Source organism: Nonomuraea sp. NPDC049480 (assembly GCF_044465905.1).
GTDB lineage: Bacteria > Actinomycetota > Actinomycetes > Streptosporangiales > Streptosporangiaceae > Nonomuraea.
In genome coordinates this window covers 1-111,755 of the sequence record NZ_JBITMD010000007.1, presented here as the reverse complement: position 1 = coordinate 111,755, position 111,755 = coordinate 1, and the positions used below count along the sequence as shown (strand labels likewise).

The following is a 111,755-nucleotide window of genomic DNA, read 5'->3' as shown; positions in this document are numbered from 1 at the left end:
CTACTGCGGCCGGACCGCGCGGGTGCGCGCCAGGGTCGAGCGTTGCCTGGACGAGAAGACCGGCCGGATGCTGAGCATGAAGAGCCCCTGCATCATCCTCGACGACCTCGTCTGCGAGGGGGTCTACAACGCGAGCTGCCCGCGCGAGTTCGTGCCGTTCTGGCGGGAGATCTGGCTGGAGCGCATCGAGGAAGCTCGGTGAGCGACGTCGGCGAGATCGGCAGGAAGGCCGGTCGCGGGTTGCGCTGGAGCCTGCTCGGCAACCTGGTCATGAAGGCGGGCTCGTTCGTGATGAGCCTGATCCTGGCCCGGTTGCTGGGGGCGCCGGACTTCGGCGTGTTCGCGATCGCGCTGGCCGCCAGCCAGTTCGTCGTCTACATCAACGACGCCGGGGTGATCTCCGCGGTCGTGCAGTGGCGCGGCAAACTGGAGGAGATCGCACCGACGGCGACGGTGGTCGCGATCCTGTCCAGCGTCACGCTGTACGCGCTCTTCTGGGTGATCGCGCCGTTCTACGCGCGGCTGGCCGGGAGCGAGGACGCCATCTGGGTGATCCGCATCCTCATGGCCACGAACCTGGTCTACGGGCTGACCGCGGTCCGCAGCGCCGCGCTGATGCGCGAGTTCCAGCAGGACAAGCTGGCCTGGGCCAACCTCGCCGGGTTCGGCGTCAACGCCACGGTCTCCATCATCCTGGCCGCGAACGGCGCCGGCGCCTACAGCTTCGCCTGGGGCCAGCTCGGCGGCGCCGCGCTCACCGGCGTGCTCGTGGTCGTGCTGGCCCGGGTCAGGATCGAGCTGGGATTCGACCGCGCGCTGGCCGCCCGGCTGCTCGCCTTCGGGCTGCCGCTCTGCCTCAGCCTCGGCATCGAGGGCCTGCTGCTCAACGTGGACTCGGTCATCGTCGGCGACGTGCTCGGCCCCGCGATGCTGGGCTTCTACCTGCTGGCCTTCAACATCTCCAGCTGGGTTCCCGGGCTGATCGGCACGGCCATGCGCTATGTCGCGCTGCCGAGCTTCGCCCGCCTGTCCGAAGAGGGCGGCGAGTCGCTGCGGGCGGGCATCCGGCAGGCGGTGCCGTTGCTGGCCAATCTGGTGCTGCCGATCGCGGTCCTCATGGGCACGCTCGCGCCCGCCGTCGTGGAGTTCCTGTACGGCGCCTCCTGGCTGCCGTCGGCCCAGGTGCTGCGCTTCCTGGCGATCGTCATGGTCGTGCGCATGCTGACCCTGCTGATCACCGACATCCTGGCCGCGTCCGGCGCGACGAAGTCGACCATGTGGGTGAACCTCTGCTGGGCCGTCTCGCTCGTGCCCGCCCTCCTGATCGGCGCCCGCCTCGACGGCATCGAGGGCGCCGCCGTGGCGCACGCGATCATCGCGGTGGTCGTGGCGCTGCCGCTGCTCGGGGTGGCTCTGCACCGCTCCGGCGTGCCGGTGGGGCTGTTCGGGGCGGGGCTGGCCCGGCCGCTGCTCGCCGCTGCGCCGGCCGGGATCGTCATGGCCGGGCTGGCGATGGTGCTCGACGGGGCCTTCGTCGAGCTCTGCGTGGCCGGGGGCGCGGGGCTGCTGGTGTTCGCGCTCGTCGCGGTGCCGCGTGCCGTACTGAAGCGACTGGTGCGTCAAAGGGGAGCACATGCCGGATCCTGAACTGGTCTCGATCGCCCTGCCGGTACGCAACGGCGCCGACCGGCTGCCGGGCGTGGTCCGCTCGGTGCTGGCCCAGGACTACCCGGCCATCGAGCTGGTCATCTCGGACAACGCCTCCACGGACGGCACGGAGGAGCTCTGCCGCGACCTGGCGGCGGGCGACTCCAGGATCGTCTACCACCGGCATCCGGAGAACGTCGGCCTGCTGGGCAACTTCATGCACGCGGCGCGGATCTCGCAGGGCGCGTTCGTCCGGTGGATCGGCGACGACGACCGGCTGGAGCCCACCTGCGTCTCGCGGGCGGTGGCGGCGTTCGTGGCCGACGAGCGCGTCATCCTGGTCACCAACCAGGTGTCCTACAGCGGGCCGGACGGGACGCTCAGCACGGTGCCGTACGAGGGCGCGGGGCTGGGCTCCGACGACCCGGTGGAGCGGTTCGGCGAGATGCTCAGGCTGCTCAACGAGAGCCCGTACCTCATCGACCCGCTCTACGGCCTGCTGCGGCGCGGCCCCGCCGTCGGCATTCCGCGGCGGAACATGCTGCGCGAGGACGAGGTGTTCGCCGCCAAGCTGGCGCTGGCCGGGCCGTGGGCGCACGTGCCCGAGGTGCTGTCGCACCGCAACTGGCGGCAGGAGCGCATTTCCGGCCTGGCCCGCCGCCTCGACGTGCCGTCCTGGCAGTCGCACCTGTCCAACACGCTCCAATGCCGGGAACTGCTGAGCTGGCTGCCTCATGCGGACCTCACGGGTGAGCAGCGCCGCCGGGCGCGGGCGGCGGTGTTGCGCATGTACGCGCGCCGCCAGCGCCGGACGGTCGCGCACCGCGGCCGCAAGCTGCTGTCCATGGCGCGCCTGATGTAACAGCATTCATGAACGGTTCGATTTCCTTTTTGTATCGGTACAACATGACGGGGGCGGAAATAGTGCGGTTTTGGACAACCGTCTTTGGCCTGGCCCGGAATCTTTACATCGGGCCGCCCGTCGCCCTCGCGGCGATCGGGCTCGCCCTGGCCGCGTACTTCTTCATACCGTCCCGATACGTGTCCACCGCCTCCATGGTGCTCACGGTCCCCGCCACCGGCGGGACGCTGGAGACCCAGCCGCAGCAGAAGCCGGGGCTGACCAATCCGCTGCTGCAGTTCAACGACGCGTTGCGGACGACCGCAGGCATCCTCATCCTGGCCACCAACACGCCCGAGGTGGCCGCCGAGCTCGGCGTGAAGGAGGGCGGGCCCACGGCCCTGACCATCAACGACGGCCGTACGAACCCGGACCTGCTGGGCATCAGCACCAACGGGCCGTTCGTCTACGTCGAGGTGGAGAGCACCTCGCCGGCCGTGGTCAGGGACGTCATGCGCAAGGCCCAGCAGCGCGTCAGGGTGGAGCTGGCCCGGCGGCAGACGGCGCTGGACGCGCCTGTGAGCACGCACATCGGGATCCTGGACGTGATGCCCGCCTCCGTCCCCAAGCCGGTCATCCAGGACCGTCTGCTGGCCTCGGCCGGCGGCGGGCTGTTCGGGGTGGTCGCCGGGTTCGGCGTGGCCTACGGCGTGCGGCGTGTCAAGGCGGCCCGCCACGCCCACGCCCACGCCCATGCCCACGCGACCGCACCCGAGCCCGAGCCTGAGCTCCGTCGCGAGCCCCGTCCCGAGCTCCGTCCCGAGCCCGAGGGTGCGGTCGGAGCCGGTGCCGCCGCGTCCAATGGCGAGGGGTCCAACGGCAAGGCGGCCGACGGTGAGGTCGCGTGGGAAGACGACGGCGAGCTGCGCAACGGCTCGAAGTCGCAGGTGGCGACCTTCCCGGTCTTCACCGTCAGGCTCCCGGACTTCGCCGACGACGACACCCGCCCCATCCAGGCCATCAAGGTGGAAGACGACTAGCTGGACTCCACCACCTGGGCGCACCGGCGGATGGCGGCCATCCTGGCCTCCGCCGGCGTGTGCGACTTGGCCGAGATCATCATGCCCGTCGCCTCGGGCGGCAGCCGGTCGGCGAAGGCGACCGCCTGGGCCACGTCCCACGGCTCATGGTTGTAGCTCAAGTGGCAGATCGTCGTGTTGATCGGCGGCGATGATTTCAGCACCTCGTCGACGAAGACCCCGTACAGGATGAACTCGGAGACGTGCAGCTGGGAGTTGAACGCGTCCAGCCAGTCCCGCCCGGTGACCTTGGTGATGCGGCGCTGCATGGCCCGCACGATCTCGGGATCCCAGAACGTCATAGCGGTCACGTAGTCGGGCAGGGGCGGAGGCGGCGCGGGCGGCAGGCCGAGCAGGTCGCGGGCGACCTGATGCCAGATGACGTGCCGCTCCATCTCGGCGGTCACGCCGTTGTCCAGCCGGTAGAGGCACAGCCGCCCGTCCACCATGAACGACTCGACACTGGTCGGGCGGACGAGCACCGCGTCGGAGTCGACGATGAGCAGGGCGTCGGCGTCGATGAGGCCGACCGCGGCGATCTTCACGGTCTGCTGCATGACCCAGCCGCGCAGCGGGGGCCAGGGGTGGCGGTAGTTGACGTACAGATCCGTCTTGGGCAGGCGGACGTACCTGCGGGGCAGCAGCTCCGAGCGGACCCACACATGGCAGCGCGGGCCTTCGAACCTGGCGAAGACCTCGCGGTCGCCGGGTGGCACGAAGACGTGGTGGATGGTGTCGTCCGAGGTGAACTCGAGAACCGAGCGGTGGAGTTCGGCGAACAGTTCCACGTCCGGGGCGTAGGACGGCGTGATGACCGCCAGCTTGCTCACAGGGGGCTCCCATCGGGTCCGATGATCTCGGCGCATCGCTGGATCGCCGCCAGCCTGGCACTCATGGGTGTCCGGGACTTGGCCGAGATCATCATGCCCACAGCGGCGGCGGGCAGCCGGTCGGCGAAGGCGACGGCTCCGGGCTGGTCCAGGGGCACGCGATCCCACCGGCTGTGGCAGATCGCGTTGTTGACCGGGGGCGAGGCCCCGAGCACGTCCTCGACGAACACGCCGTAGACGATGAACTCCGAGACCTGCAGGTAGGACGTGAAGGCGGCGAGCCAGTCGCGGCCGGTGACCTCGGTGATCCGCCGCTGCATGGCGCGGACGATGGCCGGGTCCCAGCACGTCAGCGAGCTCACGTAGTCGGGCAGGGGCAGCGGGGCGGGACCCGGCACGCCGAGCAGTTCGCGGGCGACCCGGTGCCAGGTGACGTGGTCGGTCATGGACTCGTGGACCCCGTCCGCCACGCGGTACAGGCTCACCTGGCCGTCCTCGATGAAGAGGTCGGGCGTGGCCTCGCGGATCAGGACCACGTCGGAGTCCACGACGAGCACGACCTTGGCGTCGAGCCGCGCGGTGACGGCGATCTTCACGACCTGCTGCGCCACCCAGCCGCGCAGCGGCGGCCAGGGCCGGATCGGATCGATCCAAAAGCCCGCGCGGGGCACCGGGACGATGCGGCGCGGGAGCACCTCGGCGTACGTCCACAGGCGGCACCGCGGCCCCTCGAACGAGGCGAACCGCGGGCGGTCGGCCGACGAGACGATCACGTGGTGGACGGTGTCCTCCGACGTGTACGCGAGGACGGATCGGTGCAGGTGGGCGAAGAGCTCGCGGTCGGGACCGTACGTGGGCGTGACGACGGCCAGTGCGCTCATGAAGGTGCTCTCCAGTCCCCCGCGGCCAGGTGGTAACGCCCCTGTCTTCCATATCGTGCCGCTTGGGATGGTGTTACAGGGTTTTGTGTAACGCTCCACCCCTTCCCGGGCGACATTCATGAGGCGGGAACTCGCGGGGGAGGGCGTGTGGATTTCTGGGGGACCATCCTCGTCCTGATGCGGCGATGGTACGTCGCCCTACCGGCCTTCTTACTGGCCGTCGGCGCGGCCTTCTACGCGTACTCCACCATCCCGGTCACCTACAAGGTCTCCGCGGTCCTGGTGCTCACCGCGCCGACGAGCGGCGGCGTCCTGCCGCCCGATCCCGACCAGCCCGTTCCGAAGGTCAACCCGCTGCTGAACTTCGACCACGGGCTCGACGTGGCCGCCTCGATGCTGATCAACGTCATGAGCACGCCGGACATGGTGGCCGCGATGGGCGTGCAGCCCGGCGGCGAGACCACGTACGCGGTCACCAACGGCACCAACAACCTGGAGTCGCTGGCGACCGGCCCGCTCGTGTTCGTGGAGGGGGAGAGCCGCACGCCGGAGGCCGCCACGGAGATGACGCGCAAGGCCATCAAGCGCGTCAAGCAGGAAATGGACCTGCGCCAGCGGCAGGTGCAGGCGCCACGGGAGACGTACATCACGATCAGCGAGGCCGTGCCGCCGACCACGCCCGTGCCGCAGCAGGGCAGGAAGCTGCGCTCCTCCGCCTCGGCGCTCGGCCTGGGGGTGATCGCCGCCCTGTGCGCGTCCTTCGCCGCGGAGAGCCTGTCAGGGCCGCTGAAGAGGTGGCTGGGGCGGAGACGAGGGAATCCCGAGCCGATGGACAGGGAAATCGTCGAGGCCGAGAAGGTGGGGGCGTAGCCGGTGGCCGTCCGGACTCCCGGCGCTCCGCCGGCGGCGATGCGCGCGGACGGCGCCCCGCCGCTGCCGGGGCGCGCCGACGGGGCGACCATCGCGGCCGTGTTCGCGGTGGCCCTGCTCATCGTGCCCGCGCGCCTGGTGCTGAAGTACATCCCGCTGTCCCTCACCCCCGCGAACGTGGTGAGTCTCGCGGCGGCGCTGCTCTGGCTGTGCGCGCAGTTCACGCTCAGCCTGGGGGTGGCCAAGGGGCGCAACCCCGTGCGCACGGTTTTGTTCGCGTACTTCACCGCGATGCTGATGACCTACGGGTACTCCACCTGGGGTTACATGGACTCCGACGAGCTCAACCTGAGCGACCACCAGTTCGTGCTGGTGGTCGCGGCGGTCGGCATCGCGCTCACGGTCTGCGACGGGGTGCGGGGCAGGAAGCGGCTCGACTTCGTGATCAAGACGCTGGTGGTCTGCGGCGCGGCGATCTCGGTGATCGGGGCGTTCCAGTTCCTGTTCTCACTGGACCTGACCAGGTTCCTGGAACTGCCGATCCTGCGCTACACCAGCGAGGGCGACTCGTTCGTCCTGGAGCGGGAGGGCCTGCGCAGGGTGGCGGCCACCGCCGGCCATCCCATCGAGTTCGGCGTCACCTGCGCCATGCTGCTCCCGCTGGCAGCGCACTACGCCTACCAGGCACACATGCGCCACGAGCCCGCGCTGCGCTGGTGGGCGTGCACGCTGCTCATCGGCGGCGGGCTGATGTTCTCGGTGTCGCGCTCGGCCATGCTGAGCCTGGCCGTGGTGGGACTGGTGCTGTTCGCCGGCTGGCCCGCGCGGCGGCGGCTGCAGGCGCTGCTGCTGGCCGCCGGGTTCCTGGTGGTCATCAGGATCGCCATGCCCGGCCTGCTCAGCACGATCACCGGGCTGTTCAGCAACCTGGGCAACGACGAGAGCATCCAGTACCGGACACACGACTATGCCGTCGCCGCCCAGGAGATCAGCAAGCACTTCTGGCTGGGGCGCGGCCTGGGCACCTGGTACGCCCCCAAACACCAGATCTTCGACAACCAGTACATCCTGTCCATGGTGGAGACCGGGCTGATCGGCACCATCGCGTTCCCCGGGCTGTTCGCGGTGGGCTGCTACGCGGCGCTCAGGGCCCGGTACCTGAGCCCCGACCACGGCGACCGCGACCTCGGTCTCACCCTCGCCGCCTGCCTGCTCGTGCCGCTCGTGGGGTCGTTCACCTTCGACCTGCTGTCGTTCGCGACCGTGACCGGACTGGCGTTCCTCCTCGTCGGCGCCGCGGGATCCATGCTCAGGACCGCGCGGGCCGATCAGCTCTCGCCCTCGCAGACCAGCGGGCCGACGATCGAGGTGACCCGATAGTTCTCGTCGATGGTGACCAGCTCGTTGCCGGACCACTCGCTCTTGGCGCACTCGGAGTCGACGGGGCCGTACACCCAGGACTTGTCGACCAGCTTGTTGCCGCGCACGACCTGCCTTCCCTTGGCCTTGCGCACCTGGATGCTGAACGTGCCGCCCATGACGAGGTTGTCGGTGACCACCACGTCCTCGGACTTCTCGTCCACCAGGAAGATGGGCGCGGTGATGTCCTTCGCCGCGCGCTGGTCGACGGTGTTGTGGTGGAACAGCAGCCCCTTGCCCCCGTTGTACGCCTGGATGCCGTCGGAGTGGTCGCCGGGGTTCGAGCACAGCTTGACGTACGAGTCGCGGATCTCCACGTCGTCGCCCGAGACCCGGAAGCCGTCGCTGTGCCCCTGCACCAGCACCCTGGTCGCCTTGTACTTGTCGTAGCCGATCGCGGGCAGCGGCTCGCACTTGGTCGTGGTGCCCACCGTCGTGTCGACGATCGTGAACCGGAACGACCGGGGGCCGTCGGAGTTGATCACGTCGCCGTCGATCACGCTGTTCCTGATCGTCACGTCGTCGGCGTGGATCAGCAGATGGCCGGGCACGTGGACGCCGTCGAGCACGGTGCCGGGCTTGACGATCTTGAAGGCGACGTTCTCCGTGTTGAGCTGGACCTTGGTGAGCTGGACGCCGCGCGGCGCCCCCGTGCAGGCGGGCGTGGGGTGGTCGGGGCAGGAGGACCCGTCCGGCCGGACGATCTTCGCCGTGGAGGAAGGGCTCGGCGTCGGTTTCGCCGGCGGGGGCGGCGTGCTCTGGCAGGCCGCAAGCAGGAGGGCCAGCAGGGGGAGGAGTCTGCGCATCGCCGTCGCCTCTCAGCCGCCCAGCCGCCGCGACAGCTCGGCCCAGGAGCCCGCCTCCAGGTCGCGCCGGCTGACCTCGGTCACCGGAAGAGGCCACGCTATCCGCAAATCCGGGTCGTCGTAGCGGACCGCCAGATCCTCGGCAGGGTCGTGCTCCCGGTCGATGCGGTAGCACGTGTCGGCGGGCTCGGTGAGCGCCTGGAAGCCGTGCAGGAAGCCCGCGGGCACGTACAACGTCACGAAGTCCTCGTCGTCCAGCCGCACCGCCATGCCGCGCCCGAACGTCGGCGACTGCGGCCTGATGTCCACGAGGACGTCGAGGATCGCGCCCCTGGCGCACCGGACCAGCTTCGCCTCGCCCTTGCCCGACCGCCCGTGCATCCCGCGGATGGTGCCGCGGCGGGAGCGGGACTGGCTGTCCTGGATGAACGCCCCAGGGTCCAGACCCGCCTCGGCGGCGACGGCCGCGTCGAAGGTCCTGGTGAACAGGCCGCGGCTGTCGTGGTGCGGCGTGGGCCGGAACAACAGCACCCCGTCGAGCTCGCCGTGCTCCACTTTCATGTGAGGTCCTCCTGATGAAGCCGACGGTCAGTGTCGTCATTCCGGCGCACAACGAGGAAGCGGTCATCGCGGCGGCGCTGGACCTGCTGCTCGCCGGGACCGAGCCCGGCGAGTTCGACGTCGTCGTGGTGGCCAACGCCTGCGCCGACGGCACGGCGCGGGCCGCCGCGCGGGAGGGCGTGCGGGTCCTGGAGACCCCGATCCCGGGCAAGGTCAACGCGTTGCGCATGGGCGACGCGGCCTGTCAGGTCTTTCCGCGCGTCTACATGGACGCGGACGTACGCGTCGACGCGGCGTCCGTGCGGGCGCTGGCCGCGGCGGCCGCCCGGCCGGGCGTCCTCGCCTGCGCGCCTGCGCCGGAGTGGGACCTGCGCGGTACGGGCCCTGTGGTCCGGCGCGTGCACCGGGTGCACGACCGGCTCATCGCGCCGTCCAGGGCGCTGGCCGGGGTGGGGGTCTACGTGCTCGACGAGCGCGGCCACGAGCGGGCCTTCCCGCTGCCCGACGTGATCTCCGACGACGGCTGGGTGGACGGCTGCTTCGCCGGCGAGGAGCGGGTCGTGGTGGCCGAGGCCCGCTCGGTCGTACGCCCCGCCCGCACCGTGCGCGCCCACCTCCGCCGGCGCGTACGGGTCCGGCAGGGCAACTGGCAGCTCGCCGAGCTGGGCCGCCCCGCGCGCACGCTGCGTGCGGGGGCTCTGGGCGCGTTGCTGGCCGCGCGGGCGGTCAGCCCGCTCGACGCCGCCTGCTACCTGGCCGTCCTGGCCCTGGACCGGCTGCTCACCAAGATCCGCGGCGACCGGGCGAGCTGGGGGACCGACGCCGGCAGCCGTCATCGCGATCCCACGGCGGCCTCGTAGGCCGCCAGCAACGCCGCTTTCGAGTGCTCCCACGACAGCGGCCCCGCGACCCTCTCGCGCCCGATCTCACCCATCCGCCGCCGCTCGTCCGGGTCGTCCAGCAGCCGCACGATCAGCTTGGCGAACTCGGACTCGTCGTTCGCCGGCGCGTACACGGCCGCCTCGCCGGCCGACACCCGCGCCTCGCGCAGCTCGAACGAGACGATGGGCCGGGCCATCGCCATGTACTCCATGACCTTGTTCATCGTCGAGACGTCGTTGAGCGGGTTGAGCGGGTCCGGCGACAGGCACACGTCGGCCGTGGACAGGTAGCGCATCAGGTCCTCGTCGGGGATCCTGCCGGTGAACTCGACGCAGTCCGCCAGGCCCAGCTCGCGCGAGAGCGCCACCATCGCGTCGAAGGTGTCGCCGCCGCCGATGAACACCGCGTGCCAGTCCGCGCGCCCGTGCTCGTCCCGCAGCCGCGCCAGGCTGCGCAGCGCGTAGTCCACGCCGTCCTGCGGCCCCATCACGCCCAGGTAGCACAGCAGGTACGGCTTCCCGCGCCGTACGGACTCGTCCTGCGGCACCTGGTGGAACCGCTCGACCACCGGCGCGCTGCGTACCACGAAGACCTCCTCGGGCCGCTTGCCGCCACGCGTCAGCGCCACCTCCCGATAGCTCTCGTTGGTCGCGATCACCACGTGCGCCGCCCGGTACGTCATCCGCTCCAGCCGGCACACCGCCCGGTACAGCAGGTCCTCACCCCGGCTGAACCGGGACAGGTACAGCTCGGGCACCAGGTCGTGCTGGTCGAAGACGAACCGGGTGCCCTTGCCCCGCATGGCCCGGGCGACCAGGAAGAACAGGTCGGGCGGGTTGCAGCCGTGCACCACGTCGAACCGGCCCAGCCGCCGGGCCAGGCGGAAGGTGTGCCACAGCGCCGAGCCGTACTCGCGCAGGTAGCCGCCGGGGCCGCCGGTCGCGGCCTGGAGCGGGTAGCGGTGGATGTGGATGCCGTCGATGACGACCTCCGGCTCGGTGTCCTGCTTGGCACCCCGCGGGCAGATGACGTGCACCTCCCAGCCCGCCTCGTGCAGCGCCCTGCTCTCCTGCCAGACCCGCCGGTCCAGCGGCACGGACAGGTTCTCGACGAGGATCAGCGCTCTACCAGCCAATGCCTGTGTACTCCCGTCTGCCCCGGAGGGCTTCCGCGTCTGGAATGCGTACGAGATCGACGATCGTCCGGTCCCCGGCACGTTCCAGCGCCTCCAGCACCGGCGGATCCGCGCACCCGATCACGCACACCTCCGCGTGTTCCAGCACTTGGTCCACCGAGTCGCCGAGTAACTCGCCGAGGTGCGGCAGGCGCTCGGCGATGTAGGCGCGGTTGGCGCCCATCAGCCGGGACATCGACACGTTGGCGTCGTAGATCCGCAGGTCGTAGCCCTTGCCGAGGAGCCGCTCCGCCAGCTCGACCAGAGGGCTCTCGCGCAGGTCGTCCGTGCCGGGCTTGAACGACAGCCCGAACAGGCCGATCCGGCGCCTGCCCGGCGCGGTGACCAGCTCGAAGGCCCGCTGCAGGTGCGCCTCGTTGGCCGGGAGCACGTGGGACAGCAGCGGGATCGCCACGTCGGCCTTCCTGGCCGCGTACACCAGGCCGCGCAGGTCCTTCGGCAGGCAGGAGCCGCCGAAGGCGAACCCGGGGCGCAGGTAGGCGGGGCTGATGTTGAGCTTGCGGTCGGCCAGGAACACGTCCATCACGCGGTGCGAGTCGAGCCCCATGGACTGGCAGATCGCGCCCAGCTCGTTGGCGAACCCGATCTTCACCGCGTGGAACGCGTTGTCCGCGTATTTGGCCATCTCGGCCACCGGGATCGGCACCCGGAACACCTCGCCGGGCAGCCCTTCGTACAGCGCGGCCACCACGTCCCCGGTGGCCGCGTCGGACTCGCCGATCACCGTCTTGGGCGGCGCGAAGAAGTCCCGCACGCTGGTGCCCTCGCGCAGGAACTCGGGGTTGACCGCGACCCCGAAGTCCGTCCCCGCCCGCAGCCCCGACGACAACTCCAGGATCGGGATGAGCAGGTCGGCGCAGGTGCCGGGGAGCATCGTGCTGCGGAAGACCACCACATGGCGCCCGGTCAGCGACCGCCCGATCTGGTCGGCCACCCGCTCGAGGAAAGTGGTCGACAGGCTGCCGTTGGGCTCCGACGGGGTTCCGACGCAGACCAGCGACACCTCGCTGTCCCTGACCGCCTCCGCCGCGTCCGTGGTGGCGCGCAGCGCGCCCTCGCCGACGGTCTTGGCGATCAGCTCCCCGATGCGCTCCTCGACGATCGGCGCGTGGCCGCTGTTGATCAGATCGACCTTGACCGGGTTGACGTCGACGCCCACGACCTGGTGCCCCATCGAGGCCAAGCAGGCAGCCGAGACACATCCGACATAGCCGAGCCCGAAGACACTGATCCGCATAGCCGCCTCCGCTGTGGACCGTCTGGTGTGGACCCTCTGGAGAGCAGCGCGCGATTTCCCCCCGCCTCCACCGGATATGTCGGGCATGCCCATTGGAACGTTACGGACTTCTCCGTGAACGTACGGTTCTGGCGATCTCCTTGGCCTTCGACAGGGCCGACGCGGCGGCCCTGCGTGCCGGATTCCTGGTGACGATGCCCTGGCAGACCACGCTCTCGCCGGTCTTGGCCCGCCGCTTGTACTCGTCCTCGCCCCGGCCCAGATCGATGCGGGCGATCCCGAGCGCCGGGGCCGCCGCGACCAGCTCGCGCAGCAGGATCCAGCCCGGCGAGAGCCTCGCGTACGCCGGGTCGTAGACGGGGAACCACCAGTGCAGCACCGCGCCCGACCTGAGCCCGAAGTGCGCCGCGAGCAGGTGCTCCCCGGCGTGCAGCGTCGACAGCACGCCGCCGAAGTCCGTCCCGCGGGTACGCAGCAGGTTTTCGAGGAGGCGAACCCGGTCCGGCTCGGCGAAGTAGTCCTTGGCGCCGGTCGCGGCGTACTGCGCCCGCTTGAGTTCGATCACCTGCTTCAGTGCCGTGGCGTCGGTCGAGTCCGCCTCGAAGCGGACCGTCCCGAGCTCCCGCCCCGCCTTCGCGGCCCGCCGCCTGGCCTGCCCCATGTTGTCCTTGCCGCTGCGCGAGGCCCGGCCCAGGTAGCCGGTCAGCCCGCCGGTCACGTCCAGGTACGGCGACGGCCTGCGCGAGATCACCCATCGGTCGAAGCCGGGGGCCTCCTCCAGCAGGTGGTCGAACTCGTACGCGCCGGCACCGTTGCCGAGCAGGTCGAGAGGCTGGAACGCGGCGCCGGCCGCGGCGATCGGCCCCTGGAAGTCCGCGCCCGGCCAGCCCACCGGGCGCAGCAGCCGTCCCTCACGGTGGTGCGGCAGGAAGACGCCGTTGCCCGCGCCGACCGCCACGTGCACGTCCCGTCCGCCGGCGTGCACGGCCGCCGCGAAACCGGGATGGAAGTAAGGGCTGTCCAGGGCCGGGTTCGCGGCCCGCAGCGCATGCCAGGCGTCCAGCTCCGCCGCGGTGAGCGCGTCGAACGGCTTGACCCGCAAGGTGCTCATTGCGGGAGCGCCGTCATGCGGCGGGACGGGCGGACCAGCGCCACCACGCAGGCCCGGGACGTGCGCCGGCCCGCCAGCGCCCGCACGGCCTCACCGGCCAGCACGGCCAGGTGGTACGCCGCCCCGGACACGGGCCCGTGCCGCCGCCGGTACAGGCGTACCTTGTTCACGATGAGCAGTGCCGCCAGCGTCGGGTTGACCCCCGAGTCGCCGCCGATGTGCTCGATCACCGAGGTGGGCTCGTACCACGTCGTCCATCCCAGGTCGGCGGCGCGCAGGCAGTAGTCCGTCTCCTCGCTGTAGAGCAGGAACGACTCGTCCCACACCCCCACCTCCCTGATGACCTGCGGCGAGAGCAGCATGGCCGCGCCGGTCGCCCACGCGAAGGCGCCGGGCCTGGCGTAGTCGCGCGGATCGGTCACCAGCTCGCCCAGCCTGCCCACGCGTCCCGCCAGCGTCCCGCCGACGACCGCCTCGGCCAGCGCCCGGCCCAGGGTCGGCATCCGGCGCAGCGACGGCTGGAGCGTGCCGTCGGGATTGACCATGTACGGCACCGCGATGCCCCGGCCCGGCTCCCGCAGGCAGTCGAGCAGCGGCGCGATCGATCCGGGGCGCAGGCGGCAGTCCGGGTTGAGCACGTACACGCCGTCCAGCTTGTCGAGGTCGAGCACGGCGATCCCGGCGTTGATGGCCGCCGCGTAACCGGCGTTCCTGCCGACCTGGACCAGCCTGACCGGCGGGCCGGCCCGCTCCGCGATGGCGGCCGAGTCGTCCTTCGAGTTGTTGTCGGCCACGACCACGTCGGCGAGCTCCACCCCGGCCGCGCCCTCCGCCAGCGAGTCGAGGCAGCCTTCGAGCACGGCCGCGCTGTTGTAGGTGACGATCACGACGGCGACCCTGGGCATCGACGCGCCTAGGACCTCCCCGCCCATCAGCGCACCCGCTTGTACAGGCGCATCCCGAGCTTGCCCGCGCGCCGGGCGAGCGACGGCCCTCCGTCGAGCACCCGTCTGATCCAGTCGTCGTCGAGATCATGTTTGAGGCTGTTGCGGGCCTGCAGCCAGGACCCCGGCCTGGCCTTGCCGCCGTCGCTGGTGTAGGCCCGGGTCACCCCCGCCATCCGCAGCCGGCGCAGGACCTGCCGATCATAGGAGCCGAACGGGATCGCCACCCGGGACACCGGCGCGCCGGTGAGCTCCGAGAGCACCGCATGGGCCCGGGTGAACTCCTCGGCCACCTGCGGACCCTGCAGCGTACGCCAGTCGCGGTGCGCCCACCCGTGCGAGCCGACCCGCATCCCGGCGCCGGTCAGCTCGCGGACCCCGGCGGCGTCGAGCCTGCCCGGCTCGCCCAGCAGGCCGGCCAGGACGAAGAACTCCGCCTTCAGCCCGCGCTCCACCAGCCGCGGAAGGGCGATCTCCACGTCGGACGCGTTCCCGTCGTCGAACGTGATGCGTACGTCGGGCCGGTCGGCCACCGCGTCGACCACCTGCTCGAACTGCTCGACCGTGACCCATGTCGCGTCTTCGCCCGGGTCCGGCTCGCGGGCCGTCTCGCCGATGCCGTGCACGGTCAGATTGGTTACCGCCCGCATCCCGCCCCCTGGTCAGAAAGCCACCAGGAGTGTTATCGCGGCCCGGGATGGACCGTTACAGGCGTTTCGCGTACCAGGAGACGGTCTGTCGCAGGCCCTCCTCGAGCGACGTGGCGGGCCGCCAGCCCAGGACGCGCTCGGCGAGCTCGATGTCGGAGCGCTGCGTGCGGTCCAGCGGCCGGGCCGCCACCGCGCCGTACGTCGGCCGGGTGGGGCCGCCCACGATCCCGGCCAGCAGCTCCGCCGTGTCGTGGATGGAGACCGGCTCCGGCGTGCCGATGTCGAGCACGTGGCCGGCCGCGTCGCCGCTCGCTCCGGCCAGGACGAACGCGTCCACCACGTCCTCGACGTACACCCAGGTCACGAGCCTGGTGCCGGAGGTCAGTTCGGGCGCCTGCCCGTTCAGGAGGGACCGCGTCACGTACGGCACGAGCCTGGCGGTGTTCGGCTCGCCGGGGCCGTAGACCATGGCCACGCGCAGCACCGACACGGGCACCTGCCACAGCGCGTGGAACATGCGGGCGTAGCCGGTGGCGGCCGCCTTCGCCGCCGCGTACGGGGAGCTCGGCGCCTGCCCGCCGGCCGGCTCCTCCACCGAGCCGGCCAGCACCAGGCTGCGCACGGGGGAGCCGGTCACCGCGGTCATGAGGTTCACCGCGGCGCCCAGGTTGCTCGCCAGCGTCGGCGCCACGGTCGCGGGATCGCGGACCCCGGTGACCTCGCTCGCCAGGTGGAAGATCACCTCTGGCCGCACCTCCGCCACCAGCGCGCTCGTCGCCTCGGCGTCGCAGAGGTCCGCGGCGTGCCACCGCTCGCCGTGCCCGGCCGCCCCGGGCGGGCGGCGGCTGACCGCGTGCACCCGGGCGCCCAGCTCGGCCAGACGCCGGACCAGGTGGGAGCCGATGAACCCGGTGGCGCCGGTGACCAGCACGGGCGTGTCCTGCCAGACGGACATACGTCCTCCGACTAGTCGTGTTGTTCCGGTGACGGGATGGCGCCGCCCGTGTCGTGCCAGACGTTGCCCTTCCCCGCCGCGAGCTCCGATTTCGTGCTCAGCAGGATCGGACACTCGTGCGCGGAGTTGCGGCCGAACCGGTTGCCGGTGACCCGCTGCCCCCGCAGCGGCCGGCCCAGCGGCGTGTGGTCGATGTTGACGACGCACGCGCCGCCGTCGAGGTAGTTGTCCTCCACCCGCAGGTCGTCCGCCGAGGACTGGACGGCGGCGTTCGGGTCCTTCGTGGTGGACAGGTCGATCGTGTTGTGCCGCAGCGTGACGCCGGTCTGCTCGGCGAAGGCCTGCACGCCGTCGTTGTGCGTGGGCTCGCCGCCCTGGTCGGGGTCGCTGGCGAACCAGCTCAGGTGGTGGATGTAGGAGTCCTGGACCAGCGTGCCGGTGTGGGCCTTGATCCCGTCCACCGTGCCGCGGAACTCCGACCGGTAGATCTTGGTGGAGCCCGCCCAGATGCCGTCGACGGACGGGGACGGGCTGGCGGGGTAGAACTCCGAGTCCTCGATCACCGTGTCCTCGGCGTGCTCGGTGTCCACCAGCGGGCGGACGTCCGTCGTGGCGCCGCCGCGGAAGACGCATTTCCGGAACGTGACACCCCGTGCGGTGACCACCACGAAGCCGTGGAAGACCTTGCCCTCGACGACCTCACCGTCCTTGGCGAAGGTCTGGTCGCCGGTCACGACGGTGAGCCTCGTGCCCGGCGGGACGCCGGTGGACTCAGCGTCGGGAAACCCGGCCGGTCCGCGCCTGGTGATCTGGGGGTGTTGGGGGTGCTGGGGCTGCTGGGCTTGGGCCGCCTGGCCCGCCGGCTCGCCGAGCTCCTGTGCGATCGTCACGGCCAATGTCAGGGCGGCGATCGCGGCTATGACATACCACCACGTCTTCGCCACCCCGGCATCGTCGCGGAGAATCAGTTAATCCGCCAGGTGTCCCCACCCAGCAGCAGCTCGCTCAGGTCGCCGGCGCCCTGCCGCTGCGCGGCCTCGTCGAGCTGCGCGGTCATGCGCTCCTCGTACGACGGCCGGACCACGCTGCGGAAGACGCCGATCGGCACGTGCTCGAACGACGGCTCGTCCAGCCTGCTCAGCGCGAAGGCGATGGACGGGTCCGGGTTGTGCGCGTCGTGCACGAGGATCTGGTCCTCGCTCACGCCGTCACGGGCCACGACCTCGATGCCGCCGTTGGCCGCGCGTACGACGGCCTTGGAGGCGCTAACGATCGGCTGCCCGTGCTCCAGCCGCAGCGTGATGTCGTCACGCACCTCCGGGTCCTTGAGCGGCTCGAAGGCGTTGTCGTTGAAGATGTTGCAGTTCTGGTAGATCTCCACCAGCGACGTGCCGCGGTGCGCGGTGGCCTCGCGCAGCACCGACTGCAGGTGCTTGCGGTCGGAGTCGATGGTGCGGGCCACGAACGACGCCTCGGCGCCGATGGCCAGCGAGATCGGGTTGAACGGCTTGTCCAGCGACCCCATCGGCGTCGACTTGGTGATCTTGCCGACCTCGGACGTGGGTGAGTACTGGCCCTTGGTCAGACCGTAGATCCTGTTGTTGAACAGCAGGATGTTGAGGTTGACGTTGCGGCGCAGCGCGTGGATCAGGTGGTTGCCGCCGATCGACAGCGCGTCGCCGTCACCGGTGATCACCCAGACGCTCAGATCGGGGCGGGAGGCCGCCAGCCCGGTCGCGATCGCCGGCGCGCGGCCGTGGATCGAGTGGAACCCGTACGTGTTGAGGTAGTACGGGAACCGCGACGAGCACCCGATGCCCGACACGAACACGATGTTCTCGCGCTTGAGCCCCAGCTCGGGCAGGAAGCTCTGCACCGCGGCCAGGATCGCGTAGTCACCGCAGCCGGGGCACCAGCGGACCTCCTGGTCGGACTTGAAGTCCTTCAGGGTCTGCTTGACGTCGGTCTTGGGAACGAGGCTCAGCCCCTTCCCGTTCACGAGCTCAGTCACTGTCGATCACGTCCTGAATGACTCCGGCCAGCTCCTCGGCCTTGAACGGGAGCCCGCGCACACGGTTGTAGCTGATCACGTCGACGAGGAAGCGGGCCCGCAGCAGCAGGGACAGCTGACCCAGGTTGATCTCGGGCAGCAGCACCTTGTCGTAGCTCTTGAGCACCTCGCCGGTGTTGGCCGGCAGCGGGTTGAGGTGGCGGAAGTGGGCCTGGGCGATCTTGCCGCCGGTCCTCCTGATCCGCCGCACGGCCGCGGCGATCGGCCCGTACGTCGAGCCCCACCCGATCACCAGCACCTTGGCGTCGCCGTCGGGGTCGTCGACCTCGAGGTCGGGCACGTCGATACCGGCGATCTTGGCGGCCCGGGTGCGGACCATCAGGTCGTGGTTGTCCGGGTCGTAGGAGATGTTGCCGGTGCCGTCGGCCTTCTCGATGCCGCCGATCCGGTGCTCCAGGCCGGGTGTGCCGGGAATGGCCCACGGGCGGGCAAGGGTGTCGGTGTCCCGCTTGAACGGCAGGAATTCCCCGCCCTCACCGTTCGGAGTCGTCGTAAATTCCTGTGAAATGTCTGGCAAATCGGAAACTTCAGGCAAACGCCACGGCTCTGAGCCGTTGGCCAAATAGCCGTCCGAAAGCAGCATGACCGGAGTGCGGTATTTCACGGCGATCCTGGCCGCCTCGATGGCCGCGTCGAAGCAGTCGCTCGGCGACATCGGCGCCACGATCGGCACCGGGGACTCGCCGTTGCGGCCGTACATGGCCATCAGCAGGTCGGTCTGCTCGGTCTTGGTCGGCATGCCGGTGCTCGGCCCCGCCCGCTGCACGTCCACGATGATCAGCGGAAGCTCGGTCGTGACCGCCAGGCCGACCGTCTCGGCCTTGAGCGCCACGCCGGGTCCCGACGTGGTGGTGACGCCGAGCGCGCCGCCGAACGCGGCCCCGAGCGCCGCGCCGACGCCCGCGATCTCGTCCTCCGCCTGGAAGGTGCGGATGCCGAACTGCTTGTGCCTGCTGAGTTCGTGCAGGATGTCACTGGCCGGGGTGATCGGATAGGACCCCAGGAACAACGGCAACTTGGACTGCACGCTGGCGGCGATCAGGCCGTACGCGAGGGCCTGGTTGCCGGAAATATTGCGATAGACGCCCGGCGGGAGCTTGGCGGGCTTGACCTCGTACGACACCGAGAACGACTCGGTGGTCTCGCCGTAGTTCCACCCCGCCTGGAAGGCCGCGATGTTGGCCTTGGCGATCTCGGGCTTCTTGGCGAACTTCTGCTCGAGGAACTTGATCGTGTGCTCGGTCGGCCGGTGGTAGAGCCAGCTGAGCAGGCCGAGGGCGAACATGTTCTTCGACCGCTCGGCGTCCTTCTTGGACAGGTCGAAGCCCTCGAGGGCCTTGACGGTGAGCGAGGTCAGCGGCACCGCGTGGATCCGCCACTCGTTGAGCGAGTCGTCCTCCAGCGGGTTGGCGGCGTAGCCGACCTTCTGCAGGTTGCGCTTGGTGAACTCGTCGGTGTTCGCGATGATGTCGGAGCCCCGGGGCAGGTCGCCCAGGTTGGCCTTGAGCGCCGCCGGGTTCATGGCCACGAGCACGTTCGGCGCGTCGCCGGGCGTGAGGATGTCGTGGTCTGCGAAATGGAGCTGGAAGCTCGACACGCCGGGCAGGGTGCCTGCGGGTGCGCGGATCTCAGCAGGGAAGTTGGGCAACGTGGACAGGTCATTGCCGAACTCCGCCGTGCCCGCCGTGAAGCGGTCGCCGGTGAGCTGCATGCCGTCGCCGGAGTCACCAGCGAACCTGATGATCACGCGGTCGAGCTGCTGGACCTGCTTTGTCACAGCTCAGTCCTCCTCGACGCGCCATCTTTGAGCGCGTTCTCTATTTCCATGCTAGATCCTCGGAAGGTCGCGCGTTTGCACCCCACCGAAAGCGGGTACTCGCGGTCGGAATTCTCAGGGTGAGGTCGGAGAACAACGACGACACAGCCCGGACGCGAGCCTGCAGAGGTCTACATGCAGGCGGGCGAACAGGACGGTTCGGGTCACGAGCGCCAACTATACGTCCCCCCAACACGTGCGCCACGTCAGGGGCTGCTACGGGAAAGCCGGCTCCCCTGACCTGTACAAGCGTCCGGCCTGCAGCTGCACAGAGCCGTACAACTCTGGAACGGTGACGAAGCTGTAACCCTTCCCGCGCAACCTTTTGAGGATGTCCGGAACCGCGTCCACGGTTTCCCGATGAATGTCGTGCATGAGAATGATCGCACCCGGATGCGCCTCGCGCACGGTGCGTTCCGCGATGTCGGCGGCCTTGCCGCCGTCCTGATCCCTGGTGTCCACGTCCCAGGTGACCAACGGGTAGCCCATCCTCCTCGCGACGTCGCGCAGGCCATTGCCGACGGCCCCATACGGCGGCCGCACCAGCGTCGGCTTCTGACCGATGACCGCCGCCACGGCATCCGCGGTACGCCGCAGCGAGTCGGCGATCTTGCTGGTGGTCTGCTTCGACAGGTCCTGGTGCGCCCAGCTGTGGTTCCCGACCAGATGACCTTCCGAGCTCATCCTGCGCAGCAGCCCCGGCTGGGCGGCGGCGCTGCTGCCGACCGTGAAGAACGTGGCCCGCGCCCGCTCCTTCCGCAGCAGGTCGAGCAGCCTGCCGGTGTACGGCCCCGGACCGTCGTCGAACGTCAGCGCGACGCACTTGACCTCGGCGCAGTCCACGCTCCCCGCCTGGTTGCTGACGGCGGCCGGGCTGTTGGCCGGCATGCCGGGAACCGGTCCGCCCGCTTCCACGTTCCTGACGCCCTCCTGCGCCCGCCGGCCGAACTCCGAGAGCAGCGATGCCGCCTGCCTCGCGGGAACGGCCACGGCCAGCCGCCCCAGCGAGCACGGCCCGATCTGGCAGTCGTCGAACTCCACCACCAGGTCCCCGCCCCGGTTGAACGCCATCGAGTCGAACTCTTCGCCGCCGGCCGTCACCGTGTCCCGCTCGACCTGTTTCCCGCGCTCCTTGAGCCGCTCCCTGACCAGCCTCGCGAGCCGCGGCAGCGCGTCCTGCCCGGCCAGTAGCCCGGTGGACGGGACTGCTTTGCCCTGGCGCGGGTCGAACCAGAACGTCCGCGTGGAATTGCCCCAGCTCGCGCCCAGGAACTCGCCGGTACGCAGCCGTACCCCGACCGCCTGGGAGGAGGCGGCGGCCAGCTGCCAGTCCACGTTCAGCTCAGGACGCGGGTAGCCGCCGCCCTGCGTGCGCCGGCGGAAGTCCCGGAGCTGCCGCTCGGCCTGCGCCCCCAGCGTCCGGTTGAGGGCAGGCGCGTCGGCGAGCTCCGGGTAGTTGATGTGCACATAGCGGGCCCCGTTGGAGGAATCCCCCTCGGCCAACGTCCTGGTGGACAGACCGGCGACCGTCGCCGGGTCGACGAAGTCGATCAGCGTCGGCTCTGCCGGAACCACGACGTCCCCCTCAGGGGAGGCGGCGGCCAGGCCGCATCCTCCGGCCGAGAGGGCCAGCAGAGCGATTCCGGAAAAGAATCGCAATTTGTGCATGCATGTCAGGTTATGTGGTTGATCTTCCGGTTTACCCCGATTTGAAGTGATGGGGTGCGAGGCTTTGACCGATCCCGGGTTTGAGAATCGGCTCCCTGGGTTCCCGGGGGCGGCTGGGTTACGATCACGTGTATGGACGGCTACTTCGGGTCGTACGCGCTGGTCGCCGCGTTGCTCGCCATCGGCGTCGCCATCGTGGCCGGGGCCCTCATGGCCAACCGCCTTCTCCGCCCGAGCCGCCCCACGCCGGAGAAGCTGACCACGTACGAGTGCGGGGTCGACCCGGTGGGCGAGGGGTGGGCGCAGTCGCAGGTCCGCTACTACGTCTTCACCTACCTGTACGTCGTGTTCGCCGTCGACGCCGTCTTCCTGTTCCCCTGGGCCACCGTCTTCGACGCCCCCGGTTACGGGATGACCACGCTGGTGGAGATGTTCGTGTTCCTCGGGTTCATCGCCCTGGGCATCGTGTACGCCTGGCGCAAACGCGTGCTCTCCTGGACCTAGATCGCCGGCCGTGCCGGATCCGCCTCGGCGTTCCTGCGGACGAGCGCCGTCGCCGTGAGCACAGGGGATCTGCGGGCGGCGTCACGCCCCCTGTCAGCAGGCCGATCATGACGTCCTTTGCTTGACCTGCGATCCGCGCAAGAATGGAGGTATGGCAGCGACCGATCTCCCGATGCCCACGGTGGGCCTGGTCTCGCGGTTGGCGCCCAAGCCGATGCGCTTCGTGCTCAACTGGGGCCGCCGCTATTCGCTGTGGGTGTTCAACTTCGGGCTGGCCTGCTGCGCCATCGAGTTCATCGCGACGTCGATGAGCAGACACGACTTCATCAGGTTCGGGGTGATCCCGTTCGCGAACGGCCCGCGTCAGGCCGACCTCATGATCGTCTCGGGCACGGTCACCGACAAGATGGCCCCGGCCGTGAAGCGCCTGTACGAGCAGATGCCCGACCCGAAGTACGTGATCTCGTTCGGCGCCTGCTCCAACACCGGCGGGCCCTACTGGGACTCCTACTGCGTGACCAACGGCGTGGACCAGATCATCCCCGTGGACGTCTACGTGCCCGGCTGCCCGCCCCGGCCCGAAGCTCTCCTGTACGGCATCATGAAGCTCCAGGAGAAGATCGCCCAGGAGAAGCTCAGCGACCGTTATGTGTGGTCCCGCTCCCATGGTTCCTCGGAGGAGGCGTGAACACCGCCGAGCTCTCCGCGCGCTTCGGTGACCGTGCCGAAATCTCCGAGTCGTACGGCGACACCACGGTCGACGTCGCGCCCGCCGACTGGGTCGAGCTGCTGACGTTCGTCCGCGACGACCTCGGCTACGCGTTCTTCGACTGGCTGACGGGCGTGGACGACCCGCCCGACGCCTTCCAGGTCGTGGCCCACGTCTACAACCCGGTCGCCAGTGAGCGCCTGCTGCTGCGCACCCGCGTGCCACGCGCCGAGCCGCACCTGCCCACCGCCGTCGGCGTCTACCGGGGGGCGAACTGGCACGAGCGCGAGACGTACGAGATGTTCGGCGTGATCTTCGACGGCCACCCGTACCTCGTGCCGCTGCTGCTGCCCGACGGATTCGAGGGGCACCCGCTGCGCAAGGACTTCGTGCTGGCCGCCCGCGTGGCCAAGGCCTGGCCCGGCGCCAAGGAGCCCGGCGAGTCCGGGCACGGCGCCCCGAGTCGCCGCAAGACCCTTCCCCCCGGAGTTCCGGCCGACTGGGGGACGCCGGATGGCTGACCTCGGGGTGGGCCGGGCGGCGGAACCACCTCCGCCGCCCTATCGCGCCGTGCCGCGGCGCTGAGACGACTGGGAGCTGCCAGATGCTCGACGTGGTGCTGAGCTTCGCCGTCATCCTCATCGTGTTCCTGGCGCTGCCGCTGATCATCGGGCAGACCGAGCACAAGGTCATGGCGCACATGCAGTCGCGGCTGGGCCCCATGTACGCGGGCGGCTTCCACGGCTGGGCGCAGCTCATCGCCGACGGCGTGAAGTTCGCGCAGAAGGAGGACGTCATCCCGGCCGCGGCCGACCGCCGCATCTTCATGATCGCCCCCGGGGTGGCGCTCGTCCCCTACCTGGTCGTGCTGATCGCCATCCCCATCGATCGCGGCCGCGTGGCCGTCGACCTCGACCTCGGCCTCTTCTTCGTCCTCGCCGTCATGGGCATCGGCGTGCTGGGCTCGATCATGGCCGGGTGGGCCTCGGCCAACAAATACTCGGTGCTCGGCGGCATGCGGTCGGCCGCCCAGCTCATGTCGTACGAGCTGCCCCTGGTGCTGGCGGCCTCCTCGGTCGCGATGGCGGCCGGCACGCTGTCGATCCCGGCAATCGTCGAGGCGTGGCAGTGGTGGTGGCTGCCGTGGCAGGCCATCGGCGGCGTGGTCTTCTTCCTGGCCGGCCTGGCCGAGCTGCGGCGGCCCCCGTTCGACATGCCCATCGCCGAGTCCGAGATCATCATGGGCCCGATGACCGAGTACACCGGCATGCGCTTCGCCCTTTTCATGCTCGCCGAGTACGCCGGGATCGTGGTCCTGTCCTTCCTGACCACTGTCCTGTTCCTGGGCGGCTGGCACGGCCCGTTCCTGCCCGGCTGGCTGTGGACGATGGTCAAGGTCTTCGTGCTGGCGTTCGTCGTGATCTGGCTCCGGGTCTCCTACCCGCGGCTGCGCGAGGACCAGCTCCAGAAGCTCGCCTGGGCGGGTCTGGTCCCGCTCGCCCTCGTGCAACTCGCCCTCACGGGCGTGGTCAAGGTCCTCACCTGAGCCCCGGTACGCGGGGTCTTTGTGCGGAAACTTTACTTTCGCCTTATTCGTCGTACCTGAACAGGGGGCCCTCTTCGGGGGGTATGACGAGTGAGCAAGATCCTTCCAGTAGCAGGCGCGACCAAGGGCAGCCGATGCCCCAAAACCGTTCTGACCGCCGACGGGGGAGCTCTGGCGGTCACCGACAACGCCTCAGGCCACTCGGTACGCGTGACGCCGGCCGGCCTCTACCACTACGCCTATGACCAGCGAGCCCTCGGCCGATTCGCCCAGCGCGCCGTCGGGCGGAAGCCCACGCCCTACTCGGTCCAGGGCCTGGCCGTGCTGGACGCCGACGGCCTGGTCCTGCTCGACCTGCCCGGCGACTGGCACGCGCCCCACCTGAAGGATTTCGCGCGGAGAGCCGGAATCCCGCTGACGAGCGCCCACAACAAGCCCTCGGGCCAGGTGCGGGCGGTCCTCGCCGGCCGTGCTCCCGGCTGGCAGCGCGTACGCGGGCTGTCGCGTCCCTCCCTCACCAGATGGCGGAGGACGATGGCCGTTTGCGCTGGAGTCGTCGGCCTGGGCGTGATGGCGTATCTGGCGTCCATCTGGCTGTGGGCCGCGTGGCGCGGCGTCGCCGCGATCGGCCGCGTCCTCCTGGACATCGTCGACGTGAAGTGGCTGGCGGTGGGCTTCAGTCCCGTGTTATTGATCATCCGCCCCGTGGCGGCGAAGATCCACCGCTGGCGCGTCAAGCAGGGCTCGATCGTGGGCCCGCCCGATGGGCCGTACCTGGTCGGCAAATATCCCAGGAAGTTCCAGATCATCCAGCGGAACGAGCTCATCGCGGACCTCCGCCTGGGCGTGGACCCCGGCGAGGTGTTCAGCCTGCTTCTCTACCGCTACGAGGACCTGGCCGGCCTCGTCGTCCTCGACAGGATGGAGCATGTCCTCCACCACCTCCCCGGCCCCTGGCCCCCGAACGACGTGGACCGCTTCGCCAAGCGCCACGACCTGCTCCTGATCGTGGACCGGATCTCGCACGAGGAGTATCTGACCCTGATCAAGAAGGCCAGGACGGCGACTCCCTGACGCCCGATGGGTCCTCAGTTGATGATCGCCAGCATCACATCGGAGGCCGACGGCCGTTCGTCGGGCCGCTTGTTGAGGCAGGTCCCCACGATCCCGCGTAAGGCGGGAGGCAACGGAGACAGGTCCGGATGGAAGGTCAGCACCCGGTTGAACACCGCGGGCACGGAGTCCTCCCCGAACGCCGGCCGCCCCGTGGCCGCGAACATCATGGTCACCGCCCAGCTGAACACGTCGGAGGCCGGTCCCACGGTCTCCCCGCTCAACTGCTCGGGCGACATGTAAGGCGGGGTTCCCACCATCTTGCCGGCGGTCATGGTCATCTGATCGAGCGCCCGCGCGATCCCGAAGTCGATCACCCGCGGCCCGTCGTGCCCGATCAGCACATTGCTCGGCTTGAAATCGCGATGAACGATCCCCGCCTTGTGGATGGCGGACAGCGCACCGACTGTGGATAACGCCAGCCGCGTCAGACTGTCCTCGTCGCGCGGCCCGTGCTTCTTGACGAGCTGCTCCAGCGAGGGGCCCTCCACGTACTCGCTGACGATGTAGGGGTATTGCCCCGTGATGTTCATGTCGAGCACTCGGGCTGTGGAAAACGTCGCCACCCGCCGGGCGGCGTCCACCTCCCGCGCGAACCTCGCCCGCGCCGTCTCGTCGACCAGATCGTGCAGCACCTTCACGGCGACCCGCGTCCCGTTGGGCGCCGTGGCCAGGTAAACGGCTCCCTGCCCACCCCGCCCGAGCGACTTGATCACCCGGTAGTGCCCGATCCACTCCGGCTCACCCGGACGCCGATGGGCGGTGGGCTGCGTGGTCCGCTGATGCAGATTCACCTGCTGCTGCTGCGGGTGGTGCTGCCGGTGCGGCGGAGGGTGCGGGTGACGCAGGTGTGGCTGGTGCGCCGGCGGCCTGTGCCGCGCCCGCACCATCATCGGCACCAGGATCCCCGAGTGGATGACGCCACCGATCCAGCTGAGCACGAGCCCCAGGGAGACCAGCCCCTGCAGCGGCTGCGGGAAGTCCTCGTAGTCGTCGTACGAGAGTGCCGCGATCACGAAGGAGCCGATGGAGACCAGGTAGACGGAGGCGGCCACGGCCTGGAAGACGCTCCGCAGCCAGAACGCCGCGAACCCGATCGTGAACGGGGTCGCCAGCCCGCACGTGAAGAGAGGCAGGCAGGCCCACACGACGGCGGCCGCCCACGCTCCGCCACCGGGACGGGCTGGATGGCTGTGCTGCATGGCCGAGAGACTATCGCCCTGCCGTGTTTCGTACCGGGCATGTGCTCAGCTTGTGGATAACCTCCCCCCAACCTGTGGATGGCTGTGGAAAAAACTGGGGATAATGCTCTACCTCATCCACCTGCGCCTTCACCTGTGCCCCTAATTGCGCAATGATGTTGACCATGGGGAGGATTCCGGGAGTCGGACTGGCAAAGGGGTTGTCCATCACCCTTCGCCACATGCTGCGTAAATCGGTTACGCAGCAATATCCCGAGGTCAAGCCCGCCCTCCCGCCCCGCAGCCGAGGCGTCATCGCCCTGGTCGAGGAAAACTGCACCTCGTGCATGCTCTGTGCCCGGGAGTGCCCCGACTGGTGCATCTACATCGACTCGCACAAGGAGACCATCCCGGCCCCGGAGGGCGGCCGTCCGCGCCAGCGCAACGTCCTGGACCGCTTCGCCATCGACTTCGCCCTGTGCATGTACTGCGGGATCTGCATCGAGGTGTGCCCCTTCGACGCGCTCTTCTGGTCCCCGGAGTTCGAGTACGCCGAGGGCGACATCCGCAACCTCATTCACGAGAAGGACCGGCTGGCTGCCTGGACCCAAACGGTCCCCCCGCCTCCGGCCCACGATCCCGGCGCCGAGCCCCCGAAGGAACTCACGGCCGCCCCACGCCGCCCAGCCCCCGACCGCCCCGCGCGCGGAGTCACCGATCGCCCCGCGCGCGGAGCCGCCGATCGCCCCGCGCGCGGAGCCGTCGACCGTCCTGCCGGTGAGGCGGCTGACCGTCCCTCCCGTGGAGTGGCCGGCGGCACTTCCGATCGGGAAGGCCCGCCATCCGCCGGTACGGCTGACACTCCGGCTTCCGGGGCGGCAGGTCCAACGCGCACCCGTAAATCCGAACCCGGCAAGCCCGGACCGGCGGCGTCCGCCGGCACCGAAGGTGCGGGGGGCGCCACCGAGGCCACCGCGAAGGACACGGGCGCAGGCCCGGCCAGCGCTCCGTCCCAACAGCCGACTGCCCCAAGCACCACCCCGACGAGCAGCCCTTCGGACGCGGAATCCGCGACCGGCACGCCAGGGCCGCAAGCCGTGCCCGGCACGCCAGGGCCGGAAGTGGTGCCCGGCACGCCAGGGCCGGAAGCGGTGCCCGGCACGCCAGGGCGGGAAGTAGCGCCCAGCGCACCGAGGCCGGGAGCCGGGCCGAGCAGGCCGGGGGCAGAAGGCGCGCTCGACACGCCGGGAAGTGGAGACACAGCGAACCTCGCAGGGCCACAGGGAAGTGAGCCGACCTCCGAGCCGACGACGGAACGGCCCTCCGGCAGCGCGGAGGAGCCGCCCACCAGTGGCACGGAAACCCCCTCCACCAGGGAAGCTCCCTCCCCCGAGACCACGGAAGCTCCCTCTGCCAGGGAGCAGCCCCGGGACCCGGCTTCATCCACAGGCGAGCCAACCTCAGAAAAGTTGTCCACAGCATCGGGCGAGCCGCAACCACGGCCCGCGCCGAAGGAGCAAACTTCTGCTCCGAGCCCTCGCAGGCGCAGGATGGCCGATCCACGGTCCATCCGTCCGCCCGGACGGCTCGGCCCTGATGAGACAAGGGAGTCCGAGGAGGAGTCGTGACCGAGGCGGTGCCCTCCTACCTGTCACCCACTGGGCAAGAGATCGTCTTCTTGCTGCTGGGTGCGGTAGCGGTTGGATCGGCGCTGCTTGTCGTCACGACCAAACAACTGGTCCACGCCGCCCTCTGGCTCGTGGTCAGCTTCGGTGCCCTGGCAGGCTGCTATCTGGTGCTGACGGCGGAGTTCGTGGCCTGGGTCCAAGTGCTGATCTATGTGGGCGCGGTGGTCGTGCTGATGCTGTTCGGCATCATGCTCACCCGCGCCCCGATCGGCCGCTCCGCCGACCTCGACAGCGGCAACCGCGTCGTCTCCGCCCTGGTGGCGCTGGCGACGGCGGCCATCCTGGTCACGGTCGTGATCGACGGGTTCCGCACCGCGTACACACCGCTCAAGCCCGGCCACGGCGCCGCCAAGGAGCTGGGCGCGAGCGTGTTCGCCACGTGGGTGCTGCCGTTCGAGGCGCTGTCCGTGCTGCTGCTCGCCGCACTGATCGGCGCCATCGTGCTGTCCCGTACGGACATCCCCGGCGGTAACTCGGCACCCGATCAAACCGGGGGTCACTAGTGCATATCGTCTACCCGGCGGTCGTCTCCGCGCTGCTCTTCTCCATCGGCGTCTACGGCGTGCTCGCCCGCCGCAACACGATTCTCGTGCTGATGTCGGTCGAGCTGATGCTCAACGCCGTCAACCTCAACCTGGTGGCGTTCGACGTGTGGCTGGCGGACCGTCTGCACAGCGGGCAGGTGCTCACCCTCTTCGTCATCGTCATCGCGGCCGCCGAAGTGGGCCTGGGCCTCGCGATCGTGCTCGCCCTCTACCGCAACCGCCGCACGGTCGACATCGACCATCTCCGCGACCTCGCCGAACCCGCCGACGAAGTTTCGGCCACCGTCACCACCCCCGCGGCCCTGCACGCCGCAGCCACCACCGGCACCAGCCCTGCCGGCACATCCCAAGCCAGCACGTCCGAGCCCGGCCCAGCGTCCGAGCCCGGCCCAGCGTCCGAGCCCGATAGGACGCCCGCCCCCGAAGCGGTTTCTGAGCCCAGCCCCTCGGCCTCGGCCTCGGCCTCCAACCCTCCGACCCCTGGCGAGGACGAGCCGCACGACGCGCCCGAGCCCGGCGAGCACAGAGACACACCGACAGACGCCGAAGGCGGCCGCGGGGGAGAGCAACCCGTCAAGCGAGGTGGCCGGCTATGACGACGTTCCCGCTCCTGGCCGTCCTCCTCCCCTTCCTCGCCGCCTTCGCGGGCCTCCTCCTCTCCCGCTGGCCGCACCGGCGACCATCCGCGACACCGGCAGCCGGCAAGCAGGCGAACACCCGCGCGGCCTGGCTGGCCATCGTCCCCACAGCCGCCGCGGCAGTGCTCGCCGCCTGGCTCGCCTGGGACCCGGGTTTCGCCTTCCTCGCAGGCGACACCACATCACCCCCGCCGGAGCCCACGGGCCAGACCTACGGCACGGTGACGACCGGCGGCATCCCGATCTCGCTCACCCTCCAGGCCGACAACCTGTCCGCCATCCTCGGCGTCCTGGTGACCCTCGTGGCCCTGGCCGTACAGGTCTATTCGGTCGGCTATCTCAAAGACGACCCGCGCTACCCCTCCTACAGCGCCTTCATCAGCCTCTTCACGAGCGCCATGCTCCTGGTGGTGTACGCAGGCGACCTCCTGGTCCTCTACGTCGGCTGGGAGATCATGGGCCTCTGCTCGTACCTGCTGATCGGCCACTGGTGGGAGGACCGGGGCAATTCACGCGCCGCGGTGAAGGCGTTCCTCGTGACCCGCCTGGGCGACGTCGGCTTCCTCTTCGGGATCTTCGTGCTGGGCCTGGCGGCGGGCAGTTTCCGCATCGCCGACGTTCTGGCGAAGGTGCCGGAGATGTCCTCGGCCACTCTGGTGACCGCCACGATGCTGCTGCTGGCCGGCGTGGCGGGCAAGAGCGCCCAGGTCCCACTGCACACCTGGCTCCCCGACGCCATGGCGGGCCCGACGCCGATCAGCGCGCTGATCCACGCCGCCACCATGGTCGCCGCCGGGATCTTCATCGTCGCCAGGCTCTTCGTCGTGTTCCAGGCCGCCCCTCCCACGCTGGACGTGCTGGCCGTCATGGCCGCGCTGGGCATGCTCGGCGCCGCGCTTGCCGCGCTGGCCCAGGACGACCTGAAACGCGTGCTCGCCTACTCCACGGTCAGCCAGCTCGCCTACATGGCCGGCGGTCTGGCCGCGGGCTCGGACACGTCGGCCATCTTCCACCTGCTGACGCACGGCGCGTTCAAGGCGCTGCTGTTCCTCTGCGCCGGGGCGGTGATCCACCATGTCGGCTCCAACCTGATGACCCAGATGGGCGGCCTGCGCCGCGAGCTGCCGATCACGTTCGTGACGATGACGATCGGCTTCGCCGCCCTGATGGGCATCCCTCCGGCCAGCGGGTTCTTCAGCAAGGACGCGATCCTGGCGACCATGGACGACGCCCTCGCGACCGGCGCGCTGACCGACGCCGCGGCGCTCCTGCTGTACGCCTGCGCGCTCGCCACCGTGGCCGTCACCGGCGCGTACGCCACCCGAGCGTGGCTCCGTACGTTCTTCGGCGAGGCGCGGGCGGTGGCGCTCCCCGAGCCGGAGCCCGGCACGGCCCACGTCGTGGACGTCACCGAGGCCCCGCGGACGATGCTCGTGCCCCTCATCCTGCTCGCCGTTCCCGCCCTGCTGCTCGGCTTCGCCGGCGAGCCGCACGTGGACCTGGGCGTGGCGGCGATCAGTGTCGTGCTCGCGTTGCTCGGGGCGGGGGCGGTCTACGCGTTCTGGCGCATGGACCCTGTTGCCGATCCGGCCCGTCTGCTGGGACCGCTGCGGGCGCCGTGCGAGCGGGCGTTCTACGTGGACAGCCTGTACGCCGCGCTGTTCGTACGCCCGGCCATGGCCCTGGCGCGGCTCGTCGTCAGGACGGACGACGTGGTCGTGGACGGGGCGGTACGCGGCTCCGGCCGATCGGCCCGCGGCCTGTCCGGAATATTGCGACTGGCCCAGAACGGCAACGTCCAGCTCTACGTGAGCGGCCTGCTGGCCGGTGTCCTCCTGATCGTGGTGGGGGCGGTGATGTTCGCATGAGCGGGCACAGGGCCGGCGGACGTGCCACGGTGCAGGCCGAGGCGGTGATGTCCGCATGATGGGCTGGCTTCCCGTCGCGATGCTGGCCGTGCCGCTGCTCGGCGCGCTCGCCCTCATCGTCTTCCCGCACACGCTCCGCCCGGTCCTGCGCGCGTACGGACTGATCCTTTCCGGCGTCACGCTGGCCCTGGCCGCGCTGCTGGTGGCGACGTTCGACTACGGCCGGCCCGCGCAGGCGCAGTTCGAGGTCGACGTCGCCTGGATCCCCGGGCTCGGGCTCCGGTTCCATCTCGGCGTCGACGGGATCTCACTGCCGCTGATCGCGTTGACGGCCCTGCTGACGTTCCTGTGCTTCGTGTATCTGTCGTGGGGCAGCGCCCGCGCCCCCGGGCAGCTGATGACGGCCAGGCCGAGGGCGCTCGTCTTCACCCTGCTCGTGCTCGAAGTCGGCATGATCGGCACGTTCCTCGCCCTCGACCTGCTTCTCTTCTTCGTGTTCTTCGAGATCGTGCTCGTCCCGATGTACTTCCTGATCGGCGTCTGGGGCGGCGAGGGCCGGCGGGCGGCGTCGATCAAGTTCATCCTGTACACACTGCTCGGCTCGGTGGTGATGCTGCTGGGCCTGCTGCTCGTCTGGGCCCAGACCGGCACGCTCGACATCGAGGCGCTGAGCGCGGCCCACGGCAGCGGAATGGCGAGATCAGTCCAGACCCTGGCGTTCGTGGCGATCGGCGTCGGTCTGGCGGTCAAGACCCCCATGTGGCCCCTGCACACCTGGCTGCCCGACGCCCACACCGAGGCCCCCACCGTGGGTTCGGTGCTGCTGGCCGGGGTGCTGCTGAAGATGGGCACGTACGGCTTCGCCAGGATCGCCATCCCCATTCTCCCGGAGGGGGCGGTCGCGGTGGCGCCGTGGCTGGGGGCGTTCGCCGTGGTCGGCATCGTGTACGGCGCCCTGGCGTGCCTCGCCCAGCGCGACCTCAAACGCATGATCGCCTATTCCTCGGTCGGCCACATGGGCTTCGTCCTGCTGGGCTTCGCCACGCTGACCCCGGTCGGCATCAACGGCGCCCTCTTCGCCAACGTCGCCCACGGCCTGATCACCGGCCTGCTGTTCTTCCTGGCCGGAGCGGTCAAGGAGCGCTACCACACCGCCGACATGCCGTCCCTGGGCGGTGGCATGCTGGGCACGCTGCCGCGGCTGGGCTCGGTGCTGACGTTCGCGTCGATCGCCTCGCTCGGGCTGCCCGGGCTGGCCGGGTTCTGGGGCGAGATGCTGGCGCTGTTCGGGGCGTACCAGCCGGCGAACGGCCTGCCGCGCGGCCTGTTCCTCACGTACATGGTGATCGGCGGCCTGGGCGCGGTCCTGACGGCCGCGTACTTCCTGGTCATGCTCTCCCGCGTCACCCACGGCCGCCCGCAGGTCGTCACCTCTTCCGAGCCCGTCGACGACCGCCTCGTTCACGAAACCCCGGACGAACGCCCCGTCGCACCTCTCGACTCGCCGCCCTGGGAGCGTACGGCGACGGCGACCCTGGCCCCCGCCACAGACGACATCAACAAGCATGAGCTGCTCGCCTGGACCCCGCTCGTGGCCCTGATCCTGCTCTTCGGCCTCTGGCCCGGCCTCCTGCTCTCCCTCACCACACCGGCCGTGCGCATCCTGCTGGGAGCCATCTCATGATCCAGCAGATCGACTACTTCGTCATCGCACCCCCTCTGGTGCTCGCCCTCGTGGCCGGCCTGGTGCTGCTGCTCGACGCGTTCCTCCCCAACCGCCCCCGCGGGAAGACCATGCTGGGCCTGATCACGCTGGCCGGCGTGCTGATCGCCCTGGCCTTCGTCGTCGCCCAGTGGGCCACGAGCGGCGGCCCGCCGCTGCGGACGTTCTGCGTCCCGCCCAGCCTTCAGCCTCAGGCGGAGCTCTGCTCCTTCGTCGCGGACGGGTTCACGCTGGTCTTCGCGGGCCTGGTGCTCGTGGCCGCCGTGGTCGTCGTCCTGCTGTCGATGACGGAACTGGCCGGCGGCGGCATCCCGGTGGGCGAGTGGTACTTCCTCCTGCTCTGCACCCTCGTGGGCGCGGTGACCTTGCCCGCCTCCCGCGACCTGATCATGCTCGTGGTGGCGCTCGAGCTGGTCTCGCTCCCGGTGTTCGCGCTCACCGCGTTGAAGCGATACGACGGCCGCTCCTCGGAGGCCGCTGTGAAGCTGTTCGTCGTGTCGGTCGTGTCCACGGCGATCATGCTGTTCGGGGTCTCTCTCCTGTACGGCGTCGCGGGCACGGTCTACCTGTCCCGGCTGGGCGCCGTCTTCAGCGGCCGGATCCCGGCGCCGGGCGCGGCGGAGGGCACGGTGGTGGCGGCCGGCCAGGGCGTGTCCGCCGTCGTCACGGTCGGAGTCGTCCTCGTCGTGGCGGGATTCGCGTTCAAGATCGCCGCCGTGCCGTTCCACGCCTGGGCCGCGGACGTCTACCAGGGCGCGCCCATCCCGGTGGCCGCCCTGCTCTCGGTGATCTCCAAGGCGACCGGGTTCGCCGGGCTGATCCTCGTCCTCGTCACGGGGCTGTCGGGGCAGGCCGCCACCTGGACCCCGATCGTCGCCGTCGTCTCCGCCCTCACCATGACCGCGGGCAACCTGCTCGCCATGCGCCAGCGCTCCGCCGTACGCCTGCTGGCCTGGTCCTCGGTGGCCCAGTCCGGCTACATCCTGGCCCCGCTCGCGGTCGCCGCGCCGGGGGCGGTCGGCGCGTCCGCCGCCTACCTCGTCATCTACGCGGCCATGAATCTGGGGGCGTTCGCGGTCGTCATGCTCGTCTCCAGGACCGCCGCCCGCAACGAGCTCGACGACTACCGCGGCCTGGTCTACCGCAGCCCCGTGGCGGGCGTCGCGCTCGCGTTCTGCCTCGTATGCCTGGCCGGCCTGCCGCCGGGCCTGGCCGGGCTCTTCGCCAAGGTCTTCGTCTTCCGCGAGATCGTCGAGGGCGGCACCGCCTGGCTCGCGCTGGTCATGGCGGTCAACACCGTGATCGGCCTCTACTACTACGCCGTCTGGACGGCACGCCTGTTCGCCCCGGCCGTGGAAAGGGCACTTCGGCCCACCCTGGCGATCTGGCCCGCGATGGGCCTGGCCGTGGGGGTGGCGATCCTGTTCTCGATCGCGCCCCAGTTGGTTCTGGACGCGACCACGCTGTCCACCTTCGGCTGACGCAGCCGATCGTATCCGGGAAGTCGCGCTCCGCCCCCGGCTGAGCACGGCGGGGAACGAAGAGCCGGGTCGTCATCGTTGGACGTGGTGAACCCAGACCACGAAGGGGGGAAACCTTGCATCACAATGGTCTGCGCACAGCCGTCCTGCTCGGCGGCCTGTCGGCGCTGATTGTCGCGGTGGGCGCGTGGTTGGGCGGCGGCACCGGTGTGCAGATCGCGCTGGTGCTCGCCCTGGTGAGCAATGGCGCCGCCTACTTCTTCTCCGATCGGATCGCGCTGTCGGCCATGCGGGCCAGGCCGGTCAGCGAGGTCGAGCACCCCACGCTCTACCGGATCGTGCGAGAGCTCTCCACCGAGGCCCGCCAGCCCATGCCGAGGCTGTACATCTCGCCCACGGTGCAGCCGAACGCGTTCGCGACCGGCCGGAGCCCGCGCCAGGCCGCAGTGTGCGTCACGTACGGACTGACCCAGCTGCTCGACGAGGCCGAGCTGCGCGGCGTGATCGGGCACGAGCTTTCACACGTGTACAACAGGGACATCCTCATCTCGTCTGTGGCCGGTGCACTCGCTACGATGATCACCTGGTTGAGCTATGTCGCCGTCTTCTTCGGCGGCTCGGATGATGACGAAGGGCCGGGCTTCCTGGGCGCGCTGCTGATGATGGTGCTCGGGCCGGTGGCGGCCGGGATGGTGCAAATGGCGATCTCCCGCACGCGGGAATACCAGGCCGACGAGGCAGGTGCCAGGCTCACGGGCGATCCGCTCGCGCTGGCCTCGGCCCTCCGCAAGATCGAGCTGGGCGCGCGCAGACTTCCGCTCCCCGAGAACAGCCGCCTCACGTCGGCCTCCCACATGATGATCGCGAACCCGTTCAGCGGCTCCGGCTTCGGCCGCCTCTTCTCGACCCATCCGCCCACGTCCGAGCGCGTCGCCCGCCTCGAGCGCATGGCCGGCTACCGCCGTTGAGCAATCGCATGGGCCGAACCCCCCGCTTGACCGAGGCCGAGCGCAAGCTCTGGAACGCCTTCCCCACGGGTGATTTCGTCGAGCTGGGCCTGGTCACGTGCGGCATCGGTCCCGTCGCTGGAGAGAACGCACCCAAGGACGGCGACACCTGGGGCCCCGAACGTTCGATCAGGGCCAAGGTGATCTCTTCCCTGCTGCTCGGCGCCCGCGACGCGGGCGGCGGCTCCGTCCCGGCGGTACGCCTCCGCGGCGCTCGGATCACCGGCCGGCTGACGATCACGGGCGGCACCATTCAGCACGAACTGGTGCTGGAAGGCTGTTATCTGGACGAACCCATCCAGCTCACCAACTGCACCACCCAGACCATCCGCCTGACCGACTGCGCCTTCCCCGGCCTCAGCGCCGGCGGCATGCGGGTCGCCGGCCACCTCAGCCTGTCCGGATCCCACATCACCGGCACCGTACGCGTGGGCCGCGCCCAGTTCGAGAGAGGCCTGTGGCTCGGCGGCACCAGAATCGTGGGCGACGACGAGTGGGCCCTGTACGCGAAGGCCGCCGTCGTCGACTCGGGCATGTACCTGCGCAACGCCGACCTCACCGGCGGCATCGAGCTGGTCGGCGCCCGGCTGAACGCCGGTTTCTTCCTGGAGGACGCCAAACTCCGCAATCCCGGCAAGGAGGCGCTCACCGCCGACAACATGGTCGTCGAGGACACTCTGCGCTGCACCCGCGGATTCCAGGCAGACGGCTGCCTACGCCTGCGCGGCGCCCGGATCAACGGGACGCTCGAGATCCGCGGCATCATCCGCAGCCCCGACACCCGCTACGCCCTCCACCTGAGCCACATGGAGGCCCGCGAGCTCCTCCTCAAACCCGCCGAACCCATCGACGGCGTCGTCACCCTCGCACACTCCAGGGTCGGCACCCTGCATGACGACCCTGACACCTGGCCGGAGAAGCTGCGTCTGAACGGCCTGACGTACGAGCGCCTGCGCGGCTCCGGCGTCAAGCGGAGGATCGAGTGGGTCACGCGCGACCCGGAGGGGTTCCGGCCGCAGCCGTACGAGCAACTCGCCGCCTGGTACCTCAGCGACGGCAACGACGCACTCGCCCGCCGCACCCAGCTCGCCAAGCTTCGCGCCAGACGCCAGACCCAGGGCCTCGGCAGCCGGGCGTGGGGGCGATTGCTCGACGTCGCGGTCGGGTACGGCTACCGCCCATGGCTGGCAGGCATGTGGTTCGCGCTCCTGCTGGCGATCGGAACAGTCGTCTTCGCCCTCAACCCACCCCGGGCACTCAAGCCCACCGAGAGCCCTGATTTCAACGCGTTCGGGTACACCTTCGATCTCCTGCTCCCACTACCCGCATTCGGCCAACGAGAGCTTTTCGACCCCGGCGGATGGACGCAGTGGCTGGCGTACGCGCTGATCGTCTCGGGATGGATCCTGGCGACGGCGCTGATCGCGGGCGCTACACGGATCCTCCGCCGCCCGCAGTGACCTTCCTCAGAATGGCCGCGAGATCCTCAGGAAAGAAGATCTCGTCCGTGCTCTCGAGATCTTCCACGCTCCACCACCGATAAGCGGTCGTCGTGTCCTTCTCGATCTGCTCCATGTGCTCGAACGACACAACCGCATCGCCCACTCGCACCGCGAGAAAGACCTGGTCCTGCGTGATGGCGTACCCGCCCCACGTGAACTCGATCGTGCTGCTCCCGTAGGGTCCGCTGAACTCCTCGGCCCGGACCCGGATCCCGGCCTCCTCGTACAGCTCGCGCGCCGCCGCCTCGGCCGGCGTCTCACCGTCCTCCATGGCCCCGCCAATGGTGAACCAGAACGGCTGATCGGGCTGCTCGGGATCGAAACCGTACAGCAGCAGCACCCGATCCTGATCGTCGATGGGCAGAGCACGCGCCGTGAAGCGACGCAGGGGGATCTTCGTCACAGCCACCGAGCATACGGCCGGAGCCCGAAGAGAAGGCGCATGGCCGCCCGTGTCGACCACTCCCGGCCATGCGCCCCGAACCGCCACCCATCACCCGGCATCTTCCGGCTGCCTCCGCGACCCCCACGACCGCGTGCCGCCCGGGGGAGATGCGGCCCCACACCAGCCGACCGGCGATCAGCGGTAGTTGACGAACTGCAACGCGATGTCCAGGTCCTTGCCCTTGAGCAGCGAGATGACCTCCTGCAGATCGTCCTTCTTCTTCGAGCTGACCCGAAGCTCCTCGCCCTGAATCTGCGCCTTGATCCCCTTGGGCCCCTCATCGCGGATCAGCTTGGAGATCTTCTTCGCGTGTTCCTGGTCAATCCCCTCCTTGAGGCTGACCAGCATGCGGTATTCCTTGCCCGACAGCTTGGGCTCACCCGCATCGAGGATCTTCAGCGAGAGCCCGCGCTTGATCACCTTCTCCTTGAACACGTCGAGCGCGGCATTGGCCCGCTCCTCACTGTTCGCCTTGATCTCGATGTTTTCCTGCCCGGACCAGCTGATGCTCGCCCCGGTGCCCTTGAAGTCGAACCGGTGCCCGATCTCCTTGACCGTCTGGTTCAGCGCGTTGTCGACCTCCTGACGGTCGATCTTGCTGACGATGTCGAAAGACGAATCAGCCAAAACACCCACCCTCTCAACTGCGAAGCACTATGCGGATCCCGCTTCCCCGGCGTACGCGACCGCGCGGACCAACGGAACACGCGGACCTAGGGAACACACGGACCCACGGAACACACGGACCCAGCGAACGAGCCTAGCCAGCATCGGCCCGCCGTGCAGGACACCGGCCGTGTACGCCGACGATCACGCTTAGCTCCGTTCGTCCCCGCATGAGATCAACCGGCACCGCACGGAGCACTGAGGGCGGAGGGGGCTGTAACGGCGAGGCCTGTCACCGAGATCCGGCCCGGGACAAACCGGTGTCACGTACACCTCGGAAGTCCGCTATTCTTCTGTGTGTCGCCGCGAGAGCGGAAGACAAGGCAGGTTGCCCGAGTGGCCAAAGGGAGCGGTCTGTAAAACCGTCGGCTCAGCCTACGCAAGTTCGAACCTTGCACCTGCCACACCAGCGGGAAGAGGCCCGTCACCAGCGAAAACGCGGTGACGGGCCTCTCGCTTTGTGTCCGGCTGTCCACGGCGATCACCGGTGCCCTACGGCCACTCACAGCTAATACGCGGCTAAGTTTCTGAGCATGGTGGCGGAGTGATGCCAGGTTGCTCACTGCGTTGTTCGTCGTCAGGTGCTGCCCTGCTGGATACGGAGCAGCTTCGGGGCGGCAGGACGGACGCGCCACAAGGTGGCGGGTGAGGCGTGGCGCCGCGTAATCCGCAGAACCCTGTACTACACCTGGAGGGCGTGTTCGCACGTCGGTCACCGGGGTCAGCTCGCGTCCTGCGGGATGCCGCAGAAAGCCGCGGTTTCGATCAGGCGCCGCAAGCTCACTCGCAGGCTCCGTCGTACGAGGTCTCTGTGATTCGAGTGCGATCTCCCTGGGGGACGCGTGTTCGGCCTCCACGGAGGTACGGCCACGTCAGGATGCTGAGCCAGTGCAGCCCGGCCACCCCCTTGCGGGTGCTCCTGGCCAGCCAGGAGGCGAACGCGGCGAGCCTGCTCGGCGACTTCACCCGAGCCCGGGAAGCGCTCCAGAGAGCGAAGGAGACCGCCGCGTCCGTGGCCGACGATTCCGGCGTGACGCCCTGGTCGTGTCCCCCGTCCAGACGGGCGCTGTACGCCCTGTCGGTGGCGCTCCAGGCGCGCGACCCAGCCGCAGCGCTGCAGGCCGCAACTGCGGCTGACGACGCATGGGCCAACGGTGCCCCGTGGGTGGCCGGCACGTGGGCACAGGTTCGATTCGGCGCGGGGATCGCGTACGTGATGATGGGTGACCTGGACGCTGCCGCCGAGCAGGTAACGCCCGCCATGTCGCTGCCGCCCGAACATCGCCTGTCCACGATCATCAACTACCTGGTGCGGATGGACGCCCAATTGGCGGCGCCCCGGTTCCGAGGCTCGGATATCGTGACCACGCTGCGCGAGCAGATCAGTATGTTCAACTCGGCTCGGGCCTTGCCCGCTACTACCGGGGAGAATGCGTGAGCCCGCTACCGACGCGCATGGCCATCCGCTGGGAGAGACGGCAAGCGCTCATGCTGCCGCCGGGCCAAGGCCAGCTCTATTGGCATGTCCTGTTGGGGGACGATCCGGACGCGCGAGCCATCGTCCAGGAAGCTCACGACCGCCTGTCCGGCCTTCCTGGACTCGATCTGGTGCCGCACTCGTTCATCCACCTCACCACGTTCATCGCCGGGTACTCGCATGAGATCACCGACCATCAGGTAAGCGTGATGGCCGAGGATGCGGCGGCCCAGCTCGCGCGGGTGGAGCCCATTACCGTCACGTTGGATCGTGTGCTTTACCACCCCGAGGCGGTGGTGTTGGAGGCTCGGCCGGCTGAGCGGCTCCGGCCGTTGCTGGAGGCGGCGAAGTTCGCCACGCGGGCAGCCACAGGCCGTGATGGCGTTCTTGCCCACGATGTGTGGATACCGCATGTCACGGTGGCCTACAGTAATTCGGACGGCCCGGCGGCTCCTATTATCAACGCGCTGGGGAAGCGGCTTCCGGATCGCGAGGTGACAATCCGCAGCCTCCACATCGTCAACCAGGACGGCCCAGAGACGGTCTGGGACTGGCGGCCTCTGGCAGAGGTTCGACTCGGTGGGTCCTGAGTGGAGGAGGGCGTTGACACGGCGAGTGCTGTGACTGGAAAGATCAAGCATTGGAATATGCGGAATTCTGCGGCGCTCTGCGGATCAGGATGCCTGTCGTAGCGGTGCGACCCGATCCCACGGCTGACCTGCGGTCTGCCGTCTAGGCGGCTGTATTGCGGATTTTGCGGATTGCCTTGTCCGCCGTTGTGCTCTGCCAGGTCACCTTCCCGGCCCGCAGGATGCGTGACAGGTGCTGGCGGCTGATCGAGGTGACCACGCCCCGGTCGGCCAGGGTGCGCAGGCTCCAGGTGGAGTGGCCGCTGATGCCCCACTCGGCGAGGGCCGTCCGGGCGATGAGGCAGATGTGCTCGCGCGCCTGCTCACTGATCGCCGGTGGACGGCCCCCGCTTCATTTTGGGTCCAGCGCGTCGAACCCCCGCTCGTTGAAGGCGTGGATGACATCACGCACATAATCGTCGCTGACCTGCATCAACGAGGTGATGTCCGGCACGCTTTGGCCCTGGCCGGACATCATCACCACGATCGCCCGGCGCAGCTTGACCGGGTCCTTGGCGGTCCGGGTGATGCGCTGTAGTTTGCGGCCCTCTTCCATTGACAAGGGCCGGACGAACACATCCGGTCGGCGAGCCACGACCACCTCCCAAGAGTTGCAGAGGCAGTCAGCCTGACGGGTTCACCGTCCGAGATCAATTACCGGGTCAATGTTCAGAAACGAGCCACTAGCTGACCTTACGGGGACAGAAGTAGGTCACCTGGTGCTGCGCTCCTCAAAGGCATAGACCAACCGTCGGCGTAGGGAGCGTGGAGACGGCGGTGGACGTCCCCAGACCCAGGGTTTGGCCTGCTGGTTGAGCTGGGTGGTTGAGCTGGGTGGTGGCGATGCGGGGTGGCGTAAGCGATGTCGTCGAGGTCGCCGCAGGCTCCGAGCGACGGTCTGGCGCGGCTGACGGCCGCCGCTCAAAGCCGTGGACGCACAGCGCGTCGCTGTCGCTACACCTCAACCACCGATGTCGTGAGGCGTTCGCCGAGCGCGTCCTCCAGTACACCCCTCTCGGCCTCGATCGCGTCCCGGGCGACCGGATCGGATTCTGCGAAGAGTTCGACGAACAGGGAGGATCCGTCGATCTTCCAGGTGCCTGCCACCTGGCCCCGGGAGACGACGATCGGGGCGATCCAGCCTGCGGCGCGGCTGACCCAGCCTCGACGGGCCGTCGCGAGGACGCGGTGATCGTTGGTGCCCGGCCCGAGCACGTACTGGTCGAACCCGGGCAGGAAGCGGACCCGGTCGGTCGGCGTCGTCGTGGTCAGCGTGTCCAGATCGTCGGTCCGCGCGTACAGTGTCTCGTCCTCGACTCGCACTGGGGTGAGAACGCCGTCTTCGGCCAGCTCGGCGAACCAGCGCCGCGTCAGCAGTTTGCGCAGTGCCCCGCGAGTGAGCCACTTGTTGAATCCGGACGGGCCAGCAGGGCCGTGCGCCGCAAGATAGGCGGGGATCGCCGCCCGTGCCGCCTCGTCCGGTTCGGGCAGGCCCTTCCAGGTGGGGAGCCAGGTCGTGGGGGAGGTGAACGTGACCCGGTTGCCCCGTGAGATTCCGTTGCACAGCAATCCCTGCCAGGCCAGCGGCTTGAGCAGGGCGCCCCATCCGGAGGTGAGCTTGTCCGCGAGCGGCCGGTCGCCGGTCCGTTCGGCGATTTCCCGCGCGAGCTCCTCGCGCGTCAGCACGGCGCCCTTCAGTACCGCGGAGGCAGCGTCAGCGATTGCCTCCATCTGCGTGGCGGTGGCGAACTCCCGTTGCCAACTCGGCGTCAGCCAGGTCCGGGCGGACGCAATCAACGAGAGGTAAGCGGGTGCGTCCTCGGACCGCAGCAGGTGCAGCGTGCCGCGCATGGCCCAGGTCTTGACCAACGAGCGGTCGAACAGCGCGCCGGCTACGTCCGCCTCGCGCTCGGCCCGGCGAACGGCGAGGGCGAGCTCAGCAGACGAGGCGACCTGGGCCTGGACACCGGAGAGGCGCCCCACGATCTGGACGGGATCGACACCTCTTGGCCGGTCGAGGAAGTGCCGATCCATCCGCCAGGACAGAACCTGGTCCCAGGTCAGCTCCACCGTGGGCGACATGAGCGGCCTCCGTCGTTCTCTCGAGGGTTTCCCGGTCAACCCGTGGGGAGTACGGCGACGGCGTCGATCTCGACGAGTGCCTCTGGTCGGGCGAGCCCGGCGACACGGACCACCGTGATCGCGGTCGGGTGCTGGCCCCAGACCTGTGCGGATGCGGCGAAGGCCGCGTTCAGGTCGCCGTCGGCCGCCAGGAAAATGTTCAGCTTCGCGACCTGCTGTTGCCCGACCCCGGACTCGTTGAGGACCGCGATCACGTTGCGCATCGCCTGTGCGGACTGCTCGGCGAGATCCCCGGTGATCGCGCCGGTGCCGTCGGTGCCGTTCTGGCCGCCGACGTAGAGGGTGCGACCGAGCTCGGTCACCGTGCCCTGGGAGAAGATCGGCGTGTTGTGCAGCGCGGGCGGGTTGACGTGGGTGATCGTGCTCATGGTGTGCTCCTTGCGATGGGATCGGTGGGTACGCACCTTGGTGCGGTTGCCGCAGCGCTGCATCGAACACCAGCGTCGGGCGTTGGGCCGGGAACTGTCGTAGAAGATCAGCGCGCAGTCGTCGGCGCCGCAACGCCGGATCCGCTCCGGGCCGGCGGAGAAGACACGGACGCCATCGCGGGCGATGGCCGCCACAGCGCGCGGAACCGTCGGGACGGGCGCGGGTTCGATGCCACCGGCAAGCACCGGCGCGAGGTCTGCCGCTGCTGCCACATGGTTGATCAAGTCGATCGCCTTCGGGTCCGGGGCCGCGTCATCGGCGAGCGCGGTGGCGATGCGCGTGATGGCCGTACGCAGCTCGCATGCTGCGCGGAACTGCGCGGAGGTCGCCGGGCCGGCCAGTTCTCCGAAGCCGGGACAGCCACGAGGCCGGCGCCCTTCTTCGCCTCCGCCGCAACCTCTCCGCGTAGTCCCGGCAGCTCGACCGCGCTCGATCGTCTGCTCGCCGGGATCATAGCCGCCCGAGTGTTGCTCAGCGTTGGATGTTCAGGTAGCGGTGGTGCTGGCAGCGGTAGAACATGGTCAGGCAGACGGTGGCGGTGCTGAGCCCTACGGCCAGGGCGGCCGGCAGGTGGTGGTCCGTCACGAGGTAGTAGGTCAGCAGGGCGAGGCAGACCCCACCCAGGACGCCGTTGATCACGGCGACCATGCTGGCGGCGGTGAAGAGCCCGGCCATCGGGCCCGATTTGACCGCCAGCGAACCGAGTGCATCGTCGGTCTCCCCTTCTCCTGCGTTCCATCTGGCGAAGTAGCACGCTGCCTCCGGGTCGAGCTCGCGGTAGTAGGCGCGGATGCGAGCGATGCTGCTCAGATACAAGACGTTCTGCACTCCGGTGCCGACAAGCCGGACCGTGGTGAACAGACCCAGCACGAAAACCGTCGGCAACGCGGCGGCGGCGAACGGCAGCAACAGGCCGGGCGTCTGCGAGGCGAACCCCAACGCGATCAAACTGCTGGACAAAGCCGACAGGTACAGCGACGAACGCCCAAGCGCCTCGCTGACCGTCGTGCTGGCCGCCGATTGCAGCACGAACTGCTCCGTCACGATCGCCGACATGAGCGCTGCCGACGGCCCCGCGTCCCGGCTCTCTTCCTCCGCCATGATCGCTCCCGAAGCTATTGGAAGGCCTCGGCGTGTGCCTCTGCCCACTGTTCGAAGGTGCGGGGCGGGTGTCCGGTCACCACTTGTACGGTCGGCAGGACCTGAGATTCATCGAGAATGCCGTCGACGTAGAAGCGGAAGAAGGCATCGACGTACTCGGCCGGCATGGTCGCCTCCATCTGGATCCGGGCCTCCTCATCCGGCAGGCTCTCGCAGCGCAGCTCCCGGCCCAGCACCTTGGCCAGCACGGCGACCTGGTCGGCGGGCAGCAGCGAGTCCGGGCCGGTCAGCTCGTAGATCCGGCCCTCATGCCCATCGCTGGTCAGCGCCCGGGCCGCCACGGCCGCGATGTCGGCGGGGTCGATGGTGGCGGCCGCCACCCCTGCGAACGGTAGGCGCACCAGATCACCGGCCCGAAGCTGCGGCAGCCAGCGCAGAGCGTTGGACATGAACGCCCGGGGCCGCAGGAACGTCCAGAGCACGCCCGCCTCCTGCGCGGCGCGCTCGGAAAGCGTCATGTAGCGGGAGATCGCATTGCTCATGTCCGCAAGCGCGGCCGAGCCGCCTGACAGCAGCACGACCCGTTCCACCCCGGCCCGACGCATGTGGGCCAGCAGGCCGGGCATGTCCGCATATCCCGGCAGCAGGAACACTGCCCGCACGCCGATCAGCGCATCGGCCAGGCTGTCGGGCCGGTTCAGGTCGCCGGTGACGGGCTGGACATCGGGCGGCAGAGTAACGCTCTGAGGAGCGCGTACCAGTGCGCGTACCCGCTGTCCGGCCTGGGCCAGCGCGGTCACCAGTTCCGACCCGGTATTGCCGGTGGCGCCGGTCACTAAGATCATCATGTATCCCATCAGGTCGTTGTCTTGCGGGCCTTGGATGCCGATGGTGATGCGGCGTCCATGGCGTGGTGGGGGGTATGGCGTCCTTGGGCCGTCCTTTGGCAGCCACCCGGCGGGGATGTCGGTTCCGGCGGGAGAGTGGCGGGACGGCCGGGAGCGCGGCAACCGGGTGAAGGGGACTGCGGGGTCAGCGGCAGGCGGCGGGGAGTTCGGCGGGTTTGGTGGTGCGTAGCTCGGCGGCGACCGCCTTGACGTTCTCCTCCATCATCGTGGGCAGCGAGGCCACGCTGGGGTGGTTGGGGTAGGCGCGGTTCATCCTGGCGATGATCGAGCGGCGCTCGGTGGCGGTCACGCGGGAGCCGCCCTTGGAGGCGGCGCGCACCGTGGGTTTGACGAGGGCGCGGAAGTCTTTGAGGTAGGCGCGCTGCGCGGTGATGAGCCTGCCCGGCGTGCCCGGACCGCCGTGTCCGGGGTACAGCCGTCGTGCGCCGGCGAAGCGCGTGCTGATCCGGTCGAGGTGGACCAACCACCCGCAGGTGTGCCCCTCCAGCAGGGCGGGGGTGACCCGGTTGCCCACCAGGTCGCCGGTGAACAGCGACCGGCTGCGGGCCTCGTAGTACACGATTGCCGCATCGGACTCGCCTTCGATGAAGTCGGCGGTCTGCAGCGTCAGCCCCCCGATCTTCACACTCGTTCCCGGCTTGAACGTCCTGTTCGGGTAGGTGAGCTGGTCGGGGTAGTCGGCGTCGGGCAGTGACCTCTGCAGGTCGTAGAAGCCCCGCTTGTCTTCTCGCATCGCTTTCGCCGTGCTGGTGGAGGCGTAGATGGGTGCCCAGGGGAACGCGTCGTGGAAAACTCCGGCGCCTCCGACGTGGTCGGGGTGTGAGTGGGTCAGCAGGATGGCGACGATCGGCTGACCGGTGTCCTGTACGCGGGCCAGCGCATTGCGGGCGTCGGTGAGCGTCCGCAAGGTGTCGACGAGGATCAGGCCCTGCGGCGCCTGTATCAAGTAGGTGTTGACCGAGCCGGGATTGGGCGAGGCGAACCGCTCGACGTGCAGGCCCTCGGGAGCTGAAGCTGCAGCGGAGGGCGTGGACGCCAGGGATCCGGTCGCGGTCAGAGCCGCCGCCAGGAGTGTTGCGATTGCGTTCTTCATGCTCTGCGATCCTTAATCATGCCGGTAAAGGTGTGATGATGAAAGCAAACTGGTCATTCATGCCGCTCACACCGCTCTCACTGGACCGCCCGGTCAGGCGGCGCAGGGCACATGTGAACGGCAGGTCCCCGGCTCGCCGCAGAGCGCCCGCTGTCAACCGGAATCGGTTGACAGGAGCGCAGACGTGATGAAGAGCGGGCTCGAGGTTCCCTTCGCATAGGTGGACGTCTTCGCAATGGATCCCCTGACAGCAACCCGGGTGCGGTGGTGCTGGATGCTGACACGCTCCCGGTTGAACTGGAGTTGAACGGGGTGCCGGTGGCCCATGCGAACTCCTTCCGCTGGCCGGGTTGTGTTGATCTCGGCTGCCGGCCGCAATCAGTCAACGGAGGTTTTCAATGTGGGACCTCGCCCACTGTTCAAAGGTGCGGGCCGGTCGGCCGGTCACCTCTTGTAGGTCCGGGTGGATCTGCGATTCGTCGAGTGTGCCGTTGTGGTAGAAGCGGAAGAAGGCATCGACGTACTCGGAGGGCGTACTGTTGCCCATCTCGGTGCGCGTCTGCTCGTCCGACAAACCGACGCAGCGCAGGTCGCGCTGAGCACCCTGGCCAGTACGGCGACTTGGGCGCCGTCCGGCACCGCGGCGCCCGGCTCGCGGACCAGCGCGCGCACCCGTACGCCGGTCTGGATCAACGCGCCGGCCAGTTCTGAGCCAACGTTGCCAGTCACACCGGTCACCGAGATCATTTCAACCTCCGGAAGGTCCCCGTCGACATAAGATCAGTTATACAAATCACAAGGTGCACCACTGTGCGCCCCATGACGTCCGGCACCTGTTACCTGCGCGAGTGGGGCCAGGTCCACGCATTCGGCTCACCGGCGACGAGGACATGCGCACCTCGACGTCCATGATCTCCATAGCCAGCGCCCGGCGGCGGTCCCGGCGGTCAGGGAGTAGGTGGGAATGGTCACGCCGCCGACGTTAGGGGCGCACGCCGCCGCGCCGCCTCCGTCACATGACTGGGTTCAGGTGTACGGCGGAGCCGCCCGATTAGGTCAGCATGTGGCCGGCCAGCTCGGCGCGCGAGCTCACGCCCAGCTTGGGAAAGGCCTTGTACAGGTGGTAGGCGACTGTGCGCGGGCTCAGGAACAGCTGCGCGCCGATCTCCCGGTTGGAGGCGCCTGCCGCCGCCAGCCGTACCACCTGGAATTCTTGAGGCGTGAGCGTTCCCAGCACGTCGGCGTGACGGGAGACCGGGACGCCGGTGGCGCGCAGTTCGGCGGCCGCGCGATCGGCCCACGGGGTAGCACCGAGGCGGTCGAAGGTCTCCAGCGCTGCCTCCAAGTGCCCACGAGCCTCGGCACGCCGCTGGTGGCGGCGCAGCCATTCGCCGTACAGCAGCTGGGTACGAGCTCGGTCGAAGGGCTGGTCGGCCTGCCGGTGCCGTTCCAACGCGCACTCGAAACCCTCGCCGGATCCGGCCAGCAGTGCCTCGCACCGACGCAGCAGGGCATCGACCCAAGGCTGGTGCACAGTCTCGGAGAGGGCGCGGATGCGCGCCATGGCCCACCCGGCCCGCTCGGGAGTGCCCAACCGGACCGCGGCTTCGACGTAATCGGCACTGGCGCGCGACCAGAGGCGCGCGTGGCGCCCAAGCCCGGTTACCGCGCCGTCCAGCCGCCTCAGCACGGACTCGTAGCGGCCCGCGCCCAAGTCGAGCATCGTCAGCGCGTACGTAGACCAGCCAGAACCCGGCATCCATACCTCTCGGCGTGTGGTGGCCAGCTCGGCCAGGTCTCGGCAGCGCTCCTCTTCCCCCGCGACCCCGGCCAGCCAGGCGGCCAGGCCGGTCAAATAGTCGTGCCAGTACGGCAGGCCGACGTCTTCTGCGATGCGCAACCCCTCACTCACGCTCGCCTGGGCGGCCCGATGGTGGCCGCCGAGCAGTTGGGCCGCGGCCAGCACCGTCATCGCCTGCGCGAGGTGGCCGATCCGTCCCGCGTCGCGGCACTCGGTGACCAGGTGTGTGGCAACCTCGATCATGCCCGACAGGTCTCCGCTGATGAGCCCGACGGTGGCGGCCAGCAGCCGGGTCTCGAACGGCAGTGACTCCTCGCGGCTCAGGCTGGTGGCGGCGGTGCCGGCCAGCGTGATGTCACCTTCGAGCAGGCGGCGCATGCCCTGGTTGAAGACGCGGACCGCATCCAGAGGACCATCTAGGCGCGGGGTCAACTCCTCGGTGCGGCGGGCCAGCGGCACTTGGTCAGGGTGGGTGCTGCTGCCCCATATGTACAGGCTGGCCTGGCCCAGCATCGACAGCGCTGCTACCGGGTCGGTTTCGCCGATCGCAGCGGCACCCTCCTGGAGCAGCCGGGCCGCCTCCAGCGGCCGGCCCGACCGGAAGGCCAGAATCGACCGCGTCCTGGCCAGCTCCGCGGCCACGTCCCGCTCCCGCGCCGGGCCCAGCAGGCCGGCACGGCGGGCTAGATCGTCGGCTCGCCGCCACAACCCGGCAGCCGCCGCGGCCGCCGCACCGGCTACCAGCCGGCGCCGACGCGCCTCCGGATCGGCCGACAGCTCGGCGGCCCGCACGTAGGCCGCCGCCGCGGTCGCCTGACCGCCTCGCTGCCGCGCCCGGACCGCCACAGCCTCCAGGCTGGCAGAGAGCCCCTCGTCGGGCTCGACGGTCACCGCCGCCAGGTGCCAGGCGCGCCGGTCGTCATCCACCGCCTGCGCCAGCGCCCGGTGCGCCGTTATGCGCTGCGCCACGTCGGCCGAGAGCCGCGCCGCCGTACGCACCAACGGATGGCGGAAACGCAGGCCGGCCTCCACCACAGTGACCAAACCGGCCCGCTCGGCGGGAGCGAAATCGTCCAGAGCGCAGCCCAGCTCCCGCAACACCCGCGTCAACGTGCCGAGTTCGCCGGTGTCCTCAAGCGCCGCCACCAGCACGCAGGTCCGGGCCGCGGCGGGCAAAGAGGCGATTCGCGCCCGGAAGCCTGCCAGCACCTGGCCGCTCACCGGCTCGCCGCCGCCCAGAGAGAAGGTTGGCGGGGCGTAAGCCCCTGTCCGTTGCTCGGGAGTGAGGGTCCGCGGCAGCTCCAGCAATGCCAGCGGGTTGCCCTGCGCCTCCACGGCGATCTGCTCGCGGACGGCCAGCGGCAGTTCCCCGGTGCTCTCCGCCAGCAGCCGATCGGCCGCGGCCCTGCTCAGGCCTCCCAGCCGCAGTTCCGGCACGCCGACGGAGGGAAACGGGGACGGCTCTTCCCTGGCGGCCAGCACCATGGCCACCGGCTCGGCGTGCAGGCGGCGGGCCACGAACAGCAACGCGTCTGCCGACTCGCGGTCCAGCCACTGCGCGTCGTCCACCAGACACAGGACCGGTCCGTCCGCCGACAGCTCTATGAGCAGGTTGAGCGTGGCGATGCCGATCAGGTGGCGCTCGGCAGGGGCCGCGTCCTGGGCCAGGCCGAAGGCCGTGGCCAGTGCCTCTGCCTGGCGGGCGGGCATAGCCGGGACACGATCGATGACGGGGCGCAGCAGCAGGTGCAGTGCGGCGAAGGGCAGTGAGGCCTCCGATTCCACCCCGCCCACCCGAAGGAGACGCATCCGCGCGGTGACCGCAGCGTATTCCAACAACGCCGACTTGCCGATGCCGGCCTCACCGCGCAGGAAAAGCGCCCCTGCTCGGCCACCGCGAGCATCATCAAGCAGGCGCGCGATCGCCTCCTGCTCCTTTTCCCGCCCGTGCAGCATCGGTCTCCTTTCCGAAGGACGATCGCTACTAGCGTCGCATGTCCGCCTCCAGGGCCGTGAGTTCGTGGTAGCTCGAGGGCATCGGAAGTCCGGGGTCGAGGAATCGACGGACGCCGTTAGCGCTGAATCACGATCGCAACGAGCTGGCTGATGGCTGCCCGCCTCGCCGGACCCCGAACCCGCTACCGCGACATCCGCCCGCATCGGGTCTCATTGGGGTGGCCGGAAGCATCCTTGTGTGGTATCCCGTGCTCCATCGCATCAACACCTACCTGCTGCGATGGATCATGAACAAGTACAAGAGGTTGAGCAACTGGACGAAGGCCACCCGGGCAATGCGTGATGCGGTGGCCCGGCAGCCTCGGTACTTTGCACACTGGGCCTGAGCGAAACCGGCCGTCAGATGATCAGAACGACAAGAGCCGTGTAACGGGAGACTGTTACGCACGGATCTGTGGGAGCCCGGGGGTGAGATTCCTCCGGGCTACCCGACCATCAGGGTTCGTCGCGAGGGTCGACGTAGCCCCAGCCGTATTGCGCGTCCCACTCAGCGCGCCGCAGCTCCCGCTGGCGCCGATCGAGGTCGTGTAGCCCGGATTGGGCCGTTGCCGAGTACTCGGGATGGCCGGTGGCGATCGTCTGCTCGTACCAGTGGCGGGCCTGTTCCACCCGCCCCCGTTCCTCCTCCAGGATGCCGAGGTTGACCATCGCCGCCGGGGTAACTTTGTTGTCAGCGGTGGCGATCGTCTGCTCGTACCAGTGGCGGGCCTGCTCCACCCGTCCCTGCTCGCTCTCCCAGCGGCCAAGGTTGTTCATCGCCAGCGGGGCCTGGTCTGGGTGGCCCGTGGCGAGTGCGCGCTCGTACCAGTAGCGGGCCTGTTCCACCCGCCCCTGTTTCTGGTCCAGGTTGCCAAGGTTGACCATCGAATGCGGAACAAAGTCGCCGCGGCCGGTGGCGATTACCTGCTCATACCAGTGGCGGGCCTGCTCCACCCGCCCCTGCTCGCTCTCCAGGAGGCCGAGGTTGTACATCGCCCCCGAGGCGTCGCGGCCCTTAGCGCTGGCCACGGTGCGTTGCCACCAGTAGCGGGCTCGGTCCGCCTGACCGTTCTTTGTCTAACTCTAAGATGGGCGGAGACACCTTGAGATTCAGGACGGTTTACGGGACAGCCGGACTGCGGCGCCCACCTACTCCACCGTGCGGAACACGATCGCGCGAGCTACGCCTGCGTCTCCATCCGTGCGCGGCAGCTGAACGGCGATGCCTCGGCCTCGGGTAGGAAGGCATCTCGCTCAGGTCCGTCTAGAGCTTGATCGTGGCCAATACGCGGCCAAGTTGAGGTGGTCATGGGTATAAGCACAGGTCAGCGCATGATCGTGACAGGACTGTAAAACCGTCGGCTCAGCCTACGCAAGTTCGAACCTTGCACCTGCCACCAGCAGTAAGCGCAGCTCAGAGGCCCTTCGGGGCCTCTTCTGCGTTTCTGGGGTACGCAGCCAGATGCCATCGAGAGCCGCCGTATGTCGGTGGCCCACCGATATACGTGCAATGATCTTGACGGCGTTGCCGCTGGTCGGGGTGTCGATTTGGGGACTTGGGTAGCGCACTTGACTGGGATCAGATCGGTGCGCGCGACCTGCCCGGCTGTCCCACCTGTCTGGGCCGAGGGTCGGTTATCCACCTCGGGGACTCCAGGCCCGCGCGTACGCTCGTCCGCGGGCCTTGTCCCACCTGCTCCGGTACTTCGGCATAGATCGGTGTGGCCTGACCGGTGATTTTTCCGCGCCGTGCTGGTCTGTACGCCGAATACCGACTCACAGGAGGCTGACGCCATGCGGAAACTGACCTTCGGCATGACATGAGCCTGGACGGCTACATCGCCGCACCCGGCGACGACCTCGGCTGGAGCGTGCCGAGCGACGAGCTGTTCCAGTGGTGGTCCGACCGGGTGGGCGCGACGGGCCTGGCGCTGTACGGGCGCAAGCTGTGGGAGACGATGAGCTCCCACTGGCCGACCGCCGACAAGCAGCCGGGCGCCACACCGGCGGCGATCGAGTACGCCCGCCGCTGGCGGGACATGCCGAAGGTGGTGTTCTCCTCGATGACCAGGACGGTCGACTGGAACACCCGTCTGGTCACCGGCGACGCGGTCACCGAGATCACCAGGCTCAAGGCCGAGGACGGTGGCCCCATGGACATCGTCGGTGCCACACTCGCCGCGGCGGCCATGCGGGCCGGGCTGATCGACGAGTACGTGCTGGTCACCGCACCGGTCTTGCTGGGCGGCGGCACGCCGTTCTTCACAGCCCTGGACAACTGGGTGAACCTGAGCCTGGTGGAGACCCGGACGTTTCCCGACGGCGTACTCCTGACCAGGTACGAGACCAGGCGCTGAGTGCCCAACCTCGGATCGGCCCGTGCTTCGGGCCGCCCGAGGAAGGGGCGCACGGTACAGCCGAGTACAGCAACAGGCGACCGCCTCCCCCCGAGCGGCCCCCGCAACTTCGGCGAGATCTGCGAGACCATCCTCGCCGCCCTCACCGACTCCCACGGCCCCGCCTCCATCACAGAGCCGCCCTGGCGCCGCTGACGGGTCCGAGAAGACCCGGCCGGCTCGCCGCTTCTGGCCTGGAAGACTTACCCAACAGAAGAAACCCTCCCCAGCGGCAGGCCCGCCCGAGCTCAAGCAAGCCATGACGGTGGACGACGCGCTCCCGTCGCGGATCACTTTCGTGTCCGCAGGCAGCACCTCCCAGCCCCACCAACCTCGCTCTGTATGGCTTATGACCTGTGGAAACCTTCCGGCGAAGCGCATCCGAGCGGAAAGTCACGGCAAGCCGCTCAACTCTGCTCTGCTAACGGGACCTTTCGTTCGGATGCTCGTCATGCCCCGCACCCGCGGCGCCGTCAGGTCGCTGCATGACGCGCAATACATGCCTATTGTGAATTCCTTGCAGGCAGTGCAAGATACTGGTTGTGACTTCAACCAACGAGAGCCTCCGTGAGCGTCGCCGGCGCCAGACCCTTCAGGAGATCCACGAGGTCGCGCTGCGGCTGGTCCGGGAGCGCGGCTTCGACAGGGTCACCGTGGAGGCGATCAGCGCCGAGGCTGGCGTTTCGCCGCGCACCTTCTTCAACTACTTCCCCACCAAAGAGGCGGCCGTGATCGAGGGGCCGCCGCTGCTGCCCGACGATGTCCTCGCCGCGTTCATCGCGGCGGGCCCGGCACATCCGCGGGAGCTGCTGGCCGACCTGACCGACCTCATGGTCCGGTACACGGCCGAGCACCCGCCGCCGTACGACGTGCTCGCCACCTTCCAGTTGGCCCACGACCATCCCGCCATCCTGGCCGTGCTGCTCGCCGGGTTCGACGAGTACCAGCGCCACCTGGCCACGGCGGTAGCGGCACGCACCGGCGAGCAGCCGAGCGACGAGATGCCCCGGCTGATCGCCGCCCTCGCGGTGGCGGCCGTGAAGACAGGCCTCGACAGCGTCACCGCCCGCGGCGGCAACGACGACCCGATCCCGTACGTGCGCAGCGCCGTCGCCGCGCTACACAACCTGCTCGGCCGCTGACACCGGCCTCTCATCCCCTGGAGAACCCCCGATGACCACCTCCGCCGCCGAACAGGAACAGGACTCGTTCACGCTGCCGCCACGCTTCGCTCTGATCTTCGGCGGCCTGATGGCCACAATGCTGCTGGCCTCCCTCGACCAGACCATCGTCGCGACCGCCCTGCCGACCATCGTCGGCGAACTGCACGGCGTCAGCCACATGGCCTGGGTGGCCACCGCGTACACCCTGGCCGCCACGATCGGCATGCCGCTCTACGGCCGGTTCGGCGACCTGATCGGCCGCAAGGCCCTCTTCCTCGCCGGCATCGGCATCTTCCTCGCTGGATCCTTCGTCGCCGGCGCCGCAACCAGTATGACCACCCTCATCATCGGCCGGGCCATCCAGGGCCTCGGCGCCGGCGGCCTTATGATCACCTCACAGGCGATCATCGCGGACCTCGTGCCGCCCCGGCAACGCGCCCGCTTCATGGCCCCGATCGGTGCCGTCTTCGGCCTCTCCTCGGTGGCCGGGCCCCTGCTCGGCGGCTGGTTCACCGACAACGCCGACTGGCGGTGGGCGTTCTGGATCAACCTGCCCGTCGGCCTGGTCGCCCTGGCCATCTGCGCCTTCGCCCTGCGCCTTCCCCGCAAGGCTGTCAAGATCTCCATCGACTACCTCGGCATCACCCTGATGGCCGCGTCCGTCGCCGCCACCGTCCTGCTCGCGGTCTGGGGCGGCACCCAGTACGCCTGGTCCGACCCACTCATCCTGGGGCTGGCCGCCGGCGCCGTGCTCGGCTGGACGCTGTTCTTCCTCTCCCAGCGCCGCGCCGCCGAGCCGATCATCCCGCTGTGGCTGTTCCGCAGCCGCATCTTCAACATCGCCACCCTGCTCGGCTTGATCACGGTCGGCATCGGCATGTTCGCCGTCATCGGCTACCTGCCCACCTACCTGCAGATGGTCTACGACGTCAACGCCACCGAGTCGGGCCTGCTGCTCATCCCCATGGTCGTCGGCCTCATGGCCACCGCGCTGCTGTCTGGGCAGCTGATCGGCCGGACTGGCCGCTACAAGATCTACCCGATCGTGGGCAGCGTGCTGATGGCCGTGACGGCCCTGCTGCTGTCCACCCTGACCGTGCACACCGCGCTCTGGGTCGTCTGCGCCTACGTCTTCCTGCTCGGCGCCGGCCTCGGACTGATCATGCAGAACCTCGTCCTCGCCGTGCAGAACGACTTCCCCGCCGCCGACGTCGGCACCGCCACCTCCGCCAACAACTTCTTCCGCGAAATCGGCGCCACCCTCGGCACCGCCGCCGTCGGCGCCATCTTCACCCACCGACTCACCGACCAACTCGCCGCCCGCCTACCCAGCGGCGCCGCCGGCACGGTCGGCGACACCAACTCCCTGACCCCCGCCGTCGTGCACTCCCTGCCCACCGCCGTGCAGAACGCCGTGATCGCCTCCTACCAGCACGCCCTGACCCCGGTCTTCCGCTACCTGGTCCCCTTGTTCGCGCTCGGCCTGATCCTGGCCTTGCTTCTCCCCGAGAAGAAGCTCGCCGCCACCAACGCCGAGACGGGCACCGACACACCGGACGACACTCAGCAGCCTGCGACAGCCGCCGGACGCTGACCGGCCGTCCGTATGGCTGAGGAGGTCTTCGGCCGCTTCGGCGGACTGGACGTGCTGGTGAACAACGACGGTGACGTGGCAGGCGAGCAGACGTCCTGGCGGGACCCCACTGAGGAGTCCATCGATCACCCGCTCGCCGTGGACGTCAAAGAACCATGCTGTGCGTCCACGAACTCGGCTCTCGGATGCTGGACCAGGGCCACGGCGCCATCGTGAAATCGGCTCCACCGTCATCGTCCGCGGCGGCGCACGCGCCCCGAGTACGCCGCCGCGAAGTACGGCATCTCGACAATTCCAAATGACCGAGCCGGAACGGGTCGTTCCGGACATAGCCCAAGGAGAAACAACGTGAGCCCGAACTGGACCGCTGAGAGTGTGCCCTCACAGCAGGGGCGCACCGTCGTGATTACCGGCGCCAACAGCGGCATCGGATGGGAGACCGCTACCGTTCTCGCCGCGCGCGGCGCCTCGGTGGTCCTCGCCGTGCGAGACGTGGACAAAGGCAAACAGGCCGCCGCCCGGATCACCGCCGCCAGCCCTGGCGCGCACGTCACCGTCCAGCGACTCGATCTGGCCTCGCTGGCCTCCGTCCGTGCCGCCGCGGAGGAACTGCGGGCAGACCACCCGACGATCGATCTGCTGATCAACAATGCCGGTGTCTCACACATACCGAGAGAAATCACCGTCGACGGGTTCGAACGACAGTTCGCCACCAATCACCTGGGGCACTTCGCGCTCACCGGTCTCCTGCTCGAGGCGATGCTCCCGGTCCGCGGCTCCCGCGCGGTGACGGTCAGTGCCATAGCTCACCGTACGCCGAACGGAATCGACTTCGACGACCTGCGAAGGGAGCGGTCCTACAACGCGATGGCCGTATACGGCCAGTCGAAGCTCGCGAACCTGATGTTCACCCACGAGCTCCAGCGCCGCCTGTCGGGCGGGGACACGACCATCGCGGTCGCCGCGCACCCCGGCCTCGCCCGGACCGACCTCTCCCGTAACGCGTCGCTGTCTCAGCGTGCGCTTTTCAAGGCGCTCAGCCCGTTGCTCCAGAGCGCGGCCATGGGCGCGCTGCCCGTCCTGCGTGCCGCCACCGACCCGGACGTACGCGGCGGCCAGTACTACGGGCCCGGCGGCAGCCGGCCTCGCGAGGCCCGTGGGTACCCGACCCTGGCCGAGTCGAGCCCGGCCTCTCACGACGTGGCGGGCCAACGCCGACTGTGGGCGGTTTCGGAGGAGCTGACCGGTGTCCTGTTCCCCGTCTGACGAAGACAACCGGACCTGTACCAAGGGCAGCGACGATGGCGACCGCAGCAAACCCCGGCACCCGATGTGGACGTCTTCGCCGACGACGTCCTGACCGACCCCGAACTCGCAAGATAGCTAACATCTACTTCGCCCCTGGCCGTAGCTTCAGGAGTCCTGGGCCCGGAAAGCCCAGAGTTCACGCGAACTGAAGGTTCTTCAGCGGGAACCCCACGCGGGTTTGGCGTCTATGGGCCTGTTCGCCTCGAGGGTTCGGCGCACCGATGTCGCGAGGGGTGTCAGCGGAGGGCAGCTTCGAGCTCATCATCCAGGTACACATCGATGCGAGCGATTCCTGCGACAACTGTGAGGCAGCATGGCCTCCCATAACGAGATCTCCCGGTCGGCGATGCGCAGCATGGCGGCTATCTCCGACGCAATGACATCAAGGTCGTTCTCCCGGCATCGCCATCACCACCGCAGGCAATTCCCTCAGGTCAGCAAAGTTCAGGCGACCGACTTTGCAAGGGGAAAGTAGCTATAGCTACTTGCCCCGGAAAAGGCCGGCGAGCCTTGATCCACCGGCTGTGGATGCCGGCGAAGCGTGGATGCGGTGTGCCGGGCTTGGCCTGTGGGTCCGGGTCCCCGTGGTCACCCGCTGATAACCGTCATCCGCTGGAGGTTGTGGGCGAAGATCGCGAGTCCTGCCCACGTTCGTGCTCCTGAGTGGTGGCGTAGGCGGGTGCGGCGCAGTCCGAACCCGCGCTTGAGATGGCTGATGCGGGCCTTGACGCCCACGCGCCAGTTGCGCAGGCGGCGGAAGGACCGGGTCTGCTCGTGTGGGTAGGCCTTGCCTTGGCAGGCATCTTCATCAACAGCCGATGATCCACCGGTAGCGTGGGCGACATGCCTAGCTCATTGCGGGGCTGCTGTTGTTCGTTGTTTTGCTGTTGCCGGGCTTCGTCTACATCCTGATCTGGGAACGCAAGGCTCCGCACAGGCGCTTCCGGGAGACCGTTGCCGTGGGGTTCGGCAGCATTTTGGCGGCACTAACGGTCCTTGGGCTGTTCATCGTTTTCCACGTTGTGGTGCCGACTGCCACGCCGGATCTGGACAAGCTGAACCAGTGCGAAACCCTAGCGGCAAAGATCGTCAACCGGCCCCAGAACCCGAATAGCCGCAAGCGGTGGCGAGGTCTCGGGCGGGGGCGCCGTTGACGAAGGCGATCAACACGCCGCGGTGCCGTCACCCGGCCCCCGTAGAAACGGCGTCAATATTCGGGACGTGGCCGTATGGAATCCGTCAAGAACGACAAAACGCCACAAAATCAGGGATTTGCTGGTCGTGGCCGCCTGGTTAGGCGCGGCCGTAACCAACATGGCTTGTACCTGAGGAGTGGGGATGACGGACGTCGTCTTCGTAGCCCTGACGATCGCGGTCTTCGTGGTCTTGGGGTTGGTCGTCAAGGCGGTGGAGCGGCTGTGAGTGCCGTCAACGCCGCCGGCCTTGTCGTGGTCGTCGGCCTGGTGGGCTTCATCGTCGTGGCCCTGCTGTTCCCGGAGCGTTTCTGATGTCCCCGACCCTGGCCGGGATCCTGTTCATCGCCTCCCTGCTGCTTGCCCTGGCTCTGTGCTACAAGCCGCTGGGCGACTACATGTATCACGTCTACACCGGCACCAGGCACAACGCCGTCGAGCGGGTGATCTACCGGCTGCTCGGCGTCCAGCCCGGCGGCGAGCAGCGCTGGGGTGTATACGCGCGCAGCGTGCTGGCGTTCTCGGTAGTTTCGATCTTGTTCCTGTACGCGCTGCAGCGCCTGCAGAGCCACCTGTTCCTGCCCCTCGGGATGAAGCCGGTGGAGCCGGCGCTGGCCTGGAACACCGCGGTCAGCTTCGTCACCAACACCAACTGGCAGGCCTACTCCGGCGAGTCGACCATGGGCCACCTGGTACAGACCGCGGGTCTGGCCGTGCAGAACTTCGTCTCCGCGGCCGTCGGCATGGCGGTGACGATCGCCTTGGTACGCGGCTTCGCCCGCAAGAAGACCGACACGCTGGGCAACTTCTGGGTGGACCTGGTCCGCGGCACGATCCGCATCCTGCTGCCGATCGCGTTCGTCGCCGCCCTGGTGCTGGTCGCCGGCGGCGTGATCCAGACCTTCGCCGACCACAGCACGTGGACGACTCTGACGGGTGGCCATCAGACGTTCACCCCGGGCGCGGTCGCCTCGCAGGAGGCGATCAAGGATCTGGGCACGAACGGCGGTGGCTTCTTCAACGCCAACTCGGCCCACCCGTTCGAGAACCCCACGTCGTGGACGAACTGGTTCGAGATCTTCCTGCTGCTGGTGATCGCGTTCAGCTTGCCGCGCACGTTCGGCCGCATGGTCGGCGACAACCGGCAGGGCTACGCGATCGTCGCCGTCATGGGCGTCATCGCAATGATCAGCGTCGGCCTGACGAACTGGGCCGAGCTGAGCGCGGGCGGCACCGTTCCGCAGGCGATCGGCGCGGCGCTGGAGGGCCGCGAGGCGCGCTTCGGCACGTCCAACTCTGCCATGTTCGCCTCGGCGACCACGCTGACCAGCACCGGTGCGGTGGACTCGTTCCACGACTCCTACACTGCGCTGGGCGGCGGAATGCTGATCTTCAACATGCTGCTCGGTGAGGTGGCCCCGGGCGGGGTCGGCGCCGGTTTGTACGGCATGCTGATCCTGGCCGTGATCACGGTGTTCGTGGCGGGCCTGATGGTGGGCCGTACCCCTGAGTATCTAGGCAAGAAGATCGGCGCCCGCGAGATCAAGCTGGCCTCGCTGTACTTCCTGATCACCCCGGTGCTGGTGCTGGTCGGCACGGCCGTGGCGATGGGCACCGAGGCCGGCCGGTCGGCGATGCTCAATTCCGGTCCGCACGGGTTGTCGGAGATCCTGTACGCCTATACGAGCGCGTCCAACAACAACGGCTCGGCGTTCGCAGGCGTAAGCGTGAACACCGTCTTCCATAACACCACGCTGGGCCTGTGCATGGCCTTCGGCCGGTTCGTGCCGATCGTACTGGCCCTGGCGCTGGCGGGCTCGCTGGCTCAGCAGGCACCGGTCCCGGCCTCGGTCGGCACGCTGCCGACCCATCGGCCGCAGTTCGTCGGCCTGGTGGTCGGCGTCACGATCATTCTGGTCGCACTGACGTTCCTCCCGGCGCTCGCGCTCGGCCCGCTCGCAGAAGGAATCCGCTAGACATGTCAACGCACGTGCTCGAATCCCCGAGCCAGGCGCCGACGCCCAAGAAGAACGGCCGGGTCGGCGGCGGACTGCTCGAGCCCAAGCAGATGATCCGATCGCTGCCGGATGCGCTGAAGAAGCTCAACCCGGCGACCATGTGGCGCAATCCGGTGATGTTCATCGTCGAGATCGGCGCGGTCTTCACGACCGTCCTGTCGATCCTCGACCCGTCGTGGTTCGCCTGGGCCATCGTCGTATGGTTGTGGTTGACCGTGGTGTTCGCCAACCTGGCCGAGGCCGTGGCCGAGGGCCGCGGGAAGGCGCAGGCCGCGACGCTGCGTGCGGCCAAGCGCGACACGACCGCCCGCCGCCTCAAGAGCCGCGACGACCACACCCAGTGGGACGTGATCGGCGCGTCCGAGCTCCAGCAGGGCGACTACGTGATCGTCGAGGCCGGGGAGGTCATCCCCGGTGACGGCGACGTCGTCGAGGGCATCGCGTCGGTGGACGAGTCGGCCATCACCGGCGAGTCCGCGCCGGTGATCCGCGAGTCCGGTGGCGACCGCTCTGCGGTGACCGGCGGCACCAAGGTGCTGTCCGACCACATCATCGTCCAGATCACGCAAAAGCCTGGTGAGAGCTTCGTGGACCGTATGATCGCCCTGGTGGAGGGTGCGAACCGGCAGAAGACGCCGAACGAGATCGCGCTCAACATCCTGCTTGCCGCCCTGACCATCATCTTCCTGGTCGCCACCGCCACCATGCAGCCCCTGGCGATCTACTCCAAGGAGATCAACCCCGGTGTGCCGGACTCACTTGCGCTGACCGGCGACGGCGTGACCGGGATCGTGCTGGTGTCGCTGATCGTCTGCCTGATCCCGACCACGATCGGCGCGCTGCTGTCGGCCATCGGCATCGCCGGCATGGACCGGCTCGTCCAGCGCAACGTCCTGGCAATGTCCGGCCGCGCGGTCGAAGCCGCCGGGGACGTCTCCACGCTGTTGCTGGACAAGACCGGCACGATCACGCTGGGAAACCGGCAGGCGAGCGAGTTCGTCCCCGTGGAAGGGGTGAGTGAGCGCGAGCTTGCCGAGGCCGCCCAACTGTCCAGCCTGGCCGACGAAACTCCGGAGGGCCGCTCCATCGTGGTCTACGCCAAGCAGGCCTACGGGTTGCGCGAGCGGCAGCCGGGCGAGCTGTCCCACGCCGAGTGGGTGCCGTTCACCGCGCAGACCCGCATGTCCGGGGTGAACCTGGACGGCCGGGAGGTGCGCAAGGGCGCTGCCACCGCGGTCATGAAGTGGATACGCGATGCCGGTGGTCACCCGACTGGCCAGGTCGGCCATCTTGTGGACGGTATTTCGGCCTCCGGCGGCACCCCGCTGGTCGTGGCCGATAAGGGCCGCGTGCTCGGCGTGATCCATCTCAAGGACGTGGTCAAGGACGGCATGCGGGAGCGGTTCGACGAGATGCGCCGTATGGGCATCCGTACCGTGATGATCACCGGTGACAACCCGCTGACCGCCAAGGCCATCGCGGACGAGGCCGGAGTGGACGACTTCCTGGCCGAGGCGACCCCTGAGGACAAACTCGCACTGATCAGGAAGGAGCAGGAGGGCGGCCGCCTGGTGGCGATGACCGGTGACGGCACCAACGACGCCCCCGCCCTGGCCCAGTCCGACGTCGGCGTGGCCATGAACACCGGCACCAGCGCCGCCAAGGAGGCCGGGAACATGGTGGACCTGGATTCCAACCCGACCAAGCTGATCGAGATCGTCGAGATCGGCAAGCAACTGCTCATCACGCGGGGCGCGCTGACGACGTTCTCGATCGCCAACGACATCGCCAAGTACTTCGCGATCATCCCAGCCATGTTCGCGGCGGTCTACCCGGGTCTGGACGCGCTGAACATCATGCGTCTGGCCAGTCCGCAGTCGGCGATCCTGTCGGCGGTGATCTTCAACGCACTGGTCATCATCGCGCTGATCCCGCTTGCGCTGCGCGGGGTCAGGTATCGACCGTCCAGTGCGTCCAAGCTGCTGTCACGCAACCTCTACGTTTACGGCCTCGGCGGGATCGTCGTCCCGTTCCTCGGCATCAAGCTCATCGATCTACTGATCCAGTTCCTTCCCGGGATGTCATAAATGGACCGCATGCCCAGCTGGATCCGCCAGCACGTCGCCGCGCTGCGCGCGCTGCTCGTGCTCACGGTGGTCACCGGCGTCATCTATCCGCTCCTGGCCACCGGGGTGGCCCAGGCGCTGTTCAACGACAAGGCCAACGGCTCGCTCGTCCAGAAGGACGGCAAGGTCGTGGGCAGCGCGCTCATCGGCCAGTCCTTCGCCGACGCCGACGGCAACCCGGTCAAGACGTACTTCCAGTCCCGGCCCTCGGCGGCCGGTGACGGGTACGACCCAACCTCCACGGCGGCCGGCAACCTCGGCCCCGAAGACATCATCGACACGCCTGATGGAAAGTCGCTGCTCACCCAGGTCTGCGCCCGGTCCAAAGCGGTCGGGGAGCTCGAAGGCGTCAGCGGCGCCCGCCCGTACTGCACCCCTGACGGGGTCGGCGCGGTGCTCAAGGTCTTCCCCGACCGGGCTGTCAGCGTCAACCAGGCCTGCCTCGTCACCCCCTTCATCGCTAGTTACCAGGGACTGAAGGTCGAATGCGCCCAGCCCGGGGAGGACTACTCGGCCGGCAGAACCGTGCCGATCCGCGGGAACGTGACCACGGTGGCGGTGCCCCCCGACGCGGTCACGGCCAGCGGCTCCGGCCTCGACCCACACATCTCCGTCGCCTACGCCGAGCTCCAGGCGCCGCGCGTGGCCAGGGAGCGCGGGCTGCCGCTCGATCGGGTGAAGGCACTGATCGCGGAGCACACCACCAGGCGGACCCTCGGCTTCATGGGCGAGCCGGCGGTGAACGTGCTCGAACTCAATCTGGCTTTGGATCGGTCATGAAGAGGGGTCGCTTGCGGGTCTACCTCGGGGCAGCCCCGGGGGTGGGCAAGACGTACGCGATGCTCGGCGAGGGCCGCCGCGGGCTCGAGCGCGGCCGGGACGTCGTCGTCGGTTTCGTCGAGACTCACGGCCGCGCCCGCACCGCCGCCCTGCTGGAGGGCATGGAGATCATCCCCCGCAGGACCCTCGTCTACCGCGGGGCCACGTTCACCGAACTCGACCCCGACGCCGTCATCGCGCGCAAGCCCAAGATCGCGCTGATCGACGAGCTGGCCCACACCAACGTGCCAGGCTCGAAGAACGCCAAGCGCTGGCAGGACATCGACGAGATCCTCGACGCCGGCATCGACGTCATCTCCACGGTCAACATCCAGCACCTGGAATCGGTCAACGACGTCGTCCACCAGATCACCGGCATCCCGCAGCGCGAGACCGTACCCGACGAGGTCGTCCGGCGAGCGAACCAGATCGAGCTCGTCGACATGTCCCCCGAGGCGCTGCGCCGCCGCATGGCCCACGGCAACGTCTACGCGCCCGAGAAGGTGGACGCGGCGATGTCGAACTACTTCCGCGTCGGCAACCTCACCGCGCTGCGCGAGCTGGCGCTGCTGTGGGTCGCGGGCAAGGTCGACGAGCAGCTCGACCGCTACCGCGCCGACCACGGCATCGCCACAACGTGGGAAGCCCGCGAACGCGTCGTGGTCGCCCTGACCGGCGGGCCTGAAGGCGACACCCTGGTACGCCGGGCCGCCCGCATCGCCGCCCGCACCAAGGGCGCCGACCTGCTGGCCGTCCACGTCACCAGAGCCGACGGGCTCGCCGGCGGCGACCCGGCCAACCTGGCCCGCCAGCGTGCCCTGGTCGAGAACATGGGCGGCACCTACCACCAGGTCGTCGGCGACGACATCCCCCGTGCCCTGCTCGACTTCGCCCGCGCCGTCAACGCCACCCAGCTCGTCCTCGGCGCCTCCCGCCGCGGCCGGTTCGCCCAGATCCTCTCGCGCGGCGTGGGGGTGGAGACCACAGTCTTGTCCGGCCCCATCGACGTCCACCTCGTCACCCACGAGGAGGCCAAGAGGGGCCGCAGGCGGCCCGAGCGCTCCCGAGCCGCTCTGACCAGGAAGCGCAGGCTCACCGGGTGGGTGGTTGCGGTGGCCGGCCTGCCGCTGCTGGCCGCCGCGCTCGCCCCGTTCCGTGACGCGGTGTCACTGACCAGCGAGATCCTGCTCTTCCTGTGCCTGGTCGTCGGCGTCGCACTGATCGGCGGTATGTGGCCGGCGATCACCGCCGCCGTCGGCGGCTTCCTGCTGCTCAACTGGTTTTTCACGCCACCGCTCGGGCGGCTCGCCGTCGCCGAGCCCGAAAACCTCCTCGCGCTCGTCGTATTCGTGCTTGTCGCCGCAGCCGTCAGCACGATCGTCGACCTGGCCGCCCGCCGTACCAGGGAGGCCGCCCGCGCCCGCGCCGACGCCGAAGTGCTGTCCACGTTGGCCGGGCACGTGCTGCGAGGCGAGGCCGCGCTGCCCTCACTACTTGGGCGGCTGCGGGAGACGTTCGCCCTGGACTCGGTCACCCTGCTCGAACGCCTCGACGAGCCCACCCCCGACGACATTTCCGAGCCCGCCGCCTGGCGCATCATCGCCACCTCCGGCGCCGCCCCCTGCACCGCACCCTCCAAGGCCGACACCGACGTCGCGATCGACGACCGACTGGTCCTGGCCGCCCAGGGCCGACTATTGGACGCCAGCGACCGAGGAGTGCTGGAGGCCTTCGCCGCCGAGGCCGCCGTCGCGCTGCGCCAAGAACGCCTGCAGGAAGAAGCCGAGCTTGCCAAACCCCTGGCCGAGGCCGACAAGATGCGCACCGCGCTGCTCGCCGCAGTCAGCCACGACCTGCGAACCCCACTGGCGGCCGCCAAGGCCGCCGTCGAGAGCCTGCGCAGCCACGACGTCACCTGGACTACCGAGGACCGCAACGAACTGCTGGCCACCGCCGACGAGTCCCTGGACCGGCTGGACCGGCTCGTGGAGAACCTGCTCGACATGAGCCGCCTGCAGGCCGGCGTCCTCGGACTGGCACTCCAGCCCGTCGCCCTGGAGGAGATCGTCCCCCATGCCGTCGACGACCTCGGGCCGCTGCGCGACCACGTTGAAGGCGACATCTCCTTCGACCTGCCCGAGATCATCGCCGACCCGGCGCTGCTGGAACGGGTCCTGGTCAATCTGATGACCAACGCCGTTCGCCACAGTCCCGCGGATCAGACGGTGCTGGTCACCGCCAGCACGCACGACGACGTGGTCGAAATCCGCGTCATCGACCGCGGTCCCGGCATTCCCGCTGAGGCCCACGAGCGGGTCTTCCAGCCTTTCCAGCGGCTCGGCGACCGTCACAACGGCACCGGCGTCGGACTGGGCCTCGCGCTTTCACGCGGGCTCACGGAGGCCATGGGCGGCACCCTCGAACCCGAGGAGACACCCGGGGGCGGCCTCACCATGATCGTCCAGATGCCCATCTCGTCGAAGGCGGTGACACCATGACCAAGATCCTCGTCGTGGACGACGAGCCGCAGCTCCTCCGCGCACTGCGCATCAATCTGGTCGCCCGCCACTACGAGGTCGCGGTCGCCGGCGACGGCGCCTCCGCCCTGCGCCAGGCCGCCGAATGGCATCCCGACCTGGTCGTGCTCGACCTCGGCCTACCCGACATCGACGGCGTGGACGTCATCCACGGCTTGCGCGGCTGGACCCAGACACCCATCGTGGTTCTGTCCGGCCGGTCCGGGAGCCAGGACAAGATCGCGGCGCTGGATGCCGGTGCCGACGACTACGTCACGAAACCGTTCAGCATCGAGGAGTTCCTCGCCCGCATCCGCGCCGTCTCCCGGCGCTCCGCCGTCCAGGAGGCCGAGCCGGCCCGCATCCAGCTCGGCGATCATACGGTGGACCTGACCAGCAAAACCATCTCGGGTGGCGTGCGGTTGACGCCTACCGAGTGGCACATGCTGGAGATCCTGGTGCGCAATCCCGGCAACCTCATCACCCAGCGTCACCTGCTGACCGAGGTGTGGGGCAGCGAGTACGTCAAGGAGACGCACTACCTGCGCCAGTACATGACGCAGCTGCGCAAAAAACTCGAACGCGACCCCGCCCACCCGGTACATCTGATCACCGAACCGGGCATGGGCTACCGGTTCGTCCCATGACCCCTGCTCCGTTTGGGCATCCGGCCTCCCCCTGCGGGAGGGATCGGCGCTGTTGGCGGCCATCGTGGCCGAGCCGCCCAGGAGCCCGCATCCTCACGTAAGGGCTGCTGATCAGCGCCTGTCCCAGAAATCTCGTTAAGCAGATGATCCACTGGCGCCGCCGGAATATTGACGTTTTCTTGACGCCATGATCACGCGAGCACGGCCCTTGACCTCACTAGGGTGCATTCGTCTTGACGATTTCTTGTGGAGGGCCCAGTGGCCGAGGTGGGGCAACGTTCGGCAATGCCGGGAACGGCACTGCGGCGGTGGCTGCTGAAGGGCTTGCAGCGCCCCGAGGGCCTCGTGAGCCATCCGCCGCAAGAGGAGACTCCAGGCCATCAGCACAAGTGGTGGCAGGTGATGTGCCTGACGGGCGTGGACTACTTTTCCACCCTCGGCTATCAGCCCGGTATCGCCGCCCTGGCCGCCGGCGCCCTGAGCCCCGTGGCCACACTCTTGCTCGTGGCGCTGACGCTGTTCGGTGCGTTACCGACCTACCGGGCGGTGGCCGAGCAGAGCCCGCATGGACTGGGATCCCTGTCGATGCTGGAGCGGTTGCTGCCCGGCTGGCGGGGCAAGCTCCTGGTGCTGTTCCTGCTCGGGTTTGTGGCCACCGCCTTCATCGTCACCATCACCTTGTCGGCGGCCGACGCCACCGCCCACATCCTGCACAACCCGTTCGTCCCCCATGCTTGGGCGAGTTGGCAGGTGCCGGTCACCTTGGTGCTGATCGCTGCGCTGGGCGGGGTGTTCCTGGTCGGCTTCAGCGAGGCCATCTCCATCGCGGTCGTTCTGGTCGCCGTCTACCTCGTGCTGAATGTGGTCGTGGTGGCCACCGCGGTGCAGCGTGTGCTCACCCACCCCGAGCAGGTGACGAACTGGCAGAACACTCTCACCGCCGACTACTCAAGCCCGATTGCGATGGTGGCGGTCTCCTTGTATGTCATGCCGAAGCTCGCCCTGGGCCTGTCAGGCTTCGAAACCGGCGTGGCCGTCATGCCTCTGATCAAGGGCGAGTTGACCGAACGAATCCAAGGTGCCCGCAAGCTGCTGACCACTGCCGCGCTCATCATGAGCGTTTTTCTGATCACCTCCAGCTTCGCCACCACAGTGCTCATTCCTGCCGAGGAATTCGCCGAGGGTGGCTCGGCCAACGGTCGCGCCCTTGCCTATCTTGCCCACCTGTACCTGGGCGACTGGTTCGGCACCGCCTACGACCTGTCCACCATCGCCATCCTGTGGTTCGCCGGGGCCTCTGCCCTGGCCGGACTGCTCAACATCGTGCCGCGCTACCTACCCCGCTATGGCATGGCCCCGGACTGGACTCGCGCCATCCGCCCCATGGTGCTGGTCTTCACCGGTATCGCCTTCCTGATTACCTTGATCTTCGACGCTGAGGTGGAGGCCCAGGGCGGCGCCTACGCCACTGGTGTCCTGGCCCTGATCCTGTCGGCCGCCGTCGCGGTCACCTTGTCTGCCCGGACCCAGCGTCACACCAGAGCCGCCGTCTTCTTCGGGCTCATCACACTGATCTTCGCCTACGCCACCGTCGCCAACATCATCGAACGGCCCGACGGGCTCGTGATCGCATTGCTGTTCGTGCTGGCCATCGTGGTCATCTCGCTCATCTCCCGGGCCACTCGCTCCACGGAACTGCGCGTCACCCACATTCACCTGGACGATCACGCCCGCCGTTTCATCAACGAAGCAGGCGAGATCTACCTCATCGCCAACGAACCGCACGCCCGCGATGCCAAGGAATACATCGACAAGGCCCGTGAAGCGTGGGAGCTGCACCGCCTGCGTACCAGAGAAGGCCTGCTCTTCCTGGAGGTCACCATCCCGGATGCCTCCGAATTCGCCGGCGAACTCCGTATCACCGGCGAAGAACGTCACGGCTTTCGCATCCTGCGTATGCAGAGCACCACCGTCGCTAACGCCATCGCCGCCCTGCTGTTGCATCTGCGCGACCAGACCGGCAAAACCCCGCACGTGTACTTCCACTGGGCCGCCGAAGGCAACCCCATCGGCGCCCTGCTGCGCTACCTGATCTTCGGCGGCGGCGACATCCCACCCCTGACCCGCGAAGTCCTGCGCCAAGCCGAACCCGATCCCGACCGGCGTCCCATCGTTCATGTCGGCTGACAGGACGTGGTAGACGCCTTCTGGTCCAGCCGCTACGCCCTGCGAAACGGCCTCGCGGTGGAAGGCAAGAGTCGGACGTTGGTGCCCGGGCGCATTCCAAGCCGGTAGGAAAGCGGTCTTGGAGAGGGTGCACGGACCTTGATCGTTCCCAATGTGTTCCCATGAAGGGCATTCCCGCAGAAGAAGAGCAGGTCAAAGGCCTGTTGCGACGTCACCCAGCTCATCCCACTACTGCAGGCCATCCCCCCAGGTGCGCGGCAAACGTGGCCGCCCACGCCGACGCCCCGACGAGGTACTGGCCGATCGCGGCTACGACCACGACAAGTACCGGCGCCTGGTCCGTGAGCTGCAGATCCGGCCAATGATCGCCCGCCGCGGCACCGAGCACGGCTCAGGCCTGGGGAAACACCGTTACGTGGTCGAGCAGGCCTTCGCCCTGCTGCACGCGTTCCGCCGACTGCGCATCCGCTGGGAGATTCGCGCCGACATCCACGAAGCCTTCCTCAGTCTGGCCTGTGCGCTCATCGGCTGGCGGCGCCTCATCTCATTGCCTTAGGACCTCTTATCCACCACAGGGCTATCCTCCGCCACCACCGCGGCGAGGAGACCTCCCGATTACTTTTGTCGGTTCATCGGAAGCGTCGTCCTTCGTCACGGCGGTAGCCCCACACGGTGAGCGCGCCCAGGCCGACGGCCCAGGCTGCCAGCATTGCCAGCGACGTCGGGTCGAGGGGATGGTCGATCAGCGCGGCCAGCACCAGGTCGGTGGCCCCTCGGGTAGGCAGGTAAGGGGCGATGGCGGCGATCGGACCCGGGAGATTCGCCGGGTCGGCGAACATACCTCCGCCCACGGCCAGGGCCAGTACGGGGACGCTGTTGGCGACGACGGTCGCTCGTACCGACATCGTGTAGCCGATCGCGAGTCCCAGGAGCGTGAACACGACCACCGCCACCAGCAGGGCCGCCACCGCGGTCGGCACTCGCGCCGCCGGCACGCCGCCCGCGGCCGACAGCACGCCCACCACGACGATCGGCACGATCGCGGCGAGCACCACCACCATGCCGGTGAGCAGGTGCCCGAACGCGGCCGGCGTCAGCCCCGCCGGCAGGGTGCGCAGGTAGGCGCCCCAGGGGGACTCCCGCATCACGGCGACCGTCGCGCTGAACTGGCCGACGCAGGCCAGTAGGGTGGCGAAGACGACCATAGTGGCGGTCGCCCCGATCATGGCCGCCGGGTTGTCGCCGAGGTTGGGCACGATGAAGAACACCATCACAGCGAGCGGCATGAGGGTGATGACCAGGAACGAGACCGGTGCCCGGAGTGTCTCGATCAGCCCGTGCTTGGTGTAGAGCAGGGCGAGCGACATGGTACGGCTCCTTTCGCCTGGTGTCGGTTATCGCGCGGTGATCGCGAGGAAGGCGTCCTCCAGCGAGGCGGCGCTGACTTCCAGGTCGTGGAAGTCAGCGCCTGAGGCGGTCAGGTCGCGGACGAGTTCGTCGGCGTCGGCGGTGAGCAGATGTGTGCGGTCTCCGTCGTGCTCGATGCCGGCCACCCCTGGTAACGCGGGCAGCGTCGCGCAGGTGAGGCTGACGCGCTTGAGGCCGATCAGGCCGCGCACGTCGGTGAGCGGGGCGTCGGCGATCACCCGGCCGCGGTGCAGGACCACGACCCGTCGGGCGAGCGCCTCGATCTCCTCCAGATAGTGGCTGGTGAGCAGGACGGTTCCGCCGTCGGCGTGGTAGGCCCGGATCCCCTGCCACAGGGCGTGGCGCGCCTCGACGTCCAGGCCGGTCGTCGGCTCGTCCAGGAACACCACCTGCGGCCGGCCGGTGAAGGCCAACGCGACGGCGAGCCGGCGCTGCTGCCCGCCGGACAGTCCGCCGATCTGCCGGTCGCGCAGGTCCTGCAGGTCGAAGCGGGCCAGTACCTCGCTGCGGTCCAGTGGGCTCGGGTAGTGCGCGGCGACGAAGTCGACCAGCTCGGCGACCCGCCACTGCTCGGGTAACGCGGTCTGCTGTGGGGTCACCCCCATGATCTGCCGGGTGGCTCGGTCTCGCGGGTCGCCACCGCCCAACTCGACGCTGCCCGCTTCCGGGCGGCGCAGGCCGGTGAATATGTTGATCAGGGTGGACTTGCCGGCGCCGTTGGGGCCGAGCAGCCCCACCAGCTCGCCGGCGTGGATGTCCAGGGACACCTCATCCAGCGCGAGGATGGCGCCGTAGCGACGGCTGACGCGGCTTGCTCGGACCAGGGGAGCGGTCATGGTGGCTGCCTCGATCGGGTCGGTGGCGGTCATCGGGTGTCCCGGGTGGCCAGGTCGAACAGCGTGGTGAGCTCGTGCGCACAGGCGTCGAGGTCGAGGTCGGGGTCGGACGCGTGCGGTGACACGCTGTCCACCACGGCGCGTATGGCGCGCGCCATCGTCAGCGGGTCGAACTGGCGGAACTCGCCGGAGGCCTGTCCGCGCTGGAGTACCTCCACCAGCGGTGCGAGCGCCTCTTTCTCCGCCGCCACCGGATCGACGCCCATCGCTCCCAGCGCGCCGCTGCCGATGATCTCCACGAGGGCGGTGATCCGGCTGCGGTGCAGGGCCATGTACTCCAGGTTCGACTGGATGTAGGCCCGTAACTGGCCGGCCGCCGTGCTCTCGGCCGCCACTCGGGGTCCCATGAAGGCGCCGACGTCGGCGAAGACCGTGACGAGCACCTGCGCGATCAGCTCCTCCTTGCCGGTGAAGTGGTAGGAGATCAGGCCCCGGCTGACCCCTGCCCGCTCGGCGATCCGTGTCGTTGAAGCCTGGGTGTACCCGGCCTCAGCGATGACCTCGATCGCGCTTTCCACGATTTGCGCCCTGCGGGCGGCCTCGATGAATGACCGAGACTCCTGGCCGTCTGGATTGTTTTCTGACAGCATTGCCAAAAATTAGACGATGCTGCCAGCCTTGGCAAGCGTGGATCGCGTCGGGTCTGCGATCATTCAGGTTCACCATCCGAAACCATCATCGAGCAGGCCTTCGCTCGTATGCCCCCGACGCCCGCCTCATTGCGTTAGGACCTCTGAGCCGCCGAGGCGACCACCCCACCCCGTTCGCTGCGGAACAGACGCCCATCCGGGGCGACGCCGAACTCTTCGATGTGTTGCCGAAGGATCTTGACCAGTTCTGGAGGGATCGGGATCCGGCGGAAGAAGGGCGAACGCACCGTGCAGGCCCACGGCGAGGGGCACGTCCAGCTGGTGGTCTGGGCGCGCAAGCGAGCGTCGCGGCGGTCGCGAGCGCGGCAAGTCCGATCCCATCGATGCCCTGGCCATCGCCCGTCTGGCACTGCGGGAGTCCGACCTGCCGCACAACACGCGGTTGATCAGCCTGGTGCGTTCGGCGACAAGCGCCTCACGGTGATCGACGAGCAGGCGGATCGGCCTGGTCTGCTCATCCAGTCGAGCGGTCGCGAAAAGGAGCTCAAGCCGCTGGTCGAGCCCGAGTGCCGCGACTCATGGCGATCGTCGGGGTGAACATCACCCAAGCCCGCTGCCATGAAGGCGCCCGCGCCCTGATCAAACGACGGCAGGAGACCACCCGAGACACCGGCAAAGGCAGCATGCGTGTCCTGGAACGGCACCTGTCAGATGTGATCTATCGAGCCCTCGTCCAGGACCACACCGCGCATGTCGTGGTTGAACAGCTGACTCCCTGGCGAAGATTTGGAAGGCGGCAGACCTCTACTGAGCAGGAGCCATCACCCGTATTCGTCCACGTCCAGCTCAGCGCGGGTCGAGATCAAGAACTGCAGCACTCGGCGGTCCAGATGCCAGCCGAGCAGTTGATGCTGCCCTGCTATCTTCTCAAAGCCCTGGTGGGGTGAGCGCAAGTCCTCTTCCTCGCCATCTTCGTCGTCGTCGAGGTAACGGACCACCTGCAGAACTGCACACGAACCATCATCGTCCTGGCCCTGGTTCAGTTCCTCCGCCAACTGACCAAGGGCCTGGCTGAACGGCTCAACCCGATCGATCAGGTGAGCGATCATCTCATCGACCGCCAGCCCCGGCTCGCGACACACAATCTTCCATGCATGCACAACGGGACGGGGCGGCTCCGCTGTTCGGCTGCCTCGAACTGTGGTCTCGTCTGGCTCAAGCCCAATCCGAGCCGCGATCTCCGTGGCTTTCATGGTCTCGCTCTTCAGAGCGAAGTAGACATATTGGCGAACACGCACACGCCGACCCTAAACGATCTACAGTCACTCACCCGTTGACAGAGGAGCGTCAGGCAGGGGTGGACGTGAAGGGCGGAGGAGGGGGCTGAGGCTGGATTTCGGCCCGCTACGTGCCCGTAGAACGAGTGATCTAGGCGGACACTCAGACCGGTCCGGCGTGCCTGATCGGGTACAACTCGTTGTCGTCAATGCCGCCACTGTGGAGTCAGGCATCGAGGGCCAGGCCACGCCGGAGGACCTCGGACGATACCCGGGGTTCTCCGGCGGCTGCCGGTTGTTCGGTCAGCTGACGGTGGCGGGTTGGGCGGACAGGAGGGTTTGGGTCCAGCCGCTGGCGTCGACGGCGCCCTGGCTGCTGAGGTCGTCGCCCTGGCCGTCGTAGGGGTTCTGGTCGTCGTAGCGGAAGAGGGAGTCCTCGCTCCGGTGGCCGTAGTACACGCCCCCGCCGGGCGACAGGAGATGGTCGAAGACCTGCCAGGTGGTGTCGCGAAGCTGGTACCTCTGCCAGGAGCCGGGGCCGTTGATCCGGTAAGAGATCAGCTTGCCGTCAGCCGTTGTGCCGAGAATCCAGCCGGGGCCGGTGGCGGTCAGGGTCTTGAGGGTGAAGCCGTCGCCGATCGCGGTGTTGCCGCTGATGTTGCCGATCGTGGGCTTGACCGCGTTGACGGTGTAGCGGTGCAGGGTTCCGTCGGCGATGCCGAACAGGTGGCCGTTGCCGTCGTAGGCGAGGAGGTCGTGGGTGTAACCGCTGCCGAGATAGACCGGCCGATCGAAGGTGAGGCTCTCACTGTTGCTCTGGATATCGACCCGGTAGAGCCGGCCCTCCGGCCCGTCCTCGGTGACCAGGATGGTATTGAAGTCCAGCGTCGCCATCGCCTTGGGGGTGAAACCCAGAGTGGCCGTGGACACCACAGCGCCATGCGTGCGCCGTCCGGTAGCGGCATCGATGGCGGTGTAGGTCAACTTCCCGTCCGGCATCGCCCCGTAAACCGAGGCGGTCTCCTTGGAGGAGGAGGCGTGGTTCTGCGCGTGGGTGAGGGTTTCCCAGCCCAGGAAGTGCGACATCCCCATGGGGCGCTTCTGCTCGACCCACTTGGCGGCGTAGGGGAAGTCGTTGTAGCCGAGGCGGTTGTGCAGCGCGTTGTAGCCGACCTCGTAGTGGTTGCCGAGGTCGGCCTTGACCTTGCCGCCGCACAGCCAACTTGGGACCGAGCCGCCGAGTTGTATCTTGGCGTGCAGGTCCATCGCGCGACGCAGCCGGTGTTTGGCCGTTGAATACAGGTCCACGCCCTGGTGGTGGGCCGTCTCGGCGACATGGGAGATGGCTGCGAGGCCCCAGCCGGTGTGCCAGAAGTCGCGGCAGGTCTCCTGGGTCAGGCCGTCCACGAACTTGGTCTGCCCGTGCCAGTATTCGATGATCTCGGCCTTGGTGTTGTACTTGCTGCCCGGCGGAGCCTTGGGAATCGACCCGTCGGTGGTGAGGTAGATGTAGGCGGGCAGCCTGCCGCGCCAGGTCGCGACCGCCTTGTTGAAGGAGGTCCGGTCATCAAGATGTACAGCGATGCCGATGGCGGCATCGGTCATGATCAATTCCCAGTTGCCGTTGTTGTCGGGCCGTCCGGCGATCAGGGTCGGGAGGTACACGGTGCGGAGCTTGCTCGCGAACCGGCCGGCCTGGCTCCAGCCGCCGCCGTAGGTGTGCTTGATGAGCTCGGCCGCCCGGGAGAAGTTGGCGCCCGCCCAGCCGGTCTGCAGCGGCGCGTTGCTCCCGGTGTGCTTGGTGATCACGGCCGACCAGGCGTCCATGATCTGGATCGCCTTCTTGGCGTAGCGGGTGTCCTTGGTGAGGTACCACCGCAGGGCGTGCGTGTAGGCCGCCATCGCGTCCTTACGCTCGTCCGAGCAGCCGTTGTCGGGAATGGAATTCCCGCCGCAGTTCACGTCGGCGCGGGGCTTGGCCGTGTAGGACAGCGAGGCGAAGGAGCTGTTCTGCAGGGCGTCCCAGGCTGACCTCCAAGGCTCCTTGTCGAGGTTGGCCTTGACGAAGTCGAGCTGGGCACGGCTGACCAGGACACCGGGGTGCTTGAACCCGGCAGCCTGTGCGGGCTGCGGAACAGACAAAGCGGCGGCCACGAGCATGGCGGCAGCAACAGGACGAGCGAGACGCACGGGATTCCTTCCCAAGGAGGCTGGCTGGACGGAGAACGGCGTAGCCGGGGCTTACGGGTGGTCGGAGTCAGACGGCCTTGGAGGTGACGAAGGCGCGCGGGGCGAGGCCTTCCAGCGGATGGCCGACGTTCGCGGCCCCTGACTCCTGGGCCAAGCTCATGAGCGCCTTGGCCATGGCATCCCGGTGCTGGCGTGCGGCGCGCCGGCACCACGCATGGAGCAGGTGCACCACTCGGATTCGCAACCACGGCTTGCCGCCAGAACAGCTCGATGTCCTGGGGCAGCCCCTTCGGGCCATCGCAGACCACCGATCGCCCAGGACGCGACGCGGCGCGCGATCTCACGCATGCTTGTGATCACTTTCTCCCCGTGGGGGCGGTATCTGACCAGCAGCGGAAGCGGCAGTCCTTGGCGGAGCGATGGTAGTTCAGCCCGGTATGTCGGTGGTATGTCGTCGCTTCGCACAGCGCGTGGAGTTCGCCGCGCTGTAAGCGGCTGCGGCCGCCGCCGCGGCACAGGTTGTCGATGAACCCCAGGTCCTTCCGCATCAGCGTGAAGAACGGAAGCACCACCAGTTGAGAACCGTCGCGGCAAAGATCGTCAACCGCCCCGAGCGCCGGCGTAACCACAAGTCTGCATCACAGGCGGCCGCACGGACTGCGTTCCAAGATCGGGGAGACCGCCGGCAGCCGAGACACCAGATTCGGCCAATGCGCGGCCAGGACGAAGAGCCCCGGTGATGGGCCGGGGCTCTGGGTTCGGGTGGTGCGTGGTCATGCGGCGAGGGCGTCGCCGATCCGCTTGTTGGCGATCTCCTGTTGGCCGTCGATGCACTTGGCGTAGACCCTCAGGAGGACATCGACGCTGTGGCCCGCTCGTTCGGCCACATCCCGCTCGCGCGGGGCCAGGACCGCCTCGTCCCAGTCGACCAGCCAGACGTGTCCACTCTGGTCGAGCACGGTGTTGAAGATGTGGGCGTCGCCGTGGCAGAGGACGTCGGCTGCCGGATGTCGGGATAGCTCGGCGGAGAGGACCTCCGCCTGCTCGGCGACCAAGCGGATGCCAGGGCGAGCGGCTGTCCGGCTCTGCGCCAGATGCCGGCACAGCGGGTCAGCTGCGCCGTCAGCCTTTACATCTGCGCTGATGAGGCGCATCAGCCACTGGTCCACTTCGTGAAGATCGGCCGTGGCCGGTGTGCGGTAGTCCTCACGCGGGATGTGGGAGGCGAGCTCCGCCGGCAGCCGGGCTCCATGGACTTGTGCGAGCAGTCCGCCCGGACGCCCTGCGCGGCGGGATACCTTCACGGCGACCTCCTGGCCCTCTGTCGTCGTGGCTCGCAGGACCGAGGCATCGGTGTCCTGCCCGCCGGCGACGAAAGAGGGCCCCGAGCAGCGGAAGCCGAAAATCGCTTCGATCTCACCCTGCAGCACTGCGACGTCGACCGCAGGCCTGGCCGGGGCCGAGAAGGCGCTCATCCCGTCACCCTCCCAGCGTCCGCGGGGAGCGAAGAAGCGTGCGTGTGCACCCACCAGGCGAGCGGAAGTGCGATCAGCATCACCGCCTGGATCGCGAGCAACGCCGGAACGATGCCCCAACGGTCTGCCACCAGGCCGGCTCCCAGGGCGACGAGCGCGTAGAGCACGCTGCCGAGCAGCGACGCAAGCGAACCCATCGTGGCGCGTTCCCGGTCGGTGAACTCGCGCTGCAGCAACGTCTGCTGGGCGATTGTCGACATGCCGTAGGCCGGTGACCCAAGCAGCACGGGCGAAAATACCGTCGGCTTGACCAGCGCCACGAAGTTCGCCACGTTGTCGAACAGCTCACCGAACAGCAGAGTGCGGGCCGCGCCCACCCGGCCGATCACCCAACCACTGACGCGGAAGCCGACGAAGGCCACGCCATGGCCGAAGGTGCGCCACAGGCCCAGCGCCCAGAGCGGCCACAGCCCTGCCACGAAGACAGGCGACAACTGGGCCGCGCTTTCGCTGCTGTAACGAAGCGCCGACACCAGAGTCATCCGGCGGAGCACTGGATTACGGCGGATGCCGCGCAGGGCCGATCCGAGATGCACCAGCACGTTCGATTCCAGCGGGCCGTGCACCCGCGGTTCCCGGACCCGCAAGGCGACGAGCACGCACAGCACCTGCGGCACGACCGACAGCACGACCACCACACGCAGCGACCACGCGCCGGCGACCACGCCACCTATGGCTGCCGCCAGTGCGAGCGCGATCTGGAACATCGAGTTCACCCGGCCCGAGTGCCGGGGGAACTCCTCCTCCCGGCCGGCTTCGAGCAACGTGTCGTAGAGCAGAGACTCGTTGTTGCCGCTCCACAGTGAGGTCGCCAATCCCTCCAGCACAACAGCTGCCAGGAGGAGGCCGTAGCCCGAAGCGCCGGCGTACCCGAGATGGGCGGCCACCATGACGACGGCACCGGCGATCATCGTGCCGCGTCGGCCGAGGCGGTCGGAGAGCACCCCGGTAGGGACTTCGAACGCTGCCGAAGACAGCATCTTCACCGCCAGGAGGCTGGCGGCAGCGGTGTACGAGCCGGTGACTTGCGCGAAGTAGATGACCATGATCGGCCCGTACATGCGGAAGTCGCCGAAGAAGTTGAACCAGCTCAGCAGGCGGACATTCCGGTTGACAGTCTGATCAGCGGAGTTCGGAGCAGGTGGAGCTGACCTCCACCGTTGAGATTTCCTGCCGAACGGGGCAGCGATCAGGCGTTCGACCAGGACACGTACACGGAGCAGTGAAGAATGACGAGCGGACACAGCAGAACTCCCGGAAAGGCGAACGGAGACGCCAAACAGCGCCAAGGGCCGGTGGCACGTGTCACCTCGCCCCGGCGACCGGGATGTGTGCTGACTTTGCTGCTACACGCGCGGCGTTACAAGCCTGCGACTGCGGTCACCGAGGGGCGAACGGAAGCTCCGGTCATCGTTGTAGACATCAGTGCTCCTCAATTCCCCAGGCGGACGGGATTCCGCAACAGCCTCAACTCTAGCGACCGAAGGACCTACGTGTCCGCTGAAGCACGGGCACAACAGCGGGTAACCGCGCCTCATGGGCGCTTGAGCCAATCCAGGATGGCGGCGAGGACAACGCTGCCGCGGTAGACAACGGCATGCTTGCCGTAGCGGCCTTTGCCGTCGACCAGCGCGTGTGTCTTGGTGGTCAGGCCGCCGCGTGACCGGCCGATGCCGTGATCGTCGGGCTCGACAAGCTGATTCGTGTCATTCGGTGCCGCCCCCGTGTGCGAGAAGGGTGACACCGACGACCTCGCAGCGGTCGCACCGTGCTGATGCACCCGCGCGATCGCGGAGTCCACCGACACCCGCCAATCGACCGCCGGCCCGGCCTTTCACACGCCGACCACTTTCCCATGGGGAAAATAGATGGTACTTTCCTCGCAGGAAAGTAGTAGTCGACTTCCGGGGGATGGTCCCATGACCCAGCACGACGCCCAGACTTCGCTCGACGACATCCACCGCCTCCAGGACAGGACCCGGGAGCAGATCGTCCGCCAGAGCTTCGCTCTTCCGCGCGTGGTCATCTCCGCGCTCGGCCTCTTCATCGCCTTCGCGGCCATCGACCTCCCGCGCCCCTGGGACTTCGTCGTCCTGGTGCTCGGGATGGTCCTGTACGCGGGCGTGGGGATCGTCTACGAGCACCGGGCCTCGGTCCGCCGGAAGGTCACCCCTCAGGAGGCCCTTTTCCACGGGGGGCTGTTGGCCTGCATCATGGCGGCCTTCATCATCGGCCGGATCGCTAGCTTCGCGCTGTTCGACCTGCCGCCTCACGGGCTGCTGTCACAGGCCGCCGCGGGCGCGATCGTGGCGGCCGTGGCGTACGTCGCGGCCACGCCCGTGAACCGCTTCATCATGAAGTCGATCGTCCAGCAGGGCGGCGGGGCCGCCTGATGGATCCGCTCTTCGACGAGTTCCTGCACGTCCCGGCGCGTCTGTCGGTCGTGGCGCTGCTGGCGCCGGCCGAATGGGTGGACTTCGGCTTTCTCAGAGACTCGATCGGCACCAGCGACTCGGCGCTGTCCAAGCAGGTCTCCGCGCTGGCCGCCGCCGGATACGTCATCGTCCGCAAGGACCAGGACAAGCGGGCGCGGCGGACGTACGTGCAGCTCACCCCGCAGGGACGGCTGGCCTTCCAGCGGCATGCGGCGGCTCTGGAGCGGATCGTCGCCCTCGCCCGCGATTCCGCCGGCCAGCCCACCACCGACTAATTAGCTGCCGGCTCCGGGACTGTCAGGTGGGTTCTGTCAGGAACGACTTTGCGTGTTCCGCCAGCCGGCGACCTTCCGCCTGCGCTGGTCAGCCTACGGTCACAGCCGCCCTTGACGGGTCCCGCCTGCCCCGGGCGATGGGGCAGCGGGTGCAGGAGGCCGCCGAGGCGTCCCGGCAGGCACCCAAGCTGGTCCTATCTGCTGGGCACGTGGTGACGTACCGGATCGGCGTGTCCATCATCCTGGGGCGACGCAGGCACGGCAATAAAGCACGCTCGCGGCATCTCTCCCGACGCGTCGAACCAGCCGCCTGGCACCCGAGCGAATCGTCAACCCCGAGGCACCGTCGTACGCCGGGGTTCGCTGCCGCATGCCCCGGTGACTGACCGATTTCCGGACCAGTCGCCGGCGTACGTCTTGCGCTCACTCGTCCGGCCATCCCAGCACATCCATGCCCAGTCGGCCATTGTCGCGGGATGACCGTCGACGTCGCCACGAGTTTCGCGCGCGACCGCCTAATTGGCCAGCCAGCGCAGCTTTCCTTCGGTGGTCAGGAGGGCCAGCTCGCCGTCCGCGGTGTAGGCGGCCGAGGCGGTGCCCGAGTGTCTGGCCACCGTACGGCCGACCAGGTCGATCACCTCGGCCGCACCGCCGTACGTGATCACGAAGGTTGTGCCGGACGGATGGGCGCGGATCTGCGCCTCGTCGGCTATCTCGCGTGACCACGTCTGCTTGCCGAGGGAGTCGACGCCGCTGATGCCGGTGAACCGCCTGCTGCCTCCGTCGCGCCAGTAGGCGTACACGACGAGGCCCTGCGTCCCGGCGGCGCATCCGGCGACGACCGGGAGGCTCGTGGTGATCGGTACCGGCTTGCCCGAGCCGGTCAGCACATAGGCGCGTTCCCCCTTGACCACCGCGGTGGCGCCCGATGCGCAGAGCGACCTGACCGGTTCGGCGAGCGTGTCGCTGGCCACCTCGCGCCAACCCCGCCGGTCGTGCCGGAACCACAGCGCCTGCTTGCCGGAGGTCGCGACCGCGGTCGTCCTGGACGCGTCCTCCGCCCAGGAAAAGGCGCCGTTCAGTGGGATGCGCACGTCCTTGCCTGAGGGACGGATCAAGCGCAGGCTGCCCTCTTCCGTGCCGTCGCTCTCGACGATCACGGCGTCCGAGGCATCACGTGCTGTCAGCACTCGCTTGATCCGGGCGTCAGATGGCGCGAACACGCCCGAGAGGGAACGTGGCTCGGGGTCCGCTGCCTCCGCCGAGCCGGAGAACACCGGATCGGGACAGCGTGCCTGGCAGATCACGTCGGCGCCCCCGGCGTACGCGGCGGGGTCTCGCCAAAGCTCCCTGCCCGACCGGTCCAGACCGTAGAACGCCTCCGCACGGTTGTCGGCCACCACGACACCCTCCGCGGACACGGCCACGATCGCCGGCGGCCGCGCGTCGGGCTCCGGCTGAGCGGTCGCGGCGCTGCAGCCGGTCAGGAACACCAGCAGGGCGAGCACGGCTCGGGACATCACAGATTCTGCTCCCGGGAGAGAGGGTGTGCCGCGCCGCCCGCGGCGCACCCGTCACGTGGCGTCAGGCCTTACCGGTGGTGGCGGTGCACTTCGGGTCGATGCCGCCGACATCGAAGACGAACTTGGCGTCGACGTGCCACCTCTTCTTGTAATCCACCTGCCGCCAGGTCTTCTCTTTGTGCCAGCCCGGCTTGACGTTGTCTCCGGAATTCCACTCCCACAGCGTCTTGTCGGGCCGATCGGCCAGGGACTCGCGGATCCTCAATCTCACGTTGCTCTTCTTGCCAAGGTCCCTGTTGTTCTCGGCGCCCAGCCAGTACTTGATCTCGTCGACAACGTCAGCGTAGCCGTTAGGCGTGTAGAAGACCCTGACCTGCCCTTCGTAGTCGTCCCACTCCACGCAGCTGTCATTGAGCTCCCGCTGCCCCGAGGCGGAGGTCGCCGAGGCCGAGACCCCGGCCGTGGGGATGATCGACAAAGCCACCCCCAGAGCTCCGAAGATCGCGGTCTTTTGCAGGATGCCTGTCACTCGCATGATGCCCTCTCGTCTGGGGTGATTCGATAGCCGGACAAGGGGCCAATCTAGGGATGTGCGGTATATCGGGGGTATGTCCACTATGCGCGTGACCAGAAGGCGAAGGGGTCCTGGGCTGGGCGGAAGGCCCCGATCCAGCACCCCCGCCGCCGGCTCCCGTGGTCCCCGACCACCCCGCGTACCAGCAGATTCTCACCCTCATGACCAACACCGGCCGGCCCACACGAGCGCGCGACCTCTGCCTGGCCCTGGACCTGCCCCTGGCGCGTAAGAACGTCGAGAACACCCGCGCCAAACTCAAAGGCCTGGTCAGCCGGGGCATCCTCGCGGAGGGCGAGCCGGGATCGTTCGCCCAGCCGCATCCATAGCCCGGCAACGAGCCCTTTGACCAGCCCTCCTCATGCAGCAAGCGATCAAAGGGACATCAACTCGCGCACCGCCCTCTGAGTGGAGAAGGGCATTGACGCAGCGAGTGCTGTGACCGGAAAGATCAAGAGTTGGATTGTGCGGAGTAGCGCAAGGCGCCTGGCCGTTGGAGCTCAGACGGTTCGAGAGCGTGCGGGACCGCTTGTCCCTGTAGCGTGCAGCGTTCCCTGGAACAGCTTCTGGGTGCGGGGGCCGGACTCACCTTCAAGACGGCTGATGAGCAGTTCGACGCCGAGGCGACCCATCTCGCGTTCGTCCGCGCTGACCGTGGTCATGGCAGGCGCGGACATCAGTGCAGCCTGCTCGGACATGGCGATGGCGACGATGGACAGGTCATCCGGGACACGCAACCCGCGAGCGAGAGCGCCGGCCATGACTCCGGGGGCGGCTTGTTCATTGAAGGCGAGGACTCCGGTGAGCCGGTGGTCCTGGTCGAGCAGACGGCTGATCAAGGAACTTCCGGCGGCTGCAGTGGATTCGCAGGCAACGGTCACCAGGTCGAGACCCATCTCCGTGGCTGTGCGCTGCGCGGCCTCCTGGATCCGGATCGCGGCTCCCAACCCGGTCTCGAGGACCGGCGCGGCCTGGTTGACGAGCGCGACGTGCTGATGCCCCAGGGCGGCCAGATGCTCCAGGGCGACGTGTACGCACTGGTCGAAATCGGTGTCGACCCAGTCCGTTTCGATGGTCTGCTCGGTCCGGCCGATCATCGCGAAGGGGATGTCGGCGTCTGTGAGCACGGCGATCCGGGGGTCGTCCATCTGGACCTCCATCAGCAGCACACCGTCGAGCAACCCCTGCCCAACCAGGGTGCGCAGTGCAGCGAGGGAGTCGGTCTCCGTGGTCCACAGCAGCAGGTGGTAGTCCATCGACTGGGCATGGTCGGAGGCGCCGAGGATGTACCCGAGGCTGCTGATGTCGATCCCCCGACCCCGGCTGGGGAACACCAGGGCGATGATCTTGCTCCCACGGCCGCGAAGCCCGCGGGCCAGGGCGTTGGGCGTGTATCGCAACTCGGCCATCGCCGCCTCGATGCGCGCCCGGGTCTCGGCAGAGATCGGGCGCGTGCCGTTGATGGCGTAGGACACGGTGCTGACGGACACCCCTGCTCGTCGGGCAACGTCTGCCATCGTTTTCACGTCTGTCCACGCCCCCTTGTGCCTGCGTGCCTGGGCGCATATCGGAGATCGCGTCCGATGTCGCCGGGTGGCCGCGGAGTCGGACCGCGGCGCAGTCCAATCGTTTCGATAACTGTAGCAGCGCCGATCCGGCAATCCCGGAAGTAAGCCCTGGCGGCCGAACGCCGGCCGTCCGCAGGAGCCGCAACCCAAAGTAACGAAGAGGTAACGGCAGATTACGGCCCTGTTGACACTGGGGCCTGACCTGCCTAGTTTCAATCGAAACGTCTAGTCGAAACGTATAGTCGAATCGTTTAGACGGAGTTTCGATCGCTGCCTGCGCGGGTGGCCGCTCGCAGCTGTCCGGAGGAGGACTGACATGATCATGAGAGTTCGGTCGTGCCGTACTCTCGCCCTCGCGGCCGCTGTGACGCTTGCGCTGAGCGCTTGCGGCTCGGGCGGTAACGACGCGGGAAGCGGCGACAGCAAGACCTTCACGGTGTGGTGGTACGAGGACGCCGGCAATCCTCAGGAGAGCGCCTGGCAGGACGCGCTCAAGGACTTCCAGGCGGCCCACCCGGACGTCAAAGTCAAGTTCGAGCGGAAGGTCTGGCAGCAGATCCAGGACGCCGGCGCGATGATCCTGAACTCCAACGACGTCCCGGACCTGCTGGAGTACAACAAGGGCAACGCCACCGCCGGCGCCGTCGCCGCCAAGGGCCTGCTCACGGACCTCACCGCCGAGGCCTCCAAGAAGGGCTGGGACAAAACCGCCGGCACCGCCCTCACGGTGGGCAGCTACGACAGCCGGGGACTCATGGGCCCGGGGAAGGTGTACGGGATCCCCTCGTACGGCGAGTACGTCAGCTTCTACTACAACAAGGACATGTTCGCCAAGAACGGCGTGAGCGTGCCGACGACCATGGACGAGCTCGTCGCCGCGTTCGAGAAGTTCAAGTCTCAGGGGATCACGCCGCTGGCGGAGAGCGCTGGGGACTACCCGGCGCAGCACCTGCTGTGGGGGCTCGCCGCCGCCAAGGCCGACCGGAACTGGTTGAACGGGTACTTCGGGCTCTCGGCGCCGCTGGACACGAGTGCGAACAGCCCACTCACCCAGGCCGCCCAGACGCTGGCCGACTGGACCGCGAAGGGCTACATCGACAAGAAGTCGACGGGCCTGAAGGCCGAAGACGCCTGGGATCTGTTCCGCAACGGCAAGGCTCCGATCACCTACGCCGGCACATGGATGGTCAGCGACTTCAAGGAGAAGATCAAGGCATTTGAGTGGGGTCAGTTCCTGATGCCCGGTTCGGGGATCAGCGCGGGCTCCGGCGGAAACATCTGGGTCGTCCCGAGCAAGGCTGACAACAAGGACCTGGCCTACGACTTCATCAACCTGACGATGGACAAGAAGCGCCAGAACCTGATGGCCAACGCGGGTGGCGTCGCGGTCGCCGCGGACCCCGCCGCGGTCAGCGACGCGACCGGCAAGCTGGTGAACGAGACCTTCTCCAAGCTGGCCGCCTCCGACGGCCTCGGCCTCTACGGCGACTGGCCGGTGCCGAACTTCTATCAGGTGATCTTCTCGAACACCCAGACGCTGGTCGGCGGCAGCCAGACCCCGGCGCAGTTCATGGCGCAGCTCAAGACACCGTACGACCAGGTGCAGTCCACCGTCCGCTGACGTCCGCGCCGACGGGGACCGCCTTCCGGTCGCGGTCCCCGTCCGCCCCCGCCTCAGCACCTCCCAAGGAGGACCGCCATGACCGTCTCTACCGCCGTCGATCGCGCGACACCTCCGGTGTCGCCGATGTCCCTGGCCGCCCGCAAGGGCTACCTGCGCTACCTGGCCCCGGGTGTGATCGGGTTCGCCATCGTCGTTCTGGTGCCGTTCGTGATGAACGTGGCCATCAGCTTCACGGACTGGTCCGGTATCGGGGCACCTAGCTTCGTCGGCCTCGACAACTACCAGCGTCTCGTCACCGACGAGATGTTCTGGTCGGCCTTCGCGCACAGCATCTGGTTCATCGTCGCGATGGCGATCGTGCCGACCGGGCTGAGCCTCATCCTGGCCGCAGTGCTGTTCGACTACATCGAACCCCGCTTCGGGCAGCGCGTCTCCAGCACCCTGCGGGCCGGCTTCTACCTGCCCCAGGTCCTGCCCATCGCCGTGGCGGGAGTCGTCTGGAGCTGGATCCTGACCCCCTACGGTGCGCTCAACACGGTTCTGCAGCAGCTCGGGATCGCCGATCCGCCGAACTGGCTGGGCGACACCGCTTGGGCGATGCCGTCCGTCATGGTGGTCCTGGTATGGATGCAGCTCGGATATGGGCTGGTCATCTTCATGGCCGGCATGGGCCGGATCGAGCCGCAGCTGCACGAGGCCGCCGAGCTGGACGGCGCGTCCTGGCTCACGCGCTTTCGCCACATCACCATTCCCCAGATGCAACCCGAGGTCTTCGTGGTCCTGCTCACCACGACGATCGCCGCCTTGAAGGTATTCGGGCCCGTCTACGTGCTGACCAAGGGTGGGCCGGGGGACGCGACCAACGTGCCCTCCTACTACTCCTACTCGAACTTCTTCGGCACCCTCCAGGTCGGGTACGGGGCGGCGATCGCCACCGCCCTGACCGTGGTCGTCATCGTCCTGACCGCGGCCTTCATCAAGATCCAGTCCAAAGCCGGAGGGGTGCAGTAGGCATGAGCCTCACCACGCAGGTGGACACGACCGCCACTGTCGCACGACCCACTCGACGCAGGCTCCGGCCCGGTTCCGCCGCCCATCCGGCGGGGTCCGAATCCAGGCACCGTCGCGGAATCACCCGCTGGATCGTGTTGGCCCTTCTCGGCCTCGCCATGCTGGGCACCCTCTTCCCGTTCGCCATCGCCGCGATCAATGCGATCAAGACAGTTGAGGACTACACGGCCCGCGGGCCGCTGGCCCTGCCGAACTCGTTCGACCTCAGCGCGATCAAGGACTTCTGGCAGAACGTCGACTACACGAACAAACTCCTCAACAGCATTCTGATCAGCGGCGCCGTCGCGGTCCTCGGAACCTTGATCAGCGTGCTCAACGCCTATGCGCTCGGCGTCGGCAGGATCAAGGGGCGCAAATCTGTGCTCCTGCTCCTGCTCCTGGCCACCACGATCCCGCAAGAGGCACTCATCTACCCCCTCTACTACCTGGCCAAGGGCGTCGGGCTGTACGACACCAAGCTTGTCGTGATCATCATCAGCGCGGTGATGTCGAGCGCGTTCGGTACCTACCTGGTCGCATCGGTGCTGTCCGCCTTCCCGTCGGAGATCCTGGAGGCGTCGCGAATCGACGGGGCCGGCCGCTGGCAGGTGCTGCGCCACGTGGTCGTCCCCGTCATCTGGCCGACGTTGACGGTCCTGACGACGTTCTTCTTCATCTGGACCTGGAACGACTTCTTCCTGCCACTGATCATGCTCGTCTCCAACGACAACCAGACGGCCTCCGTGGCCCTGGGAAGCCTTCAGGGCCAGTACACGAGTTCGCCGACCAGCCTGGCCGCGGCCTCCCTGATGGGCATCCTGCCGGCGGTGGCGTTCTTCCTGATCTTCCAGCGGACTCTCACCCGCGGCACCGTCGCCGGAGCCGTCAAGTGAGCCGACGACCCGATTGACCCCCGGAAGCCGGGAGCCGTGCGGCAGGTCAGGCTGCCTCCGGCAGGCGCCGGTCGGCGCCTGCCGGGCAACGGCGTGGTGTGCCCAGATCTGCCTGCGGACTTCCGCGGACGGAGACGGCGACGGGATCCAACCCAACCACTCACATGATCAACGAGGTGTCCACATGACGTGGTGGCGTAACGCCATCGTCTACCAGATCTACCCGCGCAGCTTCGCCGACTCCAACGGGGACGGCGTGGGCGACCTGCGCGGGATCGTCGAGCACATCGACCACCTGACCGAACTCGGCGTGGACGTGGTCTGGCTGTCTCCCGTCTACCCCTCACCGCACGACGACAACGGGTACGACATCAGCAACTACCAGGACATCGACCCGGTCTTCGGCACCCTCGACGACTTCGACACCCTTGTCGAGACCCTGCACCGCAACGGGATCCGGCTCGTCATGGACCTGGTCGTCAACCACACCAGTGACGAACACCCATGGTTCGCCGAGTCCCGCGCGTCCCGTGACTCCCCGCAGCGGGACTGGTACTGGTGGCGGCCGCCTCGGCCTGGCATGACGCCGGGGACACCCGGCGCGGAGCCCACGAACTGGGTGTCGTACTTCGGCGGCCCCGCTTGGGAGTTCGACGAGGCCACGGGGGAGTACTACCTGCACCTGTTCACCCGCAAACAGCCCGACCTCAACTGGGAGAACCCCGAGGTCCGTGCCGCAGTCCACGACGTGATGCGGTGGTGGCTCGCCCGCGGGGTCGACGGGTTCCGGATGGACGTCATCAACATGATCTCCAAGGACCCGTCCCTCCCCGACGGCCAGCCGGGTACGGCCGGAGCGGCCCAAGGGCTGCTCGCCGATGGCCGCCCGCACTTCATCTGCGGTCCACGGCTGCACGAATTCCTCCGCGAGATGCACGACTCGGTGTTCGCCCGCCATCCGGCACAGCTGCTCACCGTCGGGGAGACTCCCGGGATCAGTCATGAGGAAGGCCGGTTGCTCACCGATCCGGCACGCCGAGAACTCGACATGGTGTTCCAGTTCGAGCACGTCACACTCGACTGCGGCCAGACCAAATGGGACCGTCGCCAGCTTGACCTGCGCGAACTCAAGGCGTCCTTCGCGCGCTGGCAGAACGGACTCGGCGACGGCTGGAACAGCCTCTACTGGGACAACCACGACCAGCCACGAGCCGTCTCCCGTTTCGGTGACGACGATCCGGAATACCGCGAACGGTCCGCGAAGCTTCTCGCCGCCGTCCTGCACCTGCACCGCGGCACCCCGTACATCTACCAGGGCGAAGAACTCGGCATGACCAACGTGCCGTTCAGCCACATCGACGACTTCCGCGACATCGAGTCCCTCAACCACTACCGCCACGCCGTCGCCAGCGGCGCCGACCCGGACGACGTGCTCGACGCACTGCGCAGCCGAAGCCGCGACAACGCCCGAACACCCGTCCAATGGACCAACGGCCGACACACCGGCTTCACCACCGGCACCCCGTGGCTACCCGTCAACCCCAACCACACCGAAATCAATGCCGCTGACCAGCGGAAGGACCCCGACTCGGTCTTCCATTTCCACCGCCGGCTCATCGCCCTTCGCCACACCGAGTCTGTCGTCGTCGACGGTGACTACACCCTCCTGCTCCCTCAAGACGAACAGGTCTGGGCATTCACCCGCCGCCTCGACAGCACCGAGCTCCTCGTCCTGGCCAACCTGTCCCGGGACCACGTCGCACCCGCCCTTGATCCCACCCCGTGGGCACACGCCGACACCCTCCTCACCAACTACCCTGACGCCGGCCAGCCCCCGAGCCCCTTCCGCCTACGCCCCTGGGAGGTCGTCGTCTACCGCCGCGTCGTCGTAGCAGGCAGTTGAGTCGGTCCGGCCCGCGACCTCCAGGACACCTCACTCATGGTCACCAGAGCTGACCTTGCACGCCTCGCCGGCGTCTCCACCGGCACTGTCTCGCACGTTCTCACCGGGACACGCACAATTCGGCCGGAGACGCGCCGCAAGGTACTCGCCACGATGAAGCAGCTCGGCTACACACCCAACGCCGCCATGGCCGGCGCCCTGGCCGGAGGGCGCAGCCGCATCATCGCGAACGTCTTTCCCTCCCAGCCCCGGGCGATCGTCGGATCCGACATGGAGTACGTCCTGGCCGCCACCGACGCCGCCCGGGCGCGAAGCTTCCACGTCGTGCTCTGGACGACCGGGCAAGACGACATGGACGAGCTGCGCCGGCTGGTCCGGGCCGGACTCATCCAAGGGTTCCTGCTGACGCAGGTCGCCTTACAGACGAACGCGCGGATTTCCTCAAACAGTGATTACCTCCGTGAGAACGGGAGCCGGATGTCCGTCACTCTCGGCGCCACCTCCTCGCCCCGTCCTCCGCGGATGTTCACTGTCCCGCGTTCCCAGTTCAGGTCGATGGCAGACCCGCGTCGTCGAGCGCGGCCACGCAAGTCTTGCTCTAATGTGGCAGGTCTGCCTCGATCAGACGTCGCCGGGATGTCACGATCGCCTGTCAGCCTGGCGGAGCATCGCGTCTAGTTCGGGGTCGGGCATGAGCTGCCGGATCTCTTGCGCGCAGCGGCAAGCGACGGCGAACTTGGCAGCCCACGCCAGCGCCTCTTCGCGTGAGGCCACGTCGACGACCACGAACCCGCCAATGACCTCCTTGGTCTCCGGGTAAGGGCCGTCAGTGACCATCCCGTCCGTGGCCACGACGCTCGCCCTCTGCCTTTCCAGCCCGGCGCCGAACACCCATACGCCGGCGTTCACGGCCTCCTGGACCACCGCGTGCGAGGCCTTGCCCACGTCGGGCATGTCCTCGCTGGGGATGTGGTCCATCGCGCCGTCATTGAACGAGATCAAGTACTGCGTCATCTCATCACTCCCTTGTCCCGGCGGCTTCCTCCGGCCGCCTCTCACCTGTTCTACGAACGACTCGCCCCGGATCCGACGCTATGCCAAAGATTTTTCGCGGGGCCTCCGCCGCTCGGCGCCTGCGGGTGTCATGCCGCCCCTATTCGCGGAGATCATCGCCGCCGCCACCGGCCACGAGTGGTCCCACCGCGCCTAATCTGCTGTAGACAACGCGCGCCCCGGCTTCCCGCAGGTCTCACCATGCGTGAGCGGGCAGCCTGTTCGACGACGAACCAGGCCCTGCTGAACCCGAGGCTGTCTGTCGTGCTCCGGGTGCACGGTCGGGAGTGCTAACCGCTTTCGAGGGCGATGACCTCTTTCAAGGCGCGCCGCAGCATGGTGACCTGGTCCCCGCCGAGATGCCGCGACCACCGCTGCTCGATGTCCATGAGGATCCGGGCCGCTGTGACCTGGGCCAGCTTGCCATGGTCGGTGAGCCGGATGATCTTCGCGCGGCGGTCGCTCGCGTCGGCCACCCGCTCGACGTAACCGTGATCCTCCAGTTCGCCGACCAGTTCGCCGATCGCCTGCTTGGTGAGCCCGGAGCGTTCGGCAAGCGTGGTCAGCCGCGAGCCTTCGGCGTCGATGAACCGGAAGACGGAACCGTGCACGTACCGGATCCCCGGGCGGCCGGCACTGGAGCTGCGGATCGAGGCGCACGGCACGGCAGGCGAGGACGTGCTGCTGTATCTCCACGGCGGCGGCTTCGTGGTCGGGTCGGCGCGTGTCACCGCCCACCTCACCGTCGCGCTGCTCCGGCACCTCGACGGCCGGGCGGTCTCGCTCGACTACCGGCTGGCGCCGGAGCATTCGTTCCCGGCCGCGCCCGATGACTGCCTGGCGGCCTACCGCGAGCTGCTGGACTCCGGCGCCGATCCCCGGCGGCTGGTGATCGCGGGTGACTCGGCCGGGGCCGCCCTGGCCGTCGTCACCATGATGCGCGCCCGGGACGCGGGCCTGCCGATGCCGGCGGCGGCGGTCCTGTTCTCGCCGGCGGTCGATCTCACCCTCAGCGGCGCGAGCATGCGGTCCAAGGACGGGGTTGACCCGATCTTCACTCCCGCCGATCTCGAGTGGTACTTCGATCAGTACGTCACCGGCGGTGACAGGTCGGCGCCCGAGGCGAGCCCGGTCTTCGCCGACCTCACCGGGCTGCCGCCCCTGCTGATCCAGGTCGGCTCGAGCGAGCTCCTGCTGGACGACGCCGTACGGCTGGCCGGGCGCGCCGGAGCCGACGAGGTCGCGGTGACGTTGGAGGTGGCTCCGCGCCGACCACACGTGTTCCAGCACGACGAATCGGCCGAGGCGGCAGCGGCACTGGAGCGGGCCGGCCGGTTCATGGCCTCCCGGCTCCGCGGCAGGAAGGAAGAATCGTGAATCGGCTGGCCGAGCAGATTATGGGGCCGGTGCTCGCTCCCCGGTACGAGGAGTACGACGAGGAGCGCGCCGGTTACCAGACCGCCCGCCGGCATCGTCCCGACCTGGTGGTGGGCGCCGTCGGACCCGCCGATGTGCAGGCGGCGGTGACGTACGCGGGCAGCCGCGGGCTCCCGGTGGCGGTGCAGGGCACCGGGCACGCCTCGGCCGCCGTCGTCTCCCGTCTTGTCCACACCGTTCGCGCTCGCGGCTCTCATGCAGGCACCCGCGGGGGCAGCGCGGCGCCGCACCACCGCCGCACGTAGTCAGAGCTCAAGCACCATCAGGATCTCGTCGCGATCGTCACCTGGCCCGAGCCGAAGCGCACCAGGCCACCGGCCAATCTCTTTCCAGCCCAGCCGCCCATAGAAGTCTTCGAGCCCCGCTCCACCCCGGGCAGCGAGGTGGAGCTGTTCGAGCCCCATCTCTTCGCGCGCGAGGCGGCGCAGACGGTGTATCAGCGCAGCCCCGATGCCCCTGCCCCGGAAGCCGGTATGTGTCTGGACATGATGGACCGTGCCCCAATGAGCGATCAACGGGTTGACGTCACGACGCACGTTCAGCCACCCAGCGAGCGTCCCATCGACGCAGGCCAGGAGGAATCGACTGCGTTGTGGAGCGAGGTCGGCAATGATCTGATCAGCGACTACAGCCACCTGATCGAAATTGACAGGCGGGAAGGGAAAACCGGCCGCGCCTCCGGCGTTGGTCACTGCAACCCAGCACTCGATCAACTCCCGTCGCAGATCGGGCGACATCTCGTCAGGGCTGGTGATCTGCAGGAACTCAGGAATCTCCTCGTGCACCATGGCCACAGCCTGGCAAACGCCTCGGACAAAACAAGAAGAAGCGCCTCCGGCGGGGGGCTCAGGCTCCGGACGATCGCCCGCACCGGACCTGCGTCTCCGAGCCGGTCTTCCTGCACGCGGGCCGACCTGCACCGCATCGAGGTCCGTCGGCCGCTGCTAGCGATCCTTGGTCGCTAGGTTCTGGGACGCCAGTTGCCGTTGCACCAGCCGGCGGAAGTCATCGGTCGCGGGATGAGAGGGGCTGATCGGCCACACCAGATACACCGTCACGGGGGCGGCATCGGACAGGTGCAGGTAGCGGATGCCCGGGTGGGGGTGGTTGTAGCTGATGCCCGCGGTGGTCACCCCGACGGCTTCCCCGGTAGCGATGGTGGTGAGCCACTCGTCGACGCCCGGCACCTGGAAGGTCGAGGGCTGCCGGGTGCCGGGCCACAGATCGGCGCGCGTGGTGGAGGCAGTCGAGCACAGGACGACGGGCTGGTCCGCGAGATCGGCCAGGCACACGGCCGAGCGCTGGGCGATCGGATGGTCCTCGGGCACGGCCGCCATGCGCTGCTCACGGACGAGAGAGCAGCGCGCCAGGCTGGGATCCGGGGCGGGCTCGGTGCGCAGGAATGCCACGTCGGCCTCGCCTCGCCGTACGGCCGCTTCGGGGTCATCCACGCGCCAGACGTGCACAGGCGTGTCGGGATGGCGGTCACGCCAGGCGCGAAGGAGGGGAACCGTGTGGCTGCCCAGTGCGGACCAGGCGAAGGCCACGCGGATGGAGCGCGGCTGCGTCCCGGTTACCGCCTCGGTCAGCGCGGTGTCCACCTGGTCGAGGATGCGGTGGGCGTGCTCCCACAGCCGCCTTCCTGCTTCGGTGAGCGTGAGGCGGCGAGTGGTGCGCTCGACCAGCCGGGTGCCCAGACGGCTTTCCAGCTGTTCCAAGGTGCGTGAGAGCGCGGGCTGGCTGATGTGGAGAGCGAGCGCGGCACCGGTGATGGTGCCCTCGTCTCCGATCGCCGCCAAGGCCCTGAGATGACGCAGCTCCACATTCATAATCGCCGAGCATAAATGCTGCCTGAAGAGCATTTCACTGCCGGATCCGTGCCGCCGTAACGTTGTCGCCATGAAGATCCTCCTCATCGGCGCCGGCGGCACGCTCGGCACCGCCGTGCGCGAGACGCTGCTCGGGCGGGGCCACGACGTCCTCGCTGTCGGTCGAAGCAGCGGCGACCTGCGCCACGACATCTCCGACCCCGCTCAAATCGCGGCACTGTACGCGAAGGCGGATGCGGTGGACGCCGTGGTCAGCGCCGCCGGCCACGTCCCCTGGAAACCGTTCGCCGAGTTGACGCCGCAGGACTACCAGGCGGCGTTCGACAACAAGGTGCTCAGTCAGATCGAGCTGGTGCGCCAGGGCGTTCCGCACGTTCGAGAGCGTGGGTCCTTCACCCTGATCACCGGGGTGCTGGCTCGTGAGCCCGTTGTCACGGGCAGTGCCGCGTCCATGGCCAACGGCGCGGTGGAGGCGTTCGTGCGGGCGGCCGCCATCGAGATCGCACCCCAGCGAATCAACGCCATCTCCCCGACGGTCTTCAGGGAAGACCTCGACAAGTACGGGGCCTACTTTCCCGGCTTCCCGCCGGTAGACCTCAGCGATGTAGCCGCGGCTTACGTCCGCTCCGTCGAAGGTGCGCAGACCGGCCAGGTCTACTCCCTTCCGTAATGCTGGGGAGGACTTTCCGGAACGGTCACGAAGCGTGCGATGGCGGGCCTGTTCAGCGTCTCCGCTGACGTGTGTTGCGTCGCGTCTTCCACGCATCAAGATGGCCGCGCGGTGCACCATTCCATCTCATGCGCGTCATCCTGGAGCCGCCGTCCGTCGTGGCCTCCGCCTCGAAGGAGGGCATCAAGAGGGGGTCACGGCGCTTGCCATCGCCAACCCTTGTGCAGCGGTTCTTCCGATCGACGACTGACGGTTCGACCGGATCGCCGGACACGCCGTTGCGTCTTACGGCCGCGTACACCCTGGGGAGAAAGACGAGGTTATCGCGGAGCATGACTTCTGGCTGCTTGCCACCGACGAGTCCGCGCCAGATCGTGATTCCCGGGCTCGCCGTCGTGCTGCTGATCTCGGCGGTCAGTTGATCTGTCACGTCCTGCCACCCGAGCCGAACCAGAAGGACCGTCACGAGGTGCCTCGCGCGGGAAGAAGGAAACGCTGGATCTTGCCGCTCGGCGTCTTTGAAAGCTCCGCCACGGAAAGGACCTGCGCGATTGCCACTGAGGGGTGCGTTCAGCGTCGCCGGCTGATCGGCGCTGGGTGGGAAATGTGAGAGGGACCCGCCGGGCATAGAGGCGCGCCGGAGCGTACGCGCGCAACCAGTTCAGGGTAGGCCGGCGCCATCACGCCGGCGGTGATGAGGCCAGCTGCGGGTAGAGCGCCGTGACGCCTGCGGCCAGTGCGGCCTGTGCCTGGCGGCTGGCGTCGTCCGCGAGGATTTCGTAGGCGCCGGCGGCGATGCCGTCGACGGCGATCCGGGCGATGTCGGCGGGGTCGGACTTGGCCGCGGTGACCGTCCGTGTCATGTCGGTGTCCATGTAGCCGACGTGCAGTCCGGCCACTCGGATGCCCTGGTCGGCGAGCTGCACGCGCAGGGCGTTGGTGAGTGACCACTGCGCGGACTTGGCGGCGCAGTAGGCGCCGACCTCCGGGAAGCTGACCCAGGAAAGGCCGGACAGGATGTTCAGGATCGCGCCGCCGCCGTTGGCCGCGATCTGGGGTACGAAGCCGCGGATTACCGAGAGGGTGCCGAAATAGTGGGTGTCCATCTCCAGGCGGATGTCGTCCAGGTCGCCTGCGAGCAGGTCGCTGTCGGTGGCTGAGCCGGCGTTGTTGATCAGGACCGTCACGTCGCCTGTGGCTTGGGCGGCGGCCGCCACGGAGGCGGGGTCGGTGACGTCGAGCGCGATCGGCGTGGCGCCCGGCAGGTCGACCTGGTCGGGGTTGCGGGCACCGGCGTAGACGGTGGCGCCGCGGCCGAGCAGCTCGGCGGCGAGCGCGCGGCCAAACCCCCGGTTGGCTCCGGTGACAAGAACGGTGCTGGTGGACAGATCCATGGAAGGCTCCTGATGAAATGAGAAAGGCGCGTTGATCGCGTCTGGTGGGCCGACTGGGGAGGTCGGTGATGGTGGCGTAGGCGAGGTCAGGCGGCGAGGAAGTTGGTCCCCTCGGTGGCGAACTTTTTGCCGTGCTGGAACAGGAAGGCGTGGCCGGCGTCGCTGTAGAGGATGAGGGTGGCCGAGTCGAGGTGCTGGACCGCGACGTAGGAAGCGTGTGCGGGGATCATCACGTCGTGCACGCCGTTGGCGTGGAGGACGGGGTGCTTGATGGCCTCCAGTTCTTCACCAGCTCGGGGCGGCGCAGGGCCACGTGCGGGGCCACGATGCCGCCCAGCGGCCATCCGAGCAGGTCGGCCTGCGCAAGACCGAGCCTGGATGAACTCGATGGCGCCCTCGGCGAATCCCTCAAGGGAGTCGCGCGGCTCGCCGGTGGTGTAGCCGATCCCGACATTGTTGAACACGATCACGTCGTGCTCGGCGGCCAGGTAGTCCAGGAACTCCGGGTCCCACCAGTCGATGGTGCCGCGGAAGCGGTGCAGCAGGACCAGTGGGACACCGCGCCGCTGTCCCACCCACCGGGCCGTTGGGAACTGCTCGTCCAGAAGTTCTACGGCGGGCCGGTCCGCTTGGCGTACGCAGCACTCACCTGCTCGGCCGATCCGATCCGGCAAGAAATTATGGCGCGAGGAATTCCAGAGCCTCTTTGACGAACTCTTCGTGATACTGGAATATGCCGCCGTGCCCGGCGTCACGATACAGTGCGAGTTGGGCGTCCGGCAGCCGTCGAGCCATGTCGGCAGAATTGCTGCTGGGCACCATCCTGTCGTTGTCGCCGTTGACCACCAGGACAGGATGCTGAATGTCCGACAAGTCATAGGGATCTTGCAATCCCCAGGCGTGGATGGCCTTGAGCTGGGAACGGAAAGCCGTTAGCGAAATCGCTTTATCCCGGTTGTCCGTACGCTCTTTCAGTCGCTCCAGGAACTGCCGGGCCGCCGCCTGGCCATTTGCTGTTCGAGTGAAGAAGAGATACTGCTTCGGATCTTTGAAGGTCAGCGCGCCTTTTATCGTGTCGCGGATGGTGAGAGAGGTGACCTTGTCGATGCCTCGGCCTCCGGCCGGGCCTGTCCCGGCGAGGATGAGCCTGCGAACGAGCTTCGGCTCTTCTTCCACGATCACCTGAGCGACCATGCCGCCGAGGGAGAAGCCCAGGAGATCGACTTGCTCGAAGCCCATCGCCCGGATGAAGGCGATGGCGTCACGCGCCATCGCGGCCACTGAGTTCGGTGTCTTGCCTTGTGACGCGCCGACGCCTCGGTTGTCGAAGGTGACCACTCGATGTCTGGCGGCGATGCCGTCGACGATCCTGGGATCCCAGTTGTCCAGAACCCCGGTCAAGTGGTTGAGGAATATCACTGGCGCACCGTTGCCCGTTCCGAGCCGCCGGTACGCGAAACTCGTTCCGCCGACATCGACCGCCTCGTTGGGCGCGTCCTTGTACGTGATGCTCATGATTTCTCCTGGTAAATCGATTCGGGCATTTCTTCTGACGCCAGAGCCATCCATGAGCATCTGCACCGTACGGCCAAGGTGACGGTGACGCCGTGGAACGCGTCTTCTTTGCCGATTTCTCGCGATGCAATGACGAGCCGCGCCGGCGGGCGACGAGTCGTTCTTCCGCTCAGGCGCCGAGGTGGCGGCGGAGCCATGCACCCATCTGCTGGATCGCCTGGTCCACCTCGGGTACGCGCCCCGCGCCCAGGACGAATGAATGCTGTCCTTCGGGCAACGGGTGGACCTCGGAGGTGACCTTGAAGTCCGCGAGCCGGCGGCCGAGCTGGGCGCCGTCGTCGGCGAGGGTCTCGTACTCGCCGTAATGGACGGTCGTGGGCGGCAGGCCGGTCAGGTCGGCGTTGATGAGGCTGATCTGCGGGTCGGCGAAGTCCAGAGCGGGGTCCTGGAGCCAGGCTCCTCGGAAGAGTTCGAGTGTGCCCCTGCTGAGCATCTTGTCCGTTTTCTCGTTCTCGTCCACCGACGCGTTCCGGATGGTGAGGTCCGCCCACGGCGAGACGCTGACGATCGCGCCTGGGGTCGCCTCGCCGTTGGCGAGCAGACGCAGCGGCAGCATGACCGCGAGGGTGCCGCCGATCGAGTGGCCAGTGCTGCCGATGTTCCGCGGCTCGTAGCCTTGTGAGAGCAGCCACCGGTAGGCCGTCTCGGCGTCGTCGAGCTGCGCCGGGTAGGGGTGTTCGGGCGCCAGGCGGAAGTCCACGACGAGAGAGCGGGCGCCGGCCGCCTTCGCGATGTGGCCGGCGGCCTTGCGGTCGGAGTGCATCGAGGCGGTGACCGACCCGCCGAAATGGAAGTGGAGCAGCGCTCGGTCGGGGTCGGCGCCCTCGGGGATGCACCAGAGGGCGGGGACGCCGTTCGCGTCCACTTCGGCGTAGGTCACGCCTTCCGGCTCGGTCGACGCCCGATGGTTCGTCTCGACGATGTCGCGGACGATGGCCAGGTCAAGGCCCGGCGTCGAGGACTTCGCGCTCACGCTCTCAAGGAACTGCGCGAACTGCTGTGCCTGGGGGCTTACTCCCATGGTGATGCTCCTGCTCAGTGTTGCGCACGCTGCTCGTGCACCGCATTTAGATTATGACCATACGACCATAAGATGAGACGCCGGTCGAGCGCAAGGGTTCCGCCGAATTTAGATTATGATCGTACGAAGATGGGATCCGGGGGAGGGCGCGTGGGTCCTCCCGGGCGGGAGAAGTAGCGCGTGGCGCGGTACAGCAAGGAGCAGAAGCAGGCTACGAGACAGCGGATCATCGAGACGGCCGGCCGCCGGCCGAGGTCACCACATCGCCGTCATCGATGAACAGAACGTCCGGGTCCAGTGCCACCTGCGGGAAGCAGTCGCGGAAGAGGTCCGCGACCACCCAGTGCGTGGTGGCCGGCCGGCCGTTGAGGAGCCCTGCGGCCGCGAGGGCGAAGGCACCGGTGCAGATCGACACGAGGCGTGTGCCGGGAGCCGCGGACGCCAAAGCCGCCGCCATGGCCGCCGGCACTTCCTCGGGGATGGGAGGGGCGACGAAGGGTGGGATGACGACGGTGCCGGCGCTGTGCAATGCCTCCGGGCCGTGCGATTGGAGCACTCGCCGCGGATATCCTCACGCCGGCCTTCGAGCATCAGCTCTGAACGGATCTCCAGGACTCCACCGTCGCTTCGGCGATGGCTTTGATGCGATCCCCGTACGCCAGATGTCCGTCAAACACAAAGCTGCCGTCCCTGAACGGCAACCCGCTGAACGAGGCGCAGAAGTGGCCGGGAGGTTCGCCCTTCGGGAGCGGTGCGTATGCCGCCAGCGGTGCCATGTCGTAGTCCAGCCGTGCCCGGTGGTTGTTCCGTGCCACCTGATGAGCCGCCAGGCGGAGCAGCGCGTCAATGCCCTGATCCACGTAGAGCTGCAACTGGCGAAACTGGTCGTCGAGGTATTTCTCATGAGCTCTGGAAGGATGCTGCAGGAGATACGTCACGACCACGGGCGCGTGCCACCTGTACATCTGCGGATCCGACTGCTCCTCGGCCAGGATCCCGTGGTAGTAGTCCACGCACATGCCCAGCGGGCCGGCCGTCGCACCGCAGTCGCACCGACCCGTCATGGAGATATTCGCCATGGGCTGCAACATAAGTCACCGCCCCCGACCTTGGCGACGGGTTATCGGCGCTGGCTCATGCCGTACCTACCCGACCATGGTCCTGCGGCCATGAGGTCTGGCAGGTCACGAAGCGCGACTGGCCGAGGGCAGGATCACCGCACAGGAGCGCTCGTGGAGCACCTCGACGAGGTGAGCGTGGAGATGGACCAGCCCGATGGCCACTTGCGTGTCTTCTGCGAGTAGGCGCCGTCCGGTTGGACGGGCCCACGGGAGGGTGCTGTAACACCTCCTCCGAGGCCGTGCCCGCTACAAGCGGCGAATGGAACCCCGATCCGCGAAGTCGTCGGGGAGGACCCTGCGGAGTTCGCCGAACCGCCCGAGGGTCAGTGGATCAGCCGCGAGCGGAACGGCTGACCAACGCCATCGATCGCGTCACGGGCGACGAGCCGTGACGACGGGCCCGTGATCCATATGCATGGGCCTGGAGAAGTCAGACAAGGCGCCGCACGTGCTGCGGGCTGCCGCGTCGAGAGGCGCGCCACGCGGGCGGAGGTCCCGGCGGAGATCAGGTCTGCTGCGGTGTCGTGTCAGCGGCCGTGTCAGCACGGCAACGGCCCGGTATCAGCGCGGCCGGCGATGGTGGATGCCATGAACAGTTCAGCGATTGCGGCGCTGGCGGCCGCACTCGTCGCCGTCGGCGCTCCCGCCGCGTCCGCGACGGTGAAGCCGGGGATCGAACTCTCCGGTGCGTTGACGCAGCCCGTCTTCCCCTAAGGAGGCGGCGGCGGGCTCGCTCACGAGCAGCGATCAGGCCGCCCGCACCCACATGCTCGCGATCTGCGATTGCACCTCAGCTATTCGGTGTTGCTAAGTACTAGTAGTCAGTGCTACTTTGTACCAGTAGTTAGCAACACCGAGTAGCTGAAGGGGGGGTGTTCCATGGGCAAGCAGATGACGGAGATGCTCAAGGGAACGCTGGAAGGCATCGTCCTGGCGATCCTGTCCGGCCGGCCCGCGTACGGCTACGAGATCACGGCGTGGCTGCGGGAGCAGGGCTTCTCCGACATCGCCGAGGGCACCATCTACGCGCTGCTGGTCAGGATCGAGCAGCGCGGCCTCGTCGACGTGGAGAAGGTCTCGTCCGAGAAGGGGCCGCCGCGCAAGGTGTATTCCCTGAACCCTCAGGGACGGGAGTACCTCGAAGAGTTCTGGAGGACCTGGAGCTTCCTCGCCGAGAGGCTCGAACAGCTCCGCAAAGGAGGCAAGTAGACATGGCCACAGGGTCGAGCGAGCCGAAGAGTCGCTACCTGCAGTACCTGGAGATGGTCACAGGGTCGCTCGAGGACAAGCGGCGCTACCGGCAGTACAAGGCGCGCATCAAGCAGCTTCCCGAGAACTACCGCACAGCAGTCGAAGCGCTGGAGCGGTACCTGATGCACTTCGGGCCGGCGGACGGCGCCGGCGCGATGTCGATGTACGAGGACCTTGCCGACCTGTTCGAACAGAGCGCGGCGGACGGAACCCCGATCCGCGACATCTTCGGGGAAGACCCCGTGGAGTTCGTGGAGGCGTTCGTGCGGAACTACCCGATCGGGCAGTACAGAGCCCGGGAGCGGAACCGCTTCACCAGCGCCATCGAGCGTGCCGCCGGCGAAGACACCGGAAGAGAGGACAGGACAGTCTGATGACGACACTGCAAGCCCAGGCGATCCATGTGCAGGGCCTGGAAAAGTCCTACAAGGAGCTGCGCGTGCTGCGCGGCGTGGACTTCGACGTGGCGCGGGGCAGCATCTTCGCCCTGCTCGGCTCCAACGGGGCGGACAAGACCACGGCCGTGAAGATCCTGTCCACGCTGCTCAAGGCCGACGCGGGCACGGCGAGCGTCAACGGCTTCGACGTCGCCACGCACGCTGCGGACGTACGGGAGTCCATCAGCCTCACCGGACAGTTCGCCGCCGTCGACGAGATCCTCAGCGGGCGGGAGAACCTCGTACTGGTCGCCCGGTTACGGCACCTCAAGAACCCGGGCAAGATCGCCGACGACCTGCTGAAGCGTTTCTCGCTGACCGACGCGGGCGCGCGGAAGGTGTCGACGTATTCGGGTGGCATGCGCCGCCGCCTCGACATCGCGATGAGCCTCATCGGGAATCCGCCGGTCATCTTCCTCGACGAGCCGACGACCGGGCTCGACCCCCAGGCGCGCATCGAGGTGTGGCAGGCCGTCAAGGAGCTCGCCGCGCGGGGTACGACGGTGCTGCTCACGACGCAGTATCTGGACGAGGCCGAGCAACTCGCCGACCGGATCGGGATCCTGCACGAGGGACGGATCATCGTCAACGGCACCCTGGACGAGCTCAAGCAGCTCCTGCCGCCCGCCAAGGTCGAATACGTCGAGAAGCAGCCGACCCTCGAGGACGTCTTCCTCACGCTCGTCGGTGACGGCGGCAAGGACGCCGACGCCCGGCAAACACCGCATGTCAGTACGGACAAGTAAGGAACCCCCGATGAGCAAGCATTTCTTCGGCGACACCGTCGTCCTGCTGGGACGATCCCTGCGTCACATCGCGCGCAGCCCGGACACCATCATCACGACCGCGATCATGCCGATCGCCATGATGTTGATGTTCGTCTACGTGTTCGGCGGCGCGATCAACACAGGGTCGGATTCGTATGTGAACTACATGCTGCCCGGCATTCTGCTCATCACGGTTGCCTCGGGCATCGCCTACACCGCGTTCCGGCTCTTCATGGACATGAAGGGCGGCATCTTCGAGCGCTTCCAGTCCATGCCGATCGCACGCTCGTCCGTGCTGTGGGCGCACGTGCTGACCTCGCTGGTCGCCAATCTGATCTCACTCGTGGTGGTCGTGCTCGTCGCCCTGCTCATGGGTTTCCGCTCGCCGGCGGGAGTGTCGGCGTGGCTCTCGGTCGCCGGCATCCTGATCCTGTTCACCCTGGCACTGACGTGGATCGCCGTCATCCCCGGCCTGTCCGCCAAGACCATGGAAGGCGCGAGCGCGTTCTCCTACCCGCTCATCTTCCTGCCGTTCCTCAGCTCGGCGTTCGTGCCCACCGCCACCATGCCCGGCCCGCTGCGCGTCTTCGCCGAGCACCAGCCGGTGACCTCCATCGTCAACGCCATCCGCGACCTGTTCACCCAGCAGCCGGTCGGCACCGACATCTGGATCGCCCTGGCCTGGTGTGCCGGCATCCTCCTCGTCGCGTACGTCTTCGCCATGAACACCTACCGCCGCAAGATCTCCTAGGCCGTATCGGGTCAGGCTTGTCTTGATCCCGATGAGCGTGGCAGACAGGCGGATCGCGGCGCGGTCGCCCTGAACAAGAACAGCCCTTCCCCGGCTTGTCTCCGCCGCCGGCCGAAGGCTTCCGGGAGATTCGCGCGAGATGAGCACCGGGCTGTGAGCGGACCACCCGGAACACGTGCGGCAGCCGCTGACCCTTGCCGGTGCGAGTGACGACCGGCCTCCACCGTGGGAGGGTCGATCCCCCCACCAGGTACTGATGTCGCCCCGATGCCGTGGACCAGAGCGCCCCGCACCGCCGCCGACACGGATCGGCATACCCGCCAGAGCATGTGGCTCGCTGCCATTCCTTGCAACGCCCCCTTCGAGCTCCACACAACACCTCCTATCGCGAGACAAGGAAAGATCATGACTGAATCCCTCCACACCGTCACGACGATGCCGACGGCGCGTCAGCCCGGCTGCCCCTTCGACCCGCCCAAGGAGCTGATCCAGGCCCGCGAGCACGGCCCGATCAGCCGCTTCCCCTTCCCCGACGGGCACCAGGGCTGGCTGATCACCGGCTACGACCTGGTCCGGTCGGTCCTGGCCGACCCTCGGTTCAGCTCACGCAAGGAGCTCATGCGCCACCACCCGCTGATCGACTACGGCGACATCGAGGTCCCCCCGGCACCGCCCGGCGAGTTCCTCCTCATGGACGAGCCTCAGCACAGCCGCTACCGCAAACCGCTGGTGGGCAAGTTCACCGTCCGCCGGATGCGACTGCTCACCGAACGCGTCGAGCAGGTCACCGCCGAGCACCTGGACGCCATGGAGAAGGCCGGGCCTACGGCCGACCTGGTGACCGCGTTCGCCAAGCCCATCCCCGCCATCATCATCTGCGAACTGCTGGGCGTGCCGTACGAGGACCGGGGCTTCTTCCAGGAGAACATCGACAAGTTCCTCGGCGGAGAGGTCAGCGACGAGGAGCTGATCGCCGCCTACATCGCCACCCAGCAGTACCTCGCCGAGCTGGTGGCCGCCAAGCGCGCCAACCCCACCGACGATGTGCTCAGCGACCTGCTCGACAGCGACCTGACCGACGAGGAGCTGCAGGGGATGGCCCTGATCCTGCTGTCGGCCGGGTTCGACACCACCGCGAACATGCTCGCGCTGGGCACCTTCGCGCTGCTGCAGAACCCGGACCAGCTTGCCGCGTTGCGCGCCGACCCGGCGCTCACCGACCAGGCCGTGGAAGAGCTGCTGCGGTATCTGAGCGTCGCCAAGCAGTTCCACAGGGTCGCACTGGAGGACGTCGAGCTGGGCGGCCACACCATCACGGCCGGTACGACGGTCATCCTGTCCCTCAACACCGCCAACCGCGACCCCGAGCGTTTCCCCAATCCCCACATGCTCAACCTGCACAGGCAGGACGGCGGCCATCTGGCCTTCAGCCACGGCGTCCACCAGTGCCTGGGCCAGCAGCTCGCCCGCGTCGAAATGCGAGTCGCCTTCCCCGCACTCGTCAACCGCTTCCCCACCCTGCGCCTGGCCGTACCAGCAGACGAGGTCGCCCTGCGCCCGGAGACCGCCGACATCTACGGGGTCAAGAGCCTCCCCGTCACCTGGGACGCGTAACCACGAACCGAGGACAGGCGAAGGCGCGTACGGGCCGCCCGCCACCGCTGTGACTGCTCGCCTGCGACGATCGGGTCCGCGGCCTGTTCGCGCCCGTATTCCGGTGGCCCCTGGCGAGGGCGGCTCGCGGCGGCGATCGCATCGCCCAGCGGGGGTGGGGTTGCCATTGCGCAACAGCATTTTCACCACGTCATAGGCGCGAACGGGCGCCGGATACGAACGCAGCCGCTCCATCTACTCATCAGAGAGCATGGCCGCCAAACCCCACCAACCTCCACGGAAGCATCGGAACCAGTGCGAAGAGGGCGGCCAGATGAAGATGCCGCACTGGTCCGGCGGTGTAATCGACGGTCTGGTGGCCCGGCGCGACGAGCCGGCGACCGCGCTCCCCAGCCTGGATCGCCGAGCGCGGCGGGAAGGCCGCCTTTGCCGGATCGGCAAGAGGGCTTGGCCCCGGATGGGAGCGAGACGAGGATCTCCTCGTCCCGAACTCCCGAACCGGCAAAGAGGACTTCCCATTGAACGTTTTCGTCACCGGAGCGAGCGGCCTCATCGGCGGCACCGTTGCCGCGCGGCTGATCGAGTCCGGCCACGCCGTCACCGGCCTGATCCGCGATGAGTCCAAGGCCGGGGCCACCGGCACAACCGGCGAACGATCGGAGGACGTCTTCGGCGAGGACGTCCTCAACGCCTGGGAGCCGGACCATCCCATCCGTGCGGCACGCGTGGCCATCGACCGGCTGGTGCTGGCCGCCGCCGAGCAGGACGTGCGCTCGGCCGTACTCTGCAACGGCCTCGTCTACGGCGGGAGCAGGGTTCCGGGCCGTCAGAGCGTGCTGATCGATGCGCTGATCCGCCAGGCGCACTCGGACGGCGTTGTCCGCCACGTCGGCGCGGGCCGCAACATCTGGTCCAACGTCCACGTCGACGACCTGGCCGACCTGTACACCCTCGCTCTTGAGAAGTCCCCTCCCGGCACGTTCTACTTCGTCGAGAGCGGCGAGGAATCCTTCGGTGCGATGGCCTCGGCCCTCGCCCGCACCCTCGGCATGCCCACCCCGCAACCCTGGGATCCCGACTCGCTCAGCAACCTCTGGGACCCCCAATTCGCCGTACACGCCTTGGGCTCCAACAGCCGCGTACGCGCCACTCGCGCCCGCGACCTCCTCGGCTGGAGCCCCGACACCACTCCATCATCGAGTGGATCACCGGTGCCGACCTGCGATACCGCAGCGTAGGTCGGTGAAGGAGCCATGCTGTCCTGTCTCGTTCAATGTGAGGTATGGCCTCCATCTGACCTGCGGTGCATCAGATGGGATGAGACGATTCGCGGGTCCTCCGTCTCAGTGATCACGAGGCAGACCCTCGTTCTCCGTTGACCTCGTAGATCACCCGACGCGGACTTTTCCTGGCGGCGTGGTTGCAATGGATCACATTCCAGGCGCCGCTACCCGGTCGATGTGCCGTGCGGGGCTGCACGGTAAAGCCGGGCCTACAGATCGCGGCTGTAAGCGCGGTCAGGCCGGACCTCGAGCGTCGGCGCCGGCGGGTTGCCAGAGCTGGACGGCGTTGCCCTCCGGGTCTTTCAGGTCGGCGAACCTGCCGTTGGGGTAGTCCTCACCATGCACCTCAACCTCAATGTCGGCGGCGCGCAACTGGGTGACCATGGCGTCGAGGTCGTCCACGCGGAAGTTGATCGCCCAAGTGCGTTCCGGGCCACCGAAGTGCTCGGAGGTGGCGGCCATCGCGGTGAAGACGGTGGGCCCGGACTGCTGCCACCACGACGACACGTCGTAGGACTCCGGTGCTGGGGTGATGCCCAAGTGCTCGGCATACCAGCGGTTCAGGAGGTCAGGGTTCTGGGCTCGGATGAAGACTCCGCCGATGCCGGTGACGTGTTCCATGCCCCAGGACACTACATCCAGGTCCGAGGGGGTTCGTCTCACGAGGCCGGAGGTACCAGGGCCAGTGCCTCAGGTCCGATGAGACTGCCTCAGGTTCTCTGTAGGCGGTCATCGGAAGTCCTGGTCGACGACCGGGTAAATCTATCGATCTTGCCCAAGGTCATGGCCGCTGCCACCGTTGAGCGACCGATGCATCACGCTCACATGATCGAGACCAGCGGCGAATCCCAGCGCCTGGCCGAAGCTCTCGCCGGAAGGGGCGTCGTCCCTCTCGCCTGAGCACCTTTCCTACGATGCTGCCATGACGATCTCTGGGCAGACTCGGAGCAGGACACGTGTCCTGCATGACGAATCGCGTCGTGATCTCCGCGAGCCGAGCCGCCCTCGTCCTATCCGTCTCTACCAGTGGGAACCTCAGCGACCGCCGGCGACACCCGCTCCAATGATCATCGTGTCGCATGGAACCGGAGGCTCAGGAAGCGCCATGGAATGGCTGGTGGGCCCAATGGTGACGGCAGGCTTCCGGGTCGTCGCCCTCGACCATCACGGCAACAACTTCATCGACGGCTACGAACCCGAGGGCTTCCTCTTCGGATGGGAACGTCCCCGGGACATCTCCTTCGCCCTGGACACCCTCACCCGGGAGGAGACTCTCGGCCCGGTGGGTGCCGCCGGCTTCTCCTTCGGCGGCTACACCGTCGCCGCATTGGCCGGCGCGCGGATCGACCCACAGAAGGTGGCCGCTGTCCTGACCGGTGTTATCCCACTGCCCGAGATCCCGGAATTCCCCGGGGTCCTGGCGGCATTGCGGGAGAAAGCCACGCAGCATGAGCTACTGATCGAGGCAGACAGGTCAGGAGGCGACCTGACCGACGCCCGAATCCGAGCTGGCTTTCAGATTGCTCCCGGATGGGGACCTTTCGTGACGCCTGACAGCCTGGCATCCATTCAGGTGCCCGTGGAGATCTGCTGGGGCGACGCCGACACGATCGCGCCCTTCCGCGAGATCAGGCCCTACCTGGACGGCATCCCCACAGCGACAGGCCGCACGGCGGGCTCTCATGTCCGCCACGAGGACTTCTTCGCACCCACGGCGACCAACAACGTTCGCGACCAAGTGGCTCAAGAAGCAGTCGCCTTCTTCAAGCACCATCTCGCCTGAATGATCCGATTGACCGCCCCAACAGGACGTCCGGCGAAGAAGCGCGGGGTCATTCGTCGTCCGGATCTGCCGGCTCCACGGTCGGTGCGATCTGCAGTGGTGTCGCGGCCCCGCCAGCGATCTCGCGCCCTCGACTCAGTGTGTAGTCAAGCTGCCTGGCCAGGTGTGGGAGGGTCGCCGGAGGTAGATACGCCTCAGCGCCGGCGTCAAGTAGTCGTCGGACCGGGCCGTGATACTGAACTCCGAGTTCGTGGTCCTCGATTTCGGTGACGATGACGCGAGCTTTCGGGAACATCGATCGGAGCGCTGTGATCAGCTGCGGGCTGCCTGGAGGTACCAGCAGCACATCGGTTGTCGCGGGAGCCGCATGCATATCGAGCACTAAGTAGTCGGCCCCGAGCTGGGTGGATAGCGCAACCCGAGCCGCGGTCGACAGCTCCATCGCGGTGGCCACGACCGTCACGCTCTCGTAGTCGATCGGTGCTTGATCGTTGGCCTCGTCTGGCGCGTCGCGATCGACGATGGCGCCTTGGACCACGTCAATGGTGCTGGAGATCGTCGCGATCGACGCGCCGTCACGCGTGAGGACCACGTTCTCACCAGGCTCGAGGGCGTCGATGAGCGCCACGACGTCGTCGGGAAGGCGGGTCACGTCGATTCGCTGCGTGGAGCGTGGGGCGCGTTTGCGGATCACCATGCCTGGGACACGCTCACGGCTGCGAGGGCACCCTGCGTCATGCGCAGCCCCGGTCGCCTATCGAAAGGCCATCCACGGTGACATGGTTGCCTGCCCCGAAGGTGCCGCTCAACCAGATGATCACATGAGTCCCTTCTGGTGCTGTGATCTTGTTGGACGCCACTACACGACCGCTGGTTCGAAGCCGCGCCGGAGTTTCTCTCGCTGTACTCGAACGTGGCTGAAGCCGGCGAGGAAGCGAACAACACGCACGAACGCTCGACCCGGCGCCCTCAGCGCTGGCTCGACGCCTCGTTCGGCGAGCCGGCGGAGGATGTCCACCACGTGCCGCACGTTGTCCTGCAACGTGACGGCGCGTATCGGGAAGGGGGCGTCGGCCAGGGGCTCTTGTTCGTCGGACGTAAACCCGCACGTCGAACAGACAAGACGCCCCAGCCGCGAAACCGGGACGTCGCCGCGTGCGGCTCAGATCATCCGCCGCAGGGCGGTCTCCACGGCGTCGATGAGCGCATCACCTTCGGTACCGGGGTGGCGGGCAAGGCCGAGTTCGACGTCCGGCAGAGCAGGCAACGCGGCCGCGTCGTGGCAGGCCATGGCCGGCTCGAGGTTGGCGGGCAGGAGCGCCGCGACCCCGAGCCCGGCCCGTAGAGCGGCGAGCACTCCGGCGAGACTGTTGCTTTCGAACGCCACCCGCCAGCGGCGCCCGGTGCTTTCCATCGTTTCCAGCACCGACGTTCGCCAGGCGCACGTGTTCGAGAACAGCACCACCGGCAGCGGATCGGCGTCGGCGGCGACACCCTGCCCGACCGCCCAGACCAGCGGCAGCCGCACCGTCCAGCGCGGCGGCCAGGGAAGATTTGCGACCTCGTCGAGCACGAGCTGGACACGGCCCGTGTCGTAGGCCTCCCGCATCGCCGCGTTGGAAAGACTGAGCACCTCAAGCGTCGCGTCGGGGTGCAGTCGCGCGAGGTCGGCGAGTACCTGAGAAAGGCGGGAAGCGGCGAGATCTTCGAGGAGTCCCACGCCGCAATGCCCGGTGAGCGCACGTCCCGTTTCGGCGAGTGCCTGTGCCGACAGCGCGAGAATGCGCTCGGCGTAGGGGAGCAGTTCCTCGCCCGCCCGGGTCGGCGAGACGCCGGACGGCGCCCGGTGCAGCAGCGGCCTGCCGACGGCCCTCTCGAGCTTGCGCAACTGCTGGCTGAGCGCGGGCTGGGTATGGCCGAGCGCCGCCGCCGCACGGCTGATGCTGCCCGCTCGCACGGCGGTGACGAACGACCGCAGCAGTGCGGTCTCGAGATCACGTGCCATAAGCGTTCATTATGCCTGGTCCAACAAATTGACGGCTTCCTATGGCATTACGGATTATCTACCGTCAAACCGGTGACCAGATTTCGACAGGTGCTCGCGGTGCCGGGGATGACGCCACTGCTGGGCATTTCGCTGCTCGCTCGTGCCGCGATCACGGCGGACGTGATGGCGCTGACGATGTACGTCGTGCTTGCCCTCGACATGAGCTACGCGGCGGCGGGAGCCGTGGCGGCGGCGCTCACCGCCGGTGTCGCGCTGGGCGGGCCGCTGCTGGGCCGGATGATCGACCGGCGTGGCCTGCGTACCGTGCTGCTGGCCACGGTTGTGCCGCAGATCGTGTTCTGGCTGACCGTGCCCGTGCTGCCGTACGTGATCTTGCTGGGCGCCTCCTTCGCCGCCGGTCTGCTGATGGTGCCGGTTCAATCGGTTACCAGGCAGGCGATCGCCGCGATGACGACGGCAGGGCAGCGGCGGGCGGTGTTCGCGCTGGAGTCGGTGGTGGGCGAGCTGTCGTACATGGTGGGCCCGGCGGTGGTGATCCTGTGCGCGGCGAAGGTGTCCCCCGGCGTGGTGGCATGGGGTGTGGGCGCCGCGATCGTCGTCGGCGGGGCAGGGATAGCCCTGCTCGACCCGCCGCTGCGGGCCGAGGACGAGGCGGACGGCGACGCAGCAGGCCGGCCCCGGCGCCGGGAGTGGCTGGGAGCGCGCATGGTCGCTGTTTTGACGATGGGCTTCGGCGCCACGATGCTGCTCGCCGGCGTCGACCTGGCCATCGTCGCCACTCTCGAAGAAGCCGGTCAGGTCGCGTGGGCGGCCGTGGTCGTCGCCGTGTTCGGGGTGACGTCCGTCGTGGGCGGTCTGGTGTACGGAGCGCTGCCCCGGCCGATGCCCACCTGGCTGCTGCTCGGCCTGCTCGGGCTGGTGACGATTCCGGCCGGACTTGCCCATGACTGGCCTTGGCTGTGTGCGGCCGTCATCGGTGCCGGGCTGCTCACCGCACCGACCCTCTCCACGGTCTCCGACGCGGTGAGCCGGCTGACGCCGGCCAGTGTGCGAGGTGAGGCGACCGGCCTGCAGTCGTCGGCGCTGGGCGCGGGGTTCGCGCTCGGCTCCCCGGTCGTGGGAGTGGCGATCGACGTGTCCGTGCCGGCGGGCGGCTTCGCGGCGGCCGGCCTGGCCGGCCTGCTCGCCGCACTGACGGGATACCTGCTCTCGCGCCGGTCACCCGCCGCCGCACCTTCTCCGTCGTCCTCATCGCAGGCACTCGAGTCCTGCGACGCCGTCGCGCCGACCCCATCACGTCAGCCCGGTACGGCCATGGGCGTACGGCGCCGGTGACGAGCCAGGTACGGCCACGGGCACGCCTCAAGCGGACAGCAGATCCCCTCCGCCCGGCACACCCGGACGGGTGGGTGCCGCGACGGGGAACACACCCGTTCGGGGGTGCCGGTGACGGGTGTGTCCTGTCAGGGTGCGGTGGTGCCGACGGCACACCGTCAGAGGAGGTCGGCCCATGCTGAACGTGACAGTCGAACACCACGTCCCTGCCACCATGCGTGACGGCACCGTGCTCCATGCCGATGTCTACCGGCCCGCGACGGCCGGGCCCTGGCCCGTGCTGTTGACCCGTTTGCCGTACGGGAAGAACTTCCCGGCATTGGCCGCACTGCTCGACCCTCTCGGTCTGGCGCGAGCCGGGTTCATCGTCGTCATCCAGGACACCAGGGGCCGGTTCGCCTCGGGGGGTGACTGGGAGCCGTGGACGTACGAGGCGGACGACGGCTACGACACCGTCCGATGGGCCGCCGCGCTCCCGGACTCCAACGGCTCGGTCGGCATGTTCGGAGCCAGCTACTTCGGAAACACCCAGTGGATGGCCGCGCTGTCGAAGCCTCCCGAGCTGAGGGCCATCGCCCCGCAGGTCACCTGGTCGGAGCCGGACGACGGGCTCTTCGCCCGGGGAGGGGCCAGCGAGCTGGGGATCACGTTGCCGTGGTCGCTCATGCAAGGGGTGGACACCATGCTGCGCCGTCATGCCGACGACCCGGCCGCCCTCGGGCAGGCGCTGGGGACACTGGTCCACGACCTGGACGGGGCCGCGACATCCGGTTACTGGGAACTGCCGGCCGGCCGCCATCCTGCCTTCCAGCGCCACCAGGTCCCGGAACTCGGCTTCGAACGGTCGCGGCGGGATCCGGAGTGGAGCGCATCCTGCCGGGTCGCCGGGCGCCAGGCGGAGGTGGACCTGCCCAGTCTGAACGTCGGCGGCTGGTACGACATCTTCTGCCAGGGAACGCTCGACAACTTCACCGCCAGTCGCGCGGCCGGGCGGCCCGCCACGCTGATCATGGGACCGTGGACGCACACGAACACCGCCGGGCAGGTAGGCGACATCAACTTCGGAATGGCCGCGAACGCCGAGCTTCTCGGCTTCCGCGGCAGGCTCGCCGACCTCCAGCGCGAATGGTTCCGGCAGTGGCTGGCGCCCGACGCCGCAGCCGGCGACTCCGGCGTCGAGGGCAAGCCGCGGTTGCCGCCGGTGCTGCTGTTCGTCATGGGAGCGAACGAGTGGCGCGAGGAGCAGGAGTGGCCACTCACCCGTGCCGTCGACACGGACCTGTTCCTGCGAGCCGACGGCCGGCTGGCCTTCGACCCCCCGAAGGCCGGTGAAGGAAGCGACGCCTACGTCTACGACCCGGCCGACCCCGTGCCGACGACAGGTGGCGCGCTGCTGATGTCCAGCGAGTTCCGGCCGGGTCCGCTCGACCAGGCCCGGGTCGAGGCACGGCCGGACGTGCTCGTCTACACCACCGAGCCCCTGGCCGAGGACGTGGAGGTCACCGGGCGGATCCGCGCCTTCGTCCACGCGGCGACCGATGCCCCGACGACGGACTGGGTGATCCGGCTCTGCGACGTCGACGCCCATGGCGTCTCCCGCAACGTGGTGGACGGGATCGTGCGAGCGGTCACCTCGCCGGGCGAGTTCAGCGAACACGCCGTCGACCTGTGGTCCACCAGCTATGTGTTCCGCGCCGGCCACCAAATGCGCGTCCACGTCACCTCCAGCAACTTCCCTCGCTGGGATCGCAACCTCAACACCGGCGAACCCCTCGAAAGCGGAACGGACTATCGCCCGGCTCACCAAGAGGTCGCGCACGACGCCACACGCCCTTCGCGCATTGTTCTCCCGGTCGTCGGGACGGGGCACGCTCCTGGCGGGGTCGGCCGGTAGCGGGGCCCGCTTGACTTCGCAGGGGCCAAGCGTGACCTGCAGGCGGCGATCGACAAGCACGCGGAAGGAGACCACGTTGAGCGTCAGGGGGACACGTTGTCCATATGTTCGACGATGTGCTTCACACTCGAGGACGCCCCGCTCATCACCTGCTGCCTGTGGCGCACCGCATCGGACGATCGCTGGCGCACGGGGCGCGCCGCCTACGAGAGAGACGGCTCGGACCAGATGTTCGATCTGCTCATTGATCGTTCACCGGCGGCTTACGTGGCATGGGCGGCCACTGCCGAGGAGGAGCCGCCCGTGCCGGTGGAGCCGGTCGCAAGGCCTGTGCTGCGGATCAGGACTGGGACGCGGCAGTGAGCTTCGCGATATCGGGGGCGTAGACGGTCATCCAGTGCGGATGCAGCCGGTAGTAGATCACGTCGTTGTCCCAGTCGAAGGAGTCGTCGCCGTAGAAATCCTTGAAGTACGCGAGCAGGTCTGGCCAGTCCGCGGCCGGATCGCCGTCCTGGGGGTTGAGGATCTCCACCGTGCCGTGCGTGAACACGCCCAGGTCCTCACCGCGCATGTGCGCGGCGCTGACGGCGGGGCGGGCGGCGAGATGGCGGGCCTTGGCGGCGCCGCGCGCCGTGCCGAAATGCCACTTTCCGTGGAGGAAGTGCCCGTCCACGCCGCTGATCCGCGGCTCGCCCTTCGCCGTCACGGTGGACAGGGCGAGGGTACACATGCCGGTGAGGGTCTGAGCGAGCTGCTCTGCTGTCAGTGTGCGCTCGGTGTTGATGATCGAGCGGAGGTGCGAGGTGGAGCCGGAGAGAGAGGCGTCGAGGAGGGCCTGGAGCTCCTTGAGCTCTTCTGACGTTTCGCGCATTGAGGTCCTTGTCTATCCGAGGGCCCGGCCCACGCCCGCCATCGACGCGACCGGTGCAACCATGCTCGACCCAAAACCCGACACCTTGTGTCGTATTTCTTCATCCGTCTTGGGGCCTCACGGACAAGGAACTCGCGCGTCCCGATGAGGTGTCCCGCGAGCTGTCCGCCGGAAAGCCCGCGTACTGGCCCGAAAACAGAACCCTAACTTGGGCGCGGCAGCATCACCGCGGCGCTCTGCGCCGTGGTGATCGTGTCCGGGATTGTCAGGTGGCCGGCT

108 protein-coding genes, 1 tRNA gene and 8 pseudogenes (1 of these 117 running past the window's edge) are annotated in these 111,755 nt (G+C 68.3%); 58 read left to right on the top strand and 59 right to left on the bottom strand.

Annotated features, from left to right (window positions below):
* The 4 genes from ACIBX3_RS21570 to ACIBX3_RS21555 all read left to right on the top strand — a co-directional run.
* Positions 1-202, top strand: the final stretch of a protein-coding gene (locus tag ACIBX3_RS21570) for a hypothetical protein (protein ID WP_397119546.1). Its footprint begins 755 nt before the window's first position; only the last 202 of its 957 coding nucleotides appear in the window; its start codon lies off the left edge, out of view; its stop codon occupies positions 200-202.
* A complete protein-coding gene (locus ACIBX3_RS21565) occupies positions 199-1,647 on the top strand; it encodes an oligosaccharide flippase family protein (protein ID WP_397119544.1) in 1,449 nt (482 codons plus the stop codon). The genes ACIBX3_RS21570 and ACIBX3_RS21565 overlap by 4 nt, the downstream gene beginning before the upstream one ends.
* Positions 1,634-2,509, top strand: coding sequence for a glycosyltransferase family 2 protein (locus ACIBX3_RS21560; protein WP_397119542.1), 876 nt, complete (start codon positions 1,634-1,636; stop codon positions 2,507-2,509). Before ACIBX3_RS21565 ends, ACIBX3_RS21560 begins: the two co-directional genes overlap by 14 nt.
* A 179-nt stretch (positions 2,510-2,688) precedes the next feature.
* Entirely contained in the window at positions 2,689-3,528 is an 840-nt protein-coding gene (locus ACIBX3_RS21555; protein WP_397119540.1) for a hypothetical protein, read from the top strand.
* Here the strand turns inward: ACIBX3_RS21555 and ACIBX3_RS21550 are convergent.
* Entirely contained in the window at positions 3,525-4,397 is an 873-nt protein-coding gene (locus ACIBX3_RS21550; protein WP_397119538.1) for a DUF6492 family protein, read from the bottom strand. The two genes, ACIBX3_RS21555 and ACIBX3_RS21550, sit on opposite strands and share 4 nt — an antisense overlap.
* Positions 4,394-5,278, bottom strand: a complete 885-nt coding sequence (locus ACIBX3_RS21545) for a DUF6492 family protein (RefSeq protein WP_397119536.1) — start codon at positions 5,276-5,278, stop codon at positions 4,394-4,396. The genes ACIBX3_RS21550 and ACIBX3_RS21545 overlap by 4 nt, the downstream gene beginning before the upstream one ends.
* Before the next feature lie 177 nt (positions 5,279-5,455).
* Here ACIBX3_RS21545 and ACIBX3_RS21540 point away from each other — a divergent pair, with 177 nt between their 5' ends.
* Positions 5,456-6,148, top strand: coding sequence for a hypothetical protein (locus tag ACIBX3_RS21540; protein WP_397119534.1), 693 nt, complete (start codon positions 5,456-5,458; stop codon positions 6,146-6,148).
* 3 nt (positions 6,149-6,151) lie between these two features.
* On the top strand, positions 6,152-7,528 hold the full coding sequence (locus tag ACIBX3_RS21535; RefSeq protein WP_397119532.1) for an O-antigen ligase family protein: 1,377 nt from the start codon (positions 6,152-6,154) through the stop codon (positions 7,526-7,528).
* Here ACIBX3_RS21535 and ACIBX3_RS21530 read toward each other — a convergent pair.
* Positions 7,477-8,373 carry a hypothetical protein gene (locus ACIBX3_RS21530; protein ID WP_397119530.1) on the bottom strand — a complete coding sequence of 299 codons (897 nt, stop codon included), beginning with the start codon at positions 8,371-8,373 and terminating at the stop codon, positions 7,477-7,479. The genes ACIBX3_RS21535 and ACIBX3_RS21530 overlap by 52 nt on opposite strands.
* A 12-nt stretch (positions 8,374-8,385) precedes the next feature.
* Positions 8,386-8,934, bottom strand: a complete 549-nt coding sequence (locus tag ACIBX3_RS21525; protein ID WP_397119528.1) for a dTDP-4-dehydrorhamnose 3,5-epimerase family protein — start codon at positions 8,932-8,934, stop codon at positions 8,386-8,388.
* A 14-nt stretch (positions 8,935-8,948) separates the two neighbouring features.
* On the opposite strand from ACIBX3_RS21525, the gene ACIBX3_RS21520 reads away from it, so the two are divergent.
* Complete coding sequence (locus ACIBX3_RS21520; protein ID WP_397119526.1) at positions 8,949-9,794, top strand: glycosyltransferase; 846 nt, start codon at positions 8,949-8,951, stop codon at positions 9,792-9,794.
* Here the strand turns inward: ACIBX3_RS21520 and ACIBX3_RS21515 are convergent.
* The 11 genes from ACIBX3_RS21515 to ACIBX3_RS21465 form a co-directional block, all read right to left on the bottom strand.
* Positions 9,767-10,951 carry a glycosyltransferase family 4 protein gene (locus tag ACIBX3_RS21515; protein ID WP_397119524.1) on the bottom strand — a complete coding sequence of 395 codons (1,185 nt, stop codon included), beginning with the start codon at positions 10,949-10,951 and terminating at the stop codon, positions 9,767-9,769. The genes ACIBX3_RS21520 and ACIBX3_RS21515 overlap by 28 nt on opposite strands.
* Positions 10,941-12,248, bottom strand: coding sequence for a nucleotide sugar dehydrogenase (locus ACIBX3_RS21510; protein WP_397119522.1), 1,308 nt, complete (start codon positions 12,246-12,248; stop codon positions 10,941-10,943). Before ACIBX3_RS21510 ends, ACIBX3_RS21515 begins: the two co-directional genes overlap by 11 nt.
* Before the next feature lie 100 nt (positions 12,249-12,348).
* Positions 12,349-13,359, bottom strand: a complete 1,011-nt coding sequence (locus ACIBX3_RS21505; RefSeq protein WP_397119520.1) for a GNAT family N-acetyltransferase — start codon at positions 13,357-13,359, stop codon at positions 12,349-12,351.
* Positions 13,356-14,264, bottom strand: coding sequence for a glycosyltransferase family 2 protein (locus ACIBX3_RS21500; protein WP_397119518.1), 909 nt, complete (start codon positions 14,262-14,264; stop codon positions 13,356-13,358). The genes ACIBX3_RS21505 and ACIBX3_RS21500 overlap by 4 nt, the downstream gene beginning before the upstream one ends.
* 26 nt (positions 14,265-14,290) lie before the next feature.
* Entirely contained in the window at positions 14,291-14,953 is a 663-nt protein-coding gene (locus ACIBX3_RS21495; protein ID WP_397119516.1) for a polysaccharide deacetylase family protein, read from the bottom strand.
* A 55-nt stretch (positions 14,954-15,008) separates the two neighbouring features.
* Positions 15,009-15,908, bottom strand: coding sequence for an NAD-dependent epimerase/dehydratase family protein (locus tag ACIBX3_RS21490; protein ID WP_397119514.1), 900 nt, complete (start codon positions 15,906-15,908; stop codon positions 15,009-15,011).
* An 11-nt stretch (positions 15,909-15,919) separates the two neighbouring features.
* On the bottom strand, positions 15,920-16,852 hold the full coding sequence (locus tag ACIBX3_RS21485; protein WP_397119512.1) for a hypothetical protein: 933 nt from the start codon (positions 16,850-16,852) through the stop codon (positions 15,920-15,922).
* A gap of 20 nt (positions 16,853-16,872) precedes the next feature.
* Entirely contained in the window at positions 16,873-17,919 is a 1,047-nt protein-coding gene (locus ACIBX3_RS21480; protein WP_397119510.1) for a 2-oxoacid:ferredoxin oxidoreductase subunit beta, read from the bottom strand.
* Positions 17,912-19,756 carry a 2-oxoacid:acceptor oxidoreductase subunit alpha gene (locus ACIBX3_RS21475; RefSeq protein ID WP_397119508.1) on the bottom strand — a complete coding sequence of 615 codons (1,845 nt, stop codon included), beginning with the start codon at positions 19,754-19,756 and terminating at the stop codon, positions 17,912-17,914. The genes ACIBX3_RS21480 and ACIBX3_RS21475 overlap by 8 nt, the downstream gene beginning before the upstream one ends.
* Positions 19,757-19,870: 114 nt before the next feature.
* Positions 19,871-19,963 carry a putative leader peptide gene (locus ACIBX3_RS21470; RefSeq protein WP_367804195.1) on the bottom strand — a complete coding sequence of 31 codons (93 nt, stop codon included), beginning with the start codon at positions 19,961-19,963 and terminating at the stop codon, positions 19,871-19,873.
* Positions 19,964-20,011: 48 nt separating this feature from the next.
* Positions 20,012-21,463 (bottom strand): polysaccharide deacetylase family protein, encoded by a 1,452-nt coding sequence (locus ACIBX3_RS21465; RefSeq protein ID WP_397119506.1) that lies wholly within the window; start codon positions 21,461-21,463, stop codon positions 20,012-20,014.
* Between the two features lie 132 nt (positions 21,464-21,595).
* Here ACIBX3_RS21465 and ACIBX3_RS21460 point away from each other — a divergent pair, with 132 nt between their 5' ends.
* The 5 genes from ACIBX3_RS21460 (at position 21,596) to ACIBX3_RS21440 (ending at position 25,296) form a co-directional block, all read left to right on the top strand.
* Positions 21,596-21,967 (top strand): NADH-quinone oxidoreductase subunit A, encoded by a 372-nt coding sequence (locus tag ACIBX3_RS21460; protein WP_397119504.1) that lies wholly within the window; start codon positions 21,596-21,598, stop codon positions 21,965-21,967.
* A 172-nt stretch (positions 21,968-22,139) separates the two neighbouring features.
* Positions 22,140-22,655: an NADH-quinone oxidoreductase subunit B gene (locus ACIBX3_RS21455; protein WP_397120236.1), complete on the top strand. Its 516-nt coding sequence runs from the start codon at positions 22,140-22,142 to the stop codon at positions 22,653-22,655.
* Complete coding sequence (locus tag ACIBX3_RS21450) at positions 22,652-23,197, top strand: NADH-quinone oxidoreductase subunit C (protein ID WP_397119502.1); 546 nt, start codon at positions 22,652-22,654, stop codon at positions 23,195-23,197. Before ACIBX3_RS21455 ends, ACIBX3_RS21450 begins: the two co-directional genes overlap by 4 nt.
* Before the next feature lie 83 nt (positions 23,198-23,280).
* Positions 23,281-24,222 carry an NADH-quinone oxidoreductase subunit NuoH gene (gene nuoH, locus ACIBX3_RS21445; protein ID WP_397119500.1) on the top strand — a complete coding sequence of 314 codons (942 nt, stop codon included), beginning with the start codon at positions 23,281-23,283 and terminating at the stop codon, positions 24,220-24,222.
* A 90-nt stretch (positions 24,223-24,312) separates the two neighbouring features.
* Positions 24,313-25,296 carry a hypothetical protein gene (locus ACIBX3_RS21440; protein WP_397119498.1) on the top strand — a complete coding sequence of 328 codons (984 nt, stop codon included), beginning with the start codon at positions 24,313-24,315 and terminating at the stop codon, positions 25,294-25,296.
* A gap of 14 nt (positions 25,297-25,310) precedes the next feature.
* Here the strand turns inward: ACIBX3_RS21440 and ACIBX3_RS21435 are convergent, their stop codons facing one another.
* On the bottom strand, positions 25,311-26,537 hold the full coding sequence (locus tag ACIBX3_RS21435) for a serine/threonine-protein kinase (protein ID WP_397119496.1): 1,227 nt from the start codon (positions 26,535-26,537) through the stop codon (positions 25,311-25,313).
* Between the two features lie 152 nt (positions 26,538-26,689).
* Between ACIBX3_RS21435 and ACIBX3_RS21430 the strand changes: the two genes are divergently transcribed.
* From ACIBX3_RS21430 to ACIBX3_RS21395, 8 genes and pseudogenes are all read left to right on the top strand, one after another.
* Entirely contained in the window at positions 26,690-28,144 is a 1,455-nt protein-coding gene (locus tag ACIBX3_RS21430) for a 4Fe-4S binding protein (RefSeq protein ID WP_397119494.1), read from the top strand.
* Complete coding sequence (locus tag ACIBX3_RS21425; RefSeq protein ID WP_397119492.1) at positions 28,141-28,707, top strand: NADH-quinone oxidoreductase subunit J; 567 nt, start codon at positions 28,141-28,143, stop codon at positions 28,705-28,707. Before ACIBX3_RS21430 ends, ACIBX3_RS21425 begins: the two co-directional genes overlap by 4 nt.
* Positions 28,707-28,988 (top strand): annotated as a pseudogene (nuoK, locus tag ACIBX3_RS21420) (NADH-quinone oxidoreductase subunit NuoK); the annotation flags it as partial. The gene ACIBX3_RS21425 and the pseudogene nuoK, both read left to right, overlap by 1 nt.
* 353 nt (positions 28,989-29,341) lie before the next feature.
* Entirely contained in the window at positions 29,342-31,255 is a 1,914-nt protein-coding gene (locus ACIBX3_RS21415) for an NADH-quinone oxidoreductase subunit L (protein ID WP_397119490.1), read from the top strand.
* A gap of 58 nt (positions 31,256-31,313) precedes the next feature.
* The gene (locus tag ACIBX3_RS21410) at positions 31,314-32,939 is read left to right on the top strand and encodes a NuoM family protein (RefSeq protein WP_397120234.1); all 1,626 of its coding nucleotides are present in this window, start codon (positions 31,314-31,316) and stop codon (positions 32,937-32,939) included.
* Positions 32,936-34,459, top strand: coding sequence for an NADH-quinone oxidoreductase subunit N (locus ACIBX3_RS21405; protein ID WP_397119488.1), 1,524 nt, complete (start codon positions 32,936-32,938; stop codon positions 34,457-34,459). Before ACIBX3_RS21410 ends, ACIBX3_RS21405 begins: the two co-directional genes overlap by 4 nt.
* Before the next feature lie 116 nt (positions 34,460-34,575).
* A complete protein-coding gene (gene htpX, locus ACIBX3_RS21400) occupies positions 34,576-35,427 on the top strand; it encodes a zinc metalloprotease HtpX (protein ID WP_397119486.1) in 852 nt (283 codons plus the stop codon).
* 8 nt (positions 35,428-35,435) lie between these two features.
* Positions 35,436-36,926, top strand: a complete 1,491-nt coding sequence (locus ACIBX3_RS21395; RefSeq protein WP_397119484.1) for a hypothetical protein — start codon at positions 35,436-35,438, stop codon at positions 36,924-36,926.
* On the opposite strand, the gene ACIBX3_RS21390 is transcribed toward ACIBX3_RS21395, so the two are convergent.
* Positions 36,898-37,371, bottom strand: coding sequence for an NUDIX hydrolase (locus tag ACIBX3_RS21390; protein ID WP_397119482.1), 474 nt, complete (start codon positions 37,369-37,371; stop codon positions 36,898-36,900). The genes ACIBX3_RS21395 and ACIBX3_RS21390 overlap by 29 nt on opposite strands.
* A gap of 177 nt (positions 37,372-37,548) precedes the next feature.
* The gene (locus ACIBX3_RS21385) at positions 37,549-38,040 is read right to left on the bottom strand and encodes a YajQ family cyclic di-GMP-binding protein (protein WP_397119480.1); all 492 of its coding nucleotides are present in this window, start codon (positions 38,038-38,040) and stop codon (positions 37,549-37,551) included.
* Positions 38,041-38,401: 361 nt separating this feature from the next.
* On the opposite strand from ACIBX3_RS21385, the gene ACIBX3_RS21380 reads away from it, so the two are divergent.
* The 3 genes from ACIBX3_RS21380 to ACIBX3_RS21370 all read left to right on the top strand — a co-directional run bounded on the left by ACIBX3_RS21380 (position 38,402) and on the right by ACIBX3_RS21370 (position 40,146).
* Positions 38,402-38,483, top strand: a tRNA-Tyr gene (locus tag ACIBX3_RS21380).
* A 509-nt stretch (positions 38,484-38,992) separates the two neighbouring features.
* Positions 38,993-39,517 (top strand): hypothetical protein, encoded by a 525-nt coding sequence (locus ACIBX3_RS21375; RefSeq protein ID WP_397119478.1) that lies wholly within the window; start codon positions 38,993-38,995, stop codon positions 39,515-39,517.
* Positions 39,514-40,146 (top strand): 2'-5' RNA ligase family protein, encoded by a 633-nt coding sequence (locus tag ACIBX3_RS21370; RefSeq protein ID WP_397119476.1) that lies wholly within the window; start codon positions 39,514-39,516, stop codon positions 40,144-40,146. The genes ACIBX3_RS21375 and ACIBX3_RS21370 overlap by 4 nt, the downstream gene beginning before the upstream one ends.
* Positions 40,147-40,537: 391 nt before the next feature.
* Here ACIBX3_RS21370 and ACIBX3_RS21365 read toward each other — a convergent pair whose 3' ends face one another.
* The 11 genes and pseudogenes from ACIBX3_RS21365 to ACIBX3_RS21315 all read right to left on the bottom strand — a co-directional run.
* Entirely contained in the window at positions 40,538-40,780 is a 243-nt protein-coding gene (locus tag ACIBX3_RS21365; protein WP_397119474.1) for a transposase, read from the bottom strand.
* Between the two features lie 359 nt (positions 40,781-41,139).
* Positions 41,140-42,267 carry a winged helix DNA-binding domain-containing protein gene (locus tag ACIBX3_RS21360; protein WP_397119472.1) on the bottom strand — a complete coding sequence of 376 codons (1,128 nt, stop codon included), beginning with the start codon at positions 42,265-42,267 and terminating at the stop codon, positions 41,140-41,142.
* Between the two features lie 35 nt (positions 42,268-42,302).
* The gene (locus ACIBX3_RS21355) at positions 42,303-43,097 is read right to left on the bottom strand and encodes a CGNR zinc finger domain-containing protein (RefSeq protein ID WP_397120232.1); all 795 of its coding nucleotides are present in this window, start codon (positions 43,095-43,097) and stop codon (positions 42,303-42,305) included.
* 130 nt (positions 43,098-43,227) lie between these two features.
* The gene (locus ACIBX3_RS21350; RefSeq protein WP_397119470.1) at positions 43,228-43,857 is read right to left on the bottom strand and encodes a hypothetical protein; all 630 of its coding nucleotides are present in this window, start codon (positions 43,855-43,857) and stop codon (positions 43,228-43,230) included.
* Between the two features lie 14 nt (positions 43,858-43,871).
* A complete protein-coding gene (locus ACIBX3_RS21345) occupies positions 43,872-44,705 on the bottom strand; it encodes an NAD(P)H-binding protein (protein ID WP_397119468.1) in 834 nt (277 codons plus the stop codon).
* Positions 44,706-44,889: 184 nt separating this feature from the next.
* Positions 44,890-45,858, bottom strand: coding sequence for an MBL fold metallo-hydrolase (locus ACIBX3_RS21340; protein ID WP_397119466.1), 969 nt, complete (start codon positions 45,856-45,858; stop codon positions 44,890-44,892).
* 382 nt (positions 45,859-46,240) lie between these two features.
* Entirely contained in the window at positions 46,241-46,432 is a 192-nt protein-coding gene (locus ACIBX3_RS21335) for a hypothetical protein (protein ID WP_397120262.1), read from the bottom strand.
* 68 nt (positions 46,433-46,500) lie between these two features.
* A pseudogene (locus ACIBX3_RS21330) lies at positions 46,501-46,605 on the bottom strand (NmrA family NAD(P)-binding protein); the annotation flags it as partial.
* Positions 46,606-46,909: 304 nt separating this feature from the next.
* Complete coding sequence (locus tag ACIBX3_RS21325) at positions 46,910-49,615, bottom strand: AAA family ATPase (RefSeq protein WP_397119464.1); 2,706 nt, start codon at positions 49,613-49,615, stop codon at positions 46,910-46,912.
* Positions 49,616-50,110: 495 nt separating this feature from the next.
* Positions 50,111-50,539, bottom strand: a complete 429-nt coding sequence (locus ACIBX3_RS21320) for a tetratricopeptide repeat protein (protein WP_397120230.1) — start codon at positions 50,537-50,539, stop codon at positions 50,111-50,113.
* Between the two features lie 33 nt (positions 50,540-50,572).
* Positions 50,573-50,716: pseudogene (locus ACIBX3_RS21315) on the bottom strand (hypothetical protein); the annotation flags it as partial.
* A 732-nt stretch (positions 50,717-51,448) separates the two neighbouring features.
* On the opposite strand from ACIBX3_RS21315, the pseudogene ACIBX3_RS21310 reads away from it, so the two are divergent.
* From ACIBX3_RS21310 to ACIBX3_RS21290, 5 genes and pseudogenes are all read left to right on the top strand, one after another.
* Positions 51,449-52,011 (top strand): annotated as a pseudogene (locus ACIBX3_RS21310) (dihydrofolate reductase family protein).
* Between the two features lie 581 nt (positions 52,012-52,592).
* On the top strand, positions 52,593-53,192 hold the full coding sequence (locus ACIBX3_RS21305; RefSeq protein ID WP_397119462.1) for a TetR/AcrR family transcriptional regulator: 600 nt from the start codon (positions 52,593-52,595) through the stop codon (positions 53,190-53,192).
* Between the two features lie 31 nt (positions 53,193-53,223).
* Positions 53,224-54,807 (top strand): MDR family MFS transporter, encoded by a 1,584-nt coding sequence (locus ACIBX3_RS21300; protein ID WP_397119460.1) that lies wholly within the window; start codon positions 53,224-53,226, stop codon positions 54,805-54,807.
* A 12-nt stretch (positions 54,808-54,819) separates the two neighbouring features.
* Complete coding sequence (locus ACIBX3_RS21295; RefSeq protein ID WP_397119458.1) at positions 54,820-55,023, top strand: hypothetical protein; 204 nt, start codon at positions 54,820-54,822, stop codon at positions 55,021-55,023.
* Between the two features lie 132 nt (positions 55,024-55,155).
* On the top strand, positions 55,156-56,073 hold the full coding sequence (locus tag ACIBX3_RS21290; RefSeq protein WP_397119456.1) for an SDR family NAD(P)-dependent oxidoreductase: 918 nt from the start codon (positions 55,156-55,158) through the stop codon (positions 56,071-56,073).
* A 630-nt stretch (positions 56,074-56,703) separates the two neighbouring features.
* Here the strand turns inward: ACIBX3_RS21290 and ACIBX3_RS21285 are convergent.
* Positions 56,704-56,892, bottom strand: a pseudogene (locus ACIBX3_RS21285) (transposase); the annotation flags it as partial.
* Positions 56,893-56,984: 92 nt separating this feature from the next.
* Between ACIBX3_RS21285 and ACIBX3_RS21280 the strand changes: the two are divergent.
* The 9 genes and pseudogenes from ACIBX3_RS21280 to ACIBX3_RS21240 all read left to right on the top strand — a co-directional run.
* Positions 56,985-57,269, top strand: coding sequence for a DUF6338 family protein (locus ACIBX3_RS21280; protein ID WP_397119454.1), 285 nt, complete (start codon positions 56,985-56,987; stop codon positions 57,267-57,269).
* 264 nt (positions 57,270-57,533) lie between these two features.
* Complete coding sequence (gene kdpF, locus ACIBX3_RS21275; RefSeq protein ID WP_397119452.1) at positions 57,534-57,623, top strand: K(+)-transporting ATPase subunit F; 90 nt, start codon at positions 57,534-57,536, stop codon at positions 57,621-57,623.
* The gene (kdpA, locus tag ACIBX3_RS21270) at positions 57,623-59,284 is read left to right on the top strand and encodes a potassium-transporting ATPase subunit KdpA (protein WP_397119450.1); all 1,662 of its coding nucleotides are present in this window, start codon (positions 57,623-57,625) and stop codon (positions 59,282-59,284) included. The genes kdpF and kdpA overlap by 1 nt, the downstream gene beginning before the upstream one ends.
* Before the next feature lie 2 nt (positions 59,285-59,286).
* Positions 59,287-61,413, top strand: coding sequence for a potassium-transporting ATPase subunit KdpB (kdpB, locus tag ACIBX3_RS21265; RefSeq protein WP_397119448.1), 2,127 nt, complete (start codon positions 59,287-59,289; stop codon positions 61,411-61,413).
* On the top strand, positions 61,414-62,232 hold the full coding sequence (locus tag ACIBX3_RS21260) for a potassium-transporting ATPase subunit C (RefSeq protein ID WP_397119446.1): 819 nt from the start codon (positions 61,414-61,416) through the stop codon (positions 62,230-62,232).
* On the top strand, positions 62,229-64,769 hold the full coding sequence (locus ACIBX3_RS21255) for a DUF4118 domain-containing protein (protein ID WP_397119444.1): 2,541 nt from the start codon (positions 62,229-62,231) through the stop codon (positions 64,767-64,769). The genes ACIBX3_RS21260 and ACIBX3_RS21255 overlap by 4 nt, the downstream gene beginning before the upstream one ends.
* On the top strand, positions 64,766-65,434 hold the full coding sequence (locus tag ACIBX3_RS21250; protein WP_397119442.1) for a response regulator: 669 nt from the start codon (positions 64,766-64,768) through the stop codon (positions 65,432-65,434). Before ACIBX3_RS21255 ends, ACIBX3_RS21250 begins: the two co-directional genes overlap by 4 nt.
* 258 nt (positions 65,435-65,692) lie before the next feature.
* Complete coding sequence (locus ACIBX3_RS21245; protein WP_397119440.1) at positions 65,693-67,621, top strand: amino acid transporter; 1,929 nt, start codon at positions 65,693-65,695, stop codon at positions 67,619-67,621.
* 207 nt (positions 67,622-67,828) lie between these two features.
* Positions 67,829-68,177, top strand: a pseudogene (locus ACIBX3_RS21240) (transposase); the annotation flags it as partial.
* Positions 68,178-68,250: 73 nt separating this feature from the next.
* Here ACIBX3_RS21240 and ACIBX3_RS21235 read toward each other — a convergent pair.
* From ACIBX3_RS21235 to ACIBX3_RS21190, 10 genes and pseudogenes are all read right to left on the bottom strand, one after another.
* On the bottom strand, positions 68,251-68,988 hold the full coding sequence (locus ACIBX3_RS21235) for a hypothetical protein (RefSeq protein ID WP_397119438.1): 738 nt from the start codon (positions 68,986-68,988) through the stop codon (positions 68,251-68,253).
* A gap of 27 nt (positions 68,989-69,015) precedes the next feature.
* Positions 69,016-69,918, bottom strand: a complete 903-nt coding sequence (locus tag ACIBX3_RS21230) for an ABC transporter ATP-binding protein (protein WP_397119436.1) — start codon at positions 69,916-69,918, stop codon at positions 69,016-69,018.
* Positions 69,915-70,463, bottom strand: coding sequence for a TetR/AcrR family transcriptional regulator (locus tag ACIBX3_RS21225; protein WP_397119434.1), 549 nt, complete (start codon positions 70,461-70,463; stop codon positions 69,915-69,917). The genes ACIBX3_RS21230 and ACIBX3_RS21225 overlap by 4 nt, the downstream gene beginning before the upstream one ends.
* Positions 70,464-71,356: 893 nt before the next feature.
* Positions 71,357-71,833: a DUF4279 domain-containing protein gene (locus ACIBX3_RS21220; protein ID WP_397119432.1), complete on the bottom strand. Its 477-nt coding sequence runs from the start codon at positions 71,831-71,833 to the stop codon at positions 71,357-71,359.
* Between the two features lie 282 nt (positions 71,834-72,115).
* Positions 72,116-74,002 carry an alginate lyase family protein gene (locus ACIBX3_RS21215; protein ID WP_397119430.1) on the bottom strand — a complete coding sequence of 629 codons (1,887 nt, stop codon included), beginning with the start codon at positions 74,000-74,002 and terminating at the stop codon, positions 72,116-72,118.
* A 67-nt stretch (positions 74,003-74,069) separates the two neighbouring features.
* Positions 74,070-74,231: a hypothetical protein gene (locus ACIBX3_RS21210; protein ID WP_397119428.1), complete on the bottom strand. Its 162-nt coding sequence runs from the start codon at positions 74,229-74,231 to the stop codon at positions 74,070-74,072.
* Between the two features lie 127 nt (positions 74,232-74,358).
* Positions 74,359-74,631, bottom strand: coding sequence for a hypothetical protein (locus ACIBX3_RS21205; protein WP_397119426.1), 273 nt, complete (start codon positions 74,629-74,631; stop codon positions 74,359-74,361).
* A 144-nt stretch (positions 74,632-74,775) separates the two neighbouring features.
* On the bottom strand, positions 74,776-75,477 hold the full coding sequence (locus tag ACIBX3_RS21200; RefSeq protein WP_397119424.1) for a phosphotransferase family protein: 702 nt from the start codon (positions 75,475-75,477) through the stop codon (positions 74,776-74,778).
* The gene (locus ACIBX3_RS21195) at positions 75,474-76,781 is read right to left on the bottom strand and encodes an MFS transporter (protein WP_397119422.1); all 1,308 of its coding nucleotides are present in this window, start codon (positions 76,779-76,781) and stop codon (positions 75,474-75,476) included. The genes ACIBX3_RS21200 and ACIBX3_RS21195 overlap by 4 nt, the downstream gene beginning before the upstream one ends.
* A gap of 377 nt (positions 76,782-77,158) precedes the next feature.
* A pseudogene (locus ACIBX3_RS21190) lies at positions 77,159-77,344 on the bottom strand (IS5/IS1182 family transposase); the annotation flags it as partial.
* Between the two features lie 112 nt (positions 77,345-77,456).
* Between ACIBX3_RS21190 and ACIBX3_RS21185 the strand changes: the two are divergent.
* The gene (locus ACIBX3_RS21185) at positions 77,457-77,930 is read left to right on the top strand and encodes a hypothetical protein (RefSeq protein WP_397119420.1); all 474 of its coding nucleotides are present in this window, start codon (positions 77,457-77,459) and stop codon (positions 77,928-77,930) included.
* Positions 77,930-78,247, top strand: coding sequence for a winged helix-turn-helix domain-containing protein (locus tag ACIBX3_RS21180; RefSeq protein WP_397119418.1), 318 nt, complete (start codon positions 77,930-77,932; stop codon positions 78,245-78,247). Before ACIBX3_RS21185 ends, ACIBX3_RS21180 begins: the two co-directional genes overlap by 1 nt.
* 515 nt (positions 78,248-78,762) lie before the next feature.
* Here ACIBX3_RS21180 and ACIBX3_RS21175 read toward each other — a convergent pair.
* Entirely contained in the window at positions 78,763-79,767 is a 1,005-nt protein-coding gene (locus ACIBX3_RS21175; protein ID WP_397119416.1) for a hypothetical protein, read from the bottom strand.
* A 64-nt stretch (positions 79,768-79,831) separates the two neighbouring features.
* A complete protein-coding gene (locus ACIBX3_RS21170; protein WP_397119414.1) occupies positions 79,832-80,305 on the bottom strand; it encodes a hypothetical protein in 474 nt (157 codons plus the stop codon).
* A gap of 200 nt (positions 80,306-80,505) precedes the next feature.
* Here ACIBX3_RS21170 and ACIBX3_RS21165 point away from each other — a divergent pair, with 200 nt between their 5' ends.
* A complete protein-coding gene (locus tag ACIBX3_RS21165; RefSeq protein WP_397119412.1) occupies positions 80,506-80,673 on the top strand; it encodes a hypothetical protein in 168 nt (55 codons plus the stop codon).
* Between the two features lie 171 nt (positions 80,674-80,844).
* Here the strand turns inward: ACIBX3_RS21165 and ACIBX3_RS21160 are convergent, their stop codons facing one another.
* On the bottom strand, positions 80,845-81,861 hold the full coding sequence (locus ACIBX3_RS21160; protein ID WP_397119410.1) for a LacI family DNA-binding transcriptional regulator: 1,017 nt from the start codon (positions 81,859-81,861) through the stop codon (positions 80,845-80,847).
* Positions 81,862-82,228: 367 nt separating this feature from the next.
* Here ACIBX3_RS21160 and ACIBX3_RS21155 point away from each other — a divergent pair, with 367 nt between their 5' ends.
* The 5 genes and pseudogenes from ACIBX3_RS21155 to ACIBX3_RS21135 form a co-directional block, all read left to right on the top strand.
* On the top strand, positions 82,229-83,533 hold the full coding sequence (locus ACIBX3_RS21155; protein WP_397119408.1) for an ABC transporter substrate-binding protein: 1,305 nt from the start codon (positions 82,229-82,231) through the stop codon (positions 83,531-83,533).
* Between the two features lie 78 nt (positions 83,534-83,611).
* Positions 83,612-84,547: a carbohydrate ABC transporter permease gene (locus tag ACIBX3_RS21150; protein WP_397119406.1), complete on the top strand. Its 936-nt coding sequence runs from the start codon at positions 83,612-83,614 to the stop codon at positions 84,545-84,547.
* A 134-nt stretch (positions 84,548-84,681) separates the two neighbouring features.
* Positions 84,682-85,479, top strand: coding sequence for a carbohydrate ABC transporter permease (locus ACIBX3_RS21145; protein WP_397119404.1), 798 nt, complete (start codon positions 84,682-84,684; stop codon positions 85,477-85,479).
* Between the two features lie 184 nt (positions 85,480-85,663).
* Positions 85,664-87,382, top strand: coding sequence for an alpha-glucosidase (locus tag ACIBX3_RS21140; RefSeq protein WP_397119402.1), 1,719 nt, complete (start codon positions 85,664-85,666; stop codon positions 87,380-87,382).
* A gap of 36 nt (positions 87,383-87,418) precedes the next feature.
* Positions 87,419-87,502, top strand: a pseudogene (locus tag ACIBX3_RS21135) (LacI family DNA-binding transcriptional regulator); the annotation flags it as partial.
* 47 nt (positions 87,503-87,549) lie between these two features.
* On the opposite strand, the gene ACIBX3_RS21130 reads toward ACIBX3_RS21135, so the two are convergent.
* The 3 genes from ACIBX3_RS21130 to ACIBX3_RS21120 all read right to left on the bottom strand — a co-directional run bounded on the left by ACIBX3_RS21130 (position 87,550) and on the right by ACIBX3_RS21120 (position 89,046).
* Entirely contained in the window at positions 87,550-87,771 is a 222-nt protein-coding gene (locus ACIBX3_RS21130) for a hypothetical protein (protein ID WP_397120260.1), read from the bottom strand.
* Positions 87,772-88,021: 250 nt separating this feature from the next.
* Entirely contained in the window at positions 88,022-88,396 is a 375-nt protein-coding gene (locus tag ACIBX3_RS21125) for a YciI family protein (RefSeq protein ID WP_397119400.1), read from the bottom strand.
* Positions 88,397-88,725: 329 nt separating this feature from the next.
* Positions 88,726-89,046 (bottom strand): MarR family winged helix-turn-helix transcriptional regulator, encoded by a 321-nt coding sequence (locus ACIBX3_RS21120; RefSeq protein WP_397119398.1) that lies wholly within the window; start codon positions 89,044-89,046, stop codon positions 88,726-88,728.
* On the opposite strand from ACIBX3_RS21120, the gene ACIBX3_RS21115 reads away from it, so the two are divergent.
* The gene (locus ACIBX3_RS21115; protein ID WP_397119396.1) at positions 89,021-89,812 is read left to right on the top strand and encodes an alpha/beta hydrolase; all 792 of its coding nucleotides are present in this window, start codon (positions 89,021-89,023) and stop codon (positions 89,810-89,812) included. The two genes, ACIBX3_RS21120 and ACIBX3_RS21115, sit on opposite strands and share 26 nt — an antisense overlap.
* On the top strand, positions 89,809-90,117 hold the full coding sequence (locus ACIBX3_RS21110; RefSeq protein ID WP_397119394.1) for a hypothetical protein: 309 nt from the start codon (positions 89,809-89,811) through the stop codon (positions 90,115-90,117). The genes ACIBX3_RS21115 and ACIBX3_RS21110 overlap by 4 nt, the downstream gene beginning before the upstream one ends.
* Here ACIBX3_RS21110 and ACIBX3_RS21105 read toward each other — a convergent pair whose 3' ends face one another.
* The gene (locus ACIBX3_RS21105) at positions 90,118-90,660 is read right to left on the bottom strand and encodes a GNAT family N-acetyltransferase (protein WP_397119392.1); all 543 of its coding nucleotides are present in this window, start codon (positions 90,658-90,660) and stop codon (positions 90,118-90,120) included.
* A 156-nt stretch (positions 90,661-90,816) separates the two neighbouring features.
* On the bottom strand, positions 90,817-91,701 hold the full coding sequence (locus tag ACIBX3_RS21100; RefSeq protein WP_397119390.1) for a LysR substrate-binding domain-containing protein: 885 nt from the start codon (positions 91,699-91,701) through the stop codon (positions 90,817-90,819).
* Between the two features lie 70 nt (positions 91,702-91,771).
* On the opposite strand from ACIBX3_RS21100, the gene ACIBX3_RS21095 reads away from it, so the two are divergent.
* Positions 91,772-92,371: a short chain dehydrogenase gene (locus tag ACIBX3_RS21095; protein ID WP_397119388.1), complete on the top strand. Its 600-nt coding sequence runs from the start codon at positions 91,772-91,774 to the stop codon at positions 92,369-92,371.
* A gap of 52 nt (positions 92,372-92,423) precedes the next feature.
* Here the strand turns inward: ACIBX3_RS21095 and ACIBX3_RS21090 are convergent, their stop codons facing one another.
* The 7 genes from ACIBX3_RS21090 to ACIBX3_RS21060 form a co-directional block, all read right to left on the bottom strand.
* Positions 92,424-92,801, bottom strand: coding sequence for a hypothetical protein (locus ACIBX3_RS21090; RefSeq protein WP_397119386.1), 378 nt, complete (start codon positions 92,799-92,801; stop codon positions 92,424-92,426).
* 250 nt (positions 92,802-93,051) lie between these two features.
* Positions 93,052-93,765 carry an SDR family oxidoreductase gene (locus tag ACIBX3_RS21085; protein ID WP_397119384.1) on the bottom strand — a complete coding sequence of 238 codons (714 nt, stop codon included), beginning with the start codon at positions 93,763-93,765 and terminating at the stop codon, positions 93,052-93,054.
* An 86-nt stretch (positions 93,766-93,851) separates the two neighbouring features.
* On the bottom strand, positions 93,852-94,439 hold the full coding sequence (locus ACIBX3_RS21080) for an alpha/beta fold hydrolase (RefSeq protein WP_397119382.1): 588 nt from the start codon (positions 94,437-94,439) through the stop codon (positions 93,852-93,854).
* Between the two features lie 4 nt (positions 94,440-94,443).
* Entirely contained in the window at positions 94,444-95,280 is an 837-nt protein-coding gene (locus ACIBX3_RS21075; protein WP_397119380.1) for an alpha/beta fold hydrolase, read from the bottom strand.
* Between the two features lie 169 nt (positions 95,281-95,449).
* Positions 95,450-96,361, bottom strand: coding sequence for an alpha/beta hydrolase (locus ACIBX3_RS21070; protein ID WP_397119378.1), 912 nt, complete (start codon positions 96,359-96,361; stop codon positions 95,450-95,452).
* Between the two features lie 226 nt (positions 96,362-96,587).
* Positions 96,588-96,917, bottom strand: a complete 330-nt coding sequence (locus ACIBX3_RS21065) for a DJ-1/PfpI family protein (protein WP_397119376.1) — start codon at positions 96,915-96,917, stop codon at positions 96,588-96,590.
* A 34-nt stretch (positions 96,918-96,951) separates the two neighbouring features.
* Positions 96,952-97,440 carry a DUF5946 family protein gene (locus tag ACIBX3_RS21060; RefSeq protein ID WP_397119374.1) on the bottom strand — a complete coding sequence of 163 codons (489 nt, stop codon included), beginning with the start codon at positions 97,438-97,440 and terminating at the stop codon, positions 96,952-96,954.
* A 630-nt stretch (positions 97,441-98,070) separates the two neighbouring features.
* Between ACIBX3_RS21060 and ACIBX3_RS21055 the strand changes: the two genes are divergently transcribed.
* From ACIBX3_RS21055 to ACIBX3_RS21025, 7 genes are all read left to right on the top strand, one after another.
* A complete protein-coding gene (locus ACIBX3_RS21055) occupies positions 98,071-98,196 on the top strand; it encodes a hypothetical protein (protein WP_397119372.1) in 126 nt (41 codons plus the stop codon).
* Positions 98,197-98,361: 165 nt separating this feature from the next.
* Positions 98,362-98,691 (top strand): PadR family transcriptional regulator, encoded by a 330-nt coding sequence (locus ACIBX3_RS21050; protein WP_397119370.1) that lies wholly within the window; start codon positions 98,362-98,364, stop codon positions 98,689-98,691.
* 2 nt (positions 98,692-98,693) lie between these two features.
* Positions 98,694-99,107 (top strand): DUF1048 domain-containing protein, encoded by a 414-nt coding sequence (locus ACIBX3_RS21045; RefSeq protein ID WP_397119368.1) that lies wholly within the window; start codon positions 98,694-98,696, stop codon positions 99,105-99,107.
* Positions 99,107-99,916, top strand: a complete 810-nt coding sequence (locus ACIBX3_RS21040) for an ABC transporter ATP-binding protein (RefSeq protein WP_397119366.1) — start codon at positions 99,107-99,109, stop codon at positions 99,914-99,916. Before ACIBX3_RS21045 ends, ACIBX3_RS21040 begins: the two co-directional genes overlap by 1 nt.
* A gap of 10 nt (positions 99,917-99,926) precedes the next feature.
* Positions 99,927-100,688, top strand: a complete 762-nt coding sequence (locus tag ACIBX3_RS21035) for an ABC transporter permease (protein WP_397119364.1) — start codon at positions 99,927-99,929, stop codon at positions 100,686-100,688.
* 405 nt (positions 100,689-101,093) lie between these two features.
* Positions 101,094-102,302 carry a cytochrome P450 gene (locus tag ACIBX3_RS21030; RefSeq protein ID WP_397119362.1) on the top strand — a complete coding sequence of 403 codons (1,209 nt, stop codon included), beginning with the start codon at positions 101,094-101,096 and terminating at the stop codon, positions 102,300-102,302.
* A 518-nt stretch (positions 102,303-102,820) separates the two neighbouring features.
* Positions 102,821-103,540 carry an NAD-dependent epimerase/dehydratase family protein gene (locus ACIBX3_RS21025; protein WP_397119360.1) on the top strand — a complete coding sequence of 240 codons (720 nt, stop codon included), beginning with the start codon at positions 102,821-102,823 and terminating at the stop codon, positions 103,538-103,540.
* 279 nt (positions 103,541-103,819) lie between these two features.
* On the opposite strand, the gene ACIBX3_RS21020 is transcribed toward ACIBX3_RS21025, so the two are convergent.
* Positions 103,820-104,206: a VOC family protein gene (locus tag ACIBX3_RS21020; RefSeq protein WP_397119358.1), complete on the bottom strand. Its 387-nt coding sequence runs from the start codon at positions 104,204-104,206 to the stop codon at positions 103,820-103,822.
* Between the two features lie 484 nt (positions 104,207-104,690).
* Here ACIBX3_RS21020 and ACIBX3_RS21015 point away from each other — a divergent pair, with 484 nt between their 5' ends.
* Positions 104,691-105,368: an alpha/beta hydrolase family protein gene (locus tag ACIBX3_RS21015; protein WP_397119356.1), complete on the top strand. Its 678-nt coding sequence runs from the start codon at positions 104,691-104,693 to the stop codon at positions 105,366-105,368.
* A gap of 49 nt (positions 105,369-105,417) precedes the next feature.
* Here ACIBX3_RS21015 and ACIBX3_RS21010 read toward each other — a convergent pair whose 3' ends face one another.
* Positions 105,418-106,065: a hypothetical protein gene (locus ACIBX3_RS21010; protein ID WP_397119354.1), complete on the bottom strand. Its 648-nt coding sequence runs from the start codon at positions 106,063-106,065 to the stop codon at positions 105,418-105,420.
* A gap of 465 nt (positions 106,066-106,530) precedes the next feature.
* On the bottom strand, positions 106,531-107,373 hold the full coding sequence (locus tag ACIBX3_RS21005) for a LysR family transcriptional regulator (RefSeq protein ID WP_397119352.1): 843 nt from the start codon (positions 107,371-107,373) through the stop codon (positions 106,531-106,533).
* Positions 107,374-107,445: 72 nt separating this feature from the next.
* Here ACIBX3_RS21005 and ACIBX3_RS21000 point away from each other — a divergent pair, with 72 nt between their 5' ends.
* Both ACIBX3_RS21000 and ACIBX3_RS20995 read left to right on the top strand, forming a co-directional pair.
* A complete protein-coding gene (locus ACIBX3_RS21000) occupies positions 107,446-108,711 on the top strand; it encodes an MFS transporter (protein ID WP_397119350.1) in 1,266 nt (421 codons plus the stop codon).
* Between the two features lie 175 nt (positions 108,712-108,886).
* On the top strand, positions 108,887-110,605 hold the full coding sequence (locus tag ACIBX3_RS20995; RefSeq protein ID WP_397119348.1) for a CocE/NonD family hydrolase: 1,719 nt from the start codon (positions 108,887-108,889) through the stop codon (positions 110,603-110,605).
* Positions 110,606-110,945: 340 nt separating this feature from the next.
* On the opposite strand, the gene ACIBX3_RS20990 is transcribed toward ACIBX3_RS20995, so the two are convergent.
* Positions 110,946-111,476 carry a pyridoxamine 5'-phosphate oxidase family protein gene (locus tag ACIBX3_RS20990; RefSeq protein ID WP_397119346.1) on the bottom strand — a complete coding sequence of 177 codons (531 nt, stop codon included), beginning with the start codon at positions 111,474-111,476 and terminating at the stop codon, positions 110,946-110,948.
* Between the last annotated feature and the right edge of the window lie 279 nt (positions 111,477-111,755).

What these genes read in the sequence shown, in the direction of transcription:
- ACIBX3_RS21345 (WP_397119468.1), bottom strand. Translation starts at nt 44,705, where the DNA reads ATGATGATCTTAGTGACCGGCGCCACCGGCAATACCGGGTCGGAACTG.
- ACIBX3_RS21185 (WP_397119420.1), top strand. Translation starts at nt 77,457, where the DNA reads ATGACCCAGCACGACGCCCAGACTTCGCTCGACGACATCCACCGCCTC.
- ACIBX3_RS21100 (WP_397119390.1), bottom strand. Translation starts at nt 91,701, where the DNA reads ATGAATGTGGAGCTGCGTCATCTCAGGGCCTTGGCGGCGATCGGAGAC.
- kdpA (WP_397119450.1), top strand. Translation starts at nt 57,623, where the DNA reads ATGTCCCCGACCCTGGCCGGGATCCTGTTCATCGCCTCCCTGCTGCTT.
- ACIBX3_RS21505 (WP_397119520.1), bottom strand. Translation starts at nt 13,359, where the DNA reads ATGAGCACCTTGCGGGTCAAGCCGTTCGACGCGCTCACCGCGGCGGAG.
- ACIBX3_RS21095 (WP_397119388.1), top strand. Translation starts at nt 91,772, where the DNA reads ATGAAGATCCTCCTCATCGGCGCCGGCGGCACGCTCGGCACCGCCGTG.
- ACIBX3_RS21520 (WP_397119526.1), top strand. Translation starts at nt 8,949, where the DNA reads ATGAAGCCGACGGTCAGTGTCGTCATTCCGGCGCACAACGAGGAAGCG.
- ACIBX3_RS21175 (WP_397119416.1), bottom strand. Translation starts at nt 79,767, where the DNA reads ATGTCCCGAGCCGTGCTCGCCCTGCTGGTGTTCCTGACCGGCTGCAGC.
- ACIBX3_RS21340 (WP_397119466.1), bottom strand. Translation starts at nt 45,858, where the DNA reads ATGAAGAACGCAATCGCAACACTCCTGGCGGCGGCTCTGACCGCGACC.
- ACIBX3_RS21150 (WP_397119406.1), top strand. Translation starts at nt 83,612, where the DNA reads ATGACCGTCTCTACCGCCGTCGATCGCGCGACACCTCCGGTGTCGCCG.
- ACIBX3_RS21105 (WP_397119392.1), bottom strand. Translation starts at nt 90,660, where the DNA reads ATGGTGCACGAGGAGATTCCTGAGTTCCTGCAGATCACCAGCCCTGAC.
- ACIBX3_RS21405 (WP_397119488.1), top strand. Translation starts at nt 32,936, where the DNA reads ATGATCCAGCAGATCGACTACTTCGTCATCGCACCCCCTCTGGTGCTC.
- nuoH (WP_397119500.1), top strand. Translation starts at nt 23,281, where the DNA reads ATGCTCGACGTGGTGCTGAGCTTCGCCGTCATCCTCATCGTGTTCCTG.
- kdpB (WP_397119448.1), top strand. Translation starts at nt 59,287, where the DNA reads ATGTCAACGCACGTGCTCGAATCCCCGAGCCAGGCGCCGACGCCCAAG.
- ACIBX3_RS21170 (WP_397119414.1), bottom strand. Translation starts at nt 80,305, where the DNA reads ATGCGAGTGACAGGCATCCTGCAAAAGACCGCGATCTTCGGAGCTCTG.
- ACIBX3_RS21060 (WP_397119374.1), bottom strand. Translation starts at nt 97,440, where the DNA reads ATGGCGAATATCTCCATGACGGGTCGGTGCGACTGCGGTGCGACGGCC.
- ACIBX3_RS21050 (WP_397119370.1), top strand. Translation starts at nt 98,362, where the DNA reads ATGGGCAAGCAGATGACGGAGATGCTCAAGGGAACGCTGGAAGGCATC.
- ACIBX3_RS21075 (WP_397119380.1), bottom strand. Translation starts at nt 95,280, where the DNA reads ATGAGCATCACGTACAAGGACGCGCCCAACGAGGCGGTCGATGTCGGC.
- ACIBX3_RS21525 (WP_397119528.1), bottom strand. Translation starts at nt 8,934, where the DNA reads ATGAAAGTGGAGCACGGCGAGCTCGACGGGGTGCTGTTGTTCCGGCCC.
- ACIBX3_RS21005 (WP_397119352.1), bottom strand. Translation starts at nt 107,373, where the DNA reads ATGGCACGTGATCTCGAGACCGCACTGCTGCGGTCGTTCGTCACCGCC.
- ACIBX3_RS21460 (WP_397119504.1), top strand. Translation starts at nt 21,596, where the DNA reads ATGGACGGCTACTTCGGGTCGTACGCGCTGGTCGCCGCGTTGCTCGCC.
- ACIBX3_RS21085 (WP_397119384.1), bottom strand. Translation starts at nt 93,765, where the DNA reads ATGGATCTGTCCACCAGCACCGTTCTTGTCACCGGAGCCAACCGGGGG.
- ACIBX3_RS21350 (WP_397119470.1), bottom strand. Translation starts at nt 43,857, where the DNA reads ATGGCGGAGGAAGAGAGCCGGGACGCGGGGCCGTCGGCAGCGCTCATG.
- ACIBX3_RS21235 (WP_397119438.1), bottom strand. Translation starts at nt 68,988, where the DNA reads ATGTCGCTCGCCCTGCTCTACACCAAGCACGGGCTGATCGAGACACTC.
- ACIBX3_RS21530 (WP_397119530.1), bottom strand. Translation starts at nt 8,373, where the DNA reads ATGCGCAGACTCCTCCCCCTGCTGGCCCTCCTGCTTGCGGCCTGCCAG.
- ACIBX3_RS21040 (WP_397119366.1), top strand. Translation starts at nt 99,107, where the DNA reads ATGACGACACTGCAAGCCCAGGCGATCCATGTGCAGGGCCTGGAAAAG.
- ACIBX3_RS21255 (WP_397119444.1), top strand. Translation starts at nt 62,229, where the DNA reads ATGAAGAGGGGTCGCTTGCGGGTCTACCTCGGGGCAGCCCCGGGGGTG.
- ACIBX3_RS21455 (WP_397120236.1), top strand. Translation starts at nt 22,140, where the DNA reads ATGCCCACGGTGGGCCTGGTCTCGCGGTTGGCGCCCAAGCCGATGCGC.
- ACIBX3_RS21165 (WP_397119412.1), top strand. Translation starts at nt 80,506, where the DNA reads ATGACCAACACCGGCCGGCCCACACGAGCGCGCGACCTCTGCCTGGCC.
- ACIBX3_RS21410 (WP_397120234.1), top strand. Translation starts at nt 31,314, where the DNA reads ATGGGCTGGCTTCCCGTCGCGATGCTGGCCGTGCCGCTGCTCGGCGCG.
- ACIBX3_RS21560 (WP_397119542.1), top strand. Translation starts at nt 1,634, where the DNA reads ATGCCGGATCCTGAACTGGTCTCGATCGCCCTGCCGGTACGCAACGGC.
- ACIBX3_RS21510 (WP_397119522.1), bottom strand. Translation starts at nt 12,248, where the DNA reads ATGCGGATCAGTGTCTTCGGGCTCGGCTATGTCGGATGTGTCTCGGCT.
- ACIBX3_RS21230 (WP_397119436.1), bottom strand. Translation starts at nt 69,918, where the DNA reads ATGACCGCCACCGACCCGATCGAGGCAGCCACCATGACCGCTCCCCTG.
- ACIBX3_RS21465 (WP_397119506.1), bottom strand. Translation starts at nt 21,463, where the DNA reads ATGCACAAATTGCGATTCTTTTCCGGAATCGCTCTGCTGGCCCTCTCG.
- ACIBX3_RS21430 (WP_397119494.1), top strand. Translation starts at nt 26,690, where the DNA reads ATGATGTTGACCATGGGGAGGATTCCGGGAGTCGGACTGGCAAAGGGG.
- ACIBX3_RS21130 (WP_397120260.1), bottom strand. Translation starts at nt 87,771, where the DNA reads ATGAGTCCGGCCCGGACCAGCCGGCGCAGCTCGTCCATGTCGTCTTGC.
- ACIBX3_RS21540 (WP_397119534.1), top strand. Translation starts at nt 5,456, where the DNA reads ATGCGGCGATGGTACGTCGCCCTACCGGCCTTCTTACTGGCCGTCGGC.
- ACIBX3_RS21495 (WP_397119516.1), bottom strand. Translation starts at nt 14,953, where the DNA reads ATGCGGGCGGTAACCAATCTGACCGTGCACGGCATCGGCGAGACGGCC.
- ACIBX3_RS21415 (WP_397119490.1), top strand. Translation starts at nt 29,342, where the DNA reads ATGACGACGTTCCCGCTCCTGGCCGTCCTCCTCCCCTTCCTCGCCGCC.
- ACIBX3_RS21250 (WP_397119442.1), top strand. Translation starts at nt 64,766, where the DNA reads ATGACCAAGATCCTCGTCGTGGACGACGAGCCGCAGCTCCTCCGCGCA.
- ACIBX3_RS21325 (WP_397119464.1), bottom strand. Translation starts at nt 49,615, where the DNA reads ATGCTGCACGGGCGGGAAAAGGAGCAGGAGGCGATCGCGCGCCTGCTT.
- ACIBX3_RS21435 (WP_397119496.1), bottom strand. Translation starts at nt 26,537, where the DNA reads ATGCAGCACAGCCATCCAGCCCGTCCCGGTGGCGGAGCGTGGGCGGCC.
- ACIBX3_RS21490 (WP_397119514.1), bottom strand. Translation starts at nt 15,908, where the DNA reads ATGTCCGTCTGGCAGGACACGCCCGTGCTGGTCACCGGCGCCACCGGG.
- ACIBX3_RS21155 (WP_397119408.1), top strand. Translation starts at nt 82,229, where the DNA reads ATGATCATGAGAGTTCGGTCGTGCCGTACTCTCGCCCTCGCGGCCGCT.
- ACIBX3_RS21015 (WP_397119356.1), top strand. Translation starts at nt 104,691, where the DNA reads ATGGAATGGCTGGTGGGCCCAATGGTGACGGCAGGCTTCCGGGTCGTC.
- ACIBX3_RS21360 (WP_397119472.1), bottom strand. Translation starts at nt 42,267, where the DNA reads ATGTCGCCCACGGTGGAGCTGACCTGGGACCAGGTTCTGTCCTGGCGG.
- ACIBX3_RS21500 (WP_397119518.1), bottom strand. Translation starts at nt 14,264, where the DNA reads ATGCCCAGGGTCGCCGTCGTGATCGTCACCTACAACAGCGCGGCCGTG.
- ACIBX3_RS21070 (WP_397119378.1), bottom strand. Translation starts at nt 96,361, where the DNA reads ATGGGAGTAAGCCCCCAGGCACAGCAGTTCGCGCAGTTCCTTGAGAGC.
- ACIBX3_RS21180 (WP_397119418.1), top strand. Translation starts at nt 77,930, where the DNA reads ATGGATCCGCTCTTCGACGAGTTCCTGCACGTCCCGGCGCGTCTGTCG.
- ACIBX3_RS21115 (WP_397119396.1), top strand. Translation starts at nt 89,021, where the DNA reads ATGAACCGGAAGACGGAACCGTGCACGTACCGGATCCCCGGGCGGCCG.
- ACIBX3_RS21045 (WP_397119368.1), top strand. Translation starts at nt 98,694, where the DNA reads ATGGCCACAGGGTCGAGCGAGCCGAAGAGTCGCTACCTGCAGTACCTG.
- ACIBX3_RS20990 (WP_397119346.1), bottom strand. Translation starts at nt 111,476, where the DNA reads ATGCGCGAAACGTCAGAAGAGCTCAAGGAGCTCCAGGCCCTCCTCGAC.
- ACIBX3_RS20995 (WP_397119348.1), top strand. Translation starts at nt 108,887, where the DNA reads ATGCTGAACGTGACAGTCGAACACCACGTCCCTGCCACCATGCGTGAC.
- ACIBX3_RS21140 (WP_397119402.1), top strand. Translation starts at nt 85,664, where the DNA reads ATGACGTGGTGGCGTAACGCCATCGTCTACCAGATCTACCCGCGCAGC.
- ACIBX3_RS21010 (WP_397119354.1), bottom strand. Translation starts at nt 106,065, where the DNA reads ATGGTGATCCGCAAACGCGCCCCACGCTCCACGCAGCGAATCGACGTG.
- ACIBX3_RS21160 (WP_397119410.1), bottom strand. Translation starts at nt 81,861, where the DNA reads ATGGCAGACGTTGCCCGACGAGCAGGGGTGTCCGTCAGCACCGTGTCC.
- ACIBX3_RS21260 (WP_397119446.1), top strand. Translation starts at nt 61,414, where the DNA reads ATGGACCGCATGCCCAGCTGGATCCGCCAGCACGTCGCCGCGCTGCGC.
- ACIBX3_RS21125 (WP_397119400.1), bottom strand. Translation starts at nt 88,396, where the DNA reads ATGACGCAGTACTTGATCTCGTTCAATGACGGCGCGATGGACCACATC.
- ACIBX3_RS21295 (WP_397119458.1), top strand. Translation starts at nt 54,820, where the DNA reads ATGGCTGAGGAGGTCTTCGGCCGCTTCGGCGGACTGGACGTGCTGGTG.
- ACIBX3_RS21035 (WP_397119364.1), top strand. Translation starts at nt 99,927, where the DNA reads ATGAGCAAGCATTTCTTCGGCGACACCGTCGTCCTGCTGGGACGATCC.
- ACIBX3_RS21030 (WP_397119362.1), top strand. Translation starts at nt 101,094, where the DNA reads ATGACTGAATCCCTCCACACCGTCACGACGATGCCGACGGCGCGTCAG.
- ACIBX3_RS21300 (WP_397119460.1), top strand. Translation starts at nt 53,224, where the DNA reads ATGACCACCTCCGCCGCCGAACAGGAACAGGACTCGTTCACGCTGCCG.
- ACIBX3_RS21320 (WP_397120230.1), bottom strand. Translation starts at nt 50,539, where the DNA reads ATGGTCAACCTTGGCAACCTGGACCAGAAACAGGGGCGGGTGGAACAG.
- ACIBX3_RS21055 (WP_397119372.1), top strand. Translation starts at nt 98,071, where the DNA reads ATGAACAGTTCAGCGATTGCGGCGCTGGCGGCCGCACTCGTCGCCGTC.
- ACIBX3_RS21020 (WP_397119358.1), bottom strand. Translation starts at nt 104,206, where the DNA reads ATGGAACACGTCACCGGCATCGGCGGAGTCTTCATCCGAGCCCAGAAC.
- ACIBX3_RS21545 (WP_397119536.1), bottom strand. Translation starts at nt 5,278, where the DNA reads ATGAGCGCACTGGCCGTCGTCACGCCCACGTACGGTCCCGACCGCGAG.
- ACIBX3_RS21200 (WP_397119424.1), bottom strand. Translation starts at nt 75,477, where the DNA reads ATGAGCGCCTTCTCGGCCCCGGCCAGGCCTGCGGTCGACGTCGCAGTG.
- ACIBX3_RS21395 (WP_397119484.1), top strand. Translation starts at nt 35,436, where the DNA reads ATGGGCCGAACCCCCCGCTTGACCGAGGCCGAGCGCAAGCTCTGGAAC.